The sequence below is a fragment of the Ruegeria sp. HKCCSP346 genome, assembly GCF_017872595.1.
Classification (GTDB): Bacteria; Pseudomonadota; Alphaproteobacteria; order Rhodobacterales; family Rhodobacteraceae; genus Ruegeria.
In genome coordinates this window covers 1,468,747-1,580,923 of record NZ_JAEDOT010000001.1, presented here as the reverse complement: position 1 = coordinate 1,580,923, position 112,177 = coordinate 1,468,747, and the positions used below count along the sequence as shown (strand labels likewise).

The 112,177-nt window shown below is 59.8% G+C and carries 113 protein-coding genes and 5 tRNA genes (2 of these 118 running past the window's edge); 67 read left to right on the top strand and 51 right to left on the bottom strand.

Going from position 1 to position 112,177, the window contains the following annotated elements; translation table 11 throughout:
* Window positions 1–483 carry the 5' portion of an EI24 domain-containing protein gene (locus I9185_RS07945; RefSeq protein ID WP_171634371.1) on the bottom strand. The gene continues 216 nt to the left of window position 1, outside the view, so 483 of the gene's 699 nt are visible here — the first part of the coding sequence; the start codon lies at window positions 481–483; the stop codon falls past the left edge of the window.
* Complete coding sequence (locus I9185_RS07940) at window positions 480–1,058, bottom strand: nitroreductase family protein (protein WP_171722766.1); 579 nt, start codon at window positions 1,056–1,058, stop codon at window positions 480–482. Before I9185_RS07940 ends, I9185_RS07945 begins: the two co-directional genes overlap by 4 nt.
* A gap of 135 nt (window positions 1,059–1,193) precedes the next feature.
* Here I9185_RS07940 and I9185_RS07935 point away from each other — a divergent pair, with 135 nt between their 5' ends.
* On the top strand, window positions 1,194–1,469 hold the full coding sequence (locus tag I9185_RS07935) for a DUF167 domain-containing protein (RefSeq protein ID WP_209832292.1): 276 nt from the start codon (window positions 1,194–1,196) through the stop codon (window positions 1,467–1,469).
* Here I9185_RS07935 and I9185_RS07930 read toward each other — a convergent pair.
* On the bottom strand, window positions 1,457–1,705 hold the full coding sequence (locus I9185_RS07930; protein WP_170346090.1) for a hypothetical protein: 249 nt from the start codon (window positions 1,703–1,705) through the stop codon (window positions 1,457–1,459). The genes I9185_RS07935 and I9185_RS07930 overlap by 13 nt on opposite strands.
* A gap of 120 nt (window positions 1,706–1,825) precedes the next feature.
* On the opposite strand from I9185_RS07930, the gene I9185_RS07925 reads away from it, so the two are divergent.
* The 5 genes from I9185_RS07925 to I9185_RS07905 all read left to right on the top strand — a co-directional run bounded on the left by I9185_RS07925 (window position 1,826) and on the right by I9185_RS07905 (window position 3,763).
* Window positions 1,826–2,533 carry a M48 family metallopeptidase gene (locus I9185_RS07925; protein WP_210092726.1) on the top strand — a complete coding sequence of 236 codons (708 nt, stop codon included), beginning with the start codon at window positions 1,826–1,828 and terminating at the stop codon, window positions 2,531–2,533.
* A complete protein-coding gene (locus I9185_RS07920; RefSeq protein ID WP_171206242.1) occupies window positions 2,530–2,898 on the top strand; it encodes a YigZ family protein in 369 nt (122 codons plus the stop codon). The genes I9185_RS07925 and I9185_RS07920 overlap by 4 nt, the downstream gene beginning before the upstream one ends.
* Window positions 2,899–2,967: 69 nt before the next feature.
* Entirely contained in the window at window positions 2,968–3,219 is a 252-nt protein-coding gene (locus tag I9185_RS07915; protein WP_171634356.1) for a DUF6455 family protein, read from the top strand.
* Between the two features lie 14 nt (window positions 3,220–3,233).
* Window positions 3,234–3,503: a DUF6455 family protein gene (locus tag I9185_RS07910; RefSeq protein ID WP_171634354.1), complete on the top strand. Its 270-nt coding sequence runs from the start codon at window positions 3,234–3,236 to the stop codon at window positions 3,501–3,503.
* Window positions 3,503–3,763, top strand: coding sequence for a DUF6455 family protein (locus I9185_RS07905; protein ID WP_210092725.1), 261 nt, complete (start codon window positions 3,503–3,505; stop codon window positions 3,761–3,763). Before I9185_RS07910 ends, I9185_RS07905 begins: the two co-directional genes overlap by 1 nt.
* Here the strand turns inward: I9185_RS07905 and I9185_RS07900 are convergent, their stop codons facing one another.
* Complete coding sequence (locus I9185_RS07900) at window positions 3,764–4,006, bottom strand: CDGSH iron-sulfur domain-containing protein (RefSeq protein ID WP_209832295.1); 243 nt, start codon at window positions 4,004–4,006, stop codon at window positions 3,764–3,766. It abuts the gene before it with no gap.
* Window positions 4,007–4,235: 229 nt separating this feature from the next.
* Between I9185_RS07900 and I9185_RS07895 the strand changes: the two genes are divergently transcribed.
* Window positions 4,236–4,424 (top strand): hypothetical protein, encoded by a 189-nt coding sequence (locus tag I9185_RS07895; protein WP_050604769.1) that lies wholly within the window; start codon window positions 4,236–4,238, stop codon window positions 4,422–4,424.
* Window positions 4,425–4,560: 136 nt separating this feature from the next.
* Here I9185_RS07895 and I9185_RS07890 read toward each other — a convergent pair whose 3' ends face one another.
* Window positions 4,561–4,920, bottom strand: a complete 360-nt coding sequence (locus I9185_RS07890; protein ID WP_171634344.1) for a hypothetical protein — start codon at window positions 4,918–4,920, stop codon at window positions 4,561–4,563.
* A gap of 112 nt (window positions 4,921–5,032) precedes the next feature.
* The gene (gene rimO / locus I9185_RS07885; protein ID WP_171634341.1) at window positions 5,033–6,421 is read right to left on the bottom strand and encodes a 30S ribosomal protein S12 methylthiotransferase RimO; all 1,389 of its coding nucleotides are present in this window, start codon (window positions 6,419–6,421) and stop codon (window positions 5,033–5,035) included.
* A gap of 40 nt (window positions 6,422–6,461) precedes the next feature.
* Between rimO and I9185_RS07880 the strand changes: the two genes are divergently transcribed.
* Window positions 6,462–8,471 (top strand): AsmA family protein, encoded by a 2,010-nt coding sequence (locus I9185_RS07880; RefSeq protein ID WP_245223429.1) that lies wholly within the window; start codon window positions 6,462–6,464, stop codon window positions 8,469–8,471.
* Between the two features lie 47 nt (window positions 8,472–8,518).
* Here the strand turns inward: I9185_RS07880 and I9185_RS07875 are convergent, their stop codons facing one another.
* From I9185_RS07875 to I9185_RS07860, 4 genes are read right to left on the bottom strand one after another with little or no spacing between them, the layout of a single operon-like run.
* The gene (locus I9185_RS07875) at window positions 8,519–10,015 is read right to left on the bottom strand and encodes a phosphomannomutase/phosphoglucomutase (protein ID WP_210092724.1); all 1,497 of its coding nucleotides are present in this window, start codon (window positions 10,013–10,015) and stop codon (window positions 8,519–8,521) included.
* A 15-nt stretch (window positions 10,016–10,030) separates the two neighbouring features.
* Window positions 10,031–10,864 (bottom strand): 3-deoxy-8-phosphooctulonate synthase, encoded by an 834-nt coding sequence (gene kdsA, locus I9185_RS07870; RefSeq protein WP_210092723.1) that lies wholly within the window; start codon window positions 10,862–10,864, stop codon window positions 10,031–10,033.
* Window positions 10,865–10,869: 5 nt separating this feature from the next.
* Complete coding sequence (locus I9185_RS07865; protein ID WP_210092722.1) at window positions 10,870–12,447, bottom strand: capsule biosynthesis protein; 1,578 nt, start codon at window positions 12,445–12,447, stop codon at window positions 10,870–10,872.
* Window positions 12,425–13,084 carry an ATP-binding cassette domain-containing protein gene (locus I9185_RS07860; RefSeq protein ID WP_152458943.1) on the bottom strand — a complete coding sequence of 220 codons (660 nt, stop codon included), beginning with the start codon at window positions 13,082–13,084 and terminating at the stop codon, window positions 12,425–12,427. Before I9185_RS07860 ends, I9185_RS07865 begins: the two co-directional genes overlap by 23 nt.
* Window positions 13,085–13,332: 248 nt before the next feature.
* Between I9185_RS07860 and I9185_RS07855 the strand changes: the two genes are divergently transcribed.
* A complete protein-coding gene (locus I9185_RS07855) occupies window positions 13,333–13,920 on the top strand; it encodes a uracil-DNA glycosylase family protein (RefSeq protein WP_210092721.1) in 588 nt (195 codons plus the stop codon).
* Window positions 13,913–14,701, top strand: a complete 789-nt coding sequence (locus I9185_RS07850; RefSeq protein WP_210092720.1) for an SseB family protein — start codon at window positions 13,913–13,915, stop codon at window positions 14,699–14,701. The genes I9185_RS07855 and I9185_RS07850 overlap by 8 nt, the downstream gene beginning before the upstream one ends.
* A 60-nt stretch (window positions 14,702–14,761) precedes the next feature.
* On the opposite strand, the gene yghU is transcribed toward I9185_RS07850, so the two are convergent.
* The gene (yghU, locus tag I9185_RS07845) at window positions 14,762–15,640 is read right to left on the bottom strand and encodes a glutathione-dependent disulfide-bond oxidoreductase (protein WP_171722774.1); all 879 of its coding nucleotides are present in this window, start codon (window positions 15,638–15,640) and stop codon (window positions 14,762–14,764) included.
* A gap of 235 nt (window positions 15,641–15,875) precedes the next feature.
* Between yghU and I9185_RS07840 the strand changes: the two genes are divergently transcribed.
* The gene (locus I9185_RS07840) at window positions 15,876–16,394 is read left to right on the top strand and encodes a YHS domain-containing (seleno)protein (RefSeq protein ID WP_171634317.1); all 519 of its coding nucleotides are present in this window, start codon (window positions 15,876–15,878) and stop codon (window positions 16,392–16,394) included.
* 49 nt (window positions 16,395–16,443) lie between these two features.
* Here the strand turns inward: I9185_RS07840 and I9185_RS07835 are convergent, their stop codons facing one another.
* Both I9185_RS07835 and metF read right to left on the bottom strand, forming a co-directional pair.
* Window positions 16,444–17,109, bottom strand: a complete 666-nt coding sequence (locus I9185_RS07835) for a J domain-containing protein (protein WP_171722775.1) — start codon at window positions 17,107–17,109, stop codon at window positions 16,444–16,446.
* 230 nt (window positions 17,110–17,339) lie between these two features.
* Window positions 17,340–18,206, bottom strand: coding sequence for a methylenetetrahydrofolate reductase [NAD(P)H] (metF, locus tag I9185_RS07830; protein ID WP_210092719.1), 867 nt, complete (start codon window positions 18,204–18,206; stop codon window positions 17,340–17,342).
* Window positions 18,207–18,300: 94 nt separating this feature from the next.
* On the opposite strand from metF, the gene I9185_RS07825 reads away from it, so the two are divergent.
* Complete coding sequence (locus I9185_RS07825; RefSeq protein ID WP_171723621.1) at window positions 18,301–19,206, top strand: LysR family transcriptional regulator; 906 nt, start codon at window positions 18,301–18,303, stop codon at window positions 19,204–19,206.
* A gap of 98 nt (window positions 19,207–19,304) precedes the next feature.
* Window positions 19,305–20,090 (top strand): inositol monophosphatase family protein, encoded by a 786-nt coding sequence (locus I9185_RS07820; RefSeq protein WP_171722777.1) that lies wholly within the window; start codon window positions 19,305–19,307, stop codon window positions 20,088–20,090.
* Window positions 20,091–20,108: 18 nt separating this feature from the next.
* Here the strand turns inward: I9185_RS07820 and I9185_RS07815 are convergent, their stop codons facing one another.
* Window positions 20,109–20,852: a rhomboid family intramembrane serine protease gene (locus tag I9185_RS07815; RefSeq protein WP_210092718.1), complete on the bottom strand. Its 744-nt coding sequence runs from the start codon at window positions 20,850–20,852 to the stop codon at window positions 20,109–20,111.
* A 42-nt stretch (window positions 20,853–20,894) separates the two neighbouring features.
* Entirely contained in the window at window positions 20,895–24,293 is a 3,399-nt protein-coding gene (gene putA, locus I9185_RS07810; protein WP_210092717.1) for a bifunctional proline dehydrogenase/L-glutamate gamma-semialdehyde dehydrogenase PutA, read from the bottom strand.
* Window positions 24,294–24,401: 108 nt separating this feature from the next.
* Here putA and I9185_RS07805 point away from each other — a divergent pair, with 108 nt between their 5' ends.
* Both I9185_RS07805 and I9185_RS07800 read left to right on the top strand, forming a co-directional pair.
* Entirely contained in the window at window positions 24,402–24,884 is a 483-nt protein-coding gene (locus I9185_RS07805; protein ID WP_171634300.1) for an Lrp/AsnC ligand binding domain-containing protein, read from the top strand.
* Window positions 24,885–24,896: 12 nt separating this feature from the next.
* On the top strand, window positions 24,897–25,481 hold the full coding sequence (locus tag I9185_RS07800) for a tetratricopeptide repeat protein (protein ID WP_245223428.1): 585 nt from the start codon (window positions 24,897–24,899) through the stop codon (window positions 25,479–25,481).
* Between the two features lie 114 nt (window positions 25,482–25,595).
* On the opposite strand, the gene I9185_RS07795 is transcribed toward I9185_RS07800, so the two are convergent.
* Entirely contained in the window at window positions 25,596–26,369 is a 774-nt protein-coding gene (locus tag I9185_RS07795) for a FadR/GntR family transcriptional regulator (protein WP_152458933.1), read from the bottom strand.
* 335 nt (window positions 26,370–26,704) lie between these two features.
* On the opposite strand from I9185_RS07795, the gene I9185_RS07790 reads away from it, so the two are divergent.
* The 4 genes from I9185_RS07790 (at window position 26,705) to dld (ending at window position 32,800) form a co-directional block, all read left to right on the top strand.
* Window positions 26,705–27,754 carry a TRAP transporter substrate-binding protein gene (locus I9185_RS07790; protein ID WP_171634294.1) on the top strand — a complete coding sequence of 350 codons (1,050 nt, stop codon included), beginning with the start codon at window positions 26,705–26,707 and terminating at the stop codon, window positions 27,752–27,754.
* Between the two features lie 120 nt (window positions 27,755–27,874).
* Window positions 27,875–29,938 carry a TRAP transporter large permease subunit gene (locus I9185_RS07785; protein ID WP_210092716.1) on the top strand — a complete coding sequence of 688 codons (2,064 nt, stop codon included), beginning with the start codon at window positions 27,875–27,877 and terminating at the stop codon, window positions 29,936–29,938.
* A gap of 12 nt (window positions 29,939–29,950) precedes the next feature.
* Window positions 29,951–31,102, top strand: a complete 1,152-nt coding sequence (locus I9185_RS07780) for an alpha-hydroxy acid oxidase (protein WP_171118676.1) — start codon at window positions 29,951–29,953, stop codon at window positions 31,100–31,102.
* An 18-nt stretch (window positions 31,103–31,120) separates the two neighbouring features.
* Window positions 31,121–32,800: a D-lactate dehydrogenase gene (gene dld / locus I9185_RS07775; RefSeq protein WP_210092715.1), complete on the top strand. Its 1,680-nt coding sequence runs from the start codon at window positions 31,121–31,123 to the stop codon at window positions 32,798–32,800.
* A gap of 722 nt (window positions 32,801–33,522) precedes the next feature.
* Here the strand turns inward: dld and gph are convergent.
* The gene (gene gph / locus I9185_RS07770; protein WP_210092714.1) at window positions 33,523–34,182 is read right to left on the bottom strand and encodes a phosphoglycolate phosphatase; all 660 of its coding nucleotides are present in this window, start codon (window positions 34,180–34,182) and stop codon (window positions 33,523–33,525) included.
* A gap of 206 nt (window positions 34,183–34,388) precedes the next feature.
* Between gph and I9185_RS07765 the strand changes: the two genes are divergently transcribed.
* Window positions 34,389–34,556 carry a hemin uptake protein HemP gene (locus I9185_RS07765; protein WP_083445319.1) on the top strand — a complete coding sequence of 56 codons (168 nt, stop codon included), beginning with the start codon at window positions 34,389–34,391 and terminating at the stop codon, window positions 34,554–34,556.
* The gene (locus tag I9185_RS07760; protein ID WP_171228953.1) at window positions 34,553–35,029 is read left to right on the top strand and encodes a hypothetical protein; all 477 of its coding nucleotides are present in this window, start codon (window positions 34,553–34,555) and stop codon (window positions 35,027–35,029) included. Before I9185_RS07765 ends, I9185_RS07760 begins: the two co-directional genes overlap by 4 nt.
* Window positions 35,030–35,079: 50 nt before the next feature.
* Here I9185_RS07760 and I9185_RS07755 read toward each other — a convergent pair whose 3' ends face one another.
* From I9185_RS07755 to I9185_RS07720, 8 genes are all read right to left on the bottom strand, one after another.
* Entirely contained in the window at window positions 35,080–38,145 is a 3,066-nt protein-coding gene (locus I9185_RS07755; protein WP_210092713.1) for an aminotransferase class III-fold pyridoxal phosphate-dependent enzyme, read from the bottom strand.
* Between the two features lie 103 nt (window positions 38,146–38,248).
* Window positions 38,249–39,121, bottom strand: coding sequence for an NAD(P)-dependent oxidoreductase (locus I9185_RS07750; RefSeq protein ID WP_171634271.1), 873 nt, complete (start codon window positions 39,119–39,121; stop codon window positions 38,249–38,251).
* A 101-nt stretch (window positions 39,122–39,222) separates the two neighbouring features.
* Complete coding sequence (gene cueR, locus I9185_RS07745) at window positions 39,223–39,612, bottom strand: Cu(I)-responsive transcriptional regulator (protein ID WP_209832319.1); 390 nt, start codon at window positions 39,610–39,612, stop codon at window positions 39,223–39,225.
* Window positions 39,609–42,077, bottom strand: a complete 2,469-nt coding sequence (locus I9185_RS07740; protein ID WP_210092712.1) for a heavy metal translocating P-type ATPase — start codon at window positions 42,075–42,077, stop codon at window positions 39,609–39,611. The genes cueR and I9185_RS07740 overlap by 4 nt, the downstream gene beginning before the upstream one ends.
* A gap of 80 nt (window positions 42,078–42,157) precedes the next feature.
* The gene (locus tag I9185_RS07735) at window positions 42,158–42,922 is read right to left on the bottom strand and encodes an SDR family NAD(P)-dependent oxidoreductase (RefSeq protein ID WP_171634261.1); all 765 of its coding nucleotides are present in this window, start codon (window positions 42,920–42,922) and stop codon (window positions 42,158–42,160) included.
* Window positions 42,919–43,851, bottom strand: coding sequence for an SDR family oxidoreductase (locus I9185_RS07730; protein WP_209832323.1), 933 nt, complete (start codon window positions 43,849–43,851; stop codon window positions 42,919–42,921). Before I9185_RS07730 ends, I9185_RS07735 begins: the two co-directional genes overlap by 4 nt.
* Complete coding sequence (locus I9185_RS07725) at window positions 43,848–44,750, bottom strand: bile acid:sodium symporter family protein (RefSeq protein WP_171722787.1); 903 nt, start codon at window positions 44,748–44,750, stop codon at window positions 43,848–43,850. The genes I9185_RS07730 and I9185_RS07725 overlap by 4 nt, the downstream gene beginning before the upstream one ends.
* Window positions 44,747–46,063 (bottom strand): NAD(P)-binding domain-containing protein, encoded by a 1,317-nt coding sequence (locus tag I9185_RS07720; RefSeq protein ID WP_210092711.1) that lies wholly within the window; start codon window positions 46,061–46,063, stop codon window positions 44,747–44,749. The genes I9185_RS07725 and I9185_RS07720 overlap by 4 nt, the downstream gene beginning before the upstream one ends.
* 65 nt (window positions 46,064–46,128) lie before the next feature.
* Between I9185_RS07720 and I9185_RS07715 the strand changes: the two genes are divergently transcribed.
* A complete protein-coding gene (locus I9185_RS07715; RefSeq protein ID WP_171722789.1) occupies window positions 46,129–46,788 on the top strand; it encodes a TetR/AcrR family transcriptional regulator in 660 nt (219 codons plus the stop codon).
* 256 nt (window positions 46,789–47,044) lie between these two features.
* Window positions 47,045–47,740, top strand: a complete 696-nt coding sequence (locus I9185_RS07710) for a THxN family PEP-CTERM protein (RefSeq protein ID WP_210092710.1) — start codon at window positions 47,045–47,047, stop codon at window positions 47,738–47,740.
* A 390-nt stretch (window positions 47,741–48,130) separates the two neighbouring features.
* On the opposite strand, the gene I9185_RS07705 is transcribed toward I9185_RS07710, so the two are convergent.
* On the bottom strand, window positions 48,131–48,751 hold the full coding sequence (locus I9185_RS07705; protein ID WP_171634247.1) for a pyridoxamine 5'-phosphate oxidase family protein: 621 nt from the start codon (window positions 48,749–48,751) through the stop codon (window positions 48,131–48,133).
* 12 nt (window positions 48,752–48,763) lie between these two features.
* Window positions 48,764–49,228 (bottom strand): nuclear transport factor 2 family protein, encoded by a 465-nt coding sequence (locus tag I9185_RS07700; protein WP_210092709.1) that lies wholly within the window; start codon window positions 49,226–49,228, stop codon window positions 48,764–48,766.
* A gap of 292 nt (window positions 49,229–49,520) precedes the next feature.
* Here I9185_RS07700 and I9185_RS07695 point away from each other — a divergent pair, with 292 nt between their 5' ends.
* The 3 genes from I9185_RS07695 (at window position 49,521) to I9185_RS07685 (ending at window position 52,846) form a co-directional block, all read left to right on the top strand.
* Window positions 49,521–50,084, top strand: coding sequence for a TetR family transcriptional regulator (locus tag I9185_RS07695; RefSeq protein ID WP_171634241.1), 564 nt, complete (start codon window positions 49,521–49,523; stop codon window positions 50,082–50,084).
* A gap of 142 nt (window positions 50,085–50,226) precedes the next feature.
* A complete protein-coding gene (locus I9185_RS07690; RefSeq protein ID WP_210092708.1) occupies window positions 50,227–51,384 on the top strand; it encodes an acyl-CoA dehydrogenase family protein in 1,158 nt (385 codons plus the stop codon).
* A gap of 190 nt (window positions 51,385–51,574) precedes the next feature.
* Window positions 51,575–52,846, top strand: a complete 1,272-nt coding sequence (locus I9185_RS07685; RefSeq protein ID WP_210092707.1) for an FAD-binding oxidoreductase — start codon at window positions 51,575–51,577, stop codon at window positions 52,844–52,846.
* Window positions 52,847–52,848: 2 nt separating this feature from the next.
* On the opposite strand, the gene I9185_RS07680 is transcribed toward I9185_RS07685, so the two are convergent.
* Window positions 52,849–53,550 carry an SDR family oxidoreductase gene (locus I9185_RS07680; RefSeq protein WP_171634230.1) on the bottom strand — a complete coding sequence of 234 codons (702 nt, stop codon included), beginning with the start codon at window positions 53,548–53,550 and terminating at the stop codon, window positions 52,849–52,851.
* A 103-nt stretch (window positions 53,551–53,653) separates the two neighbouring features.
* Here I9185_RS07680 and I9185_RS07675 point away from each other — a divergent pair, with 103 nt between their 5' ends.
* On the top strand, window positions 53,654–54,505 hold the full coding sequence (locus I9185_RS07675) for a LysR substrate-binding domain-containing protein (protein ID WP_171634228.1): 852 nt from the start codon (window positions 53,654–53,656) through the stop codon (window positions 54,503–54,505).
* Here I9185_RS07675 and I9185_RS07670 read toward each other — a convergent pair.
* Complete coding sequence (locus I9185_RS07670; protein ID WP_171634225.1) at window positions 54,496–55,398, bottom strand: LysR family transcriptional regulator; 903 nt, start codon at window positions 55,396–55,398, stop codon at window positions 54,496–54,498. The two genes, I9185_RS07675 and I9185_RS07670, sit on opposite strands and share 10 nt — an antisense overlap.
* A 75-nt stretch (window positions 55,399–55,473) precedes the next feature.
* Between I9185_RS07670 and I9185_RS07665 the strand changes: the two genes are divergently transcribed.
* From I9185_RS07665 to I9185_RS07645, 5 genes are all read left to right on the top strand, one after another.
* Complete coding sequence (locus I9185_RS07665) at window positions 55,474–58,686, top strand: reductive dehalogenase (RefSeq protein ID WP_210092706.1); 3,213 nt, start codon at window positions 55,474–55,476, stop codon at window positions 58,684–58,686.
* Window positions 58,687–58,811: 125 nt separating this feature from the next.
* Window positions 58,812–59,678 carry a xanthine dehydrogenase family protein subunit M gene (locus I9185_RS07660; protein WP_210092705.1) on the top strand — a complete coding sequence of 289 codons (867 nt, stop codon included), beginning with the start codon at window positions 58,812–58,814 and terminating at the stop codon, window positions 59,676–59,678.
* Window positions 59,675–60,154: a (2Fe-2S)-binding protein gene (locus tag I9185_RS07655; protein WP_152458906.1), complete on the top strand. Its 480-nt coding sequence runs from the start codon at window positions 59,675–59,677 to the stop codon at window positions 60,152–60,154. The genes I9185_RS07660 and I9185_RS07655 overlap by 4 nt, the downstream gene beginning before the upstream one ends.
* Entirely contained in the window at window positions 60,154–62,409 is a 2,256-nt protein-coding gene (locus I9185_RS07650) for a xanthine dehydrogenase family protein molybdopterin-binding subunit (RefSeq protein ID WP_171722793.1), read from the top strand. The genes I9185_RS07655 and I9185_RS07650 overlap by 1 nt, the downstream gene beginning before the upstream one ends.
* Window positions 62,402–62,647 (top strand): MoaD/ThiS family protein, encoded by a 246-nt coding sequence (locus I9185_RS07645; RefSeq protein ID WP_152458904.1) that lies wholly within the window; start codon window positions 62,402–62,404, stop codon window positions 62,645–62,647. The genes I9185_RS07650 and I9185_RS07645 overlap by 8 nt, the downstream gene beginning before the upstream one ends.
* Here the strand turns inward: I9185_RS07645 and I9185_RS07640 are convergent.
* Window positions 62,644–63,348: a DUF374 domain-containing protein gene (locus tag I9185_RS07640; RefSeq protein WP_171168817.1), complete on the bottom strand. Its 705-nt coding sequence runs from the start codon at window positions 63,346–63,348 to the stop codon at window positions 62,644–62,646. The two genes, I9185_RS07645 and I9185_RS07640, sit on opposite strands and share 4 nt — an antisense overlap.
* Window positions 63,349–63,489: 141 nt before the next feature.
* On the opposite strand from I9185_RS07640, the gene I9185_RS07635 reads away from it, so the two are divergent.
* Window positions 63,490–63,565 (top strand) — tRNA-Trp (locus tag I9185_RS07635).
* Window positions 63,566–63,992: 427 nt separating this feature from the next.
* Here I9185_RS07635 and I9185_RS07630 read toward each other — a convergent pair.
* Window positions 63,993–64,760 (bottom strand): alpha/beta fold hydrolase, encoded by a 768-nt coding sequence (locus I9185_RS07630; RefSeq protein ID WP_171634209.1) that lies wholly within the window; start codon window positions 64,758–64,760, stop codon window positions 63,993–63,995.
* A 378-nt stretch (window positions 64,761–65,138) separates the two neighbouring features.
* Here I9185_RS07630 and lptF point away from each other — a divergent pair, with 378 nt between their 5' ends.
* The gene (gene lptF / locus I9185_RS07625) at window positions 65,139–66,278 is read left to right on the top strand and encodes an LPS export ABC transporter permease LptF (RefSeq protein ID WP_171722795.1); all 1,140 of its coding nucleotides are present in this window, start codon (window positions 65,139–65,141) and stop codon (window positions 66,276–66,278) included.
* A 3-nt stretch (window positions 66,279–66,281) separates the two neighbouring features.
* On the opposite strand, the gene I9185_RS07620 is transcribed toward lptF, so the two are convergent.
* On the bottom strand, window positions 66,282–67,115 hold the full coding sequence (locus I9185_RS07620) for a LysR family transcriptional regulator (protein ID WP_210092704.1): 834 nt from the start codon (window positions 67,113–67,115) through the stop codon (window positions 66,282–66,284).
* A gap of 101 nt (window positions 67,116–67,216) precedes the next feature.
* On the opposite strand from I9185_RS07620, the gene I9185_RS07615 reads away from it, so the two are divergent.
* Complete coding sequence (locus I9185_RS07615) at window positions 67,217–67,819, top strand: HD domain-containing protein (protein ID WP_152458899.1); 603 nt, start codon at window positions 67,217–67,219, stop codon at window positions 67,817–67,819.
* Between the two features lie 39 nt (window positions 67,820–67,858).
* On the opposite strand, the gene speB is transcribed toward I9185_RS07615, so the two are convergent.
* The 10 genes from speB to I9185_RS07565 form a co-directional block, all read right to left on the bottom strand.
* On the bottom strand, window positions 67,859–68,701 hold the full coding sequence (gene speB / locus I9185_RS07610; RefSeq protein WP_210092703.1) for an agmatinase: 843 nt from the start codon (window positions 68,699–68,701) through the stop codon (window positions 67,859–67,861).
* Window positions 68,698–69,867, bottom strand: a complete 1,170-nt coding sequence (gene nspC / locus I9185_RS07605) for a carboxynorspermidine decarboxylase (protein ID WP_210092702.1) — start codon at window positions 69,865–69,867, stop codon at window positions 68,698–68,700. Before nspC ends, speB begins: the two co-directional genes overlap by 4 nt.
* 106 nt (window positions 69,868–69,973) lie before the next feature.
* Window positions 69,974–71,197: a saccharopine dehydrogenase family protein gene (locus I9185_RS07600; RefSeq protein ID WP_210092701.1), complete on the bottom strand. Its 1,224-nt coding sequence runs from the start codon at window positions 71,195–71,197 to the stop codon at window positions 69,974–69,976.
* Window positions 71,198–71,222: 25 nt separating this feature from the next.
* Window positions 71,223–73,112 carry a biosynthetic arginine decarboxylase gene (speA, locus tag I9185_RS07595; protein WP_210092700.1) on the bottom strand — a complete coding sequence of 630 codons (1,890 nt, stop codon included), beginning with the start codon at window positions 73,110–73,112 and terminating at the stop codon, window positions 71,223–71,225.
* Window positions 73,113–73,213: 101 nt separating this feature from the next.
* Window positions 73,214–74,299, bottom strand: a complete 1,086-nt coding sequence (locus I9185_RS07590) for a DUF1513 domain-containing protein (RefSeq protein WP_210092699.1) — start codon at window positions 74,297–74,299, stop codon at window positions 73,214–73,216.
* A 3-nt stretch (window positions 74,300–74,302) separates the two neighbouring features.
* A complete protein-coding gene (locus I9185_RS07585; RefSeq protein WP_210092698.1) occupies window positions 74,303–75,313 on the bottom strand; it encodes an imelysin family protein in 1,011 nt (336 codons plus the stop codon).
* 3 nt (window positions 75,314–75,316) lie between these two features.
* The gene (locus I9185_RS07580; protein ID WP_210092697.1) at window positions 75,317–76,864 is read right to left on the bottom strand and encodes a di-heme oxidoredictase family protein; all 1,548 of its coding nucleotides are present in this window, start codon (window positions 76,862–76,864) and stop codon (window positions 75,317–75,319) included.
* Window positions 76,824–77,309, bottom strand: coding sequence for a bacterioferritin (gene bfr, locus I9185_RS07575; RefSeq protein ID WP_170346155.1), 486 nt, complete (start codon window positions 77,307–77,309; stop codon window positions 76,824–76,826). Before bfr ends, I9185_RS07580 begins: the two co-directional genes overlap by 41 nt.
* Entirely contained in the window at window positions 77,257–77,550 is a 294-nt protein-coding gene (locus I9185_RS07570) for a (2Fe-2S)-binding protein (RefSeq protein ID WP_171722804.1), read from the bottom strand. The genes bfr and I9185_RS07570 overlap by 53 nt, the downstream gene beginning before the upstream one ends.
* Window positions 77,551–77,636: 86 nt before the next feature.
* The gene (locus tag I9185_RS07565; RefSeq protein ID WP_210092696.1) at window positions 77,637–78,908 is read right to left on the bottom strand and encodes an imelysin family protein; all 1,272 of its coding nucleotides are present in this window, start codon (window positions 78,906–78,908) and stop codon (window positions 77,637–77,639) included.
* Between the two features lie 249 nt (window positions 78,909–79,157).
* On the opposite strand from I9185_RS07565, the gene I9185_RS07560 reads away from it, so the two are divergent.
* Complete coding sequence (locus I9185_RS07560) at window positions 79,158–79,715, top strand: DUF2796 domain-containing protein (protein ID WP_209832354.1); 558 nt, start codon at window positions 79,158–79,160, stop codon at window positions 79,713–79,715.
* A gap of 471 nt (window positions 79,716–80,186) precedes the next feature.
* On the opposite strand, the gene I9185_RS07555 is transcribed toward I9185_RS07560, so the two are convergent.
* Complete coding sequence (locus tag I9185_RS07555) at window positions 80,187–81,137, bottom strand: GlxA family transcriptional regulator (protein ID WP_210092695.1); 951 nt, start codon at window positions 81,135–81,137, stop codon at window positions 80,187–80,189.
* Between the two features lie 168 nt (window positions 81,138–81,305).
* On the opposite strand from I9185_RS07555, the gene I9185_RS07550 reads away from it, so the two are divergent.
* From I9185_RS07550 to I9185_RS07535, 4 genes are read left to right on the top strand one after another with little or no spacing between them, the layout of a single operon-like run.
* The gene (locus I9185_RS07550) at window positions 81,306–82,016 is read left to right on the top strand and encodes a GntR family transcriptional regulator (protein ID WP_210092694.1); all 711 of its coding nucleotides are present in this window, start codon (window positions 81,306–81,308) and stop codon (window positions 82,014–82,016) included.
* Between the two features lie 7 nt (window positions 82,017–82,023).
* On the top strand, window positions 82,024–82,941 hold the full coding sequence (locus tag I9185_RS07545) for a dihydrodipicolinate synthase family protein (protein WP_210092693.1): 918 nt from the start codon (window positions 82,024–82,026) through the stop codon (window positions 82,939–82,941).
* A 5-nt stretch (window positions 82,942–82,946) separates the two neighbouring features.
* Window positions 82,947–84,443, top strand: a complete 1,497-nt coding sequence (locus tag I9185_RS07540) for an aldehyde dehydrogenase (RefSeq protein ID WP_210092692.1) — start codon at window positions 82,947–82,949, stop codon at window positions 84,441–84,443.
* On the top strand, window positions 84,440–85,780 hold the full coding sequence (locus I9185_RS07535; protein WP_210092691.1) for an FAD-binding oxidoreductase: 1,341 nt from the start codon (window positions 84,440–84,442) through the stop codon (window positions 85,778–85,780). The genes I9185_RS07540 and I9185_RS07535 overlap by 4 nt, the downstream gene beginning before the upstream one ends.
* 10 nt (window positions 85,781–85,790) lie before the next feature.
* Here the strand turns inward: I9185_RS07535 and I9185_RS07530 are convergent, their stop codons facing one another.
* The 4 genes from I9185_RS07530 to I9185_RS07515 all read right to left on the bottom strand — a co-directional run bounded on the left by I9185_RS07530 (window position 85,791) and on the right by I9185_RS07515 (window position 89,991).
* Window positions 85,791–86,525: an SDR family oxidoreductase gene (locus I9185_RS07530; protein WP_210092690.1), complete on the bottom strand. Its 735-nt coding sequence runs from the start codon at window positions 86,523–86,525 to the stop codon at window positions 85,791–85,793.
* Window positions 86,522–87,253 (bottom strand): SDR family oxidoreductase, encoded by a 732-nt coding sequence (locus tag I9185_RS07525; protein WP_210092689.1) that lies wholly within the window; start codon window positions 87,251–87,253, stop codon window positions 86,522–86,524. Before I9185_RS07525 ends, I9185_RS07530 begins: the two co-directional genes overlap by 4 nt.
* A 14-nt stretch (window positions 87,254–87,267) precedes the next feature.
* Window positions 87,268–88,371, bottom strand: a complete 1,104-nt coding sequence (locus I9185_RS07520; RefSeq protein WP_210092688.1) for a mandelate racemase/muconate lactonizing enzyme family protein — start codon at window positions 88,369–88,371, stop codon at window positions 87,268–87,270.
* A gap of 72 nt (window positions 88,372–88,443) precedes the next feature.
* The gene (locus I9185_RS07515) at window positions 88,444–89,991 is read right to left on the bottom strand and encodes a trimethylamine methyltransferase family protein (protein ID WP_210092687.1); all 1,548 of its coding nucleotides are present in this window, start codon (window positions 89,989–89,991) and stop codon (window positions 88,444–88,446) included.
* 227 nt (window positions 89,992–90,218) lie between these two features.
* Here I9185_RS07515 and I9185_RS07510 point away from each other — a divergent pair, with 227 nt between their 5' ends.
* The 3 genes from I9185_RS07510 to I9185_RS07500 all read left to right on the top strand — a co-directional run bounded on the left by I9185_RS07510 (window position 90,219) and on the right by I9185_RS07500 (window position 92,827).
* Window positions 90,219–91,691 carry an NAD(P)/FAD-dependent oxidoreductase gene (locus I9185_RS07510; protein ID WP_209832373.1) on the top strand — a complete coding sequence of 491 codons (1,473 nt, stop codon included), beginning with the start codon at window positions 90,219–90,221 and terminating at the stop codon, window positions 91,689–91,691.
* A complete protein-coding gene (locus tag I9185_RS07505; RefSeq protein ID WP_210092686.1) occupies window positions 91,692–92,678 on the top strand; it encodes an alpha/beta hydrolase in 987 nt (328 codons plus the stop codon).
* A 72-nt stretch (window positions 92,679–92,750) separates the two neighbouring features.
* A tRNA-Met gene (locus I9185_RS07500) sits at window positions 92,751–92,827 on the top strand.
* A 385-nt stretch (window positions 92,828–93,212) separates the two neighbouring features.
* Here I9185_RS07500 and I9185_RS07495 read toward each other — a convergent pair.
* Window positions 93,213–93,287: transfer RNA gene (locus tag I9185_RS07495), tRNA-Thr, on the bottom strand.
* 83 nt (window positions 93,288–93,370) lie between these two features.
* Between I9185_RS07495 and I9185_RS07490 the strand changes: the two genes are divergently transcribed.
* The 18 genes from I9185_RS07490 (at window position 93,371) to I9185_RS07410 (ending at window position 103,227) form a co-directional block, all read left to right on the top strand.
* Window positions 93,371–93,526: a hypothetical protein gene (locus I9185_RS07490; RefSeq protein WP_171118532.1), complete on the top strand. Its 156-nt coding sequence runs from the start codon at window positions 93,371–93,373 to the stop codon at window positions 93,524–93,526.
* Between the two features lie 6 nt (window positions 93,527–93,532).
* Window positions 93,533–94,801 carry a UDP-N-acetylglucosamine 1-carboxyvinyltransferase gene (gene murA, locus I9185_RS07485; protein ID WP_152458871.1) on the top strand — a complete coding sequence of 423 codons (1,269 nt, stop codon included), beginning with the start codon at window positions 93,533–93,535 and terminating at the stop codon, window positions 94,799–94,801.
* Window positions 94,798–95,274, top strand: coding sequence for a DUF2948 family protein (locus tag I9185_RS07480; protein ID WP_210092685.1), 477 nt, complete (start codon window positions 94,798–94,800; stop codon window positions 95,272–95,274). The genes murA and I9185_RS07480 overlap by 4 nt, the downstream gene beginning before the upstream one ends.
* Entirely contained in the window at window positions 95,275–95,496 is a 222-nt protein-coding gene (locus I9185_RS20365) for a hypothetical protein (RefSeq protein WP_245223426.1), read from the top strand.
* Between the two features lie 3 nt (window positions 95,497–95,499).
* Window positions 95,500–95,796 carry a GNAT family N-acetyltransferase gene (locus tag I9185_RS20360; RefSeq protein WP_348539723.1) on the top strand — a complete coding sequence of 99 codons (297 nt, stop codon included), beginning with the start codon at window positions 95,500–95,502 and terminating at the stop codon, window positions 95,794–95,796.
* 61 nt (window positions 95,797–95,857) lie between these two features.
* The gene (hisD, locus tag I9185_RS07470) at window positions 95,858–97,159 is read left to right on the top strand and encodes a histidinol dehydrogenase (protein WP_210092684.1); all 1,302 of its coding nucleotides are present in this window, start codon (window positions 95,858–95,860) and stop codon (window positions 97,157–97,159) included.
* Window positions 97,160–97,257: 98 nt separating this feature from the next.
* Window positions 97,258–97,737 carry a UPF0262 family protein gene (locus tag I9185_RS07465; RefSeq protein ID WP_171722821.1) on the top strand — a complete coding sequence of 160 codons (480 nt, stop codon included), beginning with the start codon at window positions 97,258–97,260 and terminating at the stop codon, window positions 97,735–97,737.
* A gap of 3 nt (window positions 97,738–97,740) precedes the next feature.
* Window positions 97,741–98,193 (top strand): low molecular weight phosphatase family protein, encoded by a 453-nt coding sequence (locus I9185_RS07460; RefSeq protein WP_171634118.1) that lies wholly within the window; start codon window positions 97,741–97,743, stop codon window positions 98,191–98,193.
* Between the two features lie 2 nt (window positions 98,194–98,195).
* Window positions 98,196–98,594, top strand: coding sequence for a ketosteroid isomerase-related protein (locus I9185_RS07455; RefSeq protein WP_210092683.1), 399 nt, complete (start codon window positions 98,196–98,198; stop codon window positions 98,592–98,594).
* Entirely contained in the window at window positions 98,587–99,180 is a 594-nt protein-coding gene (locus I9185_RS07450) for a GNAT family N-acetyltransferase (protein WP_210092682.1), read from the top strand. The genes I9185_RS07455 and I9185_RS07450 overlap by 8 nt, the downstream gene beginning before the upstream one ends.
* Before the next feature lie 62 nt (window positions 99,181–99,242).
* Window positions 99,243–99,512: a DUF4242 domain-containing protein gene (locus tag I9185_RS07445; protein ID WP_171722823.1), complete on the top strand. Its 270-nt coding sequence runs from the start codon at window positions 99,243–99,245 to the stop codon at window positions 99,510–99,512.
* Between the two features lie 67 nt (window positions 99,513–99,579).
* A complete protein-coding gene (locus I9185_RS07440; RefSeq protein WP_171722824.1) occupies window positions 99,580–100,455 on the top strand; it encodes a carbon-nitrogen hydrolase family protein in 876 nt (291 codons plus the stop codon).
* Window positions 100,456–100,546: 91 nt separating this feature from the next.
* The gene (gene infA, locus I9185_RS07435; protein WP_005978431.1) at window positions 100,547–100,765 is read left to right on the top strand and encodes a translation initiation factor IF-1; all 219 of its coding nucleotides are present in this window, start codon (window positions 100,547–100,549) and stop codon (window positions 100,763–100,765) included.
* An 11-nt stretch (window positions 100,766–100,776) separates the two neighbouring features.
* Window positions 100,777–101,355, top strand: a complete 579-nt coding sequence (locus I9185_RS07430; RefSeq protein ID WP_171634104.1) for a Maf family protein — start codon at window positions 100,777–100,779, stop codon at window positions 101,353–101,355.
* Window positions 101,352–102,374: a ribonuclease E/G gene (locus I9185_RS07425; RefSeq protein WP_210092681.1), complete on the top strand. Its 1,023-nt coding sequence runs from the start codon at window positions 101,352–101,354 to the stop codon at window positions 102,372–102,374. The genes I9185_RS07430 and I9185_RS07425 overlap by 4 nt, the downstream gene beginning before the upstream one ends.
* Entirely contained in the window at window positions 102,371–102,553 is a 183-nt protein-coding gene (gene yacG / locus I9185_RS07420; protein WP_171634093.1) for a DNA gyrase inhibitor YacG, read from the top strand. The genes I9185_RS07425 and yacG overlap by 4 nt, the downstream gene beginning before the upstream one ends.
* Window positions 102,554–102,632: 79 nt before the next feature.
* A tRNA-Phe gene (locus I9185_RS07415) sits at window positions 102,633–102,707 on the top strand.
* Window positions 102,708–102,768: 61 nt separating this feature from the next.
* Window positions 102,769–103,227 carry a DUF6538 domain-containing protein gene (locus tag I9185_RS07410; RefSeq protein ID WP_210092680.1) on the top strand — a complete coding sequence of 153 codons (459 nt, stop codon included), beginning with the start codon at window positions 102,769–102,771 and terminating at the stop codon, window positions 103,225–103,227.
* Between the two features lie 274 nt (window positions 103,228–103,501).
* Here I9185_RS07410 and I9185_RS07405 read toward each other — a convergent pair.
* The 3 genes from I9185_RS07405 to I9185_RS07395 form a co-directional block, all read right to left on the bottom strand.
* Window positions 103,502–103,576 (bottom strand) — tRNA-Gln (locus tag I9185_RS07405).
* Window positions 103,577–103,666: 90 nt separating this feature from the next.
* Window positions 103,667–104,656, bottom strand: coding sequence for an NADPH:quinone reductase (locus I9185_RS07400; protein ID WP_210092679.1), 990 nt, complete (start codon window positions 104,654–104,656; stop codon window positions 103,667–103,669).
* A gap of 96 nt (window positions 104,657–104,752) precedes the next feature.
* A complete protein-coding gene (locus I9185_RS07395; RefSeq protein WP_171205541.1) occupies window positions 104,753–105,214 on the bottom strand; it encodes an SH3 domain-containing protein in 462 nt (153 codons plus the stop codon).
* Between the two features lie 198 nt (window positions 105,215–105,412).
* Between I9185_RS07395 and I9185_RS07390 the strand changes: the two genes are divergently transcribed.
* The 6 genes from I9185_RS07390 to I9185_RS07365 form a co-directional block, all read left to right on the top strand.
* Window positions 105,413–106,399, top strand: coding sequence for a D-glycerate dehydrogenase (locus I9185_RS07390; protein ID WP_171630745.1), 987 nt, complete (start codon window positions 105,413–105,415; stop codon window positions 106,397–106,399).
* A gap of 20 nt (window positions 106,400–106,419) precedes the next feature.
* Window positions 106,420–106,809, top strand: a complete 390-nt coding sequence (locus I9185_RS07385; RefSeq protein WP_171630747.1) for a GFA family protein — start codon at window positions 106,420–106,422, stop codon at window positions 106,807–106,809.
* A 110-nt stretch (window positions 106,810–106,919) separates the two neighbouring features.
* Window positions 106,920–108,707, top strand: a complete 1,788-nt coding sequence (gene ggt, locus I9185_RS07380; RefSeq protein ID WP_171722838.1) for a gamma-glutamyltransferase — start codon at window positions 106,920–106,922, stop codon at window positions 108,705–108,707.
* Between the two features lie 93 nt (window positions 108,708–108,800).
* Entirely contained in the window at window positions 108,801–110,210 is a 1,410-nt protein-coding gene (locus tag I9185_RS07375) for an FAD-linked oxidase C-terminal domain-containing protein (RefSeq protein WP_210092678.1), read from the top strand.
* Window positions 110,211–110,296: 86 nt separating this feature from the next.
* The gene (locus I9185_RS07370) at window positions 110,297–110,575 is read left to right on the top strand and encodes a hypothetical protein (protein ID WP_171630753.1); all 279 of its coding nucleotides are present in this window, start codon (window positions 110,297–110,299) and stop codon (window positions 110,573–110,575) included.
* A gap of 142 nt (window positions 110,576–110,717) precedes the next feature.
* On the top strand, window positions 110,718–112,177 hold the 5' portion of the coding sequence (locus tag I9185_RS07365) for an FAD-dependent oxidoreductase (protein ID WP_171630755.1). Its footprint extends 1,048 nt past the window's final position; the window shows 1,460 of its 2,508 coding nt (coding positions 1–1,460); it begins with the start codon at window positions 110,718–110,720; its stop codon lies beyond the right edge, outside the window.

The window sequence follows — 112,177 nt, the reverse complement described above, 5'->3', positions numbered from 1 at the left end:
AAATCCGTTCATCGCCCAGAAGATGAAAGGCGCAAGCGGGGTGAAAATCGCATAGAGGATCAGCGCCAGCAGGTTTGCCACAATCAGAAGGCCAAGGAAGCTGAGACCGTCCATAAGCGCCTCTGACACCGGGATGCGCCGTGCGGGCGGCAATGTCGGAAAATGTTTGTCCTCAACCGCCTGGGCCACCTCGTCCAGAAAGATCGAGGTGATGGCCGACGCGACCGGCACCATCAGGAAAACGGGCAGGATCAGAACGAGCACGATACCGGAATAGTTCAGAACGTCGTTCAGCCACGGCACAGCTCCCACAAACGGCAGTGAGATTTCGCTGCCGGACAGCCAGTTGATCAACCAAATCGCACCTGCACAGGCCAGAACCAGCAGCAGAATGGTCAGGCCCACGCCGCGCAGCAATACGGCGCGAAACCTGGGGTCTCCGGTCTGGCCAAGTGCGCTGAAAAAGGCGTTCAGGATGATCATTCCGAAACCCACTCTGTCAACGCGGCCACGTTGGGCCGCGGGCGTTCCGGCGGGGTCGCTCCCTCGGTGGCGATATGAATCAAACCGGCCACGCGTTCGTTTTCGGCAAGCCCGAAAGCATCGACACAGAATTCGCGATCATGTGTTTGCCAACCCGACAGCCAATTGGCGCCCCAGCCCGCAGCCAGCGCGGCATTCAGCAGCGCCAGACAGACCGCGCCAGCAGAGTAGGATTGTTCGATGGCCGGAATCTTTTCGGATTGTTTGCGAACCTCGATGACCGCGACGGCCAGATGCCCCATATCGAACTGGCTGCGCGCTTTGGCGATGTCTTCCGGGCTCTTGTTCAGCCTTTGTCCGCAGGCCTCGGTCAGGGTCGCCAGGCGTGACATGGCGCCCTTTTCCAGAACGATAAATCGCCAGGGCTCCAGTTTGCCGTGATCGGGGCTGCGGGCTGCGGCCGTCAGCAACGGCAGCAACTCTTCCCGGGTTGGGGCCGGAGCAACCAGTGTCTTGGCCGGCCGGGACCGGCGCGACTGCAAAAACTCCAGAGCGGCGGGGTTTTTCAGGGACATATGTTAACTTCCTTTACATCGGGACTCTGTATCTTGGTCGGTATTCTGCCCGTTTCAAGGGCACGCCAATGGATTGCGTGGATCAATTTCATTACGACGTGCTTCGTGCAAGACTTTGAGAAAAAAGAGGAGACAATGGCGAAAACCAAACTGCGCGATCTGCCGGATCTCAGCGCGATGGCGCAGGCCGGGGCCGTGTTCAAACTGAAGGTGGCGCCCAAGGCGGCCCGCGATCGGGTGAGCGTCGAAGACGGGCAGATCAAGGTATCCGTTACGGCCCCGCCGGAAAACGGCAAGGCCAACAGGGCCGTGCAGTTGCTGCTTGCAGAATGTCTTGGCGTCGCGCCCTCGACCCTGACGCTGAAGCAGGGGCCAGCCGCACGGATCAAGCTGTTTTCCTATGACCCCTGAGGTCCGGTTTCGCGAATTTGATAAACACCTTCGGGCAGATCCAGCGCGGCCGCCAGATCCCGCACCTGCTCGGGTGACAACGTGATCTTCTGTATTTGATCGGTGCGGGGATCAAGTTGTTCCAGCGTGACGCATTCCGCGAAATTGTTGATCACCACATCTTCCTGCAAAGGTTGTTCACCTTCGTCCACAAGCGTAATGACCGTCGAGTCGAATTCATGCTCAATCGTAAACATGAGGCCAGAGTGCAAGCCGCTGGGGCGCAATGCAAGCCGTTCGTTGAACCGGTGGTGTGGTTTCGCCGGCACGGGCGTACTATGTTGAAATCACGGCCATTCGGTCTCAAAGGATATGACATGCACAGATGGTTTGTTTTATTGCTGTCCCTGCTGCTTGCGGCATGTGGAGGGGGGGCCTTGCGCGTCCAACCCGCCGAGGAATGGCTGGGGGACGAGCCAGAGGCCGAACCGATGGTGCAAACCTTCCGAGAGGTCAGTCGCGCTGTTGGAGCGGAAGCCCGCAGCCAGTGTCTGAAACAGACGACCGGGCAGAATTGCGACTTTCGGATTCTTGTCGACCTGAACCCTCGGGCTTCGGTCAATGCATTCCAGACGCTGGATGAAAACAAGCAGCCGGTGATCATATTCACCCGCTCGATGATCGAATCCACCCAGAACGCGGATGAACTGGCGTTTGTCATGGGGCATGAAGCAGCCCACCACGTGTTAGGGCATATCGGCAGGCAGAGTGAAATCGCCAGCGCCAGCGCGGCTGAGTTCGGGCGGGTGGCAGAGTTGCGCGGCGGGGATGCCGCCGCCATTGAAGAGGCACAAAAGCTGGGCGCGCAGGTTGGCGTTCAGGCTTATGTGAAAGACTTTGAGCTGGAGGCAGACCAGTTGGGAACCATCATCACGTATAATGCGGGATACAATCCGTTGGTCGGGGCAAGATTCTTTGATCGCATCCCGGATCCCGGTGACAGGTTTTTGGGAACCCACCCACCAAATGCACAACGTGTGCAGATCGTGCGGGAAACAGCAGAGCAATTGGGTTTGTCCCAATGACCGAACTTACATGCTTGGGTGTTGTCATGACGGATCGCGGCTCGAAATACGCGGTGTCCGGGGCGCAGGTCACGACGCGGGCTGAAATCGATGCCGTTCTGAACGATTTGAAATCCGACAAGAGCTATGCCAAGGCCACCCACAACACCTGGGCTGCGGCTTTGCCGACCGGCGCGTTGAAAGCTGATGATGGGGAAAGCGGCGCGGGCATGGTGATCCTTCGGATGATCGAACGCGCCGGGCTGAAAAATCACGTAATAATCGTGACGCGCTGGTATGGCGGCAAGAAACTGGGCGGGGACCGCTTTCGCCGTGTTCAGGATGCCACGCGGGCCTATCTGGATCACATCGGCGTCCAATCTTGACCTGAGTCAAAGTTTGCCTTCGCAGATGCGCTACCCTTTGGACACAGCGTGAAAGCGAAAGGAAACAGCATGCCCTCCCACGAGACCCTGCGGCTGCATGCCGGATTGGTGGACGATATGGCCAGAATGCTGGACATTGATCTTGAGGAAGCCGCCATTGACGGGTCCGTTTCCGTGGACCAGATTTCTGATGCTGTTTTGCGCTGTACCGACTGCCCGAACCCAGATCACTGCAAGAGTTTGCTGAACAATCCCGGATCTGCCCGGCGGACGCCCGAATACTGCCGAAATCAGGAATTGCTTCACAATCTCCTGCCTTGACACAAAGGTCTGCCATGACACATCTGGGCGAAATCATGACCCATCTGCGCTTGGTGTTGCGTATGGGGCAAACAACCGGAACCGATTTGGCTGCGGCCTATCGGAAAGGTCATCTGAAACAGCAAGAATGGGCTGAAATCGTGCAGCAGTGTCGCGGCTGTTCCTGGGCCAGGGACTGCCCGGAATGGTTGGAACGGCGCGAGCAGGTTGAACAGGCACCGACGACATGCCCGAATCGCAAGTACTTTACTGCCCTCAAAACCAAGCAGGTGGAGAACGCTTGATGTCTCAGGTCACGTTGGGGGAAATCGAAAAGCACTTTTGGCTTACGCGCTCGGTGTCACGCTGTATGGGCATTTCAATGACCGAAGCGATGGCCGAAGGACGTCTTTCACCCGAAAAATACGCCGAGCTTGTCACGCGGTGCCGTGCTGCCGGATGTGACGTACAATGCGAGTTTTGGCTTGCCCGGCAACAGAACACAGCGACCACTGCCCCGGATTTTTGCCCCAATGCCGAGATACTGAATGGGTTGAAAACCTGATCAAAGCCCGTTGTGCGTTCCGTCGCACAAAGGCGGTTTCGAGCTTTGCTTGCACCCACAAAAGAAGGCCTTTTTGCTGTTTTCCGCAGTATATTTCACAGGCTCTAACCCGGTGCCTTTGTGCGATCCGTCGCAAAACGGCTGGCGGCTGGATTTGCCGCAGGCGCACCAGAAATAGGTTTTCCCTTCGACGACCTCGACCGGAAAAGGCGATTTTCGGGCAATGATGGGTGCGTTTGACATATGGCTTCTCCGTCTTTGGATGAATTCGCTGCAACAGTTTAGGGCGCCGGAGTCAGAAGGATAGGTTTTACGCCTCAAAGAACGTCATTGCGCCATTGGATTGGCATGGATTCGCTGTGACTCACGAAGACGTGATCGATTCAGTTGCCAGATTGTCGTTCAGCCCGTATTCTTAACCTGGCCCCGAAAAGCTGGGCAATATCAGAAAAGTAATAAAGGATTGACGGACATGAAACTGAAACTCGCTGCCGTTGGCGCATTTGCACTGATCCTGACTGCCTGTGCGCAGCAGGAAGAACCGACACCTGTTTACGTTCAGCCCAGCTATGACAAAGCCGGCACACCCAGCTGTCCAGGTGGTTATCAATTGGCCACAACCGAGGCTGGCCAAACGGTCTGTGACCCAATCACTCAGTAAGCCATTCGCAGGCGGCCCGGACCCGGACCGCCTGTACGCTTTCGGGAAAAACCGCCACCAGTTGTGGCGGTTTTTTCTTGCCTGCGATTTCTCGGCTATCGGACAGGTTGCGTTCTTCGCGTTGCGTGAACCCTGTTTAGTGCCTTTTGAAGCCGTAGGTATGCTTGAACTTGAATGACTTGAATTTCTGTCGCTTGACCGACCCGTAGGGGATATGCCCGATGACACGCCGTTTGGGGGCGGTGTATCGATAAACCGGGGCCGGCTTTTTGATATGCGCCTTGGGCCGCTTGGCATGTGACCTGGCCTTCGGGGCCACGTAATACCAGTTTATCTTGTGATGGCCGTTTTTCTGAAAGCTCAGGTGTTTGCCGCCAACCGTAATGAATCCGGCAGAGCCGACCTGTGTAGGCTGGGCGTAACCGGGAGTGGCCACGAAATGCGCGGCCATCAGGAAAACCACGCAATTCAGGCCAAGCTTGAAGATACTAGACATGAAAACCTCCATGATTGGCTTTCAGTCCAAGATCGGGTCTGACCGCGTGTTCGGCCAATAAACTTGGTTCACGCTTTGCCCATATGCCGTGTGCTCGACGCGGTGTCAGACCTTAGACGGGTTTGCCCCACAAATCGTATTCTCCGGCCTCGTCCACTTCGACCGTGACGATGTCACCGGGCCTGAGGTTTTCGAACCCCTCATCGATGAACAGGTTACCGTCGATCTCGGGCGCGTCTGCTTTGGTGCGGCAGGTGGCGGCCTCGTCGTCGACCTCGTCCACGATCACCTCAAGCGTCTGTCCGACCTTCGCCCGCAACTTGGCCTCCGAGATCGCCTGTGCCTTTTCCATGAAGCGATCCCAGCGTTCTTGCTTGATTTCGGCCGGAACGTGATCGGGCAGGTCATTTGACCGCGCGCCATCGACGTTTTCATACTGAAAACACCCGACCCGATCCAGTTGAGCCTCGTCCATCCAGTCCAGCAGGGTCTGGAATTCCGACTCCGTCTCACCCGGATAGCCGACGATAAAGGTCGACCGCAGGGTGATATCCGGGCAGATCGCGCGCCAGGCCTTGATTTCATCCAACGTTCTGGCCGACGCGGCCGGGCGGGCCATGCGTTTTAGCACATCCGGGTGGGCGTGTTGAAACGGGATATCCAGATAAGGCAGCACGTTGCACCCGGCATCCGCCATCAGTGGGATCAGGTCCCGCACATGCGGATAAGGGTACACATAGTGCAGCCGCACCCAGGCATCGAGCTGCCCCAGCTCGCGCGCCAGATCGGTGATATGGCTGCGCACTTCACCGTCTTTCCACGGGTTGATGTCGTATTTCCGGTCCAGCCCATAGGCCGAAGTGTCCTGGCTGATGACCAGCAATTCGCGCACGCCGTTTTGCACCAGTTTTTCCGCCTCGCGCAGAACCGCATGCGCCGGGCGACTGGCCAGTTTTCCGCGCATGTCGGGGATGATGCAGAACTTGCACTTGTGGTTGCAGCCCTCGGAAATTTTCAGATAGCTGTAGTGGCGCGGCGTCAACTGCACACTGCTGGCGGGCAACAGGTCCACGAACGGATCAGGATCGGGGGGCACGGCGGCGTGCACCGCATCCAGCACCTGCTCGTATTGGTGTGGGCCGGTGACAGCCATGATGCGAGGGTGATGCTCGCGAATGTAATCCGGCTCGGCCCCCAAACAGCCGGTCACGATGACCTTGCCGTTTTCCACCAGCGCCTCTCCGATCGCGTCCAGCGATTCCGCTTTGGCGCTGTCGAGGAACCCGCAGGTGTTCACAATGACGGCATCGGCCCCGGCATAATCTGGCGAAATGCCGTATCCTTCGGCACGTAGTCGGGTCAGAATGCGTTCACTGTCGACCAACGCCTTCGGGCAGCCCAAAGACACCATGCCGATGGTTGGCTGGTTCGATTGGGGTGTCTCGGTGATCCGGGCAGAAGGCGCCAGGTCGGGGCGGAGGTTCGGAGGGTTTGTCGTCATGCGCGGCATATAGTCGGGAAAGCTTCCCCTTGCAAATGTGATGCGTGATTTGAATGATCACGGCAATGACAAGCCAAAAGGCGGAGAGCAGAAAATGAAATGGCTGATGCGCATCCTGTTTATCGTTGTCGCCGTGATCGCGTTGATCATCGGCGCGCTGTTGCTGATGCCGGGGGAAAAGCTTGCCGCGATTCTGGCCGAGCAGGTCAAAGCCCAGACCGGCCGTGATCTGACGCTGACCGGTGATGTGCGCATTTCCTTCTGGCCGGTGGTCGGGATGGAAACCGGGCCGGTACGTTTCGGCAACGCAAGCTGGGCCGGACCGGAGCCGATGCTCAGCGCGGATAGCCTGGCTGTCGGAGTGGACGCTGCCGGGCTGTTGAACGGGGATTTGCGGATCAAACGTGTTTTTGCAGACAATCCCGTGTTGCGGCTGGAACGATCCGATGGTCGCGGCAATTGGGAATTGAGCGCCCAGACAACCGCGACAACTGCGGTCGCGACCGGGGGCACGACGCCCGCTGAGCATTCGGGGCAGGTCACGCTGGATCAGCTGGAACTGACGAATGCACGGCTGATTTACGTGGAAAACGGTTCGACGCAGATGGATTTCTCGGGCGTGACACTATCTGCGAGCTGGCCCGAGGTGGCGGCCCCGTTGGTGATGGAGGCCGCCATGCCAGTGCCCGGAGGTGCGGTTCAGGTTGACCTGAAAATCCCGGACTTGCCGGCATTTGCCGCCGGGTCAGTGACTGATCTGGAATTGGCTTTGACGGCCCCGGGCGGAGAGATCGGATTTGACGGGCGCGTCAATCTTGCGGGTGAAATGGATGGAACCACCAAGGTCGTAACGCGTGACACTGAAGGGATGCTTGCCGCCTTCGGTCAGGCTGGCACATCCGTACCGCCCGGATTGGGCGAGACTGCCGACATTTCAGCGCATATGACGTATACGCAGGATGGGCGGGTTTCCATGCGGAACATGGTTGCGCAATTGGATGACAACCGGTTCGTGGGTGAGGCGGATATCACCATTTCGGACCCGCCGCGTATCGTGGCCCGTCTGGAAGCCGGTGATCTGGATCTGTCGCGGATTTCCGAAACTGCTTCTGCCTCAGGCGGCACGTCTCAGGCAAACGCTCCTGCACCTGAGGGGTGGTCGACGGACCCTATAGACGCGTCTGCTCTGGCATTGGCGAACGGTAAAATCCGCCTGACGGCGAACTCGATCGCCGTGCCCGGGATGACGTTCGGCAAAAGCGATCTGACCCTGTCGCTGGATCGGTCGCGGGCCGTTCTGGAAATGCACCCGGCCACGCTGTTTGCGGGTCAGTTGCACGGTCAGGTGGTGGCCAACAACCGCAACGGCCTGTCTGTGGGCGGCAACGTGACCGCCACCGGGATCGATCTGAAACAGGCACTGACCACGATGGCCGGGGTCAAACGCCTGTCGGGAACCGCTGCGGGAGCGTTTGAGTTTCTGGGTGTCGGCCAGTCCGAGGATCAGATCATGCGGTCCCTCAGCGGCAAGGGAAACCTGGATGTCGGTCCCGGAGTGATTTCCGGGCTCGATCTGGACCGATTGATGGGGCAGGGTACCGGATCAGGCGGAACCACCGTGTTCAACAGCCTGACGGCCAGTTTCACCATCGACCAGGGCGTGTTGACGAACAGCGATCTGCTCATGTCACTGAAGAATTTCCGCGCAGATGGCACCGGCACCGTGGACCTGGGGGCTCGCAACATCGACTATCTGTTCACGCCCGTGGCGCTGCGGGCCAATTCCGGGCAGGGGATATCGGTTCCCGTTCGCATCAAAGGCCCCTGGAGCGACCCGTCGATCAAGCCGGACCTGACCAAGGTGATCGAGGCGGCGGCGGATGTGAAGGTCAAAGAACTGGAAGACGACGCCAAACAGAAGGTTTTTGAAAAGGTCGGAAACGAATTGGATACGACGATCACCGACAGTGACCAGATCGAAGACGCCATCAAGAACAAGCTTGAAGAAGAGGCAAAAAAAGGTCTGCTTAAATTATTCGGCGGCGACTGAGCAACCATCGTGCTTGGGGCATCGGGATATGCCCCAAGCAGTTGTTTTCAGATGGTTTGGTCGTAATCGCCGACACCGGGCTCGGTTCGGATGACGGCGTCAATGTCCGCGAAGATGGCGCGCATCTCAGCCTCGCTTTCGCTGCTTTCACAGACGACGACCAGATTGGGGGTATTGGACGAAGCCCGCACCAGACCCCAGCTGCCGTTGTCCAGAATCACACGTGCGCCGTTCACCGTAACCACCTCTTTGATTGCGCGGCCTGCGAGTGTTTCGCCTGCATCTCCCTTGGCGACCAGCTTGTCGACCAGCCGCTGAAGGATATCATATTTCTGGGTATCGGCGGCGTGGGGTGACATCGTGGGCGTGGACCAGGTCTTGGGCAGGGCCTTGCGCAGGTCCGACATGCTCTTGCCCGGGTTGCGGTCCATCAGTTTGCAGATTTCGACCGCGACACGCATCCCGCAGTCGTATCCACGCCCGATCGGTTCGGCCAAAAAGTAGTGGCCTGATTTTTCGAACCCTGCCAGTGCCCCGATTTCCTTGACGCGGCGCTTCATGTGGCTGTGGCCGGTCTTCCAGTAATCGGCTTTGACGCCCAGGGCCTGCAACTCGGGGTCGCTGGCGAACAGACCGGTGGATTTCACATCCGCAACAAAGGTCGATCCGGGGTGAAGCTTGGCCAGGTCGCGGGCCATGATGACGCCAACCTTGTCGGCAAAGATCTCCTCACCCTCATCATCGACGACGCCGCAGCGGTCTCCGTCACCGTCAAACCCCAACGCCAGATCGGCACCGCTGGATTTCACCGTGGCGGCCATGTCGTGCAGCATCTCCATGGCTTCCGGGTTCGGGTTGTAGTTGGGGAAGGTATAGTCCAGCCGGTTATGGCTGGGCACGACCTCAACCCCGATCCGTTCGAAAATCTCGGGCGCAAAGGCCGAAGCCGTACCATTCCCGGTCGCGCAGACCACTTTCAGTGGACGGGACATTTTGAAATCCCCGACCAGGTCGTCGATATAGGCCTCTTTGACGCCATCGACGAACTCGTACGAGCCGCCTTCGCGCGCGACGCCCTCGCCGTTCAGTACGATGTCACGCAGTTCCGACATCTCATCAGGGCCATGGGTCAGCGGGCGGTCAAAACCCATTTTGACCCCGGTCCAGCCGTTCGGGTTGTGGCTGGCGGTGACCATGGCCACCGCAGGCACATCCAGATGGAACTGCGCAAAATAGGCCATGGGGCTGAGCGCAGGGCCGATGTCTTTGACGCGGATACCAGCCTGCATCAGGCCCAGCATCAGGGCATTTTTGATCGCCAGTGAATAATCGCGATAGTCGTTTCCGACCGCGATCACAGGCTCGATCCCGCGCCTGTGCATCTGTGTGCCAAGTCCCAGCCCAAGCGCGGTCATGCCGGGCAGGTTGATCTCTTCAGGATATTTCCAACGGGCATCGTATTCACGGAACCCGGTGGGCGTGATCATCGCGTCGCGCAGAAAGGTCCAGCTGTTGGGTGTTACCTCGGTGAGGGGTTTGATCATAAGAAATCTCAATCGTTAAATCTGAATCGGATTCTCTTTAGCAAGCGCATCAAATTGCATCAATGTGTCAACAAGTTGGGGCATCTGATCGAGCGGGATCATATTTGGCCCGTCCGATGGGGCCGAGTCCGGATCCTGATGGGTTTCAATGAACACGGCCCCGACACCCAGAGAAACCGCGGCGCGGGCCATCACGGGTGCAAATTCGCGTTGTCCGCCTGAAGATCCGCCCTGTCCACCCGGTTGCTGCACGGAATGGGTTGCATCCATCACCACCGGATAACCGGTTTGGGCCATTTGTGGCAGGGACCGCATATCAGCCACCAGCGTGTTGTAGCCGAACGAAGTGCCACGTTCGGTCAGCAGGATATTCTTGTTCCCCGTGCTTTCGATCTTGGACACGATATTGGGCATCTCCCACGGCGCAAGAAACTGGCCCTTTTTCACATTGACCACTGCGCCGGTATTGCCCGCAGCCAGCAGCATGTCGGTCTGACGGCACAGGAATGCCGGAATTTGCAGAACGTCCACCGCCTCGGCTGCGATGGCGCATTGCGCTTCGGTATGAACATCGGTCAGAACCGGGATGCCCATCGTTTTGCGGATGTCATCCAGTACCTTCAGCCCCGCATCAATGCCCATGCCACGCTTGCCCGACAGAGATGTCCGGTTCGCCTTGTCATAAGACGCCTTGAAGACATATTGCGCACCGGCTGCATCGCAGGCTTCTTTCATCTTGCCCGCAATCATCTGCGCATGGTCTGCCGTTTCAAGCTGACATGGCCCAGCTATGATGGTCAGTGGAAGGTTGTTGCCGACTGTCAGGTCGGAGATTTTAACATGTTTCATGAGTTTTATGAGGATACCTGTTCACGAAGGACCGACGCGGTAAGCGAGATCATCAGGTAGATACCAGCAAACAACAGGAATGCCAAAATCGTATTTTCGAACTTGCGCGGATAGCTGGGTTCCTGACTGGGAACCGGGTTGACCGAGACGGTCAGATAGCGCACCTGCCGGTTGGCTTCTGACCGGGTCGATTCCATTTGCTGCATTGCCGTTTGCAGCATCATGTCACGCGCCGCCAGGTCCGCCTGCGCGATTTGGATACGCACGCTCAGCCGCGCCAGCGAGTTTTCGCCGTCCGAGGCATCCTGCATCTCGGCATTCAGTTCTCTCAGAACTTTTTCCAGACGGGTGATATCTGCCTTGACGCCATCAACTTTTGCCTTGTTCGGGCGCAGGTTGTCCTGAAGCGCGGCGAGTTCAAGCTCTTTGTCCTGAACCAGTATTTCGATTTCGTTGATGCGGGCACGCAGGCTGGCAATGACGTTTTCGGGGTCAAGAACTGCGCCCTGAAGCTGAAGCTCGATCAACTCTTCCTGAGCCTGCCTGCGCGCTTCCTGCGCCGCTTCGAAACTTTGCAGCGCGTCGCGCATCTGGTCTTCGCGTTTTTTTCCGGACAAGGCGTTCACCCTGTCTTCGGCATAAGAAATCAGGCGCTCGGAAAATTCGGTCGATGTCTGCGCGTCGGGGGCGGCAACCTCCATCCGAATGACCCCTTCGGTCGGGTCATAGCCGATTGTAATCATGCGTTTGAACAGCTTATAGGCGTCTTCAAGCGAGGCGTCTGGCGCCAGTCTTTGAATCGGGTCGATCCATTCCTGCTTGAAAACATCAGAAAACCCGGCATCGCGGTCCAGCAACAGCAAAGCTTCTTTCGATTCCAGAAAGGACTGAACCGAGATCGAATCCTGTGTGGTGGCGAATTGCGTGCCGGCAAGCAGACCGCCGATATTGCCCGGTCCGCCATCCGCTTGAAGAATCAGGAATTCGGAATCGCTGGCATACATCGGCGTGGCGATGCGATAGAAATAGAAGCCGACAATGAAGGTCGGCAAGAACACAAAGGCCGCCAGACGCGCAAACAGTCCAAACAATTTACGCTTGCGACGACGGGCGATGTCTTTTTGGATTTGGCCAATTTCAAAATTGCGCCGCTCAGCCGGGCTGAGCTCGGGCCCGGGCAGATTTGTTTTCTCGGCACCCATGGCCTGCGGCAGTTGAACGTTGATCCTGTCCATGGGTTTGTCACCCTCGTCCGATGGCCTTGCGGCGGCAAGCTCCAGAAGATTGGTGCGCTGGAAGGGGTCGATGCCCTTTTTGCGCAGCAATCGCACCGCGTCATAGTCCGACGTCGCGGCCAGACCGTGTTTCTGCGCCAGACGTCGTGCGATACGCAATTGACGGCCCGTCAGGCCTTCGCGCTTGATGTCGTCCAGCTGCGTCCCGGGCTGTGCTTCGTCGGCGGCCGCAGGGCCTTGTGTCGCGTTGCGAATACGCGAGATGGCGTCCGATCGCGCCTCGGCCGAGTTTTCCGTCTGGCGTCTGCGGCGCCAGTTGTATTTTCTAACCTTGGGTTTCGTAGTCATACAGCTGCTTTGCCTCTTCCAAGGAGTCAAACATATACAATTGCCCGTCCAGAAGTACGGCCGCTTTCTGGGCGAATTTCTCCAACACGGACGGGCTGTGCGATACGATCACCAAAGTCGTCGTGCGCAACCTTTCCTTCAGGATCGCCCCTGCCTTTTCGTTGAATTCGACATCTGTTGTCGCCGGCATCCCTTCGTCGATGAGATACATGTCAAAGTCCAGCGCCAGCATCAAAGAAAAGGTGAAACGCGCTCTCATCCCAGAGGAGTAAGTGGCAAGGGGCTGGTCGAAATATTCGCCCAGACCGCAGAGCCATTTGCAATAGGCCTCGATATAGTCGGGGTCCATACCGTAGATCTTGGCGATGTAGCGCGCGTTCTCAAGCGCTGACAGTTTTCCCGACACGCCACCGGTGAACCCCATGGGGAAGGACACCCGGCATTCGCGGCGGACCACGCCTTCGTCGGGTTTTTCCAGACCGGCCATCATGTTGATCAACGTGGTTTTTCCGGTTCCGTTCGGGGCCAGAACGCCCAGTGAGGTGCCCAGTTCGACCCGAAACGAGACCCGATCCAGAATCACCTTGCGGCGCGTTCCGGTCCAGAAGGATTTGCTGACGTTGTCGAATTCTAGCATTCGCGGTCTGCTGCTCGTTTCGTTTGTGTTGTCGCACTTGCGGGCGGCCAGAAAGGGTATTTTTTACCGGCCCATGTTGGCTACATTATGTCGAATTATGAAACAAATGATCAATGCGGTCCGGCTGCGCGCATGAATGTCTGATTGGGTGCAGCAAAGGTTATCGGTCACTTGGTGCCGCGTCAGGTCGTTATTATCTGTTTTGGCAGCCGACAACAGATGGGATGGGCAGGGGCCTTCACGATCATATGAACGCTTTACGTCAGGAAATCCGCGCCTGCCGCTTGTGTGCCGACAGGTTCGCGCAAACAGAAACCGCACACGAGCCGCGCCCGGTGGTCTGGTTCCGCCCCGGAACACCGATCCTTGTCGCGGGGCAGGCACCGGGCGCCCGTGTGCACGAGTCGGGGCGGCCCTTCACCGACCCGTCCGGCGACAGGCTGCGGCACTGGCTGGGGATTGATGAGACGGTTTTTTACGATCGCGACCGTGTTTCGATTGTACCGATGGCGTTCTGCTTTCCGGGGTATGATGCGCGCAATGCTGATCTTCCGCCACCTGCGATTTGCCGCAAGACCTGGCATGACCGGGTGATGCAGGACCTGGGGCGTGTGCCGCTGACCGTGTTGGTCGGAGGTCATGCGCACAAGTTTCATCTTGGCGCGCGCGGGTCGGTTACGGACACCGTCCGCAATTGGCGGGACCATGCGCCGCGGGTCTTTGCCTTGCCTCACCCGTCCTGGCGCAATACGGCATGGTTGAAGAAAAACCCGTGGTTCGAGGCTGAACTGCTGCCTGTTTTGCGTGCACGGGTCCAAGAGGTGCTGAATGATTGAATCCACGGCGTTGGACACTGCGCATGCCGCGATGCAGGCGGACCCGACAAGTGATGCCGCTCGTCTGCGTTTCTTCGAACGGCTTGCGGATAGCGAGCTGTTTCTGATGCTGACCGAAGAAGCGCGGGACGAGAATATCTCGCCCGAATTGTTCGATGTGGCTGACGGGCGCTTTGTTCTGGCCTTTGATCGTGAGGACCGGCTGGCGCAGTTTGCCGGGCGGCCCGTGCCTTATGTGGCGCTGTCGGGGCGGGTGCTTTCGGGGATGCTTTCGGGGCAGGGCATCGGGCTTGGTCTGAACCTGGAGACTGCGCCATCTTCGATGCTGGTCCCGGCGGAAGCCCTGGAATGGTTGGCTGAAACGTTGCAGCACCGCCCGCAAAAGGTCGAGGAAGAGCTTGCCGAGTTTTTGCCCCCTGCCGGCCTGCTGCAGGCCCTGCTGACCGCGCTGGATGCGAAACTGGCGACGGCAGGCGGACTTGCAAGCGCGGCCTATCTGGTTGCCACCAAGTCCAAATCGGGCGCGCAGGGCCATCTGTTGGGATTTGTCGATGCCATCGAGGGGGCCGAGCCCGCTTTGGCCAAGGCCGCGTCCGAGGCGCTGACCTTTTCCGGGATCGAGGCAGGCGCGATGGATGTCGGGTTTTTCACCGCAAGCGAGGCCGCCGCCGCGCTTCTGGCCAAGGTGGGCCTTCGGTTTGATCTGCCCCAGCCGCAAATTGCCGAAGCGGTCCGCGAAGCCCCCGGCAGCAATCCGGACAACCCACCCATTCTGAAATAACCATCCAAACACAAACACGCGGCGCAAGCTGCACCGCGTGTCATAGCGCCTAAGATATGTTTATTCCGCTGCCGCTTCCAGCTTGTCCTGCGTGCGGGTTTCGAAATCGCTGGCGTCGTGGCGTTCGTGAAGCTGCGTGTGCGGCTCGCCAAAGGCGCGGTTGACCATGCGGCCGCGCTGAACCGCCGGGCGCGCGTCGATTGCCTTGGCCCATCGCATGACGTTCTTGTAGGATTCCACGTCCAGGAACTCTGCCGCGCTGTAAAGGCGGCCCAGAACCAACTGGCCATACCAGGGCCAAATCGCCATGTCGGCGATCGAATAGTCTTCGCCCGCGATGAAGGTTTTTTCCGCCAGTTCACGATCCAGAACATCCAGTTGGCGCTTGGTCTCCATGGCGAAACGGTTGATCGGGTATTCCCATTTCTCGGGCGCATAGGCGTAGAAATGCCCGAACCCACCGCCCAGGTAAGGCGCGCTGCCCATCTGCCAGAACACCCAGTTCATCACCTCGGTCCGCTCGGGGCCGGATGCGGGCAGAAACGCGCCGAACTTTTCAGCCAGATGGAACAGGATCGAGGCGCTTTCAAAAACACGAACAGGTTTGTCACCTGACCGATCCCAAAGCGCGGGGATTTTCGAGTTCGGGTTGGCCTCGACAAAGCCCGAGCTGAATTGATCGCCTTCTCCGATGTTGATCAGCCAGGCGTTGTATTCAGCGCCTTCATGACCAAGTGCCAACAGCTCTTCCAGCATCACTGTGACTTTTACGCCATTGGGTGTCGCGAGCGAGTAAAGCTGAAGAGGATGCTGTCCGACCGGCAGGTCCTTGTCATGGGTCGCTCCGGCGATCGGTCGGTTGATGTTGGCGAATTGTCCGCCACTTTTACTGTCCCAGGTCCAGACCGCTGGAGGGGTATACGAGGATTGGTCGCTCATCTCTTGCCTTTCTTGCCTATGTCAGGGCTGCCATACAGCTAATATTGCAAACCGCCGAGTCCAACCCCACTCAACTGGCGTATTCTGTAACAATCCGCCTCCAAACTCTCACGTTTTCTCGTGTCGGGTCACAGCGGCGTTAGGGGGACTACGCACCGCTTGGGAATCGCATATTGTCCTGTCAGACCTGCCGCAAGGCATCACGGATTTAGTTGACCCGAAAAGGATGAACGACATGAAACGCTTTGCATTGACACTCGCTGCGGCCATAGCTCTGGCGGTTCCGGCTTTTGCCGGCCCTCAATATATCGACGGCACAGGTTTTGCTGTTTCGGGTTATGATGTCGTTGCCTATCGCAGCCTGGATCAGATGCCTGTGGGCCAGTCGCAGCCCGAAGGTGTGCGCGGAAATGCCAACATCACCGCCGAGTACAACGGTGCGACCTGGGCATTTGCGACCGAGGAAAACCGCGACAAATTCCTTGAAAACCCAGCATACTACGCGCCGCAATATGATGGGCACTGCGCTTACGGCGTGTCGCGTGGTGGCAAGGTTCCTGCAAATCCAAACCTGTGGCGGATCGTGGATGACAAGCTGTATCTCAACATCACCGACGTGGTTGTCGGATTTTTCGAGGAAGACATTCCAGGCAATATCAATCTTGCCGAAGGAAACTGGCCCGGTATCGAACCAAGCGACGCTTCGACCAATGTGATCCCGAAATTCACGTCGGAAGGCCCGGTTTCGAACTGATCCGGCATCAAAAGACCCAAGCCCGGCTGGTCCAGCCGGGCTCAGGCCGTTACCCCGCAAGCCAGAATTGATCCCGAATATCCTGATCGGCATCAAACCTGATCCGCACGCTCTTGGCGCCCGGAAACTTCCGTTCGCGGATCGTATCGGGGATGATGACTTCTCCGGCGCCGGTATCTTTTGACTGAAAGCTCAAAATTTCAGCCTCGGTGTGGCGCGCGTTGGTCAGGACGGTCGTCGGCAAGGCCACGCGATTTGCCCCATGATGCACGGGCGTGGTGACAAAATAGGTCAGATGCCGCCCGTAACACCCGACCGCGTCGGGAACGTGATCCGAGACACATGCATCAGATCTGTCCTGAACATCCGCTTCATCGTGCATTTGCGGCAACCTCTGGTCGGGATTCAGCATCGCCTTGCAGGCGGCGATATCCTCCAGCGGAAGTTCGATGATGCGCTTCTTCAAACGGGGTCGGCGCGGTTGCGGAGGGCCGGAACTGGCACCACCTTTCATAACCAAACCTTCTTTGCGCAGAAAATCATAAGCCGCCTTGGCGCGCGAAAAACCGGAACTGTCCCCATCCTTGTGATCGGGGTGTGAATGGAATGCGATCTGCCTCCATGCGTCCCTGATCTCTTGGGAACCGGCGCAGGGGCTCAACCCCAGATCCGCCAACGCATCCGCGCGTGCCCGCACTTTATCGACAGGTTCCATACTCAAAACACTCTTTACAAACTACACAGTACCAGTGTGGTCACAGTCATAGTTTTGTCAATTTTCAAGGATGATTTGCGGGGCTGGTGACAACAATCGCGATGTTGAGATTCAATTGTCCCTCAAAGGCGCCGTTTTATAGGCGTGGTTGTGAAACAGTACACATCTTCCGAAACGACAAACGCCCGGGCGTAAACGTAACCCGGGCGAACCATTGGATTTTTTGAAAGTCAGGCAACGTTTTCCAGTTCAACGCGCGGTGTAATGCCCAGTGCAAAGCAGACATCGCGCGTCAATTCGGGACGGTTCAGGGTATAGAAATGCAGCTTGTCCACGCCGCCTTCGATCAGGTCTGAACACAGCTCTGTGCAGATTGCCGTGGCCAACAGATCCTCACGCCCATCGCGCACCGCCTTTTCAAACGCCTGTTCGACCCACTGGGGAATATGCGTGCCACAGCGCTTGGCGAAGTTGCGGGCGCCTGCCCAGTTCTCGATCGGCAGGATGCCCGGCACGATCGGTTTGTCGATGCCGGCCTTGGCGCAAGCATCGCGGAACCGGAAAAAGGTTTCGGCTTCGAAGAAGAACTGCGTCAGCGCTTCGTCTGCACCTGCGTCCAGCTTGGCCTTCAGCCAGTCCACATCCGCAGCCATGTTGGCAGCCTCGGGGTGGGTGTCGGGATAGGCCCCGACACGAATGCTGAACATTTCGGTTTGGGCCAGTGCCTCGATCAGTTCAACAGAACTGGAAAACCCGTCGGGGTGCGGCACAAACTTGTCCTGACCCTTTGGCGGGTCGCCGCGCAGGGCGACGATGTCCTGCACGCCGGCGCGGGCAAAGGTGTCTGCGATCTCCAGCGTTTCCTGCCGCGAAGCATCGACACAGGTCAGATGAGCGGCCACGTTCAGGCCCGATGACTTGTGCAGGGTCGAAACCGCGTCGCGCGTAAGTTCACGCGTCGTGCCACCAGCGCCGTAGGTGACGGAAACAAAGCGGGGATCCAAAGGGGCCAATGTCTGGACCGTGTCCCAAAGGCGGAAAGAGGCTTCCAGAGTTTTGGGCGGAAAGAACTCGAAGGAAATTTCAGGTTTGGACATCGTGGCCTCACTGGATCAACTGAGCCTCTTGTGCCATGGCATGCATTGTGAAACAAACTCATATTACTCAACAACAACATGAATGCTGTTTGAAATGCATATTGAATTCCGGCACCTGCGCACTATCAAGGCGATCCATGAATGCGGCGGGCTGGCCCGCGCTGCGGATCAGTTGAACATCACCCAGTCCGCATTGAGCCATCAAATCAAAGGGTTGGAGGATCAGGCCGGGGTCGAGCTGTTTCTGCGCCGCTCCAAACCCATGAAACTGTCGGCTGCCGGTTTGCGGCTTTTGCGCCTGGCCGAGCAGATACTGCCGCAGGTCGAAGCCGCCCAGAATGAGTTTTCTTCGCTGCGGGACGGGCGCACGGGGCGGATGCATATAGCCATCGAATGCCACGCTTGTTTCGAATGGCTGTTCCCGGTGCTCGAATCCTTCAGGAAATCCTGGGGCGACGTGGATGTCGATATCCGCCCTGGTCTTGCCTTCGACGCGCTTCCGGCCTTGCAGAAGGAAGAGGTCGATCTGGTGGTCTCGTCCGATCCCGAAGACCTGCCGGGTGTCGAGTTTGTCGAACTTTTTGATTATAACGCGGTGTTTGTGGCCGCTTCGACCCATCCCCTGGCCAAGAAAGACTATGTCGAGGCCGAGGATTTTCGCGGCCAGACCCTGATCACCTATCCAGTGGAACGCACGCGTCTGGATGTGTTCAGCCAGCTGTTGATCCCGGCGCGGGTTGAGCCTGCCACGATCCGGCAGGTGGAACTGACCGCCGTCATCCTTCTGCTGGTGGCATCGAACCGGGGCATTTCAGTGCTGCCGGATTGGGTCGTGCGCGAGGTCAAATACAACTCGGACTACGTCACCCGACCCTTGACGAAAGAGGGCATTACACGGCGTCTCTATGCCGCGGTCCGTTCGGAAGATCTGGAGAAACCCTTTGTGCAGGAACTGGTGAAACTGGCCCGGGAAGAAGCGCGCAAGCTGCAATCCCAGTAACGGCGTTTCCTGCGGGTCTGTTATGCGCATCATTCCTCTTGGCAAGGGCGCATTGCGGCAGTATACGCGCGGTTTGACCGGACAGGAGCCTTTTGACAATGGTTGGCAGCGCAAATCTCAACATCATGATCAAGGCCGCGCGCAAGGCGGGGCGTTCTTTGGTCAAGGATTTCCGTGAAGTCGAGAATCTGCAGGTGTCGATGAAAGGCGCCGGTGATTTCGTCTCGAAGGCCGACATCGCCGCCGAAGCCATCCTGAAAGAAGAGCTGCTGGGCGCACGACCGACCTATGGCTGGCTGGCCGAAGAGGGCGGCTCCGTCGATGGTGAGGATCCGACCCGCCGCTGGATCGTCGATCCGCTGGACGGCACCACCAATTTCCTGCACGGCCTGCCGCATTGGGCGATTTCCATAGCACTGGAACACAAGGGCAAGATCGTTGCCGGCGTGATCTATGACGCCGCCAAGGACGAGATGTTCTTTGCTGAAAAAGGTGAGGGCGCTTGGATGAACGACACCCGTATTCGCGTGTCGGGTCGTCATCGCATGATTGAATCGGTCTTCGCGACCGGTCTGCCCTTTGGTGGCCGCTCGGATCTGCCTGCGACTTTGCAGGATCTGGCGCGTCTGATGCCCGCCTGCGCCGGTGTGCGTCGTTGGGGCGCCGCCGCGCTGGATATGGCATATGTGGCCGCAGGCCGGTACGAAGGCTTTTGGGAACGCCGCCTGAATGCGTGGGATCTGGCTGCCGGTGTGATCATCGTCAAAGAGGCTGGCGGCTTCGTGCAGGCGCTTAACCCTGAAGGCAACGTGCTGGAAGATGGTGAAGTGATCTGTTCGAACGAACCGATCTTCGATCAGTTCGCCAAGGTGATCCGGGGCTAGGCGCCCTTTGAACCGGCTTTAGCGGCGCGGAACGCGCGGAATGCGGGATTGTGACAGCTTGTACCTCGCTTCCGGGTGGGGCGGATGTCCGTGGGTGCGATCCCAGAACTGAATTCCGCCGCGTCTCAGCCACAGCGGGATGCACAGGATCAGGCCAACGGCAAATCCCCCGGTATGGGCCCAATAGGCGATGCCGCCGTCGTCTGGATTGCTGGTGACGCTGCCAAAGAACTGTATCGCCAGCCAGACGCCCAGCATGATGAAGGCGGGGATCGTAAAGACCCTGAAATAGACGATCAGGATCAGCAGGATATCCACCCGTGCTTTCGGGAACAGCAGCAGATACCCGCCCATCACGCCCGCAATCGCGCCCGAGGCCCCAACAGTGGGAACTTGGGATTCGGGCCCGGTGATGACGTGAATCAGGCCCGCGCCGATTCCTGCCGCCATGTAAAACAGCAGGAAGGGCAGATGGCCCATCTCGTCTTCCAGATTGTCACCGAAGATCCACAGAAACAGCATGTTGCCGGCCAGGTGCATCCACCCCCCGTGCAGGAACATGGATGTCACCAGGGTTTCCAGCCCGAACCCGTCGCTGACCCGCGCGGGAATAATGGCGTAGTCGAAAAACAGCCTGCCGGTCCGTGGCCCATCATCCATGATCCCCACATAGCTGAGGAAGATCAGGATATTGGCCGCCAGCAAGGCATAGACAACATAAGGTGTGCGCCCCGAGGGGTTATGGTCGCGGATCGGAAACATGCCGTGACGCTGGGCTTTTGTGCGCCCAGCGTCAAGGCAAGCTTATGCCGCACCTCCCAACAACACGGCGTTTCCACCCGCCGCGGTCGTGTCCACGCAGACATGGCGTTCACCCAGAACACGCGCGCGGTCGGGCTTGCCGGGAATAAGCGGCAGAATCGGGCCGTCGCGGCGCGCCAGATGGTGTTCGATCTGCCCCGCTGTTTCCTCGTCTCCCCACCACAACACGCCCGAAATGCCGGTCAGGTTTTCCAACCGGTGCAGGTCAAGCATCCCGGTCGCCTGAATGGCGGTGCCACCCAGCGCAGCTACAGCATCGGCCTGCGCACGCGCTGCGGCCTCTCCGGGTCCCAAGCAAAGAAGAGGCGGACGGGGATACACGCTCAGGCGGTTCGATTCACCGGTCGGGCCGGGCAGGGACCGGGTTTTGACCGGCGCAGGTTGACCTTGTGCAGCAGGCAGATCAGCCACGGCGCCCCAGGTATCCGCCGTGCTTTGACGGTCGGGTGCGCAGAACCGGATCATGTAGTTCGGCCCACCCGCCTTGGGGCCGGTGCCTGACAATCCTTCGCCACCAAAGGGCTGAGACCCGACGATGGCGCCGATCTGGTTGCGGTTTACATAGATGTTGCCCGCATGGATCGCCTCGGTCACATGCTGCACGCGGTCGTCTATGCGGGTGTGCAGGCCGAAGGTCAGGCCGTATCCGGTGGCGTTGATATCGGCGATGATCTTGTCGATCTCTTGCGAGTTGAACCGGGCGACGTGCAGCACCGGGCCGAACACCTCGCGTTCCAGCGCGGCGATGCCGGGGATCTCGATCAGCGTCGGAGAAACAAAGATGCCTTCGGGCGGCAACGGAAGCTCCTTCAGCACCCGCCCTTCGTTGCGCGCCTTGGTCACATGTTCGGCGATGCCCTGACGGGCCTGTTCGTCGATCACCGGTCCGCAATCCGTCGACAAAAGCCAGGGGTCGTCGACCGACAGCGCATCCATCGCCCCTTTGAGCATGGTCAGAACGTCATCGGCGATGTCTTCCTGCAAATACAGGCAGCGCAGGGCGGAACAGCGCTGGCCCGCCGACTGAAAGGCGCTTTCGATGATCGATTGCACGGCTTGTTCGGGAAGGGCGGTGCTGTCGACGATCATCGCATTCAGACCGCCGGTTTCCGCGATCAGCGGCGTACCGGGGCGCATGGATCCGGCCATCGCCGCACGGATTTTCAGCGCGGTGGCTGTTGACCCAGTGAAGGCCACGCCCGAGATGCGCGGATCCGACGTCAGCGCCGCACCCACGGCAGGCCCACCCGGCAACAGTTGCAGCACATCGCGTGGTACCCCCGCCTCGTGCATAAGCTGAATGGCACGATGTGCGATCAGGGGCGTCTGGGGCGCAGGCTTGGCCAGAACCGCGTTTCCGGTTGCCAGCGCAGCAGAGATCTGCCCAGAGAAAATCGCCAGCGGGAAGTTCCACGGGCTGATGCAGGTGAAAATCCCCGCGGGTTCGGCATCGGGGATGTTGGCTGCATAGTAACGCAGAAAATCCACCGCCTCGCGCAGTTCGGCCACCGCATCGGGCAGCGACTTCCCGGCCTCGCGCGCCAGCAGGGCAAACAACTCACCATAATGCACTTCGTAAAGATCGGCTGCGGCATTGAGGATGCGGGCGCGTTCGGCAGCGGGGGCATCCCAGGGGTTGGCCGAGGCCAATGCCATTTCCACATCCGCCGCGCTGGCTGGGGCCATCGCGCCGGGCTTGTCCTGAGGCCGTGCCGGATTGATCACCGGCTCATCCGCATCGGGTTTAGCCGCATCGGCCAGCAAGGGTTGCGCATACCAATGATGGGCGCGGAACTGATCCCGTGCCGCATCAATCTGATCCAGGGTTGGTGTGTGATGCAGGTCAAAACCCTTGGAATTCGGTCTTTCAGGCTGGAACAATTCCGGCCCGGTCGGCAGTGCGGGCGGAGGGGTCCGGACCGCAACAAACGGATCGGCGGCGACCACTTCCGGTGGCACATCTTCGTCCACAATCTGGTTGACGAAGGATGAATTCGCGCCGTTCTCCAACAAGCGCCGAACCAGATAAGCCAGCAAGTCGCGATGCGCCCCCACAGGTGCATAGATGCGGCACCGGGTGTTCTGCTTGTCCATCACGATCTGATGCAAGGTCTCGCCCATGCCGTGCAGGCGCTGGAACTCGAACGGTTGATCCTTGGCCATGTGAAGGATGGCGCTGACCGTGTGCGCGTTGTGCGTGGCAAATTGCGGATAAATCCGATCGGTCATGCCCAGCAGTTTGCGTGCATTGGCGATATAGGAGATGTCGGTTGCCGCCTTGTGCGTGAAGACGGGAAAGCCATCCACACCTTCGACCTGCGCGCGTTTGATCTCGGTATCCCAATAGGCGCCTTTGACCAATCGCACCATAATCTGGCGATCGTGACGTTCGGCCATGCCATACAGCGTATCCAGTACCAGGCCTGCGCGCGGGCCATAGGCCTGAACCACGATGCCAAACCCGTACCAGCCGGCAAGGGCCGGGTCGGACATCACCGCCTCTATCACCTGCAACGACAGCGACAGGCGATCCGCCTCTTCTGCATCGACGTTCAGGCCCATTCCGGCCGCCTTGGCCAGCAGTGCCAGTGCCCGCAGCCGCGGCACCAGCTCGTCCATCACACGCTGTTCCTGTGCCAGCTCATAACGGGGGTGCAGGGCGGACAGTTTTACCGAAATGCCCGGGTTGGCGCGGATATCGTCATGGGTGCAGGCCTCGGCAATGGCCGAGATGGCGCGGGAATAGGACAGGTGATAGCGCGCCGCGTCCGCTTCGGTTCGGGCCGCTTCGCCCAGCATGTCGTAGGAATAGGTATAGCCCTTCTCCTCCATCCCGCGTGCGCGGTCCATGGCGGACTGAATGGTTTCCCCCAGAACGAACTGCCGGCCCATCTCTTTCATCGCGCGTGCCACGGCAGTGCGGATCACCGGCTCGCCCAACCGCTTGATCGCACCGCGCAGCGCCCCGACCGGAGACGCCTTGCCCTCGTCCAGCACCTTTCCGGTCAACATCAGTGCCCATGTCGAGGCGTTCACCAGCGAGGACGAGGATTGCCCCAGATGCTTGCCCCAATCGGAGGGCGCGATCTTGTCTTCGATCAGCGCATCAATTGTGTCGGCATCCGGCACACGCAGCAACGCCTCGGCCAGGCACATCAGGGCGATGCCTTCGTCGGTGGACAGGCCATATTCGGCCAGAAACACCTCCATCAACCCCGGAGAGGTGCTGGACCGGATATCGCGCACAAGCTGCGCAGCCGCGGCGCCGATGGCGCTGCGATCCGTGTCCGTCAGGCTGGCCTGAGAGATCAGTGTCTCAAGAACTGCCGACTGATCGGCATAGGTGGAAGTATCGATGAGGGTGCGCAGGCTGTGTGACATATGTCCTCCGGTCTTTGCGATAATATAATGCGGAAAAATCAGGACAACGGACTGAGTTTGATATATTTGAAGGAGGATGATCTGAATTTTTAGCAGCGGACAGTTCAAATGAGTTTTCCTGATCTTGATCGGTTTGACCGCTCGATTCTAAGGATTCTGGCCGAGGACGGCCGTATCTCGGTGGCCGATCTTGCGCGCGAGATCGGGCTGTCGAAATCTCCGACGCAAGCGCGGCTCAAACGGCTTGAGGCGAGCGGAGTGATCCAGGGCTATCGGGCGATGCTGGATCCGATCCGGCTGGGCCTGGATCACGTCGCGTTTGTCGAGGTGCGTTTGACCGATACCCGCGAAAAGGCGCTGGCCGAGTTCAACGCAGCCGTCCGCAAAACCGCCGAGGTCGAGCAGGCGCATATGATCGCGTCCAATTTTGACTATCTTCTGAAAGTGCGCACCGCCACGATGTCGGAATACCGCCGTGTATTGGCCGAGAAGATTTCGTCTCTGCCGCATGTCGCCAATACTTCAACTTTTGTTGCGATGGAGGCCGTGAAGGAAACCGGTATGCTGGGCGGTTTTGAACATCAGCCTTGACGCGGTGGAATTATGGTCCACCCTTGTTCCGTGATGCGAACCTGTGCTGCAACGTTTCTACTGATCGCGTGTTCATGCTCGGCCATGGCCGAGACATGCCCCGCGGCTCGGGATCATATCGAAGGTGTGGATGCGCTGATCAAGCAGGTCCAAAAGGCGCAATCGCAAAGCGACGCCCGGGTCATCTCGAATAAAATGTGGGAACTTTGGACAGACGCGCCGGATGCCCGATCGCAGACCCTGCTGGATCGTGGAATGGCGCGACGAGAGGCGTGGGATTTGTCGGGCGCATTGGACGATTTCAACCAACTTGTCGAATATTGCCCGGATTACGCCGAAGGCTACAATCAGCGGGCTTTTGTAAACTACCTGAGGCAGGATTTTGACGCGGCATTGCGCGACCTGAATGTCACGATCGAAATGTCGCCAAACCATATCGGTGCGCTAAGTGGGCGGGCTTTGTCCCTGATGGGGTTGAGACGTTTGGAAGACGCGCGTTCAGCACTGTCCGAGGCGCTTGAGCTCAACCCGTGGCTGTCCGAGCGGGCCTTGTTGGAGCCAGGCGGCCTTCTGGAACCGCCCGGAGAAGATATCTGACAGCCGGATCGGGCAAGTTTGGAAACCGGTCGCAAATCGCCAAACAGGTGCCTTTCGCGGCCACCTCGGGGACTGGGGCACCGCAATCAGAAGGGCAAATGGGTGACAAAGCCGTCAGCGTGACAGTATCCGGCGCTTTTCGGCCATGGCTTCGCGTCGCCTCTGCTCGATCCCGAGTTTGAAAGATTCTTCAACAAAGTCGATGTGGTCCTTTGCCGCTTTTTCGGCCCGCTTTTCATCTCCTTCGATCACCGCGCGACCAAGTTCGAGATGTTGTTGCAGCAGCTTTTCGCCGGTCCCGTCAATCGTGCGCAGGAAGTCACGATTGTAGAAAACGCCCTTGCGGGTGAGTTCGTAGATCGACGCCATCATGTGGATCAGGGTCGCGTTCTGGCTGGCATCCACAATCGCGGAATGCAGCGCAAAGTCCGCCTCTTGCGAAGCCTTGGCGTCCTGCTCTTGCCAGGCACGCTCGTTTTCATCAAGGATCTCGGAAATCCGTTCTTTGTCTGCCTTGGTGGCGCGACGTGCGGCAAGCCGGGCCGCGAAACCTTCCTGCTCACGACGATACTCAAGATAGTCGAAGAAAGCCGGCTCGTGGCGTTCGTACAAAGCAAGAAGCGCGGGCATCATGGCTTGTCCGGTCAGGGCTGCGACGAATGTTCCCTCACCGTGTTGTGTTGTGACCAGACCGCGTTCTTCCAGCACCTGAAGGGCTTCGCGCAGCTTCGGGCGCGACACGCGCAACATCTCGGCCAGATCACGCTCGGAAGGCAGTTTCCGGCCCTGCTTCAGGATGCCCGAAGCGATCAGGTCCTCGACCTGTGAAACCACCGCATCAGCCAGCGATTCGTGTCCAACCGGTTCAAAAATCGCCGTGGTGTTCATGAGATGCTGCCCCGTGTGACGCTATAATAACCAGAATAACTGGTAAACAAAGATAACCATATCTGTTCAAATTTCAAGCGCGAGGCTGTTCTTCCCGGACGTGAATTACGTGTCTGTTTATGAATGATTTTTGGAGAATCTGTTGGCTTTTTGAAGCAGTCGCATCGGGATTTTGCAGGGCTTGTCGAAGGCGAACTTCCAGTTTCGGTTAGCGCCAGTGGTAAACAAAGTTATTGACTGGTTTGAGCTGGTAAAGTTAGTTTACCACCGGAGCGGCGCTGGAAGAGCCTGCGCCACTGATCGGAGAAAACCCGACCAAACCTGGAGGAGATTTCATGAAGAAGACCCTGACAAGCCTGGCCGTAGCCGCCAGCCTGCTGGCGGCACCCGCAGTTGCGGCGGACAAGCTGCTGCTGAAAACACCGATTGCCTTTTCGACCGAACTGCCGGGCCTGGGTTCACCTATTCCACGTGTGGCTGATCAGCTGGAACTGATGTCCGGCGGCACGATGAAGATGAAGGTGTACGAGCCGGGAAAACTGGTGCCGCCCTTCGAAATTCTGGACGCCGTGTCCACCGGCAAGATCAACTCGGGCTACACCACGGCTGGTTACTGGGCCGGTAAAATCCCGGCTGCGCCGCTGTTCTCGGCCGTGCCGTTCGGCCCCGAGGCGGGCGAATACATGGCTTGGCTGTATTATGGCAACGGCATGACCCTGTATCAGGAGATGTATGATCAGGCAGGTTACAACGTAAAAGTACTGCCCTGCGCCATCATCGCGCCGGAAACCTCGGGCTGGTTCGCGTCCGAGATCAATTCGCCCGAAGACCTGAACGGGCTGAAGATGCGTTTCTTTGGTCTGGGCGGCAAGGTGATGCAGAAACTGGGTGTAGCGACCTCGCTACTGCCAGGTGGTGAGATCTTCCCCGCATTGGAAAAAGGCGCGATTGACGCGACCGAGTTTTCGATGCCTGCCATCGACGCGCGTCTGGGCTTCCACAAGCTGGTCAAGTTCAACTATTTCCCCGGCTGGCATCAGCAGGCGACCGTGTTTGAACTGCTGATCAACAAGGACGTCTGGAACGAAACCAGCGATCAGCACAAGGCAATCATCGAAAGCGCCTGCAAGGCTTCGATGGCGGACAGCTTTGCCGAAGGCGAAGCCATCCAGCACGCGGCCCTGATCGACAACGTTGAAAACAACGGCGTCACCATCAAGCAGTGGTCGCCCGAGATGCTGGATACCTTCCGCGCGACCTGGGAAGAGGTTGCCGCAGAAGAGGCCGCTAATGATGCCTTCTTTGCCAAGGTTCTGGCCGACATGAACGAATTCCGTGACGGCTATAACCTCTGGAAGACGAACGCCTTCCTCCCACGTCAGTAATCTCTCCCTCACTGACGTTGCCGGGGCGGCCCGATCCGCCGCTCCGGCCCCTGCTTTTCGATCTTCGGACTTTCTAACCTTTCACTGCCCGTATTCCGGGTTGCTGAGCGAGGAATGACCATGACAACCCAAAAGAACCTCAACGATCCAGTCGAAGCCTATGAAGGCATCCTGGAACACCCCGAGTCCGACCGCCAGAAAATCGCCGTCGTGATCGACGCCGGGGTCAAGGCTGTGGGTCATGTCGTCATGTGGGCCAATGTCCTGCTGATGGGCGCGATCTTCGCACAGGTCTCGTTGCGCTACCTGTTCAGCCAGAACTACCCGAAACTGGATGAGATCCAGTGGCATTTCTATGGAATCGTCACGATGATCGGCATCTCGTATGCCTTGATCACCGACAGCCATGTGCGTGTGGACGTCCTGCATATGCAGCTTTCGCGCCGCGCGCAGCGGATCATCGAGGTGATCGGCATCCTGACCCTGCTGACCCCCTTCATCTATCTGATGGTCGATCAGGGCTATGATTATTTCTACGAAAGCTTCCGCGTCAACGAACGCTCGGACAGCCCAACCGGCCTGCCTGCGCGTTGGGCTTTCAAGGCGGTCATTCCGATCAGCTTTGTACTGTTGGCGCTGGCCGCGTTGGCACGGTTGATCCATGACGGGCACGCGCTGATCTACGGGCCGGCCTCGGAACGTGAAGGCGCGCCGCTGCGCCGTGTTCTTCTGGTGCTGGCGGTATTCGCAGCCGTCTGTGTTGGCCTGACCTTCCTGGTCGAAACGACCGAGGAAAAGCTGGTCATCGCGATGTTCCTGACCTTTATCGCGCTTTTGTTCACCGGTTACCCGGTGGCGTGGGTGCTGGCCGGTGTCGGCGTCGCCTATTGCGGTCTGGCCTATCTGTTCGACAACGATCTGATGCTGTGGACCGGGTTGGAAAGCACCTTTACCGGGCTTGATTATCTGACGCTTGGCGCGGTGGTAAACCGGGTCTACGCTACCATGTCCAACGCGGTTCTGGTTGCCCTGCCGATGTTCATCTTCATGGGGCTGATGCTGGACGAATCCGGAGTGGCCGAGCGTCTGATGTCCTCGATGCAGCGCCTGTTCGGGACGGTGCGCGGAGGACTGGCCATCACCGTGACCCTGATCGGGATCATTCTGGCGGCTTCGACCGGCATCATTGGTGCCTCGGTTGTACTGCTGGGCGTGCTGTCGCTGCCGTCGATGATGCAGCAGAAGTACCAGCCGACGCTGGCTGCGGGCGTGGTTTCGGCCTCGGGGACCTTGGGCATTCTGATCCCACCCTCAATCATGTTGGTGATCATGGCCGACCAGATGGCGTTGTCCGTCGGAGACCTGTTCATGGCCGCGGTTTTCCCGGGCGTGATCATCGGCGCCTTGTACCTGACCTACATCTTCATTCTGGCTCTGGTGAAACGCGACGCGGCTCCCGTGCCCGAAGGTGCGAAAGCCCCCGACTGGGTAGCCGTGAAGGACGTTCTCATCGCCGTCATCCCTACGCTGATGCTGATCCTTGCCGTGCTGGGGTCGATCTTTGCCGGTCTGACCACACCAACCGAAGCGTCCGGCATCGGTGCCTTGGGTGCGACCTTGCTGGCGCTGGGCTATCGCAAGCTGACCTTTGCCAAGCTGTGGAACGTGCTGGTGTCGACCTTCAACACCACCGCCTATATCTTTGCGATCTTCCTTGGTGCGACTGTGTTTTCCTATGTGCTGCGCGAACTGGGCGGGGATGAGCTGATCGAACATGTGGTGCAATCCACCGGCTTTGGTGCAAACGGGACAATTCTGTTCATCCTGTTCATCGTCTTCCTGCTGGGCTTCGTACTGGACTGGATCGAGATCACGCTGATCGTGCTGCCCCTGATGCGCCCCATCGTGAACGGTCTGGGCATCGACATCCCCGGCTTTGGCGTACTGGATGAACCGGCGCTGGTCTGGTTCGTGATCCTTGTCGCTGTGACGCTGCAAACCAGCTTCCTGACGCCGCCCGTTGGCTTTGCCTTGTTCTATCTCAAAGGTGTTTGCCCGCCCGAGATCAAGCTGACGCATATCTATAAGGGCATCATCCCATTTGTCCTGCTGCAATTGACCGGTTTGGCGCTAGTGTTCCTGTGGCCGACCCTTGCCACCTGGTTGCCGTCGGTCGCCTATTAAGGAGCTTATCGGATGCGTCTGAGCCAATGTCATAACTTCCACGACTTCCGGCGGCTGGCCAAACAGCGGCTGCCGGGGCCGATCTTCAACTATATCGACGGTGGCGCGGATGATGAGGTGACGTATCGGGAAAATACCAAGGCGTTCGACCGCTGCGATCTGTTGCCTTCGGTCCTGCGCGGGGTTTCGGACGTGGACATGTCCGTCACGGTGATGGGGCAGAAACTGGACATGCCGGTCTATTGCTCACCCACCGCGTTGCAGCGCCTGTTCCACCATCAGGGTGAGCGCGCGGTCGCGGCGGCGGCCGAGAAATACGGCACCATGTTCGGAGTTTCCTCTCTGGGAACCGTCTCGCTGGAGGAGCTGCGCCAAAAACACAAAAACCCGCAGGTCTATCAATTCTACTTTCACAAGGATCGCGGGTTGAACGCCGCCATGATGCAGCGCGCCAAAGAGGCGGGTGTTGAAGTCATGATGCTGACCGTCGACAGCATCACCGGCGGCAACCGCGAGCGTGATCTGCGCACGGGGTTCTCGATCCCGTTCCGCTTGACGCTGGGCGGCATGATCCAGTTCGCGATCAAGCCGATGTGGGGGATCAACTATGTCACCCATGAAAAGTTCCGGCTGCCTCAGCTTGAGGAACATGTGGATATGGGCGGTGGGGCCAGCTCGATCGGCGGGTATTTCACCGACATGCTCGACCCGTCGATGAACTGGGATGACGTGGCGCAGATGGTGCGCGACTGGGATGGTCAATTCTGCCTGAAGGGGATCATGACCGTCGAAGATGCCAAACGCGCGGCTGAGATCGGTTGTACCGGCATCATCCTGTCGAACCACGGTGGCCGACAATTGGACGGATCGCGCACGCCGTTCGATCAACTGGCCGAGATTGTCGATGCCGTCGGCGACAAACTGGACGTGATGATGGACAGCGGCATTCAGCGTGGCACCCATGTGCTCAAGGCGCTGTCGATCGGGGCCAAAGCGGTGGGTATCGGGCGGCACTACCTGTATCCTCTGGCTGCCGCGGGGCAGGCTGGGGTCGAACGGGCCCTTGGGCTGATGCGTGCCGAGATCGAGCGCGACATGAAGCTGATGGGTGTCACCAGTGTTGGCCAGCTCAGCCGCGAGAATATTCGTTTCCGTAATCCCTAACCCGAAACGGGGGCCGATATGACCAATGACGCGTTGATCAAACATTTCCGCTCTATCGTCGGTTCGCGTCACGTGCTGATCGGAGCGCGCGCGACAGAGCGCTTTCGGCGCGGTTTCCGCTCGGGCGAGGGTGAGGCGCTGTGCGTCGTTCAGCCGGGGACCCTGCTGGAGCAATGGAAGATCCTGCAAGCCTGCGTTGCAGCCGACAAGATCGTCATCATGCAGGCGGCCAATACTGGTCTGACCGAAGGGTCTACGCCGTCCGGCACCTATGACCGTGACGTGGTTCTGATCAACACGCGCCGGATGGATACTCTGGTGCACTTGAACGACGCAGAGCAGATCGTCAGCTTTCCGGGCGCCACGCTTTTTGCGCTGGAAAAACTGCTGGCCCCGTTCGGACGCGAGCCGCATTCGGTGATCGGTTCGTCCTGCATCGGCGCGTCGATCGTGGGTGGGGTATGCAACAATTCCGGCGGTTCTCTGGTAGAGCGCGGTCCGGTTTACACGGAACTTTCCGTCTATGCGCAAATCACCGAACAGGGTGAATTGGAACTGGTCAACCATCTGGGCATCGATCTGGGCAGCACGCCGGAAGAGATCCTTGCAAACCTCGATGCAGGCAGGTTCGAACGCAATCCCGGGGCAACCAACAAACGCGCATCGGCCAGCGACTACGCACAGATCGTGCGGGACGTGAATGCGCAAACGCCTGCGCGGTTCAATGCGGACAAGGCGAGGCTTTTCGAATCTTCGGGCTCGGCCGGGAAGCTGGCCGTTTTTGCGGTGCGCCTTGACACCTTTCCCAAGAACGAGGTTGAGAAGGTGTTCTATGTGGGCACCAACAATCCCGACGATCTGGCGGACCTGCGGCGCCACATATTGTCAGAGTTCAAATCGCTGCCGGTTTCGGCCGAATACATGCATCGCGAAGCGTTCGATATTGCAGCACGCTATGGCAAGGACACGGTCGTGATGATCGACAAGCTTGGCACGGACCGTCTGCCGATGTTCTTTGCGATGAAAGGCGCCGTGGATGCACGCCTGCGGCGCATTCCGTTTTTGCGAAATTTCACTGATCGTTTCATGCAGGCAGCTATAGCTTTGTGGCCACGTGTCCTGCCCAAACGTATGACGGATTTTCGCGACAAATACGAACATCACCTTATCCTGAAAATGAAGGATGAAGGTGTATCCGAGGCCGCTGAGTGGTTGCCGCGATTTCTGAGTGGCCGGGATGGCGGATTTTTCGAATGTGATGCGCGCGAGGCCAGAATCGCAGGCCTTCATCGGTTTGCGGCGGCGGGCGCGGCGGTGCGTTACATGGCGATCCATTCGGACGACGTCGAAGATATCATCGCACTGGACGTCGCACTGCGCCGCAACGACCAGGACTGGCTGGAGAAGCTGCCGCCTGAGATCGAAGACCAGTTGGTTCACAAACTCTATTACGGGCACTTCATGTGCCACGTGATGCATCAGGACTACATAGTCAAAAAAGGAGCTGACCCAAAAGCTCTGAAGGCCGCAATGTTGAAACTGTTTGACGAACGCGGCGCGGAATACCCTGCTGAACATAACGTGGGGCACCTTTACAAGGCCAAGCCCGACCTGGCGGCACATTACAAATGCTGCGACCCGACCAACTCGTTCAATCCCGGTATCGGCAAAATGTCCAAGGCGAAGAATTACCAATAACCGGTTTTCCGGCGCGGCAGGGTGCTGTGAAAACGGCCGGCAGATACACCGGGTTCTGATGAAAAGGGTGTTGGTGCCCGACTGTCTGATATCCTGAGCGCAACCCCGCAAGCATCTGCCGCGCAGAAGGCTGCCAAAACCGAATGAGCGTCGCGTGTCAGGTATAGGGGAGATTCGGAAAGCGCAGTCGAAGTCGTCGGAATCGGCAGAGAATGTCGCGTTGAGACGCGGAATTCAGCAGCGTTTGACGCAAATCGTTTGGTTTTGAGTATCACAAACACGCATTTGACAGGCTGTCCGGGATCTGAACCGGCGGGTTCATGCGGTCAATTGACAGAGCACCTTTCTGTTCAGGTAATTTCAGGGTCGCGTGATTTCTGGCAGGTTTTCCTAGGGTTACCCTTGGCTTGCAATCGGCTGCAGATCACCCCTGTGAAGCTGCGGGCCGGAAGCCTGTCTTGCATGCGAAAATTTGCAGATGACCGGGGCCGGGAAAGCGCCACTTATCCCTTATTTTTCGCGTTTTTTGGGGAACTACGGGAAACCCCCAATTTCGCGCCGCGACAAACAGGGGTAAACATATTTTACCGTACTTACCACACAAACACACACGGTACTAACTTTCCCCGATGAGGGGCTGGTCACACCCCCTCGGCCGGCCCCTCTTAACTTTTGGGGTCCATGGCAGTTGGGGTCAGTGGTCATGCGGATCGTTGCCGGTGTCAGCTTTTGATCAATTTGGCGACGAGGGCGGGCAAATCTTGTGATGCGCCATAGGCCACGGTGTGTGGAATTTCGGCGACCGGCGTCTTCCGGTATCCTTCAGTAAACAGCAAAAACGGGATCTTCGCACGCGCAGCCGTTTCCGCGTCAACTTCGCTGTCGCCGACGAACAGACGCGGGCCGGACGCCTGAAGCGCATCGAAGCTTGCGAACAGATGGTTGGGATCCGGTTTTCGCGTCGAAAGGCTGTCGCCACCCAGAACCGCGTCGAAAAACCGGGACAGGTTCAGTGCCTCCAGCACATGCCGCGCCGGTGTTTTGGGTTTGTTGGTGCAGACGCCCAGAACGCATCCCATTTGCTGCAATTTGGCCAGTGCCTCCGGGATACCGGGGTAGGGAACGGTCGTTTCGCTTGCAGCGGAATTGTAGTGTTTGAGGGTCAGTTGGGTCAGTTCCGCATGGCGATCCAGCGGCAGCCCGCAATGCCGGATCATGCGTTCGACCAGCTTGGGTAAACCGTTGCCGACGAATCCTTTGATGATATCCGTCGCCAATGGATCATGCCCAACGTCGTTCAGCGTGCGGTTGGCCGCCGCCGCCAGATCGCCCAGGCTGTCCACCAGCGTTCCGTCCAGATCGAATACAACTGCTGCGGTCATGTTTGCTTGCCCTTCATCGCCCGACCCAAGACCTAACCCGCCCTGTGCCGGGGGGCAATCGCCTGTTTCAAAACCATGCTTGACAATCCTTACTAAAATAATCAGATTAAGCGGCAGGAACAGAAAGCCAACCCTTTCGGGGTCAGCCAAATCAAGTGAAACGCGATAGATATGGCACCATGCCGAAACGCTCTGGAGATGTCCCGATGAACGTACAGAACCCGACCCCAACCCAAGGTTACGCTGTCTCGATGCTTCCCGCGCACAAGGCCGAGGATCTGACCAAGGGCGGCAACCTGGCCCATATAGAACTTGGCGATCAACTCTATACCCTGCGCATCACCCGTGCAGGCAAACTGATCCTGACGAAATGAGCGCGCCTTTCAAGCGCGGCGGTGCAGCGGTTGGCCGCCTTGCCGATCTCGATCCCATCGAAGCGGGCGCCGTTATGTATCTGCGGATGTGGAGCGAAGGCGAGGGCGGTCGTGCCGACGCTGCCAGCGATTTCCAAGTCGCGCTGGGCGCGGATTGCGGGCGTGCGGCAATGCTGACTTTGGATCGTTTATGCTCTCTATGCGCCACCCATGGCCGCCGCCCGCTGATCCGGCATGGTCTTGGATGTGCATGCCTTGGCGCGGACGAGAATTGCTTTGCACAGATGATCGCGGCAGCGTCCGAAGGGGCGCGTGAAGATGCGATGATGCTGGCGTCTTTGATCGTACGTCCGGATTTTGCCCCCGCGCTGGCATCTCTGTCGGAAGAACTGGGGCTGACTCTCAGACGTATGACCGCAGGTTTCAAAATGCCGACCACCGGCCACCAGACCCCCTCGGCCGTGCTCCACTGACCCTGAGTGTGGAACGGTTGAACCCCGGCGCTGCGCCGTGGTTTTTTCGTTCAGCAGCACCCGCATCCGGCATGGTGATGGTCATGATCGCAAACAGGGGCAGGGGTAAAGTCGCCCACCTCGGACAACACATCCCGCAGCGCCCAGAGGATCATGTCAACATCCTCGGCCTCGATGGTCAGGGGCGGACGGATTTTCAGGATGTTGTCTTTGGGCCCTTCGCTGCCGATCAGGATGCGATGATCGCGCATCCGGTTTTTGACATAGCTGCAAATCTCGGTGCCTTCGCTTCCATCGGGGTTGATCAGCTCCACGCCGAGAAACAACCCCATACCCCGCACGTCGCCAACGCAACCAAAGTCGGCTTCGATCTGGCGCAGTCCCGCCATCAGACGATCCCCCATCCGGCGGGCATTGTCCTGCAACCCCTCGTCATCGACGATATCCAGCACCTCTTTGCCGATCCGGCAGGACAGGGTCGAGCCGCCAAAGGTCGAAAAGAACTCGATCCCGTTGTTGAAGCTGTCCGCGATCTCGCGGGTTGTCACCAGCACGCCCAGTGGGTGCCCGTTTCCGATTGGCTTGCCCATCACTACGATATCCGGAACCGCGCCCTGGTGTTCGAAGCCAAAGTAATACTCACCCAACCGTCCCAGACCTGTCTGCACCTCATCGGCGATGCAAACACCCCCCGCAGCACGTATTTTTTCGTAAACCGCAGGCAGATAGCCCTTGGGCGGAATGATCTGGCCGCCGACCGACGGGAAGGTTTCCGCGATGAACCCGGCCACGCCCTGTCCCCTGTTGCGAAGGGCGGCAATCGCCGGATCGACAAGATCAGCAAATTTCTGTGCCCGGTCCGCATCGTCCCGCCTGAATGACCCGCGATAGTCATCGGCAACCTCGACCAGTTCAACCCAGTCGGCTTTCCCGATGCCGCCCGGTTTGTTGAATTTGTAGGCCGAGATCGCCACCGCAGCGTTCGTGTTCCCGTGATAGCCGTGATCCGGCGTCACGATCCCCTTTGCGCCGGTATGGGCGCGGGCCAGCCGCAGGGCCAGTTCGTTTGCCTCGGTGCCCGAGTTGACGAAAAAGCAGACCTGTAGGTGATCCGGCATCTTCGACAGGATCTTGTCGGCAAATTCCACCTGTGCCGGATGCAGATAACGGGTGTTCGAATTCATCCGCTTCAGCTGATCCGCCGCCACGGCCTGAATGCGTGGATGCGCGTGCCCCACATGCGGCACGTTGTTGTAGGCGTCCAGGTAGGGGCGTCCCCATTCGTCGAACAGGTGATGCTTCCAGCCGCGCACCAGCATGACCGGATCGTCATAGGTCAGGGATAGGTTGCCCCCGAACTGCGCCCGCCGTTTGTGCAGGATTTCCGCTTTGTCAGTTGGGTGATAGAACACCTTGTCATCCGGCAGGTTCAGCAACGCCGCCGGGTTCGGGCAGACCGCGTGCCACAGCTCCAGTTCGTCCGGGTCTCCGACACCGGGCCAGTCCGCTTCCATGCCATCGGTGGTCAGGGCCAGCTGGAAATGCACATGCGGGGCCCATCCGCCATTCTGGTCGGCATCGCCCAACCGCGCAAACGCGGCGCCCTGTGCCACCGGGTCGCCGGGTTTCAGCCGGTCACAGCATTCCGGATCCAGATGGCCATAGAGCGTATAAAACGGGTCGCCTTCGGGCGTTTCGTGATGGAGGATGATCACCCCGCCGTAGTCAAGGTGCTGGTCGCGGTTTTCGACCACTTCGATCCGCCCGCTCATCGGTGCATGCAGAACCGTCCCGGCAGGCGCAAACACATCCACGGCCAGATGAACCGTCCGCCTGTCCGAGGCTTTCCACGGGCCCTTGCGGAACCCCGGCTCGGCATAGATCAGGCGGGGCTCGTTATAGTAACCCAGCCACAGGTCCTGCCCGTATTCCTCGCCAACGCGCGCGGCCTCGGCCAAAGGCATGTGGAACGGGTTCCGGGGCCAGACGCAGTTTTCGACCGAAAGCGAGCCCATGGGCACATCGCCCAGGTCCTGGCCGAACATGTCGGTAAAATGCCCCCGGTGTTCCTGAAGATAGGCGTGGATGCGTTCAGCCCCATCAACCACGGGCAAGCCGCAAGCCGCCCGCAACCGCGCCGACATCAGCCCGCCATTGACTGACGTGTTCTCAAGGAACCGCCAAGCAGGCGCCTGAGAGATCGTCACATAGGGATCATCCGGATTCTCGGCCGCCATCAGGGTCGAGTTGACGACCGATACGGCAAGCCGCATCCTCAGCAACGGCCAGATCAGGTCAACCTCATCCGCCCGCAGCCGGTTGGCCGCGTGATAGCCCTTTACCAACGCAGCCAGTGCCCGTTCCGGCTTGGGGTGATCCAGCACGACATACGCGCCGGCAATCGCCAGATCGCAGATGCGCGGCGCGGCGCACATGTCGCCCAGATCAATCAGGCCCGAGATCCGCCGCCGCTCGCCCAGTTCCCCTTCGACCAGAATGTTGTAGTCATTGGCGTCATTGTGGATGGCCTGTTTCGGCAGGTCCGCAAGGACATCCGCGATTGCAGCGAACCCCTCACAGATTTCCGTCAGCAGTGCCTGCCGCGCGGGGTCAGAGATCGCGTTTAACTTGTCAGCAATCCAGCCCGCCTGCATCAGGTCCCATTTGAAACCGATCCGGTGCAACCCTTCATGCTCAAACCCTTCCAGGGCCCGGTCGGTTGCCCCCAATACGCGGCCAAGTTTCAGGATCAGCTCTTCGGATTTTGGGGCGGCCTTCGCGTAACATTGGCCCGGCAGGCACTCCAACAGCCAAACCAGCCTGCGCTGTCCTTCAGAATCGGCAATCTCGGGCAGCATTGCTCCGGTCAAATCAGGGAACACCTTGGGAAACGGCAACCCCGGTGCCTCAGAAGCGATATGCGCCAGCGCCTTGATTTGCAGATCAACCAGATCCGCATCGCATCCGGCCCGCATGGCCTTAAGCACATAATCCTGACCATTGGTGGCGTGCACCAGAAAGTTCAGATCATATTCACCATCCAACCGCGTCAAGCGGGCGTCCAGCCCCCAGAGCTGCCGCAGCGCGGCCGTCCAAAAAGCACTTAAATCGTCCATTCCCGTCTCCGCTCCGATCGCGCCGGAGCCCTCTTCATCTGGCCAAAAATATCCTCGGGGGGAATCGCGCCTTGGCGCGATGGGGGCAGACAGCCTCCGCGCGTTACCCCAGGGCCCGCAGGCGCTTGATCAACGACGAGGTGTCCCAGCGGCCACCGCCCAGTTTCTGAACATCCTTGTAAAACTGATCGACCAGAGCGGTAACAGGCAGGGACGCACCGGTTTCATTGGCGGTATCCAGACAGATACCCAAATCTTTGCGCATCCAGTCGACGGCAAAGCCATGTTCGAACTGATCATCCAGCATGGTCTCATACCGGTTTGCCATCTGCCAGCTGCCAGCGGCGCCCTGGCTGATCACCTCGACCACGGCCCTTCCGTCCAGCCCGGCCTTCTCGGCGAAGTGCAACGCTTCGCTCAGGCCCTGAACCAACCCTGCGATGGCGATCTGGTTGCACATCTTGGTCATCTGGCCCGCGCCGCTGTCCCCGATGCGGCGGCAGATCTTCGCATAGACCTGCATCACCGGTTCAGCCGCATCATAAGCCGCCTGATCTCCGCCACACATGATTGACAGAACACCGTTTTCGGCGCCTGCCTGGCCGCCCGAGATCGGCGCGTCCACAAAGGCGATACCCTGTGATTGGCCGGCAGCGTACAATTCCCGCGTGACCTTTGCAGAAACCGTGGTGTGGTCGACGAAAACAGCCCCGCTGGACATGCCGTGAAATGCGCCGTCCTCGCCCGTGCAAACCATGCGCAGATCGTCGTCATTGCCGACGCAGGCCATCACAAACTCGGCGCCTTCAGCCGCGTCTTTCGGGGTGGCTGCCATCGATCCGCCATGCTGCTTTACCCAGGCTTCGGCCTTGGCAGCCGTGCGGTTGTAGACAGTGACGTCATGGCCTGCGGCCTGAAGATGCCCAGCCATGGGATAGCCCATGACGCCCAGGCCAAGGAACGCGACTTTTGCCATTTTGTGATCCTCTCCGCTGTTCGGTCGGCTTCAGCGGTGCGTGCCTGGCCGAAATGTTTGGCGAAGACAAAGCAAAGCTGCGCCCAAAGGGCAACCCCAAGTCAGCCCTTCCCGCCCAGATCCTGCAGGATCGGGCAATCCGGCCTGTCATCCCCTGCGCAGGCGTCGATCAGGTGGCTCAGCGTTTCGCGCATCGCGTTCAGGTCGGCGATCTTGGCTTCGATCTGCGCCAGATGGTCCCGCGCGACCTGTTTCACATCTGCGCTGGCGCGGGTTTCATCCTCGTAAAGCGCCAGCAATGTCCGGCAATCCCCGATGGTGAATCCCAAAGCCCGGGCACGGCCCAGAAAGTTCAGCTTGTGCACATCCTGATCGCGAAATCGGCGATAGCCGTTGTCGTCGCGCAGCGGTTTGATCAGGTCGATGTCTTCATAGTACCGGATCGTCTTTGCAGGCAGGCCGGTGCGGGAGGACACATCTCCGATATTCATGCGTGCACCTCCTTGGCGGGCGGGATCGGGGTTTCCGGCACGCTGGCTTGAACGCGACGCAGACGCAGCGCGTTCGAGACGACAAAGACACTCGAAAGCGCCATCGCGCCGGCGGCCAGCGCCGGAGACAACAGATGGCCTCCGAACGGGTACAGCGCACCAGCGGCGACCGGGATCAGCAGGACATTGTAACCGAATGCCCATCCCAGGTTCTGGCGAATGTTTCGCATCGTTCTACGGCTGATCTCGGTTGCATTTGCAACCCCGCGCAGATCGCCGGACATCAGAACGACATCAGCCGTTTCGATGGCCACATCGGTGCCCGTCCCGATGGCGATGCCGATGTCAGCCGTTGCCAGCGCCGGGGCGTCGTTTATGCCGTCGCCGACGAAAGCCAGCGTTCCGAACTGGTCCCGCAAGGCGGTGATCGCATCCACCTTGCCGTCGGGCAGCACTTCGGCGGTGACGTGATCGATCCCCAGCCGATCAGCCAAGGCCTGCGCGGTGCGCGCGTTGTCTCCGGTGACCATGGCCACGGTCAGACCCATTTGGTGGAGCCGCTCCAGCGCCTCTTCGGTGCCGGGTTTGACCGGGTCGGACACAGACAACGTGGCTGCGGCCTGCCCATCCAATGCGACGAACAATGGTGTTGCCCCTTCGGCGGCGCGGGCCTCTGCTTCGCTGGCCAAGGCTCCAAGGTCGATCCCGCGTTGCTGCATAAGCCGGTGCGACCCGATCAACACGTTCCGGCCTTCAACCAGCCCCTGCATGCCAAGCCCGGTAATCGACAGGACGTCCGTCGCCTGTGGCAGCGTCGCAGGCCCGGCCCGGGTGATCGCCGAAGCTATCGGGTGTTCCGACCGCGCCTCGAGGGCGGCGGCCAGCCGCACAACCTCATCCCTGTCAAACCCGTTCGCCGTCAGAACATTGTCCAGTTCCGGGCGGCCCAGTGTCAGGGTCCCGGTCTTGTCCAGCGCGATGACGCGTGCCTGCTGAAGCTGCTGCAAGGCATCGCCCTTGCGGAACAACACCCCCAGTTCGGCCGCGCGCCCGGTGCCGACCATGATCGAGGTCGGAGTGGCCAGACCCATGGCGCAGGGGCAGGCTATGATCATCACGGAAACCCCGCCGACAAGGGCCAGCGGCAGGGCGGGGCTTGGGCCGAAGATCAGCCAGGCTGCGACGGTGATCACGGCGACCAGGATGACCGCCGGGACAAAGCGATATGTGATCCGATCGACCAGACCCTGGATCGGCAGTTTGGCCCCCTGCGCCTGCTGCACCATGCGAATGACCTGGGCCAGCACCGTGTCGCCCCCCACGCGCGTCGCCCGAACCCGCAAGGCGCCGGTGCCATTCACGGTGCCGCCGACAACAGCCGCGCCGGCTGATTTTCCAACGGGTATCGGCTCGCCCGTGATCATGCTTTCATCGACGTAAGAGGTGCCCTCGAGCACTTCGGCATCCACCGGCACGCGTTCGCCCGGGCGGATGTGCAGGATGTCGCCCACCGCAATCTCGGCGATAGGGCGGTCTTCTATCCGGCCATCGATTTCGACCCGCGCGCTTTTGGGCTGAAGGCCCGCCAGTTTACGGATCGCAGCCCCGGTTTTGCCCTTGGCGCGCGCCTCCATCAGACGGCCCAGAAGGATCAGAACGACAATCACAGCCGCCGCCTCGTAATAGACGTTGGCAGTTCCCATCGGTAACGCGCCGGGGGCGAATGTGGCTACCACCGAATACAGATAGGCCGCCCCGGTTCCCAGTGCGACCAGCGCGTTCATATCCGGCGTGCCCCTCAGCAACGACGGGATGCCCTTGCGATAAAACACGCGACCGGGCCCCAGCAGCAGGGCCGTTGTCAGGGCGAACTGAATCAACTGGCTGGTCTGCGTGCCGATGGTGGCGTGTACCCAATGGTGGAAGGCGGGGATCATGTGCCCGCCCATCTCAAGAATGAACACGGGCAGGGCAAGAGCGGCCGCCAGCAGAGTGGCCCGGGTCAGCCCTGCTGTTTCAGTGTCTGCGCGATCTTCGGGTGCCGAAACGGCTTGAGGCCGCGCCGGGTAACCGGTGTCGGTGACCACCTGTGCCAGCGCCTGTGGCGATGTTGCCCCCGCGGCGTAGGTCACCGCGGCAGTTTGTGTCGCCAGATTGACCTGCGCTTCGATCACACCGGGGCTGGCCGTCAGCGCGAGCTCGATCTTGGCCACGCACGAGGCGCAGTTCATACTTTCAATGCTCAGATCCGCCCGGCTGGTCTCGGCCGGATACCCTGCCGCGTCCAACGCTTTGGTCAGCGCCGAAACCGGCCCGTCAAAAGCCACCTGTGCGGACTTGGTTGCAAAGTTGACCGAGGCCGTTTCAACCCCGGGCACATCACGCAGCGCCTCTTCAACGCGTCCCACGCAGGATGCGCATCCCATGCCCGTGATTTTCAGCTCTGTCAGTGATTTTTGCGCCATGCGACTCGCCCATGAAGTTTCCTTACCCACCAGATGGGGGTTCCAGTGACGGGAAGGTCAAGGGCCTGGGGCAGCTTTTTTTAGTGCCCCGAGCCGCGCATGTTTCGTTCCATCATGCGCTGATAGAGGCGCGGTGACAGACGGTTGAGCCACCAGGACAGGCGCGCCACGCGGCCAACCGGGATCATGGGCTGCGATTTGTCCAGCCCGCGCAGGATTGTTTCAGCGGCGGCCTCGGGGCTCATTTCGTCCATCCCGTCCTTCGCCGATCCGGGGCGCGCTGTGCCATCCGCCTGCTCTTGTGCGTTGCCGGGGTTGGTGGCCACAAAGGAGGGCGCAGCGATCAGAACGTCAACGCCATGAGGGGCTTCTTCCGAGCGCAGCGATTTGAAGAACCCCTCCAGCGCGTGTTTCGAGGCAGCATAGGCCGTCCGATGGTAAAGCGGTGCAAACCCGGCCACCGATGAGATGGCCAGATGTGTCCCCTTTGACGCCCGAACCGGGTGCAAGAAGGCGCGGGCCATTTCAACGGCCGCAAAATAGTTGATGTCAAACAGAGTTCGGTGGCTGGCCGCGTCGGACTTTTCAAAGCCCCTGATTTGCGTGACGCCGGCGTTGTAGATGACCAGATCGATACTGTCGCTGGTCGCGATCACCTTTTGAGTTGCCCTGGCAAGCTGGTCGGGATCCGTTAGATCGCAGCCAACAGGCAACTGGTTCGGCCCGGTGTCCAGACCTGAAACATCGCGATCCAGCAGCACCACCCGCCACCCGCGACTTTGCAGAGCATGGCTGAGGGCCCGCCCCAAACCGCCCGCCCCGCCGGATATGACAGCCGTCTTCATAGCCCCGCCTGCTTTTGCCAGAGCGAGAATACCTGGGCGCTGGTTTTTTTCGGAGTGTAACCGAAGTCGGATTTCAGGGCGGTGTTGTCCAATACCGGTCGATATTGCAGAAATCGCACCTGTTCCGGCCCATAGCGGGACAGACCCAGCGGACGTGCAGCGGCCAAAGCCGATTTCAGCGCCCAAGCGGGCAGGCGCAGAACCGGTTTCCCCATCGCACGCGCCAGATCGGTCACGCCCATCGCGCCGTCCCCGGCGACGTTGTAAACGCCAACCGGCCCGTCGGTTGCCGCGCGCTTCAGGATGCGTGCCAGATCATGCGTCCAAATGAACACAAACGGGCTTTCGCTGCCGACGACGGCCAGCAGGCGGGGTTTGCGAAACAGGGCGGTGATCTGGTTTTCGGACCCGGCCCCCAGAACCGTGCCCACGCGCAGCACGACCTGTTCCAGATCGGGGGCGGCACTGCGAACCTCGGCCAGCATCTCTTCGACCTGCCTTTTGTGATCGGAATACGGAAACTCGGGGTTGCCGCGCAACGGATCATCCTCGCGCAGGGGCACGGGGTTGTCCGGGTGATAGCCGTAGGCTGCACCCGAGGATGTGACCACCAATCTTCGCACTCCGTTGGCAAGGGCCGCGTTCACCACCTTGCGGGTGCCCTCGACATCAACCGCATATGCCGCCGCCCGTTCCATTTTTGGCGCAGGCGTCACGATGGAGGCCAGATGCACTATGACATCAGGCTTCACGTTGGAGATCACGCGCGCGGGCGCGTCGGTCGTCACATCCAAGGGCAGATAGTGGACGTTTTCCGGCATGCTGTCGGGGCGTTTGATATCCGTTGCAAAAACATCGTGCCCCTTGAGTTCGGGCAACAGTGCCTGCCCGACCATACCGGCGGCGCCCGTGATCAGGATACGGCTCATCGCGCGGCCTCGGTTCGGGCCATGAACGACGCCAGGGCAATCCCCGAGATCGCGTGCCAGATGCCCCAGAACGCGGCCACCACGGCCATGCCGCCCAGCCCGTGAAAAAAGGCAAAGATCAGCACCAGCCCAAGGCCGGAATTCTGAATGCCGGTTTCGATGGTGATGGCGCGGCGATCGAAAGGGGACAGCCGGGTCAGAGTGGCCACAACCCAACCGCCCCCCAGCGCCAGAGCGTTGTGAAGGATCACAAGCCCGGCAACAGCCCCGGCAAAGCTGAGGAAGAACCCCCAGTTCGCGCCCAGGGCAAGTAAGATGAAAGCCGAAAAAATACCCATCGACAGGTATTGCAGCGGCGCACGCAACCGTGCGGTCAGGGCCGGGCGGCGCTGGTTCAGAGCGATGCCCAGGACCAGAGGCAGGATTAACATCAACCCGACAAGGATTGCGATTTGCACCGGGTCAATCTGGGTCTGTTGCAGGATCGCGCGTGTCGGCGGATACAACCCGCCCCAAAGCGCAATGTTGAAGGGCGTCATGAAAATCGCGCCGATGGTGGCAAAGGCGGTCATCGACACCGACAGCGCCGCATTGCCACCGGCGCGGTGCGTAATGAAGTTCGAGATATTGCCCCCCGGACAGGCTGCGACAAGGATCAGCCCAAGCGCAATAGACGGTCGAGGAGCCGTCACCCACACAAGCGCAAAAGTCAGCGCCGGCAGGACCAGGAATTGGGATACCAGCCCGACGATCACTGGCTTCGGCGCGCGCCTGAGGCGATCAAAATCCCTTGGTGTCAGATCGATCGCAATCGAGAACATCACGATCGCCAGTATCGCATTCAACAGCGTCAGAGAGGCCGGGCTGAAATTCAGCGTAATTTCGTCGATACCACTCATACGGCGGCTTTCCGCAGCCGTTCGATCCATCCGGTGACAGCCTTTCTGTAGGTGGCCTTGTCCACGTAGTAAGCCATTCGCGGCAGATCGATATAGCTCATGCCTCCGGTGGCGCGCGTATAGTCTATTTGTTTTTTGGATTTCAGATCGGCCGCCACCGGGCAGCCCTTTTGAAGACCTTTGATATAGCGCGCCACCATTTCGGCCTGCTCGTGCCTGCCTTGCCAGCCCAGACCCGTGGCCTCGACCATGCCCAGCACAAAAAGATCGTCCCGTTCGGGGTGCATCGCGTTCAGGTACAGATGTGGAGCATCGCCCTGCCAGTTCAGCAGGCCCTGGTCGATGAACGGATAGTGCAGCTTGTATCCGGTCGCGGCGAGAATCATGTCATAGTCTGCGCGCGTGCCGTCCTTGAAATGCACGGTTTTGCCTTCCAGGCGGTTGATATTGGGGCGAATGCGCAGGTCGCCATGGCCCGCGTGATACAGGACAAGCGAATTCACCACCGGGTGGCTTTCGTAAAGCTGATAATCGGGCTTGGGAAAGCCGTATTTCTGCGGATCACCGACAAACCAACTGAGGATGAGGCTGTCCACCTTGCGCTTCAGCCACATCGGCAGGCGGATCTTGCCGCCCATCGTGTCGGCCGGTTTGCCGAAAACGTATTTCGGCACGAAGTAATAGCCGCGCCGCATCGACAGATCGCAGCGTTCTGCGTGATGGATTGCGTCAACCGCAATGTCACAGCCGGAATTGCCCGCGCCCACGACCAACACACGCTTGCCGTCGAACTGGCTGGGGTACCGATATTGCGAGGCGTGGATCAACTCGCCGTCAAACGTGCCGCAAAAGCTGGGCATATTCGGTTCCGACAAGGTGCCGTTTGCAATCAGAACCCCTGCGAATTCGGCCTGATGTTCACCTTGGGCGTCCCGCCAGCCAACACGCCAACCATCACCGGATTTGCCTAGCGGAGTGATCCGGGTGACTTCTGCATTGAACCTGTAGCTTTCACGCAGGCCGAAACGATCGGCAAAGGACCGGAAATAGTCGCGCATCGCCCGGTGCGAGGGGTACTCGGCCACCGCCTCATCCATCGGGAAATCCTCGAATTCGGTCATGCGTTTTGAAGAGATCAGATGCGCCGATTCATACATGGTTGATCTGGGGGCATCGATATCCCACAGACCGCCCACATCCGAATGCAATTCGAACCCCTGAAAGGCGATGCCCTGTTCCTTCAGCACCTTGGCTGCGGCCAAACCCATCGGCCCCGCCCCGATCAGGGCGAATGCGTTGCGCGTCTGTGTCATGAACCCTCCCGAAGTTCGTGACGCTTAACTTGAACGAACGACCAAAATAAGGCAAGATGAAATTCATGAGTCCAAAAAACATCGAAAAACCAAGGCAAAGAGCCCCGTCCAGGCGATCGCTTGAAACCAAGGCGCGGATCATGGATGCGGCTGAAACCGTCTTTGCCGAACGGGGATTCGAGGGTGCGTCGATCCGGGATATCGCGGCCTTGGCAGGGGTTCAGATTGGTCTTGTGCACCATCATGGTGGTGGCAAGGAGGAATTGTTTTACAAAACCGTGGCGCGGCGCGCGGACGCGCTGGCGCAGCTTCGGATCGACGCGTTGAACAGGGCCAAGGCCGTCGCTCCGCTGACGCTTCACAGCATTCTGGACAGCTTTATCCGACCCTATGTGGACCTGGCAGAAACGGGTGGGCCCGGATGGATGGCATATGGGCGGTTGGTGGCCCACGTATCGGTTGACCCCAGGTGGCGCGATATCGCAGCGGAATGTTTCGACCCTACCGCCCAGCTGTTCATTACCGAGATCGCCACGCTTTACCCGGATGTCGATCCTGCGGTTTTGGCAAGTGGCCAGGTTTATTCGGTCTCGGCGATGCTGGCCCATCTTAACAGCGGATGGCGGGTCAAAGCCCTGTCGCAGGGCGGTGACGTATCAGGCATGGAGCGTCTGGTGGACTTTTGCGCCGCCGGTATCGAAGCAATGGTACGATCCGACCATTGATGAACCATCACGCGGTGCCCGGTTGCGTGTTCAATCGTTCAGTTGGCGCCTTGTATCCGAAGTATCTGTTTCCAAAAGTTGGACAATTGGCGCGTACTAGATGATTGTGTCCTTTTCGACGCTCTTTGGGGCGTCATTCGCCTTGATTGAGGTGAAAACGTGGCGTCAATGTGGCGTTTGAGCTAGGAATATGATCCTGTTGTGCTGCTCTTTCCCAGAGTGGTTTGTAACGAGTATTCATACGTAAGGTGGGCACATGACTTTGATACGAAACATAGCTGCGATCGCTGTTGCAGGTGTGATGGCTGCAAGCGGTGCGTCGGCGCTGACCATTTCCAGCATCTCGCCCTCTTGGCAAAACGTAAATCCAAGTTCCGGCGTTACTGAAAGCACCTCTGGTTCTACGATTTCTCTTCGGTGGGGAAGTGGCAGCAGCTCAAGTGGTTACGATTTCACGCCAACTGGCACGCCAATTTCAGGTCTGTTGCCTGGAACGGCATTTGCTCTGGGTCAGTTCTCGCATCTGAATTTCCCGATCACTGGAACAACACTGAGCTCGGTCGACCTTCTTGTCGATATATTGATAAGCGGTGGCCCTCTGGTGTCCTCTTCGTTTGCCCTGACGCATAACGAGACATTGAATCGCCCAGCGAACTGTCCGGCGGATTCCACCCCTTGTGATGACATCGTGACCATTACCAACAATTTGGGCTCTCAAAGCTTTAATTTCCGTGGACAAAATTATGTGTTCTCGGTCCTCGGTTTCTCTCAGGACGGCGGCAGCACCATTTCTAACGGCTTCAGCACAACGGAAAACATGCAAAACGTCGCAACGCTGTATGGGGAATACACGATTGCCCCCGTGCCGCTGCCCGCTGCTGGCTGGCTGCTTCTTGGCGGCATCAGCGGTTTGTTTGTGATGGGGCGTCGGAAAAAGCGCAGCACGGCCTGATTTGGCTTTACATGCTCTCACCATTATTGGTGGTGAGAGCAGACCCGGAACTGTGCCGATCTTTTTCGACCAGGATTTTCAGCCTGACAGCGCATGCGCCCCCTGGGTTCGACTTGATAGCTTTGGCTGGAATCGACAAGCGCGCTTGTTGGACACCTGTCGCGGTGACGCGCGGTCATCATTCTTGCTGCAAATGTTCGAACAAAATCTTGCTGAATACCGATGGCGGCGATGTTCGTACCGCACTGGGTGAAGCGAAAAAACCGAACATGATGATCAGAATGATCAGAGCAGTACCGGCGAGGCAAGCCGCCGAGAGGTGAAAGACCGAGCGAACCATTGCGACACTCCCTTCTTTTGATATCCGTAAATTTTGTGAGGGCTGAAACGTCAACCTGACTTTGCCAATTGCTGTTTCAGCCTTTGGTTTTCCGCCTGCAACTCTGCCAACTGCTGCCCCAGCCTGTTCAGATGAGGGCGCAACTCTGCTTCGGTGAAGCGCGGCGTGATGTGGCTTGGGCAGTTCCAGTCCAACGCCTCGACGCGGATGACCACGGCCCGTTCGGCCGGTGCCTCGGCCTCTTCCGGGTAAAGGGTGGCGGCCGCTGTTTCGCCTTCCGTGAACACGACACGCCCAAGGATCTTGAGACGGCGTCGGTTGGCGTAATCCATCAGGATCATTGCAATACGATCATTGCCGTCCAGATTCCCGCGCGAGATATACTGTTTATTGCCGGAAAAATCCGCATATCCGATGGTCTGAGGGCCAAGCACCTTCAGAAACCCTGTCGGCCCGCCCCGATACTGCACATAGGGCCAGCCGGTCTCGGACACGGTGGATTGATAGAACCCGTCCCGCGCCTGAATGAACTCTTTCTCGGGGTCTCCGATCAGATGGCCTTGCCGCGGGCCACCTGCAATGAACTTGGCATAGGTTCTGGCCGATCCCATCCTTTCTTGATGGGCGCGGACTGCGGGTGTGAAGGTCAGTTCGGAAAAAGCGCGGGGCATTGGAATATCCTTTCAAAAACCCAGTTCGGACAACCCGGGGTGGTCATGAGGGCGTTCGCCCAAGGGCCAATGGAACAGCCTGTCATCTTCGGCTATCGGAAGATCGTTGAGCGAGGCATGGCGATGTGACATGCGCCCGTCATCGGCGAACTCCCAGTTTTCATTGCCATAGGATCTGAACCACTGACCGCTGTCGTCGCGCCATTCATAGGCATAGCGTACGGCAATGCGATTTCCGGCAAAGACCCACAGTTCTTTGATCAGGCGATAATCCAGTTCCTTCCGCCATTTGCGGGTCAGAAAGGCGTGGATGTCGGCATGGCCGGACAGGAATTCAGCCCGATTCCGCCATTGACTGTCATCCGTATAGGCGGGCGTCACGCGGTTGGGATCGCGGCTGTTCCAGGCATTTTCCGCCGTGCGCACTTTTTGAGTGGCAGTTTCCAACGTGAAGGGAGGCAAGGGAGTTCTGGACATTTCGCAAAGGCTTTCAGGTGAGGGAGGCGGCAAGAAGAGCCATGGTCAGAAGGAAGGGGACGTACTGAGGTGGAAAAATGCTGGCGCGACGTTTCATCGGTCAAATCCTCGGGTGTACAGATCGGTTAACTTACAGGCAAAGTGTACCGATCTGTAAACTTTTGCAAGTGGAAATTTCATGGTGAGACAAGGCGCCTGGTAAAACTATTTCAAAACAACGCTTTGGCCTGGGGTCATTGTACTTCACGCTCCATGGTAATATGTACAGAACGGTACACCATGGAGCCGAATCATGCGCCCAAACAAACGGGATGAGTTGGTCAGCAAGGCCCTGAAGGTCTTTTACCGCGACGGGTTTCACGCAACCGGCATGGACAAGCTGGTCGTGGAAACAGGCGTGTCCAAGACGTCGATGTACAAGCATTTCCGCACCAAGGAAGACCTGATCGTCGCCGCGCTGCGCTTGCGGGATGAGAACTTTCGCGACTGGTTCTTTCAGCGCATCGACGAGATGGCGGAAACACCGGCCGAGCAGATCATCGTCAGTTTCGATGCCCTGAAAGAGTGGTTCGAAGAGGACGGGTTCCGGGGCTGCATGTTCATCAAGGCCGGGGCCGAGTATCAGGACAAGGATCACCCGATCCATGTACAGGCCGCCGAACACAAACAGCTTTTGCTGGAACACTTCACAGCCATAGCCCAGCAGGCCGGCGCGCATGATCCTCGGAAGCTCGCGAGTCAGATCGTGTTGTTGCAAGAAGGAGCCATCGTTTCCGCCGTTCTGCTCAAGAACTGCGATCCGGCGGAAGACGCGAAGGATGCGGCCAAGCACCTTTTGGCCAAAGCACTGACTTAACCCCGCCAGCCAATAGGTATTCTCTGACATCGTAGGCCAGGGAACGTTGCGTTGTTCCGCAAAGGGACGCGGCGTCACAAGGATTGGCGTGAACCGAACACGGCGCTAGCCTTTTCCGGAAAGACCGATTGGAGGGCGTTCAATGTCACTTTTCACTTCGACTGCGGCATGGGTCACTGATGAACACCGCATGTTCGCGGATATGGCGGGTCGGTTCATGGATGACGAACTGTCGCCTAATATCGAAACCTGGGTTGAAAACGGCGTTGTGGATCGCGATTTCTGGCGCAAGGCCGGCGAAACCGGGCTGATGGCAGGTGCGGTTCCCGAAGAATATGGCGGCGTCGGCGGCGGCATGGGCTTTGACGCCATCACGGCCTACGAACAGGGCGCGCGGGGTGATGCGGGTTGGGGCTACGGCATCCAGTCGATCGTGACCCACTATCTCACCGCGTATGGCAGCGAAGATCAGAAGAAGAAGTGGTTGCCCAAACTGGCGTCGGGTGAATTGGTCGGCGCGCTGGCAATGACCGAACCCAGTACCGGTTCGGACGTGCAGGCGGTGCGGACGACTGCCGAGAAGGACGGCAACTCCTACCGGTTGAACGGGTCCAAAATCTTCATCACGAACGGACAGACTGCGGATCTGATCATCGTGGCCGCCAAGACCGACAAAACCGCTGGCGCACGCGGCGTTTCGTTGATCGTGGTGGAAACTGACGGGTGTGAAGGTTTTCGCCGGGGGCGGAACCTCAAGAAACTGGGCATGAAGGGCAATGACACTGCCGAACTGTTTTTCGAAGATGTCAAAGTGCCGATGACAAACCTGCTGGGCCCCGAGGAAGGGCAGGGATTCTATCAGCTTATGAAACAGCTGCCGTGGGAACGGCTGAATATCGCGATCATGGCGCTGGGCGCGATCGATTTCGCCATCGGCGAAACCGTGAAATACGTGCAGGAACGCAAAGCCTTCGGGCAGCGGGTGATGGATTTTCAGAATACCCGGTTCAAACTGGCGGAATGCAAGACCAAGGCCGAGGTTCTGCGCAGTTTCATCAATGATTGTATCGGGAAACTGGAAGCAGGCGAGTTGGACGCGGCAACTGCTTCGATGGCCAAATACTGGGGGTCCGAGGTGCAGAACGAGATCATGCATGAATGCCTGCAACTGTTCGGCGGCTACGGGTTCATGATGGAATACCCGATTGCACGTCTTTACGCGGATGCCAGGGTGCAGATGATCTATGGCGGCACCAATGAGGTCATGAAAGAGCTGATCGCGCGATCGCTCGACGTCTGAGCCCACCACGCGGGCCCTCCCGCCCGTCGTCTTCATTCCTGACGGAATGACTCCTCCGGTTGGGCCCGGCAGGCCCGGGCAAAGCCCGGGCCTGCCGGGCCTGTTTCGTTGTCGCAGCACGGGTCAAAAGGCCGCTTGCAAAGGGGGGGTGTCGGTATGATGATCCGCCGACAAGACTCAGAGGCCCGACGTGAACGATCCCGAACAATCACTTTGGCAGACCACCTGCACCGAGACAGTCCCCGCACCGCCCCTGACCGCTGACGCAGCGGTTGATCTGGCTGTCATCGGAGGTGGCTACACCGGCTGTTCAGCGGCTTTGACCGCTGCCCGCGCCGGCGCGTCGGTCTGCCTGCTCGAGGCGCAGGAGATCGGGTTTGGCGGTTCGGGGCGCAATGTCGGTCTGGTCAATGCGGGGCTGTGGCTGCCGCCGGATGACATCCGGGCGCATATCGGTATTGAACCGGGGAACCGTTTGATCGACTTGCTGGCCAAGGCGCCGGCGGATGTGTTTGCCTTGATCGATGAATATGGCATTGCGTGTGAGCCCGTGCGCAGCGGAACCCTGCATTGCGCTCATTCCGCGTCGGGTTTGAAGGACCTGCATACGCGTCATGCGCAGTTGAGCGAAGCCGGAGCGCCGGTTGTGCTGTTGTCGGCGGACCAGGCCGGTGAACGCACCGGCAGCCAGGCCTTTCACGGTGCCTTGTTCGATCCACGGGCAGGAACCATTCAACCTTTGGCCTATGCGGTGGGTTTGGCACGCGCGGCGTCACAGGCCGGGGCGCGGATACATACGCAAAGCCCCGTGCAGACCATGACATATGAGGGCGGGCACTGGGTTCTGGTGACACCGGGCGGGACGGTTCGGGCAAGATCGGTCATTCAGGCGACGAATGCCTATCATCTTGCGCTGCCGGATACCGCGCCTGCCTATGTGCCGGTCTATTATTTCCAGTACGCCACGGCCCCGCTGACGGACAATTTGCGCGCCAGTATCCTGCCACGGAAAGATGGGTGCTGGGATACCGGGCTGATCATGACGTCATTCCGGCTGGATCAGGCGGGGCGGATGATCATTGGCGGCATGGGGGATCTGGGACACGCCGGCCGGGTTGCACATTCCGGTTGGGTCCGGCGCAAGCTGGCCGAGCTCTATCCGCAATTGGCCAACCAGTCGTTGGAACACGGGTGGCACGGGCGGATCGCAATGACATCGGATCATATTCCAAAGATCACGCAGATCGGCCCCAACGCTTTGGCCGCACACGGGTATTCCGGTCGCGGCATCGGCCCGGGCACGGTGTTCGGCCGCATGATGGCCGAAAGCCTTCTGGCCGATGATCTCTCGCTTCTGCCGGTTCCCGCCGTGTCGGAACACCGCGAAAACTGGACGCGCGTGCGCCGCGCATTTTTTGAATCCGGCGCGGCGCTGACGCATCTTGTAAAGGCGCGGTTCTAAGTTCAGACAGACCGGGTGATACCGCCGTCCACCCGGATATTCTGTCCGGTGATGTAACCGCCGCCTTCCGAGGCGAGCAGAGCGACGACCGAGGCGATCTCGTCGTAGCTGCGCCCATAACGACCCATCGGAATGCGGCTGCGGAATTCTTCTTTCTCGGGCAGGCTGTCAATGAAGCCCGGAAGAATGTTGTTCATGCGGATATTCTCGGCGGCATATTTGTCCGAGTACAGCTTGGTGAAGGCGGCCAACCCGGCGCGGAACACGCCCGACGTCGGGAAAACCGGATCCGGCTCGAAGGCGGCAAAGGTCGAGATGTTGATGATCGAGCCTCCTCCCTGCGCCTGCATGATCGGGGTCACAAGCCGGGTTGGGCGCACCGCGTTCAGGAAATAGACATCCATGCCGGTGTGCCAATCCTCATCCGTCAATTCAAGGATCGGGGCACGGGGGCCGTGACCGGCAGAATTGACCAGAACGTCAACACGCCCCCAATGGGCCATGGCGGCATCGACAAGTTTCTGCAAATCCTCGGTGGACTGGTTCGAGCCGGTAATACCGACACCGCCCAGCTCTTTTGCCAAAGCTTCCCCTTTGCCCGAGGAGGACAGAATGCCGACCTTGAAACCGTCCGCCGCCAGCCTCCGGGCGGAATCCGCCCCCATGCCACTGCCGCCCGCTGTGATAAGTGCTACCTTTTCCATCTGACATCTCCGTTTTCAGTTGATCCCAAGATGGCTGTCGGACAGTGGTTTGACCAATCAGTTCTGCTGCCTCTATTCTGTAGAAAATCTACAGGATAACAGCATGACCGCCCTTCCACCCCTTAACGCCTTGCGCGCTTTCGAGGCTTCTGCCCGTCACTTGAACTTTCGACTGGCCGCCGAAGAGCTGGGCGTGACGCAGGGCGCCGTGGCGCAGCAGGTGCGCGGGCTTGAGGCGCGATTGAACGAGGTTCTGTTCGACCGCCTGCCGCGCGGGTTGCGCCTGACGGATGCCGGGCGGCGGTTTCACGCGCCCCTGCGACGTGCTTTCAGGTTGATCGAAGAGGCTGTGGCCGACTTGTCTCCGGACCGGCGGATCACATTGTCGGTCACGCCCAGCTTTGCCTCGAAATGGTTGGTGCCGCGTTTGTCGGGCTTCACGGACCTGTATCCGGACGTCTCGGTTCAGGTGGATGCGCGCGAGCGTCTGGCGGATTTCAGTTCGGATGGCGTCGATCTTGCAGTCAGGCAGGGTCGGGCGCCGTTTGCGGCGGAACTGGAGGCGGTGCCTTTGTTCTCGACCGAATTCATCCCGGTATGCAGCCCTTCTGTTGCGGGCGGAATCAGCACCTCTTCTGATCTGCTGACGCAAGTGCTGCTGAACGACACCCACGGATTGTGGCCCTTGTTCCTTGAACGGGTGGGGGTAAGCGGAAAACCCAGAATGATGAGCTTCAGCCAGACCAGCCTTGCGATCGATGCCGCAGTTTCGGGGCAGGGGATAGCACTGGCCAATGCGCCTCTTGTCGCGCCCGAGGTGGCCTCGGGCCGTCTTGTTCAGCCGCTTGCGGATGTCCTGGTTGCAGATCTGGGGTTTTACGTGGTTGCGCCCCGCAAGCCGCGCCAGCCGCAACTGGTCAGGATCATGCGCGACTGGCTGTTGTCTCAGGTCTGAAGAGACGCGGCGATCGCCTCGATCCGGGCCCGCAACCAGCGATGTGCCGGATCATTGGCCGACCTTTGGTGCCAGACCATGTAGATCGACACCGGGGCGCATTCGAACGGCAGTGGCGCGCAATCCAGCATGGCCAGCGGGCCCTGTTTCATCAGCGCCGTGTCGGTCGAGATCAGGTCGCTGCCCAGTATGAAGGCCGGGATGGCGTTGAAATGCGGCAAGGTCACCACTGCTGGCCTGATCTGGCTTTGATCGACGCCACGCATGACGGCGCGGGCATTGCGGCCATCGGCAAAGCGAACCTCGACATGATCGCAGTTGCAATAGGCGTCCCAACTGTCCGGCGGCGTGCGCTGTGTGGCGTCATAGAACAGCATCAGCGGGCTGGTCATCAGGCGTTTTTGAAAGATATCCGGCCCATCCGGTGGCAACGGGGTCAGCATCAACTGGCATCTGTCACTGCGCAGCAGCTCGGGGTCGGGCACGCCTGAAGGAATGAATTCCAGCCGCAGACCTGCGTCTTCGGCACGTGTTTCTCGTAACAGCTGCGGAAAGATCAACTCGCGCGGCATGTCATTGGTGGCGATGCGGATCCTGATCTGTTCAGACTGCGGATCGAACGGCCGCCCTTCGGTCAGCGCCCGCATTCCGTCCAGCACCTTTTGTGCGGGCTCCTTCAGGGACAAGGCGCGCTCGGTCGGGGTCAGGCCCTGACCGGACCGAACAAACAACGGGTCGCCCAGCACCAGCCGGAGCTTGGCCAGCGTGTGGCTGATGGCCGATTGCGTGACGCCCAGCCGATCCGCAGCTTTCGAAACCGAGCTTTCCTCGAGAATGGTCAGAAAGGTGCGCAGAACCTTGCCGTCGAGATCAGTGAAATCGATTTTCCTCATACCACTTATGATTATGCATGAATGGTTTCGCTGTCCATGACGGGGTAGGGGATGGATGGCAACAGGAGGCGCATAATGGGAATCCGCTTTTTCTCGGACAAGAACCGGCCCGTTCACATGGGGCGATACCCGTTGGAGCGTTTGACCCGACAAGATACCATGCCGGATTTGTCGCGCGTGCCCGCCATGGGCGAACTGAGTTTCCTCCGGCCGGAACGGCCCTACAGCATCGTCAACGCCATGGGCGAGTTTCAGGCGATGCTGGACGCGATCCGCGACGGGTTGGTGAACCCGATTGCATCCGAGATCCCCTCAGATCCGCAGGAGCGCGCCAACCATCTAAAGGCATTTGGGTATTTCAACGACGCATCGATGATGGGCTGTGGGCCGTTGCCGTCGGATGCACTGCTGGAGGAACCACGCCGCAACCCCGATATCGACCGGCTTGCCCACGCATTGCGCACGCGCCAGACCAAAACGCTGGCCTCTGGGATCGATCTCATCATGGCCGATCTGAAAGACAGTATGGAGGCCGCGCCCAAGCCGATTAACGACCACCGTCACGCCATCGTCTTTCTTTACGAACACAACCGCGACCCTGACCCTTCCGAACCCGGTGCGGACTGGATCATCGACGCGCAGGATCATCGAGCCTGCCTGCTGGCAACCGAGAATGCGGTGGTCATCGCCAACTATATCCGACTTCTGGGTTTTGACGCCCGCGCGCACAGCATGATGTCGTCCGAAGTTGATCTGGGCAAGCTGGCCATGGCCGCCGGTCTGGCCTCGGTCGAGGGCGACCAGCTGGTTGCGCCTTGGCTGGGCACCCGGTTTGGCCTTGCTGCCGTGACGACCGAGATGCCCATCGCGCATGACCGGCCGCTGAGGCCCATGGCGCAACAGCCGTGGTTTCGGACCCAAGGTCCGGCATGGTGGCTGGGCACGGGATTTGCCAAGAACGCCCTCAACCGTGACCCATATGCCAAACGACGCTATGTGGACGGGGCCCATCCCTTCGAAAAGCTCAAACGGGTCGAGGCTCCGACAACCTATATCGACGAAGAGAATGTGGCCCGCGTTCCCAAGCGCGCCGACATGTTCGCCCGCGCCCAGTTCGGCGACATGGGCAAGTCATTGCAGGACGCCGCGAAAGGCGGGTACTACGTGCGCAAGGCCGCGCCCAGCTTTGCCCAGCGTCGCGCGCTGGGTGCATTCGTTCTGTTGCAGGATGGTGAAAGCGCCGAGGTCGCCGGATCCACCGAAGCCGAGCGCAATGCGGCGAACATCAAGGCGGCGACCTATTTCCTTGGGGTCGATGCGGTGGGCCTCAGCCGCTGCCCGGAATGGGCGTGGTATTCTCATGACGCCACGGGCGAAGAAATCGTGCCGCCGCATGATCAGGCCATCAGCATGATTATCGATCAGGGCTATGAAACGATGGAAGGTGCCAGCGGTGACGACTGGATCAGCGTCGCCCAATCCATGCGCGCCTATCTGCGCTTTTCGCTGCTGGGCGGCGTGATCGCCCAACAGATCCGCAACCTGGGCTACAAGGCCAAGGCGCATACGGTTATGGATGGCGAGGTGCTGCAACCGCCGCTGTTGCTGCTTTCGGGGTTGGGTGAGGTCAGCCGGATCGGAGAAGTTATCCTGAACCCCTATCTGGGCCCGCGCCTGAAATCAGGCGTGGTGACGACCGACATGCCGATGACGCATGACAAACCCATCGATTTCGGCCTGCAAACCTTTTGCGAATCCTGCAACAAATGCGCCCGCGAATGTCCCTCGGGCGCGATCACCGCCGGACCGAAGCTGATGTTCAACGGTTACGAAATCTGGAAATCCGACAGCCAGAAATGCGCCACGTACCGTGTGACGACCCCGGGCGGCGCGATGTGCGGGCGCTGCATGAAGACCTGCCCGTGGAACCTCGAAGGCCTCTTCGCTGAACGCCCGTTCCGCTGGGCTGCGATGAACATCCCCACCGCCGCGCCCGCGCTGGCCAGGCTGGACGATGCGGTCGGCAATGGCGGGCTGAACGACACCAAGAAATGGTGGTGGGATATCGAGTTGCAGCCCGACGGCGCCTATCGCCCTACGACGCACCCGTTGAACCGGCGCGATCTGCAAAAGGATCTGGACCTGAAATATGAGGATCAGACCCTGGCCGTCTATCCCGCTTATCTGGCTCCGCACCCATGGCCCTATCCCTTTGCAATGGACCGAGAGGCCGGGATTGCAGCCTATGAGGCCATGGTGACGGCTGACGAGTACAAGGCCCGCAAGGCAGGCGGGGACATGTCGATCATCCATCGCTATCAGATCGCCGGTGATGCGCCCGTGATGCGGGTCGCCGTGACCAAGGTTGAAAAGATGACGGCGGATGTCACGAAATACGAATTTGCATCGCTGGACGGTGCGCCCCTGCCGGGATGGACAGCGGGCGCACATCTGGACGTTCTGGTCGCGCCGGAATTCCTGCGGCAATATTCCATGTCCGGCGACCCGTCGGATCGTACGAAATATCAGATCGGAGTGCTGCGCGAGGATGACGGGCGCGGCGGGTCCGCGCTGTTGCATCGCATCTTTTCCGAGGGCCGAAAGGTTTTCGTGTCCAATCCGATCAACCACTTTGAATTGGATGAAAGGGCCACCAGAACATTTCTCATGGGTGGCGGCATCGGAATCACCCCGATGATCGCATTTGCCCATCGTCTGCATGCGCTGGGCCGCGAGTTCGAATTACACTATTCGGCCAGCACACGGGGCGGGGCGGGGTATCTGGATGATCTGGCCGCCATGCCCTGGGCGGATCGCGTTCATTACCATTTCTCGGATGAAGGCACCCGCGCCGACCTGAATGTAATTCTGTCCGGCTACCGGGATGGATGGCATGTCTATACCTGCGGGCCGGATCGTTACATGGACGGCGTGGTTCAGGCGGCCGAGCAGCAGGGCTTTCCCGAAGAGGCGCGTCACCTGGAATATTTCTCGGTTCCTGAAACGCCTGAATATGAAAACCACGCGTTTGAGCTCAAGCTTGCGCGTTCGGGCCGGACACTGCCCGTGCCCGCAGACAAGGACGCCGCGCAAGTTCTGAACGAAGCCGGTATTCATGTGGATGTGAAATGCGCAGACGGCATCTGCGGCGTCTGTAAATGCGGTGTCATTTCGGGCGAGGTCGAGCATCGGGATTTCGTTTTGTCCCGCAAACAGCGCGAAGGCGCCATGATCCTGTGCCAAAGCCGCGCGGCGGAACCTGATGGGGTGATCGAGATCGATCTCTGAACCCTGTCCAAAAGCGACATTTGGAAGTTGAATTTTGATCGCTCGGCCCATGGACGCCGGACGAGGGGTGAATTAACGTCGCCGCGAACCCAGATATTCCTGACCAACAGGTACGAGGTAGCTTCATGGATTATCACAGCCCTGCCAGCTTTGCCGAAGCTTCGGCTCTGGCCGCGAACGCGACGGGCATCACACGTTTTCTGGCGGGCGGTACGGATGTACTTGTGCAACTGCGCTCGGAACTGGTGACGCCCGATACGCTGATCGACATCAAGAAGATCGACGGCGTGCGTGACATCACCCGCAATGCCGACGGCAGTTGGACGATCGGCGTGGCCGTCACCGGCGCCGAGATGAGCGAGCACCCCGAGCTTGGCCGCGACTGGCCCGGTGTGGTCGAGGCGATGGACCTGATCGGTTCAACTCAGGTTCAGGGCCGCGCGACGCTGACGGGCAATCTGTGCAATGGCTCACCTGCAGCTGATTCCGTGCCCGCCATGGTGGCCGCAGGCGTGACCGTCACCGTAACCGGCCCCGACGGCACGCGTGACGTTGCGGTCGAGGACATCCCGACCGGGCCCGGCAAGACCTCGCTGGCGAAGGGCGAGTTGATCTCGGCCGTCAACATCCCTGCCCGAGGCAAGAATGGGGGCGACGCCTATCTGCGGTTCATCCCCCGTACCGAAATGGACATTGCGGTGGTGGGCGTAGGTGTGAACCTCCGTCTGGACGGTGAAGTCATCACCGAGGCGCGCGTGTCGCTGGGTGCCGTGGCACCGACCGTTCTGTTGGTTGAAGACTGTGCCAACGCGATCATCGGCAGCACTTTGGACGATGCCGCCCTTGACGCACTGGCCGCGGCCGCGTCCGCCGCCTGCAATCCGATCGACGACAAACGAGGTACGATCGCATTCCGTACCGAAGTCGCCGGCGTTCTGGCCAAACGTGCCGCAAAGATCGCCTATTCCCGCGCGAAGGGAGAAAACGCATGAGCAAGCTCCACGTATCCACCACCGTGAACGGGGACGCAGTCGAATACCTGTGCGACCCGCGCGAAACCCTGCTGGACTGTCTGCGCGACAAACTGAACCTGACCGGCGCCAAAGAGGGCTGCGGCACCGGTGATTGCGGCGCGTGTTCGGTCACCGTCGATGGCCGCCTTGTGTGCTCGTGCCTGATGCTGGGTGTCGAGGCCGAAGGCAAGCAGATCGAAACCGTCGAAGGGATTGCGGATGGTGACATCCTGCACCCGTTGCAGAAGAAGATGATCGAATACGCCGCGCTGCAATGCGGCATCTGCACCCCGGGCATTCTGGTGGCGGCGAAGTCGCTGCTGGAGAAGAACCCCAATCCGACCGAGGAAGAAACGCGCTATTGGCTAGCGGGCAACCTATGCCGCTGCACCGGTTACGACAAGATCATTCGCGCCGTGATGGACACGGCGGCTGAGATGCGGGAGGCGTCATAATGGCTCTGGACGATCGCAAAACTGACTTCACCTTCGTTGGCACCCGCCCCGATCGCCCTGACGGTCTGGACAAGGTGACGGGCCGGGCCAAGTTCGGTGCGGATATCTCGGCCCCCGGCATGTTGCACGGCGCGATTCTGCGCTCACCCCATGCCCATGCCCGGATCGTCAGGATTGATACCTCGAAAGCCGAGGCATTGAAGGACGTCAAAGCCGTCGTGACCCGCGCCGATTTCGCCGATGTCCCGTTCAAGCCCGGGCTTGAAGGCGAATTCTGGAATGTGCTGGAAAATGTCATGGCGGGGGAAAAGGCGCTCTATGACGGGCACGCGGTAGCTGCGGTGGCGGCCACATCTGCCTTGGCGGCACGTGATGCGCTGAAACTGATCGAGGTCGAATACGAGGTGCTGCCGCACGTCACCGATGTGGACAAAGCGATGGCCCCGGATGCGCCGGTGATCCGGGAAGGTGCTGCGGATTATTCGGTGCCGGAAGGGATGCACCCGAACGTCGTGCGTTATCACGAAAGCGGTCACGGTGACGTCGAGGCGGGCTTTGCCGAGGCCGATCTGGTTATCGAAGACAGCTTTGTCACCGAGGCGACCCATCAGGGCTATATCGAACCGCATGCCTGCCTGGGCATGCTGGGCAATGACGGCAAGGGCGAGTTGTGGTGCACAACCCAAGGCCACTGGATCGCGCAAAAGACCTGTGCGGCGCTGCTGGGAATCGAAACCTCTCAGCTGCGCGTCACGGCGTCTGAAATCGGCGGCGGTTTTGGCGGCAAGACCACGGTGTTCATCGAACCCGTCGCGCTGGCGCTCAGCCGCAAGGCCAACCGTCCGGTCAAGATCGTGATGACCAGGTCCGAAGTTTTTCGTGCCACCGGGCCGACCTCTTCGGCGTCGATGGACGTGAAGATCGGCATGAAGAAAGACGGCACGATCACGGCGGCGCAGGGTGTCTTCCGCCTGCAAGGCGGGGCCTTCCCCGGCGCCCCGGGCGATATGACGGCCATGTGTGCCTTTGCGCCCTACAACCTGACCAACGTCAAGCAGATCGGTTACGATGTGATGTCGAACCGTCCGAAACAGGCCGCGTACCGCGCGCCGGGCGCTCCGATGGGCGCCTTCGCCGTTGAATCCGTCCTTGATGAGCTCTGCAACAAGCTGGGCCTTGATCCTATTGATGTGCGTCTGAAAAATGCCGCGCATGAGGGCACGAAGGCCAGCTATGGCCCGACCTACGAACGCATCGGTCTGGTGGAAACGCTTGAGGCTGCCAAGGCGCATCCCCATTACGCGGCACCGCTGAAGCCGGGTCAGGGGCGCGGGGTTTCCTGCGGTTTCTGGTTCAACCACGGGGGCGAGACCAGCGTCTCATTGGCACTGTCCGAGGATGGTTCAGCGCAGTTGATGGTCGGCACACCCGACATCGGCGGGTCGCGCGCATCCATGGCCTTGATGGCGGCCGAGGTTCTGGGCATTCCGTATGAAAACATCCGCGTGACCATCGCCGACACGGCGACGCTGGGTTACAACGACGTGAGCCATGGTTCGCGCGTGACCTACGCGTCGGGCCTCGCGACGATCAAGGCCGCAAGACACGCGGTCGAGAAACTGTGCGAACGTGCGGCGGCCAAGTGGGGCATCCCGGTCGATGCGGTGAAATGGGAAGACGGCTGCGCGGTGCCCTCGGGGCCCAATGCGGGGGATTTCGACCCGATGCCTTTGGCCGACATCACGGCGGATATGGGATCGACCGGAGGCCCGATTTCGGGCCATTTCGAAGCAACCCCCGAAGGCGCGGGCGTATCCTTTGGCACCCATATCGTCGATGCCGAGGTCGACCCGGAAACCGGCAAGACATCGATCACCCGGTACACGGTCATTCAGGACGCCGGCAAGGCGATCCACCCGACTTATGTGGAAGGGCAGTTTCAGGGTGGCGCCGCACAGGGCATCGGCTGGGCACTGAACGAGGAATACATCTATGGCGAAGATGGCCGGTTGCAGAACTCGATCTTTCTTGACTACCGGATTCCCGTTGCCAGTGACCTGCCGATGATTGACACGGTGATCGTCGAAGTGCCCAACCCGGGCCACCCGTTCGGGGTGCGCGGCGTGGGCGAGACGGGCATTGTGCCGCCCCTGGCCGCCATTGCCAATGCGGTGTCCAATGCGGCGGGTGTTCGGATGAAGCAACTGCCGATGTCTCCGCCGCGCATTCTGGCGGCCCTGAAAGAAAATGGTTGAGGTCCACCTTTGGTCCGGCCTCCGGTCACTGACCGGGGGCCAGCAAGTGGTTGAGGTCGAGGCCAAAACCACCGGAGAGCTATTACGGGCTTTGGTCCGTGCCCACCCACAGTTGCAGGCCCCCATTGATGCAGGGGTCTCCATCGCGATCGACGGGCGCGTCATAGCCACCGGGCTTACCGAGCCGATTCCCGAAGGCAGTGAAGTCTATCTGATGCAACGTCTCAGGGGCGGTTAGGCGTCAGGTGACCAGGGCTCGCGCCCGACCATCCGGTCAGCTTCTGCCGTGATGTCGTTCATGTGCTGCTCCAGGCTCAGGCGCAGGGTCTCGATTTCCTCTTCGCTGGCCTTGCGGGGCACTGTTTCAGTCCATTCCCGGCACAGAAACACGCCTTCATTTCGCCAGGGGCGGGGCATCAGAAGGTGATCCCAGGTTCCCGCTTCGCGACCATGTTTCGTGGAAAAGGTGATACCGAATACACGCTTGCCCGAGGTGCGCGCCCATACCAACGGAACCGTCGACAGAACCCGTTCGGGCCCGCGCGGACCATCTGCCGCGATCCCAATAGAGATACCCTGCTTCATCTTGCCCAGAACCTGGCGTGACAAGGCAACGTGGCGTGTCTTGCTGGCCATGGCGATCGTGTCCATGCCAAACAGCTTTTGTACCCGGCCCACCATGCTGCCCGCCCGGGCAGACGAGGTGATCGAACAGATGCGCCCCTTGTCCAGCGGGAAGAAATAGGGCGACTGCGCCAGCCGTTGGTGCCACAGCACAACGATGACCGGTTCACCTTGTTCGGCCAGCTGATCCAGTTCTTCGTATCCGATGCGCTGCCAGCGTGTGTTGCGGTTGACCAATCGAATGTAAGTGGCGATCCGGCGGGCCACCCAGTTCAGCACGGCTTCGCTGTCTGCGATCTTCTTGCGGAGGTTCACACGGGGTTCCTTTTGCTGACCGGACCTTGTCTTAGCGCACTGCACATTTTGCGCAACTTGTTTGTCGGCTCAGATAGTGGCGTGGAATTCGAAAAAGCCTCTTGAGTCCGCCGCGCGGCTGTCATATCTGGGGCTCACCATAGGGGTATAGCTCAGTTGGTAGAGCGACGGTCTCCAAAACCGTAGGTCGCGGGTTCGAACCCTGCTGCCCCTGCCATCCGCATCAAAACACCATTCGGCAATCGTGCCTGGCGCGTTTCCAGCGCGCGCGGCTTTCGGCTATGGCCGGGGCGGACCGGCAATAAGAACGCATGCAGGCTTTGTGAGCCGCAGTGTAGCCAAACCCTATATGCCATCTAAAAATACCGGTCCAGAGTGTGAACAGCGTCACTGACGGATGTTGGAAAGTCTGGTTGTTTGAGAATGTCAAAGAGTTGGCGTTCAGGTTCTGCACAGAACGCAGGTTTTCAGTTTCTCCCTTGTGACTGGGGCGCGCTTGTGGTCGAGCGCGCCCTTTCCGTTTCTGGTCAGCAACCCATAGTGACGATATCAGAACGTGCAGAGAATCCGTCCAAAGACGGTACTTGAGCAGAACCCGCAAAATCGGGCTTTGCACCATAGAAAGGTGTTGGGCGACCGGTCAGTCAGGCCAGCAGCGCCAGATCCCCGATATTTGTCTTGTGCCGGGTCGGCATCGTTTTTGCCGGATGGCCGTCGATCGTCAGGGCGAGGTCCTCATAAAACCCGCCGCTGTCGAACCACCAGCGATGCGACTTCATCATCTTGCGCTGCCCTTTGGGGACGTCTCGTTGATATTGGTGGTCACAGAAAATATCCCAATGACCTTTCGAGGTCAGCTTCGGCATCCCGACACGACCAGCGCGACGCCGACCGCCGTGAACAATCCCGCCGGCCAGGGCCAGCACCTTGTCTTTCCGGCTATAGTAATTGGTGAATCGCTTGCACCGTTTTTTCAGGACCAGATCGCCCCATGCGCCCTTTTCCAGCCATTCTGAATCGATGTCCGCTGATGCAAACATGACCTGATCCGCCGACCATATCTTGTTGCCTGGCCCGGCCGAATCCCCGAAGTCCGAGAAAGCGCGCAGTACCACCAACGCCCCCATGGAATGCGCGATCAGATGCACCTTGGGGCGTGGCGACATCCCCAACAGCGGCAAGATCCCGTCCCCCACCAGATGCGGCGCCACCGCCTTGGCATCGGAGCGGTCCGAGTCGTAGGTGTGCACCGATCCGTCGCTGGGCCAGTCAAAGGCAACGACCGCACCCTGATACCCGTTGCCCCTGAGATTGGTTTCTATTTTCCCCAGCCGGTCCAGCATGTCCTTCTGGCTGGTGTTGAACCCGTGAACATAGATCAGGACGGCCGAATCCCCGCCCTCCTGTCGCACGAGATCCAGCCATTTGGTTTTTTTGATAATACTACCCTTACGAATTTTTCCACCAGGGCTTTGCTGGGTGATGTGAACATACCTGGTCTTTGCCGCCGGCTTAAACGTGAACTTTTTCTTCGGGGCGTTATAGGTGCGGCGTGAAAAAAACAGTGCCAAGTCGGAAACTCCCTTCTGAACAATTCCTGAATTGTGCCACGAACTGCCATTTTCACAAAGGGTTGGCCTTTAACCTCTTCGGGGCCAAATCGGCGTCGTTGGGAGAATGCGGGAATGCGCCAAGGTTGCATACCGGGGCATCCTGACGTCCAATGCCTGTTTCCTCTGCCGGCTTAATGCCCTAGTGTCCGCTGCAAACGAACACACGCACGAGGCCCCATGTCGCGTTTTGATGGATATTTCCTGCGGCAATTGCTGATTCTGTTTGGCTTTTTCACCCTGGTGCTTGTCGGTGTGTTCTGGATCACCCGGTCTGTCAGCCTGTTTGACAGGGTCATCAGCGGTGGGCAGTCGGCGATGGTCTTTCTGGAATTCACCGCGCTGACTTTGCCGACCCTGATCCGCACGGTCATGCCCATGGCGGTGTTTGCCGCCGCCGTCTATGCCACAAATCGCCTGAGCCGTGAAAGCGAACTGACGGTTATGCTGGCCACCGGATCCAGCCCTTGGCGGCTTGCCCGGGCGGTGCTGCTGTTCGGTGTGATTACCGGGGTGATGATGGCGATCATCAGCGTGTTCCTGCGCCCGGCCTCGGTGGAACAGCTGGAAATCCGGCAGGCTGAAGTGGCCGGAGATGTGACGGCTCAATTGCTGAACGAAGGCGAATTTCTGCACCCCGCCGAAGGTGTCACGGTTTACATAGGCAGGATTGATCTGGACGGCACACTTCATGAAGTCTTCGTGTCTGATCGCCGCGATCCTGAAAACGCGGTCAGCTATTCAAGCGTAACGGCCTATCTGGTCAACAATGATGCTGGCATTCACCTTGTGATGGTTGATGGGGTTGCATTGCGCCTGAACAAGGAAGGCAAGGTGTTGTCATCGACCCTGTTCCAGGACGCGTCCTACGACATCTCGGAACTGACGAATACAAATCCGATGGCCCGGCGCAGCCTCGAAGCCATTCCAACCGCCGACCTGATCCGCAACCGGGATGAGGTTTCAGCCACGGAAGGGTTCAGCCAAGGCAAACTGATCGAAGAGCTGCACCAGCGGTTCTCGTGGATTGCGATTTGCATCGCCGTGGCGCTGGCCGGGTATTCAACCCTGATGCTGGGCAGCTTTTCCCGGTTTGGATTGTGGCCTCAGATATTGGGCGCCTTCACCATTCTTGTGCTGCTTGAAGGTGTGCGCGGGTTTGTTTCCCCGGTGGTGATCGATGACCCGGAGCTTTGGTTTCTGCTGTACCTTCCCGCAATCATAGGGGTGCTGATCTCGGGCCTTTTCCTGCTTGTTGCTGGTCGGCCGCTTGTGCGAAAACGGCAGCGCGATCCCCAGATCATGCCGACACCGGCCTGAATTCTAGCCGCGAAGATCCACCAAACAGCTGTGAATGTCGTCAAAGTCCTCGCGATCACCGCGGGTGACCAGATACATGGGCAGCGGCAAGCTGATACTGTCCTCGACCCGCTCCAGAGCACCCGAGGCCAGATGTTCGGAAATGACGTAATCGGGGAAATAGCCGTTTCCGCCTCGGTGCAGAACATATCGCAGCGCCATCATGCAATTGCCAAGAAATACGGTCTGACCCGACGCCCGTCGCGCAGCCGATCTGACATGGTCCTGATAGACCTCGCCCAGTTCAAGGTTGACGAAGATCATGTCATCGTCCGTGCCGTCAGCCTGTGGCGTCCGGACCAGGGACAGTAGCTCGGGTTCAAGCGCGTACCATGTGACACGCCGGTCCGCCGGCTTTTCATGTGTGATCGCCGCGTCCAGCACATGGGTTGCCACCGCTTCGACCATGTTCAGGTCGTGGTCATAGTTCAGCGTCAACAGCAATCTGCCAAAGCGCTGTTCAAACCGAACCGCCAGGTCCACCAGCAACGGATCCCAGATGCTGAGCTGGCCGCCCAACCGCAGTGCCGGGCGGTTCTGTGCCTGTCCCGGCAGGTCGCGCGATGCGAAGCCCCAAAGGGACAACATCTGTTCCGCATAGGGTTTGAACTGCCGGCCGAACTCGGTCAGCGCCGTTCCTCCGGCACCGCGCGTGAACAGCGCCCTGCCGGTTTCCTCCTCGATCAGGCGAATACGCGCGCTGACAGCGGTCTGCGTCACATTCAACTTGCGAGCGGCGGCATGAAAGCCACCGGCTTCGGCCACGCAGAGAAAAGTTTCCAGAGCTTTGAATTGCATGTCGAAAGTATTTTTTGATCATTGCGATAAAATCAATTCATTTTTTTGAAGGGTGGTTTCGAACTACGCTTTCGCTCAGGACACATGCCAAAGGATCAGCCATGCTGGACAAAAGCCACAAACCCACCTGGACCAGTTTCGAAACAGCCACCAAGGCCGACTGGGACGCCGTGATGGAGTATGAAGAGGCGTATAATGCGGCCCTGCCAGACCGTATCCTCGATGCCATCCGCTCGTTGGACGAAGAATGGACGCCCTATCCGGTCAACCGCTACCAGCACAGCCTGCAAGCCGCGACCCGTGCTTACGAGGACGGTGCGGATGAGGAACTGGTGGTGGCGGCGTTGATCCATGATACCGGCGATATCCTGTCGCCCTACAATCACGGAGAGCTGTCAGCGGCGATGATGAAGCCTTACGTCAGCGAAAAGACGTATTGGATTCTCAAGCATCATTGTGTGTTTCAGGGGTACTACTACAACCACCATCTGGGCGGCGACCGCAACGCGCGCGACAAATATCGCGACAGTCCTTATTGGGAAGATTGTCGCTATTTCTGCCATGAATATGATCAGAAGGCGTTTGACCCGAATTATCCGACCAAGCCGCTGGAGTTCTTCGAACCCATGTTGCGCCGCGTCCTGAACAGGGGCGAAGGCCATATGGAGCTGAACGAAACCGCCGATGACGGCAAAACTGGCTAGGAACCGGATCAGGCGGGCCAGCCCGGCCCGCCTGTCTGATCAGCAGCTCGCCATCAGGCGATAGACGATCTGCGCCGCGGTGAAATCCCAGGCGGCATTGCCGTCGGGGGCCAGTTCGACTACGTCGAAGCCGACGCATTTACGACCCTTCAACGCATGTTCCACCAGGCGAAGCGCCTGATAGTATCCCAGCCCGCCCGGAACAGGCGTGCCGGTCGCGGGCATCTGCGCCGGGTCCAGCCCATCAACGTCAAAGCTGACATAGACCAGTTCGGGGAAGTCTTCGGGCAGGTCGACGGCATGGATGTTGCCGGTCACCAGCTCTTCGGCATCCACGTGGAAGACGTGGTTCCTCAGGCGGCTTTTGGCTTCCTCGGTGGAAAAGGCGCGCACGCCGAACTGGGCCAGTGGGATACCTTCCTCGGCCAGCAGATGCATCACCGAGGCATGCGAGTGTTTTTCGCCCTGATAGGCGTTGCGCAGATCGGCATGGGCGTCGATCTGCACGATACCGACGGGCTGGCCCAGGGTGCGGGTCACACCCATGACCGCGCCATAGCTGAGCGAGTGTTCACCGCCCAGCGTGACCGGCACCTTGCCGGCACGGACGGCGGCCTCGGTGCGCTGGGCGAGGCGCTCCATGACGTCCGGCAGCGGGCCGGCGCAATCCAGTGGGGCTTCGGTAAAGATGCCTTCGACGCAGGGTTCCGCGTGACCCGTGATGCGTTCGAGTTCATTGCTGGCCTCGATGATCGCTTCGGGGCCTTTGGCGGTGCCAGACCCGTATGAGACCGTGCGCTCCAGCGGCACCGGGATCACACGGAACCGGGCGTCTTCGCTGCGTTCGGCCTCGGTCAGTTCGCTGTCGAGGAAAATGCTCATGAAAGTCTGTCCTTAAAGTCGTCATAGCCGAATTCCCTGATGATCTTCAGGTCATCGGTTTCGCTGTTCCACAGGGCGATGGTGGGCAGGGGCACGCCGTTGAACGTGTTGGTCTTGACCATCGAGTAATGCGCCTGATCGAGGAAGGCAAAGCGCTGCCCGATCCGCAGCGGCTCGACCCAAGTGTAGTCGCCGATCACGTCGCCCGCCAGGCACGAGGGGCCGCCCAGGCGATAGGTGTGGCCGGTTTCGGCCTCGTCCATCAGGGCGGGGCGATAGGGGGCCTCGATCACGTCGGGCATGTGGCAGGTGGCTGAGATATCGGTGATCGCCAGATCCATGCCGTTGTGCGGCAGGTCGAGGATTTCGCCCATCAGGATGCCCGCATCCAACGCCACGGCCTCGCCGGGTTCCAAATAGACTTCGACGCCGTATTTGGCGCGGATGTGTTTGATGAACTCCACCAGCCCGTCGCGGTCATAGTCGCTGCGGGTGATGTGGTGGCCGCCGCCGAAATTGAGCCACTTCAGGTCGTTCAGGAAGGGGGCGAGTTTAGGTTCGACCGCGGCCCAGGTGCGCGCCAGCGGTTCGAACCCCTGTTCGCAGAGCGTGTGCATGTGCAGCCCGTCCACGCCCTCCAGCGCCTTGGCGTCCAGCTGGCTGACCGGGGTGCCGAGGCGTGAACACGGTGCGCAGGGGTCGTATTTCGCGACCTCGCCTTCGGAGTGTTCAGGGTTGATGCGCAGCCCGACCTGCCGCCCCGCGGCCTGTGCCTTGGCAAGAAAGCGGTCTTTCTGCCCGGGGCTGTTGAAGATGATGTGGTCCGAGAGCGCAAGGATTTCGTCGATGTCGGAATCCTTGTAGCCCGCGCAGAATGTGGCGACCTCGCCGCCATATTCCTCGCGGCCCAGCCGGGCCTCGTAGATGCCGCTGGCGCAGGTGCCGCCGAGATACTGTCGCACCAGAGGGGCCAGCGCGAACATCGAAAAGGCCTTGAGCGCCGACAGGACATGCGCGCCAGAGCGCTCACCGATATCGGCCAGAACCTCCAGATTTCGCTCTACCGCCTTTTCGTCGACGACGAAACAGGGTGACGGCACGCGTGTCAGGTCGAAGTGGCGGAAGGCTCCGGCGTCTCCGGCCTGTGTGGTCATCATGTCGGACATGTCGGGCGTCTCCGATTGTGAAAAGCCCGGGGGGCCTGCCCCCCGGACCCCCGGGGATATTTTTAGCCAGATGAAGCAGGGCGGTCGCGCGGACCGCCCCGAGGGATCAGAAGTCGACGGGGCCGTCGAGTTCGTGGACCTGCCAGGGAAGGCCGTGGGTGTTGAGCATGTCCATGAAGTCATCCGGGTCGAGCTGTTCCATGTTCCACACGCCCGGTTCGCGCCAGTTGCCTTTCAGCACCTGTGCCGCGCCGATCATGGCGGGGACGCCGGTGGTGTAGCTGACGGCCTGGCTGCCGACCTCGCGGTAGCATTCCTCGTGATCGCAGATGTTGTAGATGTAATAGGTTTTCTCGCCCGAGCCGTCCTTGGCCTGACCCGTGGCGATGTCGCCGATGCAGGCCTTGCCCTTGGTTTCCGCCCCCAGATCACCGGGATCGGGCAGCAGGGTTTTCAGGAACTGGATCGGGATGATTTCCTTGCCGTCATGCATCACCGGATCGATGCGGGTCATACCGACATTTTCCAGCACTTTGGCATGGGTGATGTAGGCGTCGCCGAAGGTCATCCAGAAACGCGCGCGTTCGATCTCGGGGAAGTGGGTCGAGAGCGACTCCAGTTCTTCGTGATACATTAGGTACATGTTCTTGGGGCCGATGGCGGGGAAGTCGAACTCGACCTTGTGGGTCATGGCGGGGGAGTGTTTCCACTCGCCACCTTCCCAGTGGCGCACTTCGGCCAGCACTTCGCGCAGGTTGATCTCGGGGTTGAAGTTGGTGGCGAATTCTTGGTCGTTGCTGCCGCCATTGGCGTCGAGCACGTCGATCTGGCGGATCGTGTCCAGCTTGTGTTTCTTGAGCCACTTGGCGAAGACGGATGTCACGCCCGGATCGAAACCCGAGCCGAGGATGGCGGTCAGGCCAGCCTGTTTGAACTTGTCCTGATAGGCCCATTGCCAGTGATATTCGAACTTGGCCTCATCCTCGGGCTCGTAGTTCGCAGTGTCGAGATAGTGGCACCCGGCCTCGAGGCAGGCGTCCATCAACACCAGGTCCTGATAGGGCAGGGCCAGGTTCACCAGGATCTCGGCACCGGTTTCCTTGATCAGCTTGACCGTGTCTTCGACCTTGTAGGCGTCAAGCTCGGCGGTGGCGATGTCAACGCCCACGCGCTCTTTCACCGATTTGGCGATGGCGTCGCATTTCGACTTGGTCCGGCTGGCCAGTGTGATTTCGGTGAAGATGTCCGAATTCATCGCCATCTTGTGCACGGCGGCGTGGGATACGCCGCCCGCGCCGACAACCAGTGTTTTGCCACTAAGTGAACCCATGGGGGTAATCTCCTCTCACAGGGGGTTATTCGTAGTAGGTGTAGCCGTTGATCGAGTCGCGATAGGCGCTCATCAGGGTTTTGCGGTCCTTGGCTTTCAGAGTACCGGTCGAGATCGCCTCGTCCACCATTTTGCGGAAGGCGGCGACGCAGTCGGTGGGGTCGAATTCGACATAGGACAGCACCTGGCTGATCGTGTCGCCCTCTTGTTCGTGCAGTAGGTCGAACCCTCCGTCAGCGCGCAGGTCGATGGTGACGACGTTGGTGTCGCCAAAGAGATTGTGTAGATCGCCCAGCGTTTCCTGATAGGCGCCGACGAAAAAGACGCCCATGAAATATTCATCATCTTCGGGCAGGGTATGCACCGGCAGACTGGGTGAAACACCGTCGGCCAGGATGAACCGGTCGATCTTGCCGTCGCTGTCGCAAGTGATGTCGGACAGGACTGCCCGGCGGTCGGGTGTCTGGTTCAGGCCCTGCAAGGGCACGATGGGATGCAGCTGGTCAATGGCCCAGACGTCCGGCAAGGACTGAAACAGAGAAAAGTTGCAGTGGTAGATATCGGCCACTTTCTCAAGCTGGTCGTCCACGTCGGTTTCCAGATCGTCACTGGCCGCCAGCGCCTTGAGGCGGGCCATCAGCGACAGGTAGATCCGTTCGGCCCGGGCCATCTGGCGCAGGTCTACATATCCACGGCGGAACAGGGCGCGCAATTCGTTGCGATAGAAGGTGGCGTCGTTCCAGCATTCCTGAAGACGGTCTTTGCTGAGATAGCCGTGCACCGCGGCAAGGTCTGAAACCATGTGGTGATCGTCGGCTTCAACCTCGGGGCCGTTGGGCGCATCATAGAGCGTGCTTTCCAGCACGTTGAACACCAGCATCGACGACGTCGCCACCACCGCGCGGCCGCTTTCGGTAACCAGCGTCGGGTGGTCCATCTCGGCCTCGTCCATGGCATAGGCCACGGTTTCCACCACATTAGCGCAGTATTCCTCGACCGTGTAGTTGATCGAGTTTTCAGCCGCCTTCTTTTCACCGGTATAGTCCACCCCCATACCACCGCCGAGGTCCAGATGGGTCAGCGGCACGCCCTCGCGCGTCAGTTCGGTGTAATAGCGGCAGGCCTCGCCCACCGCGCGGCGCACGTCGTTGACGTCCTGCACCTGAGAGCCCAGATGCGAATGCTGCAACTTCAGGCAATGCAGAAGGCCCGCGTCGCGCAGCTTGTCCACCGTGGCCACCAGTTGATCGGTGTTCATACCAAAGGCGGACCGGTCGCCCGAGCTTTCTTCCCATTTGCCGCTGATCTGGTTGGTCAGCTTGACCCGCACGCCAATCAGGGGTTCAATGCCCAGCTCTTTGTATACTTCGATCACCGTGTCAGCCTCTTTCGGGCTTTCAAGAACGATCACCGTGTTGAACCCGATCTTGCGGGACAGGATGGCCAGCTGGATGAATTCGGCATCCTTGACGCCGTTGCAGACGATCAGCGCTTCGCTGGCCAGCCGATGTGCCAGCGCGATCACCAGTTCGGGTTTGGACCCGGCCTCGAGCCCATAGTTGTACTTCTTGCCGAATTCGACGATCCGGTCGACGACCTGGGCCTGCTGGTTCACCTTGATCGGGAACACACCGCGATAGCTGCCCCTATAGCCGACGCGGGCGATGGCTTCGCGGAAGCTTTCGTTCAGATGTGCGATCTCGTGTTCCAGATAGGAAGAGACGCGCAGAACCATCGGGGCCTTGATGCCTCGGTCGTTCAGATCGCTGAGAATACCTGGCAGGCTGATCGCGCCAACATCGGGAGCCAAGGGATTGCGCAGACCGATCTCGCCCTGCTCCGTCACCTCGATGAGGCCTTTGCCCCATTTCTCAACTCCGTAGATGGAATGCGGTGCGTCGGGCGTCTGTTTCAATCAAGTCGGTCCTTAACGTAGGGGTGCCAGTTTCGCGCCCGCCAATACGGCAGCTTTTTGATTCTTCCAAGCCTAAACTATGTGACGGAAAAATCCGAGTTTCATGCCGGTGGGGTGATCCGGACCAGATGATTGTCCCACTGGCACTTCGCGCGGGTCCGGATCTCGGGGTGCGCAGTGGCCAACGCGCCGAACACACCGGTTCCGGTGGTGAAAACCAAGCCGTTCGGGCCCGATCCAAGCCCGCAGACATCCTCAACCTCGAACGCATCGCTGAATGTGCCACTGGCCACGTCGAACCGATGCAGCGCATTGCCGCGCGGACAGGTGATGGCAACGGTTGCACCATCCGCCGAAAACGCGATGCTGCCGGCATAGCCTCGCAGCGTGCTCTGATCCTGCTCAGGCGCTGACAGAAGGTGCGGGGTTTCCCCCTGACGGTGCAGGCCCAGCAAGGGCGGATGTTCGGCCTTGCTGCCCTGCCACTGCATCGCAAAGCCCACCAGCCCGTCGCGACGGACCGCCAGATGGCGGATCGAGTTCTTGTGGGGCGCAGGCGTCAACGAAACCTGTTCCTGAACCAGGCCCGACAGGGAAAGGTAGGTCAGGTTGGGCTTCATCGTCGGCAGGTTCAGCTTCGTGCGCCCGGTTTCGGGATGAGTTTCGATACCGCCATTGGCAATCACAAGCGTTTTCCCACCCGGCATCAACCGCATGTCATGCGGCCCGACGCCGCCGGACGGGAATTCGCCCAAGCGCGCAAAGGTTTCAGCGTTCCAGACGCCTATGATACCTTTTCCGGCCTCGTAATCGTTTTCGGTGGCAAAGAAAATCGCGCCGTCGGCTGAAAAAGTACCGTGACCATAGAAATGCCGGCCTTCCGGCGCCGTCAGCCGCGCGATCGGTGATCCCGTCACGCAATCAATCACCACGGCAAAGGTGCCCGGACGGCGCGCAAAGGCGACGGCCTGTGCTTTGACCGGATGTGCCGCCGCCGCATGCCCGCGCGCGGGCAGGGGCACGGAAAACAGAAGGGTTCCCTGTGCATCCAGCCCGGCCAGTCGATACGAACCATCCGGAAACAGCGCTGCGGCCAGAAACTCCGGCGTGCCCACCGAGGCCCATCCATGGATCGGAGGAAGAGAGGTTGCAGCAAGCCCTGCAAGGAAACGGCGGCGCGATGTCACGGATCAGTCTCCGTCCAGAGAATTGAAGCCTGCGCTGACGCCCAGCGTCGGGCCAAGTTCAGTCGAAGCAATTGCGCGAATATCGTGGATGGACTGTTGCAGGGCCTCGATACGGAACCGGGCCTGCGGATCCGCAACGCCGGCCAGCGCCGGGTCGTCAATGGCCTGCGCATTCTCAATGGCGCGCGCAAAAGCAGCATCCAGATCCGCGGCGATATCGGGATGATCAAAGGCCAATCGCGATGCAAGATCACGAAGGGCCATCAGCAAAAGCTCGACATGGCGCAAGGATCGTTTCGACCGCCACGCTTCGGCGCGGTTCGGACGCGGGCGGTCGAACGTGCCCAACGGGCGACCAAGCCGAGTGTCGGCCGTGAATTCAAGACCCGTGGACAACGCCTTGAACAGTTCCTGCATCGCTTCGTCCTGCGTTCGGTAGCGGCCGTTCTCGCCGGGCCGGGTCAGGCTGGGGGCATAGCTTTGCCAGTCATCGGCCATCGCCCGTGCGTTGGCATCAATGTCCGCCGCGATCGCCTGAATCAGCGCGCAGCGGTAATCCGCATTGCCCTGCTCTGCAAAGGCGGGATCGAACAGCATTCGTTCCAGCGCAAAGAACCCGCGCCCGGCTATGGATGTCTCGGCATAGGCTTCGGGGTCTTGCACGGCGTCATCCTCGGTTGCGATATGCTGGGACAGGGCTTTGGTGGTGAACCCTTTCGTGTCGGGCCAGAACGCCATGGCAAATGCACGATCATCGACCTCGGTCGGACCGAACCGCAGGTGACTGGCGGAAATCCAGCTGTCGAAGGCCGCATCATAAGCCGCGCGCAACGCAGGTGAGGTCGGATCGCAATCCACCCGCGATGCACTGACCAGAGCCCCGGTCGTTTCCGGCAGCTTGTCGAACCTGGGCAGTATATGTGTCTCGGCAACGTCCATCAGGATCGGTGCGCGGTCCTGCGCCTGTGCGGCAAGCGGCATCATCAACGCGGCAATAATTGTAAGAATACGCATGAGTCAGAGGCTCTCCAGAAAACGGATCAGGGCGTCGCGGTCAGTTTTCGGCATCGACACAACCGCATCGCGCGCGGCCTGGGCTTCGCCGCCGTGCCACAGGATCGCCTCGAGCAGATTGCGTGCCCGCCCGTCATGCAGAAACTGCGTGTAGCCCGAGACGCGTTCGGTCAGACCAACACCCCACAAAGGCGGCGTCCGCCATTCGCGCCCCGTCGCGCGGGCCTCGGGGCGGTGATCCGCCAGACCTTCGCCCATGTCATGCAGCAGCAGATCCGTGTAAGGCCAGATCAGCTGAAAACTGTGCTCGGGCCGATCTTCCAACCGGTGGGTGACATGGGCCGGAGCATGACAGGATGCGCAGCCGGTCGTGTGAAACACCTCTTTGCCGCGCAACACCTCGGGGTCGTCGACATCACGGCGGCCGGGCACGCCCAGATTGCGGCTGTAGAAATCCACCAGGTCCATGCCCTGCTGATCGATCTCGAACTCGCGGGTATCGGTGTCGCCATGCGGGGCCTCGACGCAGTTCACCTGCAAGTCCGTGCAGTCCCCCTGAGGTGCCGGGTAAAGCGGGCTTGAAATACCGATATCCCCGGCAAAGGCTGCGGCGGATTGCTCCATCACCGTCGGCATGCCTGCCTTGTGCCCGAACCGGCCCATCATCGGGGCGCCGTATTCAACAGACCAGACGATGTTCGGACGGCCCGAGATGCCATCCCCATCCACGTCGTCGGGATCAGCCTTGGCCAGAAGGTCTTCGACCGGGATCGACTCGAGCAGGCCAAGCCCGATCATCTGTGGTGCGACCCGCGGGCTCAGCATTGCATCCGGGTGCAGCGGGCCATAGCCCAGATCAGCGGCCCTGTAAGTCGGGCGGCGCAGTGACGCGGTCTCGCCGTCAGAGAGTTCAACAGGGACTTCTTCGTAAGAGATATCCAGCCGATATTCCGCCGGATGCCCCGCAAGCGCGAAATCCTGCATCTGCCCGCCATAGTTGGGGTCGGGCCGGGTGGCGATGTAATCCTCGATCTCGGCATACCCGTCTTCCGGCGCGCCGGGGATCGAGACCCGAAGGAACATTGAGACCGCGTTGTCATCAGGGCCGTTGGGTGTGTGCCCCCGCCCATCCTTTATATGGCAACGCTGGCAGGATCGCGCGTTGTACAGCGGCCCCAACCCGTCAGAGGCCAATGTGGATGATGGTGACGACACCCAGATTTTCTTGAACAACCCGTTGCCGACCTTGAAATCCAGCTCCTGCTCGAAGCTCAGATTGCCCGAGGGTTGCGAGAACGCATCCGCGTCGTTGCGGACCCGGACAGTTGCCGCCCCGGCCGAGAGTTCTTCGAACGGCTGCGACACGCCAAAATCCTGCGGGGGTGCCGTCACGGCGGCAATGCGGGCGCGTTCCTCGTCGGTGCGGGGGGTGAATTTCAGATGCAGGTCCCGCAGCTCGGCTGCCAAGGAGGGGGTGGCCGCCAGGGCGGCCACTGACAGGGCAAAAAGACTATTCGCCTTCGTCCATTTTCGATGCGTTGAGTTGCGCATAATTGGCTTCGCCGATCCTTTCATACAGGTCGAGCTGCGTTTCGAGGAAGTCGATATGTCCCTCTTCATCGGACATCAACTGTTCGAACAGCGACATGGAGACAAAGTCGCCGGCCTCCCGACAATACTCGCGCGCTTCCTTGTAAAGTGCCCTGGCGTCGATCTCGGCCGCCAGGTCGCATTCCAGCGTTTCCTTCGGCGTCTGACCGATCCGCAACGGGTCCAGTTTCTGAAGGTTGGGGTGACCTTCCAAAAAGATGATCCGTTCGATCAGCTTGTCCGCGTGGCCCATCTCTTCGATGCTTTCCTCGCGGCTTTTCTTGGCCATATGGCCAAGGCCCCAGTCTTCTTGCAGGCGGTAATGCAGCCAGTATTGACTGACGGCAGTCAGCTCATGCCGCAGAGACTTGTTCAGATATTCGATGACCTTCGGATCGCCTTTCATCAGCCTTCTCCTGTGTTGCTCCGGCACGCAAAGTGCGGAGTTGCATGGGGACTTCCAGATTACCGCTGGCCCGCATTGTGTCTAGGAACAGCGGCATGCACCCGCCACAATCCGCCGATTTGCCAAGGGCATGGTAGATCTTGCCGGGGGTGATGATGGTCCGCGGATCCGCCGTGCGCATCCAGTCGATGGCGGCACGGATGTCGTGATCGGATATGTTGGTGCAGTGGCAGACAATCATTGGTCTTGGCTCGTTTCGCCGCCTTGACAGACGATCAGAAAGGGTTGCTCGGGCCGGAAAGAAACCCTCTCCGGCCCGCTTGAAGATTAATGGAAGACGGCGTCCGGGTTATCCAGGCTGTCTGACCCTTCAAACGCAACCCCGTCCAGCTCCAGCGCGGTTACGATGCGCTCGATCGTTTTGGTCTGATCGATCAGGCCGTTGACGCCGCCCATGATCAGGGCCTCACCGCCTTCGTTACCGCGCTCAAGCATCTGGTCATAGGCAAATCCCGCCTCGGCCGTTGTCTTGATCTTGCCCAGGGCCTGCATGGTGGCGGCCAGTTTCGCTTTCATCTCGGTATCCAGCGCCGGATCGGTGGCGATGACCAGATCGGCCAGAGATGCGCCCGAAACCGGGGTGCCATCAATGCGGGTATAGCTGCCCAGATAGACGTTCTGGATGCCCAACCCGTCATAGTAATGGCTGTTGTGGGTGTTGTCCGAAAAGCAGTCATGTTCTTCTTCGGGATCGTTCAGCATCAGGCCAAGGCGCATCCGTTCGCCGGCTTGCTCGCCATACGAGAGAGAGCCCATGCCGGTCAGGATCGCGCCGATCCCTGCTGCTTCGTTCTCGACAAGGGCTGCGCGCGCCGCTCCGCCGTCTTTCCACTGATCCGCCATCCAGGCCAGATCGCTGACCAGCAGTTCGGTCGCAGCGCTCAGATATTGCGCGCGACGGTCGCAATGGCCGCCGGTACAGTCCTCGCCCTGCGCATAATCAGTCGCTGGGCGGTTGCCGGCACCGGCGCCATGGCCGTTCATGTCCTGACCCCACAGAAGGAACTCGATGGCGTGATAGCCGGTTGCCACATTCGCCTCGATACCATCGGCTTCGTGCAAGGTGTCGCTCAGCAGTTCGGGGGTGATTTCGCTGGCATCAATGGTCTCGCCCGACAGTTGGAAACTGGGGTTGGCGATGACGTTCAGCACGGCAAATTCGTTTTCGTCCGTCGCGCCGCCGTAGGCCACGTCGACATAGTCGATCAGCCCTTCGTCCAAGGGCCAGGCGTTCACCTTGCCTTCCCAGTCATCAACGATGGCATTGCCGAAGCGATAGACTTCCGTCTGCTGATAGGGGACACGCGCAGCAACCCAGGCCGCGCGCGCCGCGTTCAACGTTGCGTTCGAGGGATCGGCGATCAGCGCGTTGACCGCATCCTGCAATTTCCTGGCTGAAATCAGGCTGTCCTCAAATTTGGCTTCCGCAATATTGGCATAGGTGTTCAGTACATCTGCCTTGCTGGGGGCATCACCCGAGATCGCGGCGGTTGCCATGCAAAATGTCAGGGCGCTGGCAGTGGTGAATAACTTGGTCATAGGAGTTCGATGCTTTCCTGTCAGAACTGTCGGATCGCGCGGGGATGCCCCGCGGGTTTTGCGAAGAAATAACTGAGTGATTTAGTCGGCAATGTCAACCTGAGTTTTATTGTCGGATATAGGTGGTGATGGTTGAATCCCACGCTCCTCCCCAAATCTGGCGAGCTCCGATCCGAGGGTTAACGTTGCGTGGCAGGTGATTCGCGGTAAAATCACTGTTGTGATTCTGTTAAAGGCGGTTTTTGGTTAATGAAGTGCTCTGTTCTGGCGTTGTCTCTTTTTCCGGCAGCTCTTGCCGCTCAGGCGACGCAGATCACGCCCACCCATCAACATGGGTCCGGTCAATTGGAAATCGTGTTTACGGACACGGAATTTACGCTGTCGCTCAGGGTTCCAAGCATTGACATCATTGGGTTCGAGACCCCGGTGGCAAGTGATGACGAGCGTACGCGTGTCGCCATCGCGATTTCCGAACTGTCCAAACCACTGGATCTGTTTGTCGTCCCGCCCGACGCCGTGTGTTTTACCGCATCTGCAAACGTGATCCTGACGCATGATATTCCGGGGCAGCAGGACAACGCGGGCGAGGGGGGCACGTCATTCGCAACGGGCGAACATTCGGAATTTCAGGCTGACTACGTTGTTCAATGTCAGGATATGGATGCGCTGACCACGATGGAATTTGCGTATTTCCAGCGGTTCAACGGGACAGAGAAGCTGAACGTTCGCGTCGGATCAGGCGCGGCGACCAGCGCCCATGAAATCACGCGCGCCGCGCCCAGGCTGGATATGACGCAAATCCGTTAGAAATGGCGCTTGAGCGCCTGTTGGGCGGTTTCAGGCACGCAGCCGAATCTGTCGAGCCAAGATTGCCCCGTCCATCCTTGGGGTGCCGGGCAGAAAACGAACACCTCAGATCGAAGCAGATTGCTCCCCGGTGCGATCTTTGAATGCAGCAAGGACGAAACCTGTAATTTATATTTTTCACAAGTGGTTATGGCCTTTGAGGTTGCCGGACTTCGCTGAATCAAAGTCTCCAATTGAGGCAAAGATTAACGAATAAGGGCACAAGAATCGCATGTATGACAAGTTCTCGCAAAACTTATGCCAATATCCAAATCTATTGGTACATCATCCTGCCGATCTGTTGACTAGTCCGGTTTTAATGAGGGGGTATCTCGGCAGGGTTAGGGGGATGCCCGTTCAGGCCCGTCATGGGCCGAAAAAGCGCGGCATCCCCTGCCGTTTCGATTGCGGCAAACCCACTACCACACAATGTCAGTCGATCTTGTTGCGTTGCGCGTGCGGGGTGACGCCAAAGCTTGATCGGTAGACGCGCGAAAAATGGCCCGGGTTTTCAAAGCCACAGGCCACGGCAACCTCGGTGACGGATGCTTCGGTCTGAAGCAACAATTTCTGGGCGCGCTCCAGCCGCATTTCCATGAAGTATTTCTTGGGCGACGTGTTGAGGTATTTTCCAAACAGCCGCTCAAGCTGTCGGGTTGAAATGCCAAGCTCTTCTGCAATGAACGAGGGGGAAACCGGGGTTTCGATACTGTCCTGCATGATGGTGATCGCCTTGGCGAGGTGCGCATTGCGCATTCCGTTGCGTGATTGCAGGGAAACCCGTTGTTTAGCTGTGGCATTGCGTACCGCGTTATAGACCATCTGATCCGCCACATCGATGGCCAGTTCTTCACCGTGATCGCGTTCGATCAGGTGCAGCATCAGATCCGCCGTTGCCGTTCCGCCAGATGCGGTAATGTGCTTTTCATCGGCTACGAACACGCTGCGTACCAGGTTGACCTCGGGAAAGGCCTCCATGAACGCGTCGTGATATTCCCAGTGGATTGCCGCTTGCATTCCGTCGAGAAAGCCAGCCTCGGCCAGCACCCATGCCCCTGAGCACAGGGCACCGATTTTCGTGCCGCGCGCGCGTTCGCGGCGAAGGGTTGCAAGCAGGGGGCGGGTGACGTGGTCACGCATGTGAATGCCCGACAAGACAAACAGCTGATCACATTTGGCCAGGCCCTGAAGGCCGGAATGCACCAGCGTGATGGATCCGTTCGAGCACACGGCTTGCTCGCCTTGTTCGGACACAAAGGACCAGCGGTACAGTTCATCGCCGCTCACAAGATTGGCGATCCGCAAGGGTTCGACTGCGCATGAAAACGCAAGGTGCGAGAACTCCTCGACAAGGACGAAAGTGATGTGCCGCGTCTGAGGCATGAGCAGTACCGTTTGCAAGCTGGGACAAAGCCCAGAACATGAGTCTATTTCGCAGGCTCCCATGCTGCACGAATTTTCATTGTATACAAGTTGTATTTTTTTAGAATACAAAACTGTGACCGCACGCGATTCGACCGCGTTCGCCGAACAGAAGGATGAGGCCAAAGCATGAAAGACGAAGCCAAGTCTCGTAAAAGCGCGCTGAAAGAGCACCTGAAAGTGTCCATCCTCACGCTGCGCCTGCGCCCAGGCGCCGATCTGGACGAAGCGCACTTGTCCGAGGAATTCGGCTTGTCGCGCACGCCGCTGCGCGAGGTGTTTCGACAATTGGCTGGCGAAGGCTATCTGGATCTGCGGGCAAACCGCAGCGCCCGGGTTTCCGAGATGTCCTACACCACACTGCGCGACTTCTTCCTTGCCGCGCCCATGGTATACGGAGCGATCCTGCGTTTGGCGGCTTTGAATGCGTCGAACGCCCAGATCAATGATTTGAAAGAGGCCCAGCAGGCGTTCAAGGCGGCCCTTCGGTCCGGGTCCGGCGAGGACCGAGCCTTGGCCAACAACCGCTTTCATGACGTGACCGGCGAAATGTCCGGAAATGTCTACCTGCTGCCGTCGTTCAACCGGCTGTTGATCGATCACGCCCGGATCGGCATGACGTTTTACCGGCCTCAGACGGCTGAGATGTCCGAGAACCTGTCCGAAGCAAGCCGCCAGCACGACGCCATCATCGCCGCCATCGAGGCGCGCGACGAGGCAGCTGCTGCGCAGCTGGCCGAAGATCACTGGAACCTGTCACGCGATCAGATCGAGATGTTCGTGATGCCTGACGCGCTGGATGTCCCGATGGGAATCCCGCCCCTTTCGAAACCTGCATGAGGACGGAATGAACCCGATTTTCAAGTTTGAGGGGATTTATACCCCTGTGGTCACGCCCTATCACGACGATGGCAGCGTGAATTGGGACACGCTGTCCGACGTGATCGAATACCTGGTCGAAAACGGCGTGCATGGCCTGATCTCGGGGGGCTCGACCGGTGAGAACTATGCCCAGACCGTCCACGAACGTGTCGAACTGGCCCGGTTCACGCATGAGCAGTTGAAGGGTCGGTTGCCATTGGTGGTTGGCACAGGCGCGATGCTGACGCCGGATTCGATTGCCTTGGCATCTGGCGCGCGTGAGATCGGCGCCGATGCGATCCTGCTGGCCAGCCCGCCGTATTCGGTGCCGACTGATCGGGAAAACGCGCTGAATGCGCTGGCTATCGACAAGGCCGCTGATCTGCCTGTTATGCTGTACAACTACCCGCACCGCACCGGTACGATGATGGGCGAAGAGTTCCTTGACCGTGTGGGCCGCAGCCGGAATTTCTGCGGCATCAAGGAAAGCTCGGGCGATATCAACCGGGTGCATTTGCTGGCCCGCGACTATCCGCATATCCAGCTTGGCTGCGGCATGGATGATCAGGCGCTCGAATTCTTTGCCTGGGGTGCGCCGTTCTGGGTGTGCGGCGGGTCCAACTTCCTGCCTGCCGAACATGTGGCTCTGTATCAGGCCTGCGTGGTCGAAGGGAATTTCAACAAAGGCCGCCGGATCATGTCTGCGATGATGCCGCTGATGCGGGTGCTGGAACAGGGTGGCAAGTTCATCCAGACCATCAAGCATGGCGTGACCATGAACGGGATCGATGCGGGCGCTATGCGGCCTCCGTTGAAGGGCTTGAACAAGGACGACAAACGCGCGCTGGAACAGGTCACGCGCGTGCTGAAAAAGACAATCGCCGACATCGTGGCGGAAGGGTAAGAGACATGGATCTGCTAACACAGGACGAATACCAATCCATCGCCGCAGGCCTGAACCTGCCGACCGGGGCGTTCATCGACGGCGCATTCCGCCCGGCGATCTCGGGTGAGACGTTTGCAACCGTAAACCCGGCCACCGGCGACAAGCTTGCCAATATCGCATCCTGCGGTGCGGCGGATGTGGATTTTGCAGTCGAAAAAGCGCGCGAGGCCTTCGACGATGGCCGCTGGTCGAAACTGCACCCGTCCGAGCGCAAGGGCGTGCTGATCCGGCTGGCCAAGCTGATGACCCGCAATGCCCGCGAACTGGCGGTGATGGAAAGCCTCGACAGTGGCAAGACCATCTATGACTGCGAAACCGTGGACGTGCCCGAAACCATCCACTGTCTGAAATGGCATGCCGAGGCGATCGACAAGATCTACGATCAGGTCGCACCTGCCAGCGACGACCATATCGCCATGGTCGTGCGTGAGCCGATCGGCGTCGTGGGGCTGGTACTGCCGTGGAACTTCCCCCTGCTGATGCTGGCGTGGAAGATCGGCCCGGCACTGGCGGCGGGATGTTCAGTGGTTGTGAAACCCGCGGCTGAAACCACACTGACCGCGCTGCGTATGGCCGAACTGGCGATGGAGGCTGGCCTTCCCCGCGGCGTGCTGAACATCGTACCGGGTGGCGGTGCCGACGTGGGCGAACCCATCGGGCGGCACATGGATATCGACATGGTGTCCTTCACCGGCTCGACGGTGACGGGCAAACGGTTCCTGACCTATTCGGCGGAAAGCAACGCCAAGGAAGTGGTGCTTGAGATGGGCGGCAAGAACCCTGCCATCGTCATGGATGACGCCGAAAACCTAGACCGGGTGGCGGCGCATGTGGTGAACGGTGCGTTCTGGAACATGGGCGAGAACTGCTCTGCCTCGTCGCGCCTGATCGTGCACAAAGACGTGAAAGCCGAACTGCTGGACCGCATCGCGCATCACGCCAAACAGTGGAACATCGGCGACCCGCTGGATCCTGAAACCCGCATGGGCGCGCTGGTCAGCGAAGGGCATTACAACAAGGTCTGCGGATATCTCGATCAGGTTGAAAACGTGGTGATCGGCGGCAAGGCCGATAAAGGCTTTGTCGAGGCGACCGTCGTCGAAGTGCCGGGCAATGACGCCGTGCTTGCCCGAGAGGAGATCTTCGGCCCGGTCCTGTCGGTGATCGAAGTGTCGGGCTTTGACGAGGCCATCAAGATCGCCAATGACACCGACTATGGCTTGTGTGCCTCGATCTTTACCGCCAACGCCAAACGGGCCATTCGTGGTGCGCGGGCGATCCGGGCGGGCACCGTGACCGTCAACAGCTTTGGCGAAGGCGACATCACCACGCCGTTTGGCGGCTACAAGCAATCGGGCTTTGGCGGGCGCGACAACTCGATCCATGCGCATGATCAGTACACCCAGCTGAAAACCATCTGGATCGATCTTGCAGACGACGCCGACGAGGCTGTGGATTGACACGATACGAGGCCAAAAGACTGCCGCGGCAGACCGGTCCGGCGGGATGGAATGCCATCCTGCCGCCCCAGGACCCTCTGCCAGAGCTCGAACAGGACCTGACCGCCGACATCACCATTGTCGGCGGAGGGTTTGCCGGGCTGACGGCGGCGCGGCGATTGCACCAACTGGACCCTTCGCTGAAGATCGCCGTGCTGGAAGCGGGCCGATTTGCCGATGGTTCGGCGGGGCGGAACTCGGGGTTCATGATCGACCTGCCGCATGATCTGGCCTCGGACAATTACGCAGGCGATGTGCTGGAAGCGGATCGCGCCGCCATTGCCCTGAACCGCAAGGCCATCGCTTTCGCGACCGAGGTCGCCGCCGATTGCGACCTGCCGCAGGAAATGTTCGACCCTTGCGGAAAATACAATGCAGCCGCCACACGGGCAGGAGACGCCCATAACCGCGCCTTCGCCGAGCATCTGACCAAACTGGGTGAGCCGCACACGCTGTATGACCAAAAGCAGATGCAAGAGATCACGGGCAGCCCGCATTATGTTTCGGGGCTGTTTGCGCCGGGGACGGTGATGATCCAGCCCGCAGCCTATGTACGGGCGCTGTCGGGTCAACTGGCTGGCCAAATCAACGTATTCGAGAACGCGCCAGTCACCAGCTTTGAAAAGCAGGGCGCAGGTTGGGTGGTCAACACCGCCAGGGCCAAAGTCAGCACCGGGCGGATCGTTCTGGCCAACAATGGCCATCTGGAAAGCTTCGGATTCTACCAACGGCAATTGATGCATATCTGCCTCTACGCTTCGATCACGGCGCCGCTGACCGAGGCGCAGATCAAGACACTGGGCGGGCAACCGCGCTGGTCGGTGACCCCGGCGGATCCGATGGGCACCTCGGTCCGGCGCATTTCGGGCAGCTATGGGGATCGCATCCTGATCCGCACCGGGTCCAGTTTTCACCCGACGATAGAAACCACCCGGATGCGGTTGCGCAATGCCGGCTGGGTGCATGACCGGAAGTTCCGTGAACGCTTTCCGCATCTGCCCGATGTACGGATGGAGCATCGCTGGGCCGGGATGCTGTGCCTCAGCCGCAATGGGTCTGCGGCGTTCGGCGAAGTGGCGGATGGCGTGTTCTCGGCCTGCTGCCAGAACGGCCTGGGCATCGCCCGCGGCACCCTGCAAGGCATGGGCATCGCGGAACTGGCGCTGCAAGGCGGATCAGAGATCGCGGATCACTTTCTGGGGCAGCCGGATCTTCCGCGATTGCCGCCCGAGCCATTCGCCTCGCTTGGGGCGAACAGCTATCTGATCTGGAAAGAATGGCGGTCCGGCAAGGAATGACGCGTGGGCATCAGGGCAAGCTCAGCTTGGCCATACGCCCACCATCTATCGTAAAGACCTGCCCGGTGATGAAACCCGCATCCCCGGACGCCAGAAACGCGACGAGCGCGGCAACTTCTTCAGACCGCCCTGTTCGGGCCACCGGGTGGATCTTGGCGATGTCGCGACGGAATGCGGGCGGGTCGGGCATGGATTCGATGAAATCCTCGTTCAACTCGGTATCGATCCAACCGGGCGCGACGGCGTTGCAGCGGATACCTTCGCCCCCGTGATCCACGGCAACGGCGCGGGTCAGGCCGTGCAACCCTGCCTTTGATGCGCAATAGGCAGCGTGACCGGGATTGCTGCCCAGGCCTTCTATGGATCCGGTGTTGACGATGGCGCCCTTGGTCTGGCGCAGATGCGGCAGCGCGGCCTTGATCATCAGGAACGGGGCGGTCAGGTTCACCGTCAGGTTGCGGTGCCAGTCCTCAAGGCTCATTCCTTCGACCGAGGCTTCCTGCATCATGCCGGCGTTGTTGATCAACACGTCCAGACGCCCGGCTTTCGCAATCACTTCGTTGACCACCTTTGCCGGGCTATCGGGAAGGGTGAAATCTGCAGCAATGCCTTGGAATTCGGTGTCCTGACCACGTTGGGCGGTGAAGACAAGTGCGCCTTCGTCGTGCAAACGCCGGGCAATGGCCTTGCCGATGCCGCTGCTCGCGCCGGTGACCAGTGCCACCTTTCCGTCGAACCGCTTCATGATACCGGTTTCCCTCCATTGACCTCGACGAGCGTGCCGCAAACATAGCGCGACGCGTCCGAGACCAGGAACATGATGACGTCGGCGATGTCCTCGGGCTCGGCGATCCGGCCCAGCGGCACGGTCCGGCCCAGTTCGGCCACGGCTGTATCGGGGTCAAAGCCCCGCTTTTCAAAGCCTGATCGCAGCATCGGGGTATTCACCTCATTCGGGCATACCGCGTTGATGCGGATACCCTGATGGGCGTGATCCATGCCCATGCACTGGGTCAGGGACGCGATGGCCGCCTTGGTCATGCAATAGACCGCATGATTGGGGCCGGGGCGCAGCCCCCAGCAGGACGAGGTGTTGACGATGGCCCCGCCGCCAGCGTCCGCCATGATCGGAATTGCCGCACGACAAATGCGGAACGGTGCTTCGACATTGACACCCAATGACAGAGACCAATTCGCATCAGACGTATCCGTGACCGACCCGCGCGTGATGACGCCCGCATTGTTGATCACGATGTCAAGCCCGCCCAATGCGGACGCGGCTGCGCCGGGCAGCTGGTCTGCATATTCGGGAACAAGCAGATCACCGGGCAGATGTGCCTCGGCCTCGATGGCATCGACAGCCCGGTCGGCGACTGCGACCCGCGCCCCGGCATTGCGCAGGCGTTGAACGATTGACGCCCCGATGCCGCCAGCCGCGCCAGTGACCAGAGCCGATTTTCCTTTCAGGTTCATGACGTCATCCACTTTTAGAACGATGCGACAGGTGTGCCGAGCAGGCTTTCATCAGGAACCACGCCCAGCCCCGGCCCGGTTGGCAGCGCGATATGCCCGGCGTCGACCCGGATGCCGTTTTCGGGATCGTAGTTGCCTTCGATATATGGCGCAGCCAGCCAGACGCCTTCCAGCAGGTCGGGCCGAACGGTTGCACCGATATGGGTGCATGCAGCGGCGATGATGTCCCCGCCCCAGCTGTCATCGCAGGTATGGGGCAGGTTGCGCGCCTCGCAGATATCACGGAAGGCGCGCATCGGGTGCAAGCCACCGATGCGGGTGACCTTCATGCCGAACCCGTCGACCAGACCGGTGCCCGCCGCCGAGACCACGGTGTTCAGGCTGGTGCTGTTTTCATCCATATAGATGCCATGCGTGACCTGAGGCCGGATCTTCCTGAGATCTTCGATTGTGTTGCAGGGCTGTTCCATGATGAAGGGGATTTCGGGGCATTCGCGGCTGACCCGCAGGGCGTCTCGTGTGGTCCAGCCCCGGTTGCCGTCGACGGCCAGACGCATACCCGATCCCTTGACCACGTCCCAAACCTTTCGGATGGTTTCGATGTCGATCTCGACCGGGCGGCCTCCGACCTTGATTTGCAGACGCGGGTAGCCTTCGGCCATTTTCTCGGCAGCCAGTTTCGCAATGTCGTCGGGTGCACCGACGCCCGTGGCATAATAGGACGGCACCTTTTCCGAGACCGCTCCGCCCAGCAAATCGGAAACCGGAACACCCAAGTGTTTGCCAAGCAGGTCGTGCGCCGCAATGTCGATGGCGGCCTTGGCATAACCATGACCGTTCAACAGCCCATCCATCCGGCGATGCAAGGCCAGAGGCAGGACCTCTGTTCCGATCAGGCCCGGGGCCATTTCGACCAGAGCGGCGCGCGCCCCGGCGGCGTGCGCCTCGGCATAGGTCGGGCCAACCGGGCAGGTCTCGCCCCAGCCGGTCAGACCGTTGTCCGACACGATTTTGACCAGCGTGGTATCGAGCGCCCAGACCTCGGCATTGGCCATCGTATAGGGCCCGTTTTTGACTTGCAGGTCGTGGCTGTAGATGTGCAGTTCGGCGATCTTCATCTTGGTTTACGTGTCTTGAGTGGAAAAAAGGGCCCACCCGGATGACGGGTGGGCAAGTACGGGGAGTGTGGATCAGTATGTTTGGTTCAACTCGTCCGCCGCCGGGATTTCCCTTTCGCGACGCGCGATATAGTCCACAAGGGCCTCGTTCTTGGCCTCGTCCAGCTTTGGTTCTTCATATTCGGCCAATAGTTTCCGCGCACGTTTCAGGGCGCGTTCGGTGATTTCCACCTCCCCCTCGGCCACCCATTGCTCGATCGAGTTGTTGTCGAACAGTTCCGGCATGAAGAACGCGGTCTGAAAGTTGTCCTGCGTGTGCGGATGACCCAGATAATGCCCGCCGGGCCCCACATCGGGAACCGCTGCCAGGGCCTGGTCGAAATCGTGCCACATTGGGCCTTCCGCCATCCGGTAAGCCATCGCGCATTGTTCGGCGTCGACGATAAACTTGGCGACCGAACAGTGCATGCCCGCCTCGTTCCAGCCTGCCGAATGCCAGATATAATTGGCCCCGGCGTGAATGACCGCGCTGAGCGTCGTGGCGGATTCGTACCCGGCCTGTGCATCAAAGGTCTTGGCCCCACCCAGAGTGTTCGAAGTGCGCCACGGTACGTCGTAGAAGCGCGCCATCTGGCCGATCATGAAGTTCATCAGGCTGATTTCGGGCGTGCCGGCCATCGGCGCGCCGGATTTCATCGAAACGGTCGACAGGTAATGTCCCCAGATCGCCGGGCAGCCCTTGCGGATCACCTGCGTATAGGCCAGCGCCGAAAGCGCCTCGGCGGTCAGCTGCGCCACGGTCGCGGGCACCGATGCCGGGGTGTTCGCGCCACCCAGAACAAAGGGCGAGCACAGAACCGGCTGATTGCGGCGGCAGAAGGCCCGCATCGCACCCAGCATGGTTTCGTCCCACACCAGTGGGCTGTTGCCGTTGCAGTTGCCGGTGGTGACCGGATGATCGTCAATGAACCCTTCGCCGAACAGGATATCGCACATATCCATCACATCCTCGGCATTCCTGGGCGAGGTGGTCATGCCCATGAAGGTCTTGTCTGAGTACTTCATCGACGAATAGGTGATGCGCAGGTGCCGCTGGCTGATCGGGTGGTCGTAGGGCTCGACAATGTGATGGGCCGAGCTGTGCAGCGCCGGCATCATGTGCGACAGCTTGTGGAACATCGCCAGATCATCCAGCGTCGGGTTCCGGCGCACGTCATCCAGATCGCGCAGGAAAGGGGCCCCGGTCATTGGCACGAAGATCGCGTGCTTGCCACCCAGTGCAAGGTTCTTTTGCGGATCGCGCGCGTGATAGGTGAACTGCGCCGGAATGGTCGAGATCAGCTCGCGCACCATATTTCGGTCCAGATAGACCAGTTCGCCGTCAACCTTGGCCCCGGCTTTTTTCCAGTCTTCCAGCGCGATGGGGTCGCGGAACTGAACGCCGACATTTTCCAGAATGTCCATCGCCGCATTGTCGATGCGCTCAACCTGGGTTGCGTCCATGACCTCGCACAGCGGGATGCCTCGGGTCAGGCCCGGCAGCATGTCGAAATTTGGAGCGGTGCGTTGGGCTCGGCGGGCAGAACGTCCGCCGGAACGCGTGACAGTGCGAGTGGTCAAGGGGCAATCCTCCAATTTAGAAACAAACTGACGGATTCGCGGCGCAACCACCTCTCTGATTGCGATATGTGCTTGCAATAAGCGACACGGGTCATTCCAAATAATTTTGTCCCTGCGTAACGAAAAAGACGCCGGGTCATTGTTACCTGTGTGACCTACTTCACAGCCAGGCAAGTGCATATATCTGCAACAGATAAACGCAGGGTTGTTTCAGAAGGCACTCACTCATGCACCACAAAACAGAGATGCTGATCGTCGGCGCCGGGTTTGCCGGGCTGACGATGGCGCTTGAGGCGCGCAAGCGCGGTATCAAGGATATCGCGATTTTGGAAAAGGCCGATGATATCGGGGGGACATGGCGCGAAAATACCTATCCCGGTGTCGCCTGTGATGTGCCGTCGCATCTGTATTCCATGGCGACCCATCTCAACCCGCATTGGAGCCGCGCCTATGCCGGTGGCGCGGAAATTCAGGCTTATCTGCAAAATGTCGCGCGTCAGGAAGGGTTGTATGACCTGTGCCATTTCCGGCAGGAGCTGAAATCGGCCAGGTGGGATGGAACGCGATGGCAAGTTGAAACGATGGATGGCCAGCAATGGTCGGCGCGGTTTCTGGTCTCGGCCATTGGCGCACTTCATTATCCCAGCATCCCGGATATCCCCGGCGCCGACGGTTTTTCGGGGCCCAGTTTCCACTCGGCCGAATGGAATCACGAAGTCGATCTGACCGGCAAGCGCGTGGCGGTCGTTGGAACCGGCGCATCCGCCGTTCAGTTTGTACCCGAGATCGCCAAGATTGCAGGCCACGTCGCGATCTTTCAACGCAGTGCGCCTTACGTGATGCCGCGCCCGGACGGTCCGATTGCGCCCTGGGTGCGCAGCCTTTACGCTTGGCTTCCCATTTTGCCCCGCATTCGGCGCAAGCTGATATTCATGATCTTCGAATTTCGCCACCGCGTGTTTCGTGGTGAGGAACGCGCGGTGAATTTTGCTTTGAAGATGTGGCAAAAGGCATTGGAGCGCGCCATCACCGATCCGGTCGAACGGCGGACTCTGACCCCCGACTATCGGATCGGCTGCAAACGTATCCTGAGTTCGAACGATTGGTACCCGACCCTGGCCCGCGACAATGTCAGCGTTGTTCCGAAGGGCGTCGCTCGAATCGAAGGTGACACGGTCATCGCGGCGGATGGCACCCGGACCAAGGCGGATGTCTTGATCTGGGGCACCGGGTTTCACGTAACCGACGTGGTCGAGCGTCTGGACATTACCGGTACGGACGGGCTGACGCTGCGCTCTGCCTGGTCGGATGGCATGTGCGCGCATCTGGGTACCGCAGTTTCGGGTTTTCCCAATTTCTTCCTGCTTCTGGGGCCGCATACCGGGTTGGGGCACAACTCGGTCGTGCTGATGATCGAGGCCCAGGTTGGCCATATCGGCCGGGTCCTGAGCGAGATGCAGCGCGAAGGGTTGTCCGCAATCACTCCAGACGCCGCAAAACAGGCGGCGTTCACGCGGGAAATGCACAGCCGCCACGCGGACGGCGTCTGGCAGGCCGGCGGCTGTACATCCTGGTACATGGATGCGGAAGGCCGAAACACGACCTTGTGGCCCGGCACCGTTGCCGAGTTTCAGAAACGCATGGCACAATCAGGGTTGGAGCAATACGGACCCGCCGCCCCTGGCAATGGAGAAAGTTGAATGACAACCGTTCTGATCGCAATCGCCGTCCTTGTTGCGGTTCTGTTTGTCTTGAACCTGTGGACCCGGAAGATTACCCGCCGGGGTCGTGAAACCGTGCCGCAGCTGGGTCAGATCACACCCGTTCGCGGCGGCAGCATCCACTATGTGGAAAAGGGAAATCCCGAGGCGCAGACCATCGTCATGATTCACGGTCTGGCCGGGCAGTTGCAGCACTTTACCTATGCGCTGGTGGATCTTCTGGCCGACGACTACCACGTTATCGCGCTGGACCGGCCGGGATGCGGGTATTCAACGCGCGATACGGCCGAGCTGGCGCAATTGCCCCACCAGGCTGGCATGATTGCCGAGTTTCTGGACAAAAAAGGCGTGGACCGCGCCGTTCTGGTCGGCCATTCACTGGGGGGCGCGGTTTCACTGGCGATGGCACTTGACCACCCGGCCCGGGTCGCTGGTCTGGCGCTGCTGGCGCCGCTGACGCATAAACTGCCCGAAACCCCGGCGATCTTCAAACCGCTCCAGATCCGCTCCGAATGGATGCGCAGCCTGATCGGCAACACGCTTGCCGTTCCCCTTGCGTCCAAAACCGCGCCGCACACGTTAAGTGCCGCGTTTGACCCGGAAACCCCGCCTGATGACTTTCTGGACCGGGCAGGTGGCGCGCTTGGCCTGCGACCTTCCGCCTTTGTCACGGCCTCTCAGGACGTTGCCGGCGTCGATGCCAGTATCAACGCGCAGGTCGCGCGCTATCCGAATCTGACCGTCCCAGGGGGCATCTTGTATGGCCGCCAGGACGCGATACTGTCGCCGCCGCTGCACGGGCCGACAATGACCGAATTCGGGCTGAGTTACGAAGAGCTGGACGGGTTCGGCCACATGATTCCGATCACAGAGCCCGAAATCTGCGCCGCCTTCATCCGCAGGATGACCGAAGCGGCCACATCCCCCCAGACATCCTTGCAGGACAAGCCATCAGAGCAGGCGTGAAAGAAATCTTGAGGTTGGTTGATTTCCCTCTTGACCCTCCCGGGCCCCTCGCTTACATCGCCTCTCACTCACGGCGGAGTAGCTCAGTTGGTTAGAGCAGCGGAATCATAATCCGCGTGTCGGGGGTTCAAGTCCCTCCTCCGCTACCAAAACCCTTCCCATTTTGTTGAATGGTTTGAGGCCGCAACGCCGGGGATCCTCCTTCGCTTGTGTATCTACGTATCCAGCCGGCAACACCCGTCTTTGTGCAGATGCTGCCAGCTTGTTCTGGCGTGCCTTGTGCGTCAGATCCGCCCCATGCCGTTAAACAGCCGGGGGGCTGCGTCCTTGATCGCCCGGCGGCCGTGCTTTACCCGTGTGTGTTGTCGATCACGGCGATATCCCCGTCCTGCCAGTTGATTTCGACCGTGCAGCTTTCGGCGATGTCGTGTTCTTCGTTCGTCAAGAAAACCTCCGCCGCCCCACATCAGGGAATTTACAGGAAGTGTCCCGAGAGTCCGAGCATATCTACAACATCGACTAAATCGGAAATCATGGTGCTGCTGGAGAGAATTGAACTCTCGACCTCTCCCTTACCAAGGGAGTGCTCTACCTCTGAGCTACAGCAGCGCTGTGGGCGGGTGATTAGACTCAAACGAAACGCGGCGCAAGGGTGTCTGGACGGTTTTTTTCGCCTCCTGTAGAGAAAGATCATGACGAATAAAAATTCACCCAAAAAACAAGGCAAATCCGGGGATGCGCGCGAAGAGCGGCTGAAAGCGGCGCTGAAGGCCAATATGGCCCGGCGCAAGGCGCAGGCCAAGGCGCGGGCGACCTCTGGGGACAAGGCCGACAAGGACAAGGGATAAGAGCAGATGGATTCGATTCTGGTGACGGGCAACGGCCCGCTAAATGGTCAGATACCGATTGCGGGGGCCAAAAACGCGTGTCTGACGCTGATGCCTGCAACCTTGCTGAGCGAAGAACCGCTGACGCTGACGAACGCACCACGTCTCAGCGACATCAAGACCATGACCGCTCTGCTGCAATCACTGGGGGCCGAGGTGTCGTCGCTGCAAGATGGTCAGGTGATCGCGATGTCGAGCCACAGCCTGACCAGCCAAACGGCGGATTATGACATCGTGCGCAAGATGCGTGCCTCGAATCTGGTGCTGGGCCCCTTGCTGGCGCGGTTCGGGCAGGCGGTTGTTTCTCTGCCCGGTGGCTGCGCGATTGGTGCCCGTCCGATGGACTTGCATGTGGAAGGGCTCGAGGCGCTGGGCGCCGAGATCGAGCTCAAGGACGGCTATCTGCATGCCAAGGCTCCGGGCGGCCTGAAAGGGGCGGTGCACGAGATGCGATTTGCCTCGGTCGGGGCCACCGAAAACATCGTCATGGCGGCGACGCTGGCCAAGGGCACCACGGTGCTCAAGAACGCCGCGCGCGAGCCCGAGATCGTCGATCTGGTCGAATGCCTGCGCAAGATGGGTGCGCAGATTTCGGGCGAGGGCAGTTCGACCATCGAAATTCAGGGCGTCGACCGGCTGCACGGTGCCACTCATCAGGTTGTCACCGACCGGATCGAACTTGGCACCTATATGCTGGCCCCGGCGATTTGCGGCGGCGAGGTCGAACTGCTGGGCGGGCGCATGGCGCTGGTTGAATCCTTTGCGGCCAAGCTCGACGCGGCGGGGGTCAGTGTCACCGAAACCCAAAACGGCTTGAAAGTGGCGCGCAAGAACGGCCGTGTGCAGGCTGTGGATGTGGTGACCGAACCCTTCCCGGGCTTCCCGACCGACCTTCAAGCGCAGATGATGGCGCTGATGTGCACGGCTGAGGGCACCTCGGTTCTCGAAGAACGCATTTTCGAAAACCGCTTCATGCATGCCCCGGAACTTGTGCGCATGGGCGCGAATATCGAGGTGCACGGCGGCACCGCCACCGTCACGGGTGTCGAAACCCTGAAAGGCGCCCCGGTGATGGCGACGGATCTGCGGGCTTCGGTGTCGCTGATCCTCGCCGGATTAGCGGCAGAAGGTGAGACGACGGTAAGCCGGGTCTATCATTTGGACCGCGGATATGAACATGTGGTGCGCAAGCTGGAAGGCGTGGGCGCAAAAATCGAACGGATCAAGGGCGAATGACGGACGCAAGTTTTGAAGACGGGCGCGAAGCCCCGCTGAATCTGGGGGCTGAGGATGCAGATGACCTGAAGGTGATCTCGACCCTGGTGCAGGATGCGGTTTTTCCCGTGACCGAGATGAAATGGCAACCGTCGCACCGCCGCTTTGGCCTGTTGCTGAACCGTTTTCGCTGGGAAGACAAAGATGCCGCCGCCCGCCGTGACCGCCCGTTTGAACGGGTGCAGTCGGTGCTGGTCTTCGATTCCGTTCTGTCCGTGGCCAGTCAGGGCATTGATCGCAGCGAGAAAGACATGGTCATGTCGCTGCTGTCCGTCGAATTCGAACCCGGTGAGGATGGCGCGGGCCAGGTCTTGCTGACCCTGGCGGGTGACGGCGCGATCCGCCTGAAGGTCGAGGCGTTGGATGCCACGCTCAAGGACGTCACGCGCCCATATCGGGCCCCATCCGGCCGGGCCCCACAGCACCCCGAATAGATGCAGAACAAGCGCGGCATTTCTCAGGCGTTTTCAAATGTGCCCGAGGGTATTGCCCTGCGTCCCGCGACCGTGTTCGATGTGTTCGACATCAGTCGCGTGCTGATACGGTCGATCACGCAGCTTTGTGTGGCCGATCACAACAATGATCCCGGCCATCTGGAACAATGGACCGCACACAAGGACCCGGCGACCATCCGGGGCTGGTTCAAGCCGGGATAACAGATCTGGCTGGCCGAGCGTGAAGGGCGGGTGGTCGCGGTCGGTGGGTTGTTCGAAACCGGCAAGATCACCTTGCTCTATGTTGACCCGGATCACGTCGGCAGCGGGGTGGGGGCCGCGTTGCTCAACCGGCTGGAACGGCAACTGGCTGCGTGCGGCTGTACCGAGGTGCATCTGGACGGCACGAAAACCGCCCGGGAATTCTATTTGCGCCACGGCTGGAAGGTCACCGGTCAATGCAGTGACAGTCGGGACCTGACCTGCTTTGCCATGCGCAAATCGCTGCACCCCCAGGGCTGAGGGTTGAGGCCGCGCCCCGTGGGCGATATGTCCCGTGGCGCAACGCCCGGAGTGCCAGATCATGCCCGTTTTCCTTGACGCCACATCACCCGATTTCGAAACCGCCTTTCAGGCCCTGCTGTCCGCCAAGCGCGAGGACAGCCCGGATGTGGACGCGGTTGTGGCGCAGATCATCGACGATGTCCGCAACCGGGGCGACGCGGCAGTCATTGAATTGACCGCGAAATTCGACCGGTTGGAGCTGACGCCCGAAACGCTGGCCTTCAGCGCTCAGGAAATCGCGGACGCGGTGACGCAGGTCTCGGCCGAGGATCGCGCGGCGCTGGAACTGGCCGCCGCCCGCATCCGGGCCTATCACGAAAAGCAGATGCCTAGCGATCACAGCTGGACGGATGAGGCCGGGGCCACGCTGGGCTGGCGCTGGTCGGCGGTTTCTGCCGCGGGGCTTTACGTGCCGGGCGGGCTGGCTTCTTACCCGTCATCGGTGCTGATGAATGCCATCCCGGCCAAGGTGGCGGGGGTTGAACGGCTGGCCATCGTGGTGCCCACCCCGGACGGGCAGGTGAACCCGCTGGTGCTGCTGGCAGCGCAGCTGTCGGGTGTGGACGAGGTCTATCGCATCGGCGGCGCGCAGGCCGTGGCGGCGCTCGCCTATGGCACAGACACCATCGCGCCGGTCGACAAGATCACGGGCCCGGGCAACGCCTTTGTTGCGGCGGCCAAGCGCCGTGTCTTTGGCAAGGTCGGCATCGACATGATTGCGGGCCCTTCCGAGATTCTGGTTATCGCCGACAAGAACAACGATCCCGACTGGATCGCGCTGGACCTGCTCAGCCAGGCCGAACACGATGAAAGTGCGCAGTCGATCCTGATCACGGATGATGCCGCTTTTGGCCAAAGCGTCGCTAAGGCGGTCGAAAAACGCCTCGAAACCCTGCAACGCCGCGCCATCGCCGGGGCCAGCTGGCGCGACTTCGGTGCCATAATCACCGTCCGTGATCTGGATCAGGCTGCAATCCTATCGAACCGTATCGCCCCGGAACATCTGGAGCTTTGCGTCGCAGACCCGGTGGCGCTGAGCGAAAAAACCATCCACGCCGGGGCCATCTTTCTGGGCCAGTACACACCTGAAGCCATCGGTGATTATGTGGGCGGTCCCAACCACGTGTTGCCCACCGCGCGTTCGGCACGGTTTTCGTCAGGCCTCAGCGTGCTGGATTTCCTCAAACGCACCACGCTCAGCCAGATGACCCCCGAAGCCCTGCGCGCCATTGGTCCTGCCGCCGAACAGTTGGCGTGCTCGGAAAGCCTCGAGGCGCATGGCCTCTCGGTCACCGCGCGCCTGAACCGCCTGAATGGCTGAAATGACGCAAAGACCTGGCGCATATGGCGTTTCTGTGCGTTGCCCGTTGAATATCATTGCTATAGGTCTGTGCTGACGCAAGGAATGTGACTGTAAAGATGACCCGCATCTCGCATATCGAACTGGATGATAGAAATCTGCCGCCGCCCACGCCCGAGATCGAGCAGGAACGCAAGGTTGCCATCTATGATCTGCTGGAAGAAAACAGCTTCTCGCTGCCCAAACGCGACGACCGCGTTGTGCCCGAAGGCCCCTATCGCCTTCAGCTTTCGATCCGCGACAAACGGCTTGTCTTCGACATTGAAACCGAGGCCAACGAAAAAGCGGCCGAGTTTCACCTGTCGCTCGGTCCCTTCCGGCAGGTGGTCAAGGATTACTTCCAGATCTGCGAAAGCTATTTCGATGCGGTGAAATCACTGCCGCCCAGCCAGATCGAAACCATCGACATGGCCCGCCGGGGTATCCACAACGAAGGCAGCCGCGTGTTGCAGGAACGGCTGGAAGGCAAGGCAGATGTCGACACCGACACCGCCCGTCGCCTGTTCACGCTGATCTGCGTTCTGCATTTTGGGGGCTGACGCGTGAAGCCTCTGCCGCAGTCGGTCTTGTTCTGTTGCGACCACAACGCGGTTCGGTCCCCGATGGCCGAGGGGCTGATGAAGAAATTCTATGGCACCGGCACCTATGTTCAGTCCGCCGGCGTGCATAACGATCTGGAAATCGACGGCTTCAGCATCGCCGTCTGCCACGAGGTCGGCGTGGAACTGTCCCGCCACCGCTCACGCTCCTTTGACGAGATGCAGGAATGGGGTGATGACCTCAGCTCGTTTGATCTGGTGGTGGCGCTTTCACCCGCCAGTCAGCGGCAGGCGCTGGAACTGACCCGGGTTTTTCACCTCGATGTCGATTATTGGCCAATAATGGACCCTACCGGGTTGGGCGAGACCCGCGAAGAAAAGCTACATCACTACCGACAGACCCGCGATCAGATCATCAAACATCTGAAAGACCGCTGGGGCGAACCTACGGAGTGACCATGAACCAGACCGTCAAAACCTATTTCGAAGCCTTCAATGCCGGTGACGTGGATGCCATGCTGGCCTGCCTGTCCGATGACGTGGCCCATCACGTGAACGAAGGCCAGATCCGCATTGGCAAGGACAAGTTCGCCGCGTTCTGCGCGCATATGAACCGGTGCTACAAAGAAAACCTGACCGACATCGTCGTGTTCGAAGCCGAAGGCGGCACCCGCGCCGCAGCCGAATTCATCGTCAACGGCACCTACCTGAAAACCGATGATGGCCTTCCGGATGCGCATGGCCAGACGTACCGCCTGCCTGCCGGTTCGTTCTTCGACCTGAAGGATGGCAAGATCTCCCGCGTCACCACTTTCTACAACCTGGCAGACTGGACCAAACAGGTTTCGAATGGCTGAGGTCACCGACGTCCGCCCCCTGACCGGAGCGGCACTCGGGGCCGCTCTGGACGATGTCGCCCGCCTGCGGATCAGAGTGTTTCACGCCTGGCCCTACCTCTATGACGGCGATCTGGAATACGAACGCAAATACCTGCAATCCTACCGCGACAGCGACAAGGCCATCGTGATTGGCGCCTTCGACGGCGACCGCCTGATCGGCGCCTCGACCGGCGCACCGCTGACTGACCACGCTGACGATTTCGCGGCGGCCTTCGAGGGCTCCGGGCTTGACCTGCATGACATCTTCTATTGCGCCGAATCGGTGCTGTTGCCCGACTATCGTGGGCAGGGTGTCGGCCACAGGTTCTTTGACGAACGCGAAGCCCACGCCCGCGCGCTGGGTTTCACCAAATGCGCATTCTGCGGCGTGCAACGCCCGGCAGATCATCCGATGCGGCCCGACAATTACCGCCCGCTGGATGCCTTCTGGCGCGCGCGGGGGTATGAACCATTGCCCGGTGCGATCGCACAGTTTTCGTGGAAAGACATTGGGGAAGAGGGTGAGACGCTGAAGCCGTTGCAGTTCTGGATCCGGGATCTCTGAACGCCAAACGCAAAAAAATTCCCGAATCATGGTAGTGTTGGGTTTTCTGTGGGGGAATTGCCATGAAACGCTATGTTATCGAACGCGATCTTCCGGGTGTCGGTTCCATGTCCGGTGACGAACTGTGCGGCGCGTCTGCGAAGTCGAACGAAGCGCTGGCGCAAATACCCGGCGTGCAGTGGGAGCATTCCTATGTTGCTGGTGACAAGACCTTTTGCATCTATCTGGCCGAGAGCGAGGACGCGATCCACAAGCATGCGGAACTCAGCGGGTTCCCGGCCAACACGGTCACCGAAGTGACCACGATCATCGATCCGACGACCGCAGGGTAATTGGGCTGTACTCCGGTCTGCGTCCGCGACTAAGGTCACGCGAATTTGACCGAACGGGGACGCTGCCATGAAAGTCGCAACTGCCGCCTACAACCTCGACTGGCTGAATAGCTGGGCGCAATTCGAAGACAAGCTTGAGGGGTGGGTGTCCCAGGCCGCAGGGCAGGGGGCCGAATTGCTGGTCTTTCCCGAATATGGCGCGATGGAGCTGTCGACCCTCGAAGGGGCCGAGATTGCCGGCGATTTGGAGCGGTCGATCCGGGCCGTGTCCGACCGGATGGAGGATGTACAAAACCTGCACACCCGCCTCGCCAAGACGTACAAAACCTACATTCTGGGTGCGTCGGCGCCGGTTGTTGATGGCCCCGGGCGTCCGGTGAACCGTGCCGCCTTCTACGCGCCGGATGGCAGTTTCGATAATCAGGACAAACAGATCATGACCCGGTTCGAACGCGAGGATTGGGACATCGCCCCGGGCGGTCCGCTCAAGCTGTTCGACACCGCACTGGGCAAGATCGGTGTGTTGATCTGTTATGACAGCGAGTTTCCGTTGCTGGGCCGCGCGCTGAGCGAGGCAGACCTGATCCTTGCGCCATCCTGTACCGAAGCGCTTTCGGGTTACTGGCGCGTGCGGATTGGCGCAATGTCAAGAGCTTTGGAAAATCAATGCGTTACGGTCATGGCCTCGCTGGTCGGGAACAACCAGTGGTCCGAGGCGGTGGATATGAACACCGGGACCGGAGGCGTCTTTGGCCCGCCCGACAAGGGGTTCCCGGCCACCGGTGTGCTGGCCGAAGGCACTTTGAATCAGCCGGGCTGGACCTATGCGGATGTCGACCTGTCAGCCATCGCCGAGGTCCGCGCGGACGGTCACGTGCTGAACCGAACCCATTGGGAGGAACAGGCCGCCCGAGTCGAATCGGTCACAATATCCGCTCTTTAGGTGATTCCGCCCTTGAAATAAGGCCGAAATAGGCTCATTTAAGCGCACACCCCCGCAGATTCTGCGGGTGCAACGTAATGATGGAGACAACATGGCCAAGGAAGATACGCTCGAATTTCCCGGTGTCGTGAAGGAACTCCTGCCTAATGCGACGTTTCGGGTCGAGCTGGAAAACGGCCATGAGATCATCGCACATACGGCAGGCAAGATGCGCAAGAACCGCATCCGTGTTCTGGCCGGCGACAAGGTTCAGGTCGAGATGACCCCATATGATCTGACCAAGGGTCGGATCAACTATCGCTTCAAGTAACGCCTGCCGCAATGGCGTTCATTCTCGGATCGGGCAGCCCAAGACGGCTGGACCTGCTGGCCCAGCTTGGCGTGCGGCCCGATGCCATTTGCCCTCCTGACATCGACGAAACGCCCTTGAAGGGCGAGCTTCCGGTTCCGTATTGCCACCGCATCACGCGCCAAAAAGTGCAGGCTGTTCAGGCAGATAGAGGTGACGTTACCCTCTGTGCAGATACCACCGTGGCCTTGGGGCGTCGGATTCTGGGAAAGCCCGAGGATGCGGGGCAGGCAGCGGAGTTTCTGCATTCCCTGTCTGGTCGTCGTCACCGCGTGATCACCTCGGTTGCGGTCCGGCGCGGAGACCGTGTGCTGCAGCGTGATGTCGTCTCACAGGTCAAGGTCAAACGCCTGTCGGATGTCGAGATCAACGCCTATCTGGCGACCGGAGACTGGCGCGGCAAGGCAGGCGCCTATGCGATTCAGGGGCCCGCAGGGGCTTTCATTCCATGGATTTCGGGGTCGTTTACAGGCATCGTTGGCCTGCCCCTGTCCGAGACCGCGGCCTTGCTGCAAGGCATCGGCTATCCACTGTATCGAGAGGCATCATGAAAGGTCGCACCATTGTTCTGGACCACATCCAAGGCCGCGAAGCGGCTGCGCTGATGGTCGACGGCAAGTTGGATGACTTCTTGATCGCCACAGACGCACCCGCGCCCGGCACGATCTATCGCGCCCGCGCTGACCGCCTGGTCAAGGGGCAGGGCGGAATGTTCCTGACCACGCCAGATGGCCCTGCTTTCCTGCGACAAGTCAAAGGCTTGGGTCCCGGTGCCCTGTTGTTGGTACAGGTTACCGGCTTTGCAGAGCCAGGCAAAGCCATACCGGTGAGCAATCGCATCCTCTTCAAAAGCCGCTATGCGATTGTTACGCCGGACGCTCCGGGCCTGAACATTTCGCGCAGTATCAAGGACGAGGACACACGCGATCAACTGCTTGAAATCGCCCACGAGCAGATGGGTGACAGCGCCTATGGATTGATCCTGCGCTCCTGCTGCGCTGGTGCGGATGCCGAAGAGATCTCGGAAGACCTCTCGGCCATGTTGACGCAGGCCGAGCAGGTGATGAATGACGACGGGACCGAGCCTGAACTTCTCAGCGAAGGTGACAGCCCCCATATCCTTGCCTGGCGCGACTGGACCGACCCGGCCGAAGTCGTGACACAGGCGGGCGGGTTCGAAACCCACGGCGTTCTGGATGCGCTGGATACCGTGCGTGGAGCGTCCGAGCCTTTGCCGGGCGGAGGGTATCTTTACATCGAACCCACACGCGCGTTGGTCGCCGTGGATGTGAACACCGGAGCGGACACCTCGCTGGCGGCGGGCATCAAGGCCAATTTCGCCTGCGCCAAGATGCTGCCCCGTGCTTTGCGCGTACGTGGGCTGGCTGGTCAGATAACGCTGGACCTCGCTCCCATGCCAAAGAAGGATCGCCGCGGGTTTGAGTCCGCTTTGCGTGCCGCGTTCAGATCAGACCCGGACGAGACGATTCTTGCAGGCTGGACCCCGCTGGGCCACTTTGAGTTGCAGCGAAAGCGTGGTCGCGTTCCTGTAATGGAGATCCTGAAATGAACTGCCCGATTTGCGGAGGCGAGACCGAGCAGAAGTTTCGTCCGTTTTGTTCCAGGCGGTGTGCGGACATTGATTTGGCCAAGTGGCTGAACGGGTCCTACTCGGTTCCGTCGCAGCGCGAAGATGACCTTGAAGCCGAGGATGACACGCAGGACTTCACGCCAAAGCGACCGCATTGAAAAAATGTGAAAAAGCCTCTGGACACCGCTGGTAGCAAGTCATAGAAGGCCCCCACCCAACGACGAACGTCGTTCCCGTGCCCGGGTAGCTCAGGGGTAGAGCAGTGGATTGAAAATCCTCGTGTCGGTGGTTCGATTCCGCCCCCGGGCACCACTTCCTCAGGTAAGCCCTTGGCTTCACTCCGGCTTTTAACAGCAGGTTGGAGCCGTAGGCCATGGCAGAGACCATTTCACCCAAGTACACCTTCGTGAAAGAGGGTGTTTTTTACTTCAGTCGCCGCATCCCCAAGGAGCTTTGCCGCTACTACTCTTCTTCTCGGATCGCATTTTCTTTGCGTACTCACTCGGTAAACGTAGCGGCGACGATAGCAAGAAGAGCAGCTGATCAACTGGATGAGTATCGGCTTCATCTGAAGTCGAAGGATGCGCAACTGCGTGGAAAGTACATGTTGCGTCTTGGCGCAGCCAACTCCGCCGTAGCGCCAGTTGTTCTAAACGAGACTTCTGCTGCTTCTGTGCTGTTGTCAGAGGCAGTCGAGATTTATCTTACACAGAAAGGTCAAGGACGCCCCGTGACGTTTCACCGGGGTGCCGAGAGAACGTGCGGCTACGTGATTGATGTCTGTGGCGACAAACACCTTGAAGTCTATATCAAAGCCGACGTGAACGGGTGAACAACCTGACGGTCTGACCGCGGATTACCTGATCAGGTCGGGCTTCCCGGCGATCTGGTCAGGTGAGCACAAGCAGTTTGCTGAACTCAGATCTACAGACTCTCCCAAGGTCACCAAACTCGTACCGCCGGAATGGCGAACTGAGACTGCGGCCCGAAATCGACCATTGTTGCGCATAAACTCGGGTCTCAGCTGGAGTAGCCGGATGATAACCTGCTGAAAACACGCGCTAATAGGCGGCCAAATTCTCAGTGCGTGATTCTAGAGAAAATCATGGCTGGGGTGGTAGGATTCGAACCTACGATACACGGTACCAAAAACCGCTGCCTTACCACTTGGCTACACCCCAACAGTGAGCGGCTATCTACGATTGTTGTTGGCGGGGATCAAGAGCGTTTTGTCAAAAAAACTCAGGTTGAACCGATTTTTTTCAGGGCAGTCATTGGGTGTCGATCAACACGGCTCCGGTCCGGTTTCCATCCTGCACCATTGCATGCGCAGATGCGCATTCTTCCAGTGCAAAGACCTTTTGAACAGGGCAGGTCAAAGCGCCATCCGTCAATGCCTTGTGAAGGGTTTCCACGGCTTTGGTACGAAGATCCAGCGGAAGAAGGTAAATCAAAATGGTCTCAAGCGTCATGGCTTTGAACATCATCGGTCCGAATGGAAACACGGGGGTCATGTCTTGGGCAGAGCCATAGGCGTTGATGCGACCGTTCTCGGCAATGACCGCGGCGTTTGTTTGAATATTCCGGCCGAATTCGACGTCGATAATTCGGCCGATTGTCTTTCCTTCATTTGCATCGAGAATTTCGGAGGAAAGATCCTTGCTGGCGTAATCAATCACGATATCTGCGCCGGCTTCTCGGACCCGGTCAAAGTTGCGAGGGCTGGCGGTCGCGATCACGCGCGCGCCTGCCCATTTGGCAAGCTGAACGGCCAGAAAGCCGACGGTGCCCGCGCCACCGTGTATCAAGATCGTTTGCCCATCGGGGCAGCCGCCTGAAAACACCGCGTGGCAGGCGGTAAGACCGGGAATGCCCAGAATCGCGCCGGTCTGCATCGACACCGCATCCGGCAGAGCCACGGCCTGGGCATCGGGAAGGGTGATGTGGCTGGCGGCGGTGCCGAAAGGGCGTTGCCATTGCCCGTTCCAGATCCACACGCGCTGCCCGATCCGAGATACGGATACTCCGTCGCCAACGGCCGAAATCACACCAGCGCCGTCACTGTGCGGGATGATCAGGGGGAACGGAGGCTCTGTCACGCCCGGTCTGGTCCCGGCGCGGGCTTTGACGTCGGAAGGGTTCACTCCGGAAAAGGACAGCTCTACCGTGACCTCGCCCGGACCCGGCGGGACCGGAGAGAGGTCCTGCATCCGCAGGACATCGGCCGGGTCTCCGAAGTTGGAATATGTAACTGCGCGCATGATCGCCTCCGTTTTGGTCGAGTTTCACAGCATATCGGCAGGAAACTCAAACACCTTGTCGCGTGTCCGCAACGCGGGGGAAGGTCGGCCCTGTGGTTATTCGCGAATCTCGGACGGGTCGACCCCCCAAAGGTTCGACTTCAAGGTCCAACCCCGATACCCGCCGGCGGTGATCCGGCACCAGTCCAGCGAACAGGTTCCCAGTCGGGCCACGACCCCGGATTCGAAATGCGCATTCACGGGGGAGGTCGGATCGGGTCGGGCATAGACAGGCAGCATTTCGGATTCAATCAGTACTGTCCGAACACCCGACAACAGGGCGTAGTGAACCCAGCCTCCGGCGCCGTCGCGGTCCTGAACCCGTCGCCAGTTGCCGTATTCGGCAGTGACTTGAAGCGGCATTCCGCGCCGTTTGAACACCCAGTCGATTCGATGTGTCAAAGAAGGTCCGCGTCGCACGTTGCCTTCTGCTGCTTTCATCGAGACATAACGGGGCAGGGGGAGGTTGGTGACGGATCCTCGTTTCACGTCGGCATGAGCAGCCCATGCGCCGAACATGATCAGAAATACGGATAGTGCCGCCAGACAGCGGCGATTTACCGGTCGAATACCACTCACTGACTGCCTGCTCTTATGCCTGTTGATCCGGTTCCGAAAAAAGGTCGACTCAATGCCAAAGGGGTTCTTGTGCCCCGCCTTATCCTGCGCCACGATGCCATGGCGCGCGTCCGTTTGCAAAGCAGTGGGAGGGCCGAGGTGCCAAGAGAACGTTTGAGTGTTGTCGTTACGCGACGGTTGCCCGAAGCGGTCGAAACACGTTTGAGCGAGTTGTTTGATGTGCGCTTGCGCGACGATGACACTCCGATGACGCGCGAAGAACTGGTGGCCGCAGTGCAGGACGCCGATGTCCTGGTGCCTACGGTGACTGATGCGATTGATGGCGGTCTGCTGGGGCAGGCGGGCGAAAGGCTGAAGCTCATCGCCAATTACGGTGCCGGTGTCGACAATATTGACGTGTCCACAGCGCGCCAGCGTGGGATTCTGGTGTCGAACACGCCGGGGGTTCTGACCGATGACACCGCCGACATGACCATGGCCCTGATTCTGGCCGTTACCCGACGCATTCCCGAAGGTCTGAGCGTGATGCAGCAGGGAGATTGGTCCGGCTGGGCGCCCACCGCGTTTCTGGGAGGCCGTATCGGTGGTCGTCGTCTGGGCATTCTGGGCATGGGCCGGATCGGGCAAGCGGTGGCGCGGCGTGCGAAAGCGTTTGGAATGCAGGTCCATTATCACAACCGCCGCAGGTTGCGCACCGAGACCGAGCAGGAGCTGGAGGCAACCTATTGGGAAAGCCTCGATCAGATGGTCGCGCGGATGGATGTGATCTCGGTCAATTGCCCCTCAACGCCGTCGACCTTCCATCTTATGAACGCACGTCGTCTGAAACTGATGAAACCCTCGGCAGTGATCGTGAACACGTCACGTGGTGAAGTTGTGGACGAAAACGCCCTGACCCGGATGATCCGCGCAGGTGAAATTGCGGGGGCGGGGCTGGATGTCTACGAACAGGGCACTGACGTGAACCCGCGCCTGCGGCAGCTGCCCAATGTGGTTCTGTTGCCTCATATGGGATCAGCCACGCTTGAGGGCCGGGTGGAGATGGGCGAGAAGGTCATCATCAACATCAAGACCTTCGAAGATGGCCACCGCCCGCCGGATCAGGTTGTGCCAGCAATGCTCTAGCGCTCTGGAAAGGAGCAGGAATGGACGTCTATGAAGGAGGGTGCCGTTGTGGAAATCTGCGCATCAGGGCTTCGGGTCGTCCTCTGCGGGTCGGAATCTGTCACTGTTTGGACTGCCGCAAGCATCATGGCGCGGTTTTCTATGCGGCGGCCGTTTTCCCGGACGACAGAATAGAGGTTTCCGGCGAAGCGCGTGGTTATGCTAACAGGTATTTTTGCCCCGGCTGCGGCTCTCCGGTCTTTGCGCGCAGCGGAACCGAAGTGGAGGTGCATCTTGGATGCCTTGATGCGCCAGATCAGTTGGCGCCAACATATGAAAGCTGGGTAATCCGGCGTGAAGCTTGGTTGCCCGAGTTCCGCGGTATGACCCGCTATGATCAGGATCGATTGGTGGGCGACGCAAAGGCTTAACGCGTGCTGCGGACGCCGGCCATTTGCTGATGGCGTGCAGGTTGGACTTGTTCAGAGCGTGTTCGGCGCGCAGTTTTGATAATCAGGGATGTATCGGAGGATTTGATCAGATGAGACGTGTTTCAGTTCTACTGTTTTCTGCATTTTGTTTTGCAACTCCGGGGGTCGCTCAGGAAGCGGCCGATGCCGTTGCGCCCGAAACGGCCACGGAAGGGCAGGTACAGGCCATGACCGACGAGGTCATCGCGGCGCTCGAGGCCAAACTGGATGGCGTTCCGGTCACGTCCCAGAACTGGATGGTCGCCGCGGCCAACCCGCTGGCGGTGGAAGCCGGTGCCAGAGTATTGCGCGCAGGTGGGTCTGCCGCAGACGCCATGGTTGCGGTGCAGGTCGTGCTGGGCCTGGTCGAACCGCAATCCTCGGGCTTGGGCGGCGGTGCGTTTCTGGTCTGGTACGATGCAGCGACCGGTCAGATGACAACTCTGGACGGGCGAGAAACGGCGCCGCTGGCGGCTACACCGACCGTGTTTCAGGACGAAAACGGTGAGCCGCTGAAATTCTTCGATGCGGTTGTCGGTGGGCTGTCCGTGGGGACGCCGGGCACACCTGCTTTGCTGGAAGAGGCGCATCGCCGCTGGGGGCGTTCCTCGTGGCCCGGATTGTTTGCCGATGGAATCCGGTTGGCGGATGAAGGGTTCCTGGTGTCCCCGCGTCTGGCCAGCCTGGTCGAAAAAGATGCCGAGCGTTTGTCGCGCTTTCCGGAAACGGCCGCGTATTTTCTGCCAGGGGGCGCACCGCTGCAACAGGGGCAGCGCCTGATGAACCCGGCTTATGCTGAAACACTGCGTGTGCTGGCCCGCGATGGGGCGGCCGGATTCTATGGCGGTGAGATTGCCGCGGATATCGTGCGCACGGTTCGCAACGCTCCGGGCAATCCTGGTGTTCTGTCCGGTGCGGATCTTGCGCTGTATCAGGTGATCGAGCGCGAGCCGGTTTGCGCGGAATACCGCGCCTATGAAGTCTGCGGCATGGGCCCGCCGTCGTCGGGTGCGCTGACCGTGGGGCAAATTCTGGGGATGCTGAACGGCTATGATCTGGCGGCTATGGGGCCGGAAAGCGCCGAGGCCTGGCGGTTGATCGGGGACGCTTCGCGCCTCGCCTTTGCGGACCGGGGCCGGTACATGGCTGACAGCGATTTCGTGCCCATGCCGACCAAGGGGCTGGTTGATCCGGCCTACCTGTCGCAACGAGCGGAATTGCTGAACACCGAAGGCGCGCTGGCAGATGTCGGGCCCGGTCAGCCGGAGTTCGACCACGCGCTGAACTGGGCGGATGATGTGTCGCTGGAGCTGCCTTCGACCTCGCATATCTCGATTGTAGACAGCTATGGCAACGTGCTGTCGATGACCACGACCATCGAAAACGGCTTTGGCTCACGTCTGATGACGAACGGGTTCCTTCTGAACAACGAACTGACGGATTTTTCGTTCAAGACCCACAGCGATGGTGTGCCGATCGCCAACCGGCTGGAACCCGGAAAACGCCCGCGTTCGTCCATGAGCCCGACCATCGTGATGCAGGATGACGCGCCGGTTCTGGCGATTGGCTCGCCGGGCGGCAGTCGGATCATCGGCTATGTGGCCAAATCGATCATCGCATGGGCCGACTGGGGCATGGATGTGCAACAAGCCGTGTCGCTGCCGCATCTTGTCAATCGTTTCGGAACATATGATGTCGAGGCCGGGACCGCTGCCGAAGGCTTTTCCGACGGGCTGACCCAGTTTGGGTTCGAGGTAAACCCGCGTGACCTGACATCTGGCCTTCACGCCATCGAAATCGGAGACGGGCTGAGCGGTGGTGCCGACCCCCGTCGCGAAGGTATTGCGCTGGGCGAATAGGGCCTCGGTATTTGTGGGGATTGCCGGCACTTGGTGGGCCCTCTAGTCATGGACTGAACGGCCCGCAACGTGCTGGGACAGGGGAGGATGACGATGGTGCAGGCGACCGCTTTGCCTCGGAATGAAACAGGTATTGAAACCGTCATAGGCGTTCTGAAACAACGTTTTGGCGACAGGTTGCAAACGGGTACCGCGATCCGTGAACAGCACGGGCACACCACGACCTGGATCGAAAACCAGAGCCCGGATGCTGTGGTTTTCCCGCATACTACGCAGGACGTGTCGGAAATTGTCAAAACCTGTGCCGCGCACCGGGTGCCGGTGATTCCCTTTGGCACGGGAACGTCGCTGGAAGGGCATGTGAATGCGCCAGCAGGGGGGATCTCGGTCGATCTGATGCAGATGGACAAGGTGCTGGCTGTCCACGCCGAAGATCTGGATTGTGTCGTGCAGCCCGGCGTCACGCGCGAGGCGCTGAACACCCATTTGCGGGATCAGGGTTTGTTCTTTCCGATTGACCCGGGGGCGAATGCCTCGCTGGGCGGTATGGCCGCGACCCGCGCGTCGGGCACCAATGCGGTGCGATACGGAACGATGCGGGACAACGTTCTCAGCCTCGAGGCGGTGATGCCGGACGGCAAGATCATCCGTACCGGTCACAGGGCCAAGAAGTCATCGGCCGGGTATGATCTGGCACGCCTTCTGATTGGGGCGGAAGGCACGTTGGGTATCATCACCGAGCTGACTCTGCGCTTGCAGGGCATCCCCGAAGCGATCAGCTCGGCCAGGTGTTCCTTTCCTTCGGTCGATGCCGCGTGCCGCGCGGTGATGATGACCATTCAGTATGGCATTCCGGTCGCCCGAATAGAGTTGCTGGATGAAATGTCGGTTCAGGCGGCAAACGCCTATTCCGGGCTGAGCCTGCCGGAAACGCCATTGCTGCTGCTGGAATTCCATGGCTCTGAAAGCGGTGCGGCGGAACAGGCTGAAACCTTTGGTCAGATCGCCCGGGAATTCGGCGGTACAGATTTTGCTGCGACCTCGACCACCGAAGAACGGAACAAGCTTTGGCAGGCGCGCCATGATATGTATTGGGCATGTCTGCAACTGCGCCCGGGCGCGCGTGGTATTTCAACGGATGTCTGCGTGCCGATCTCGCGCCTGGCGGAGTGTGTGACAAGCACTCAGCAGAAGGCAGCTGATCTTGGCTTGCTCGCGCCAATGGTGGGGCATGTGGGGGATGGGAACTTTCACTCGCTTCTTTTGATCGACATGCAGAACGCCGAAGAAGTCGCCAAGGCCGAAGAGTTTGTCGGGTGGTTGAACGACCTGGCAATTTCAATGGAGGGCACCTGTACAGGTGAACACGGAATCGGTCAGGGCAAGCGGCCATACCTCATCAAGGAACTGGGCGCCGCCACGCAGTATATGGCCGCAATCAAGGCTGCTTTGGACCCCGAGAACATCATGAATCCCGGCAAGGTTTTGGCGGGCCAATCCTAGCGGTTTTCGCGTTCTGGCCGGCATTGCGCCTTCAAATCGTCCACATGTTCTGGTCTCACCGACTCGGTTAGGAACAGGTGGCCGACATGAGCGCAAAATATCTGGCAGGGTTTGCAGCGATCTGCGGGATCGCCGTTGTTGGGCTGGACTATTATCAGCAGGCCAAGGCATCCGAAAACGGGCTGGGCTTCAAAGGTTATGTTACCTCGGTATCCGCGCGTGTCGGGATTTCGGAAAGTCGGCTTGAAGCTGATGCCCAACCTTCACAGCCCGAGGAACCTGCGGCGAAGACACCGTCAGAGGAAGTTCGGAAACTTGTCTGCACCACGATCGGGACAAGCAAGCGCTGTCGCTCCAGCGGTTGAGATCACGGGTTTCATGTCAGATCTGCGACCCGCATTCGATCATCGGGTCGTTTTTTTCATATCACTGGTCGGATGAATGTCGCGCGATCCCCCTCAAGTGCGCCATATGGTGTCAACTGATTTCAAGGGGAGACGCCCGGTTATGAAAACCCAAGTCAAAGCACTGGTTGTTGGCGGCGGCGCCGTTGGGACCTCGATTGCCTACCATCTGGCCAAAGCGGGCTGGGATGATGTGATGTTGATCGAACGGGACGAGCTGACGTCCGGGTCCACCTGGCACGCGGCTGGTCTGCTGCCATTGTTCAACATGTCCTATGCGACAACTCACATCCACAAGTACTCGGTCGACTTCTACAAGACGCTGGAAGAAGAAACCGGGCTGAACGCGGGCTTTGCCGTCGTCGGCAACCTGCGCATGGCACAGACGCAGGAGCGCATGGATGAGTACATGCTCTACGCCTCCACCGCCGAAACCTGCGATGTTGCCTATGAGTGGCTGACCCCCGAGCAGATCAAGGAACGTTGGCCGTTGATCGAGACATCGGATCTGAAGGGCGCAATCTACCATACCGAAGACGGGTATATTAACCCGGCTGATGTGACGCAGGCGATGGCCAAGGGGGCCCGTCAGCGTGGCGTCGAGATCGTGCGCAAGATGCAGGCGGATGCCTTCCACTGGAACGGCACCCATTGGGAAGTCACCTGCACCAAAATGGTGGAAAAAGGCGGCAACCTTGTCGAAAGCGACGAAAAGGTTGTGATCACTGCCGAACATGTCGTCACTGCATCGGGCAACCACGCACAGCGCACCGCCAAGATGCTGGGCATCAAGATGCCGGCGATCCCGGTCGAACACACGTTTATCGTCATGGACAAGGACCCTGAACTGGTCAAATGGCGCGAAGCAGGCAACCCGGAACACCCCGTCGTGCGCGACGCCGACAATGAATCCTACGCCCGTGAAGAACGCGGCGGCTGGATTCTGGGTATCTATGAACATGGCGCCCCCGCGCGGTTTGAACACGGTGTACCGGACAGCTTCCGCGCGGATCTGTTCCCGCTGGATTTGGATCGGATTGCGGATCAGTACATGGCGATGGCCGAACGTGTGCCGTCCTGTGCTGAATCCGGCCTGAAAGACGATTTCAACGGCCCGATCTGCTATACGCCTGACGGCAACCCGCTGGTCGGTCCTGCGCCGGGCCTGCGCAACATGTGGCTGGCCGAAGGTTTCAGCTTTGGTATCACTGCCGCAGGCGGCACCGGCTATTATCTGGCGCAGATGATGGTCGATGGCGAAGCCGAAATCGATATGGCCTCGCTGGACCCCAAACGCTATTCCAGCAACTGGATGACCACCGAGTTCGCGGCCCGCAAGAACGAAGAGTGCTATGAGCACGTCTATATCCTGCACCACCCGGACGAAGAGCGTGAAGCCTGCCGTCCGCTGCGGACCGTTCCGGCCTACGACCGTCAGAAAGCGCGCGGTGCCCAGTTCGGCTGGGTCAACGGCTGGGAACGTCCGAACTACTTCGGCCCTGTCGATGCGCCCGAGAACTTCGACAAAGAAGCACGCTCGTTCCGTCGTGGCGGCTGGTGGCA

Excerpts from the sequence above, each read along its gene's own strand:
- yghU (WP_171722774.1), bottom strand. The coding sequence starts at position 15,640 with ATGAGCGACCAATCCTCGTATACCCCTCCAGCGGTCTGGACCTGGGAC.
- I9185_RS07465 (WP_171722821.1), top strand. The coding sequence starts at position 97,258 with ATGACCCGCATCTCGCATATCGAACTGGATGATAGAAATCTGCCGCCG.
- I9185_RS07510 (WP_209832373.1), top strand. The coding sequence starts at position 90,219 with ATGCACCACAAAACAGAGATGCTGATCGTCGGCGCCGGGTTTGCCGGG.
- I9185_RS07905 (WP_210092725.1), top strand. The coding sequence starts at position 3,503 with ATGTCTCAGGTCACGTTGGGGGAAATCGAAAAGCACTTTTGGCTTACG.
- I9185_RS07910 (WP_171634354.1), top strand. The coding sequence starts at position 3,234 with ATGACACATCTGGGCGAAATCATGACCCATCTGCGCTTGGTGTTGCGT.
- I9185_RS07425 (WP_210092681.1), top strand. The coding sequence starts at position 101,352 with ATGAAAGGTCGCACCATTGTTCTGGACCACATCCAAGGCCGCGAAGCG.
- I9185_RS07530 (WP_210092690.1), bottom strand. The coding sequence starts at position 86,525 with ATGAAGCGGTTCGACGGAAAGGTGGCACTGGTCACCGGCGCGAGCAGC.
- bfr (WP_170346155.1), bottom strand. The coding sequence starts at position 77,309 with ATGAAAGGCGATCCGAAGGTCATCGAATATCTGAACAAGTCTCTGCGG.
- I9185_RS07565 (WP_210092696.1), bottom strand. The coding sequence starts at position 78,908 with ATGACCAAGTTATTCACCACTGCCAGCGCCCTGACATTTTGCATGGCA.
- I9185_RS07660 (WP_210092705.1), top strand. The coding sequence starts at position 58,812 with ATGGATTATCACAGCCCTGCCAGCTTTGCCGAAGCTTCGGCTCTGGCC.
- infA (WP_005978431.1), top strand. The coding sequence starts at position 100,547 with ATGGCCAAGGAAGATACGCTCGAATTTCCCGGTGTCGTGAAGGAACTC.
- I9185_RS07915 (WP_171634356.1), top strand. The coding sequence starts at position 2,968 with ATGCCCTCCCACGAGACCCTGCGGCTGCATGCCGGATTGGTGGACGAT.
- I9185_RS07805 (WP_171634300.1), top strand. The coding sequence starts at position 24,402 with ATGAGTTTTCCTGATCTTGATCGGTTTGACCGCTCGATTCTAAGGATT.
- I9185_RS07410 (WP_210092680.1), top strand. The coding sequence starts at position 102,769 with ATGGCAGAGACCATTTCACCCAAGTACACCTTCGTGAAAGAGGGTGTT.
- I9185_RS07555 (WP_210092695.1), bottom strand. The coding sequence starts at position 81,137 with ATGCCTCAGACGCGGCACATCACTTTCGTCCTTGTCGAGGAGTTCTCG.
- I9185_RS07385 (WP_171630747.1), top strand. The coding sequence starts at position 106,420 with ATGGACGTCTATGAAGGAGGGTGCCGTTGTGGAAATCTGCGCATCAGG.
- I9185_RS07835 (WP_171722775.1), bottom strand. The coding sequence starts at position 17,109 with ATGGAACCTGTCGATAAAGTGCGGGCACGCGCGGATGCGTTGGCGGAT.
- I9185_RS07715 (WP_171722789.1), top strand. The coding sequence starts at position 46,129 with ATGAGTCCAAAAAACATCGAAAAACCAAGGCAAAGAGCCCCGTCCAGG.
- I9185_RS07450 (WP_210092682.1), top strand. The coding sequence starts at position 98,587 with ATGGCTGAGGTCACCGACGTCCGCCCCCTGACCGGAGCGGCACTCGGG.
- I9185_RS07875 (WP_210092724.1), bottom strand. The coding sequence starts at position 10,015 with ATGATCAAACCCCTCACCGAGGTAACACCCAACAGCTGGACCTTTCTG.
- I9185_RS07890 (WP_171634344.1), bottom strand. The coding sequence starts at position 4,920 with ATGTCTAGTATCTTCAAGCTTGGCCTGAATTGCGTGGTTTTCCTGATG.
- I9185_RS07620 (WP_210092704.1), bottom strand. The coding sequence starts at position 67,115 with ATGCAATTCAAAGCTCTGGAAACTTTTCTCTGCGTGGCCGAAGCCGGT.
- I9185_RS07670 (WP_171634225.1), bottom strand. The coding sequence starts at position 55,398 with ATGAGGAAAATCGATTTCACTGATCTCGACGGCAAGGTTCTGCGCACC.
- lptF (WP_171722795.1), top strand. The coding sequence starts at position 65,139 with ATGTCGCGTTTTGATGGATATTTCCTGCGGCAATTGCTGATTCTGTTT.
- I9185_RS07570 (WP_171722804.1), bottom strand. The coding sequence starts at position 77,550 with ATGATTGTCTGCCACTGCACCAACATATCCGATCACGACATCCGTGCC.
- putA (WP_210092717.1), bottom strand. The coding sequence starts at position 24,293 with ATGTCACACAGCCTGCGCACCCTCATCGATACTTCCACCTATGCCGAT.
- I9185_RS07525 (WP_210092689.1), bottom strand. The coding sequence starts at position 87,253 with ATGAACCTGAAAGGAAAATCGGCTCTGGTCACTGGCGCGGCTGGCGGC.
- I9185_RS07665 (WP_210092706.1), top strand. The coding sequence starts at position 55,474 with ATGGGAATCCGCTTTTTCTCGGACAAGAACCGGCCCGTTCACATGGGG.
- murA (WP_152458871.1), top strand. The coding sequence starts at position 93,533 with ATGGATTCGATTCTGGTGACGGGCAACGGCCCGCTAAATGGTCAGATA.
- I9185_RS07925 (WP_210092726.1), top strand. The coding sequence starts at position 1,826 with ATGCACAGATGGTTTGTTTTATTGCTGTCCCTGCTGCTTGCGGCATGT.
- I9185_RS07400 (WP_210092679.1), bottom strand. The coding sequence starts at position 104,656 with ATGCGCGCAGTTACATATTCCAACTTCGGAGACCCGGCCGATGTCCTG.
- gph (WP_210092714.1), bottom strand. The coding sequence starts at position 34,182 with ATGACCGCAGCAGTTGTATTCGATCTGGACGGAACGCTGGTGGACAGC.
- I9185_RS07900 (WP_209832295.1), bottom strand. The coding sequence starts at position 4,006 with ATGTCAAACGCACCCATCATTGCCCGAAAATCGCCTTTTCCGGTCGAG.
- I9185_RS07645 (WP_152458904.1), top strand. The coding sequence starts at position 62,402 with ATGGTTGAGGTCCACCTTTGGTCCGGCCTCCGGTCACTGACCGGGGGC.
- I9185_RS07760 (WP_171228953.1), top strand. The coding sequence starts at position 34,553 with ATGAGCGCGCCTTTCAAGCGCGGCGGTGCAGCGGTTGGCCGCCTTGCC.
- I9185_RS07920 (WP_171206242.1), top strand. The coding sequence starts at position 2,530 with ATGACCGAACTTACATGCTTGGGTGTTGTCATGACGGATCGCGGCTCG.
- I9185_RS07550 (WP_210092694.1), top strand. The coding sequence starts at position 81,306 with ATGAAAGACGAAGCCAAGTCTCGTAAAAGCGCGCTGAAAGAGCACCTG.
- I9185_RS07690 (WP_210092708.1), top strand. The coding sequence starts at position 50,227 with ATGTCACTTTTCACTTCGACTGCGGCATGGGTCACTGATGAACACCGC.
- I9185_RS07580 (WP_210092697.1), bottom strand. The coding sequence starts at position 76,864 with ATGCGCAACTCAACGCATCGAAAATGGACGAAGGCGAATAGTCTTTTT.
- I9185_RS07855 (WP_210092721.1), top strand. The coding sequence starts at position 13,333 with ATGAACGCTTTACGTCAGGAAATCCGCGCCTGCCGCTTGTGTGCCGAC.
- I9185_RS07680 (WP_171634230.1), bottom strand. The coding sequence starts at position 53,550 with ATGGAAAAGGTAGCACTTATCACAGCGGGCGGCAGTGGCATGGGGGCG.
- I9185_RS07820 (WP_171722777.1), top strand. The coding sequence starts at position 19,305 with ATGGTTGGCAGCGCAAATCTCAACATCATGATCAAGGCCGCGCGCAAG.
- I9185_RS07650 (WP_171722793.1), top strand. The coding sequence starts at position 60,154 with ATGGCTCTGGACGATCGCAAAACTGACTTCACCTTCGTTGGCACCCGC.
- I9185_RS07545 (WP_210092693.1), top strand. The coding sequence starts at position 82,024 with ATGAACCCGATTTTCAAGTTTGAGGGGATTTATACCCCTGTGGTCACG.
- cueR (WP_209832319.1), bottom strand. The coding sequence starts at position 39,612 with ATGAATATCGGAGATGTGTCCTCCCGCACCGGCCTGCCTGCAAAGACG.
- I9185_RS07755 (WP_210092713.1), bottom strand. The coding sequence starts at position 38,145 with ATGGACGATTTAAGTGCTTTTTGGACGGCCGCGCTGCGGCAGCTCTGG.
- I9185_RS07730 (WP_209832323.1), bottom strand. The coding sequence starts at position 43,851 with ATGAGCCGTATCCTGATCACGGGCGCCGCCGGTATGGTCGGGCAGGCA.
- I9185_RS07850 (WP_210092720.1), top strand. The coding sequence starts at position 13,913 with ATGATTGAATCCACGGCGTTGGACACTGCGCATGCCGCGATGCAGGCG.
- I9185_RS07740 (WP_210092712.1), bottom strand. The coding sequence starts at position 42,077 with ATGGCGCAAAAATCACTGACAGAGCTGAAAATCACGGGCATGGGATGC.
- I9185_RS07490 (WP_171118532.1), top strand. The coding sequence starts at position 93,371 with ATGACGAATAAAAATTCACCCAAAAAACAAGGCAAATCCGGGGATGCG.
- I9185_RS07780 (WP_171118676.1), top strand. The coding sequence starts at position 29,951 with ATGCGTCTGAGCCAATGTCATAACTTCCACGACTTCCGGCGGCTGGCC.
- I9185_RS07895 (WP_050604769.1), top strand. The coding sequence starts at position 4,236 with ATGAAACTGAAACTCGCTGCCGTTGGCGCATTTGCACTGATCCTGACT.
- I9185_RS07725 (WP_171722787.1), bottom strand. The coding sequence starts at position 44,750 with ATGAGTGGTATCGACGAAATTACGCTGAATTTCAGCCCGGCCTCTCTG.
- yacG (WP_171634093.1), top strand. The coding sequence starts at position 102,371 with ATGAACTGCCCGATTTGCGGAGGCGAGACCGAGCAGAAGTTTCGTCCG.
- dld (WP_210092715.1), top strand. The coding sequence starts at position 31,121 with ATGACCAATGACGCGTTGATCAAACATTTCCGCTCTATCGTCGGTTCG.
- I9185_RS07655 (WP_152458906.1), top strand. The coding sequence starts at position 59,675 with ATGAGCAAGCTCCACGTATCCACCACCGTGAACGGGGACGCAGTCGAA.
- I9185_RS07375 (WP_210092678.1), top strand. The coding sequence starts at position 108,801 with ATGGTGCAGGCGACCGCTTTGCCTCGGAATGAAACAGGTATTGAAACC.
- nspC (WP_210092702.1), bottom strand. The coding sequence starts at position 69,867 with ATGTCCGACATGATGACCACACAGGCCGGAGACGCCGGAGCCTTCCGC.
- I9185_RS07815 (WP_210092718.1), bottom strand. The coding sequence starts at position 20,852 with ATGTTTCCGATCCGCGACCATAACCCCTCGGGGCGCACACCTTATGTT.
- I9185_RS07505 (WP_210092686.1), top strand. The coding sequence starts at position 91,692 with ATGACAACCGTTCTGATCGCAATCGCCGTCCTTGTTGCGGTTCTGTTT.
- I9185_RS07705 (WP_171634247.1), bottom strand. The coding sequence starts at position 48,751 with ATGCCCCGCGCTTTTTCCGAACTGACCTTCACACCCGCAGTCCGCGCC.
- I9185_RS07615 (WP_152458899.1), top strand. The coding sequence starts at position 67,217 with ATGCTGGACAAAAGCCACAAACCCACCTGGACCAGTTTCGAAACAGCC.
- I9185_RS07540 (WP_210092692.1), top strand. The coding sequence starts at position 82,947 with ATGGATCTGCTAACACAGGACGAATACCAATCCATCGCCGCAGGCCTG.
- I9185_RS07840 (WP_171634317.1), top strand. The coding sequence starts at position 15,876 with ATGAAACGCTTTGCATTGACACTCGCTGCGGCCATAGCTCTGGCGGTT.
- I9185_RS07585 (WP_210092698.1), bottom strand. The coding sequence starts at position 75,313 with ATGCGTATTCTTACAATTATTGCCGCGTTGATGATGCCGCTTGCCGCA.
- I9185_RS07700 (WP_210092709.1), bottom strand. The coding sequence starts at position 49,228 with ATGTCCAGAACTCCCTTGCCTCCCTTCACGTTGGAAACTGCCACTCAA.
- hisD (WP_210092684.1), top strand. The coding sequence starts at position 95,858 with ATGCCCGTTTTCCTTGACGCCACATCACCCGATTTCGAAACCGCCTTT.
- I9185_RS07600 (WP_210092701.1), bottom strand. The coding sequence starts at position 71,197 with ATGGGTTCACTTAGTGGCAAAACACTGGTTGTCGGCGCGGGCGGCGTA.
- I9185_RS07735 (WP_171634261.1), bottom strand. The coding sequence starts at position 42,922 with ATGAAGACGGCTGTCATATCCGGCGGGGCGGGCGGTTTGGGGCGGGCC.
- I9185_RS07765 (WP_083445319.1), top strand. The coding sequence starts at position 34,389 with ATGAACGTACAGAACCCGACCCCAACCCAAGGTTACGCTGTCTCGATG.
- I9185_RS07800 (WP_245223428.1), top strand. The coding sequence starts at position 24,897 with ATGGTCCACCCTTGTTCCGTGATGCGAACCTGTGCTGCAACGTTTCTA.
- speB (WP_210092703.1), bottom strand. The coding sequence starts at position 68,701 with ATGAGCATTTTCCTCGACAGCGAACTGACCGAGGCCGAACGCAGCGAA.
- I9185_RS07790 (WP_171634294.1), top strand. The coding sequence starts at position 26,705 with ATGAAGAAGACCCTGACAAGCCTGGCCGTAGCCGCCAGCCTGCTGGCG.
- I9185_RS07935 (WP_209832292.1), top strand. The coding sequence starts at position 1,194 with ATGGCGAAAACCAAACTGCGCGATCTGCCGGATCTCAGCGCGATGGCG.
- I9185_RS07520 (WP_210092688.1), bottom strand. The coding sequence starts at position 88,371 with ATGAAGATCGCCGAACTGCACATCTACAGCCACGACCTGCAAGTCAAA.
- I9185_RS07930 (WP_170346090.1), bottom strand. The coding sequence starts at position 1,705 with ATGTTTACGATTGAGCATGAATTCGACTCGACGGTCATTACGCTTGTG.
- I9185_RS07455 (WP_210092683.1), top strand. The coding sequence starts at position 98,196 with ATGAACCAGACCGTCAAAACCTATTTCGAAGCCTTCAATGCCGGTGAC.
- I9185_RS07370 (WP_171630753.1), top strand. The coding sequence starts at position 110,297 with ATGAGCGCAAAATATCTGGCAGGGTTTGCAGCGATCTGCGGGATCGCC.
- I9185_RS07865 (WP_210092722.1), bottom strand. The coding sequence starts at position 12,447 with ATGACTACGAAACCCAAGGTTAGAAAATACAACTGGCGCCGCAGACGC.
- I9185_RS07720 (WP_210092711.1), bottom strand. The coding sequence starts at position 46,063 with ATGACACAGACGCGCAACGCATTCGCCCTGATCGGGGCGGGGCCGATG.
- I9185_RS07710 (WP_210092710.1), top strand. The coding sequence starts at position 47,045 with ATGACTTTGATACGAAACATAGCTGCGATCGCTGTTGCAGGTGTGATG.
- I9185_RS20365 (WP_245223426.1), top strand. The coding sequence starts at position 95,275 with ATGCAGAACAAGCGCGGCATTTCTCAGGCGTTTTCAAATGTGCCCGAG.
- kdsA (WP_210092723.1), bottom strand. The coding sequence starts at position 10,864 with ATGAAACATGTTAAAATCTCCGACCTGACAGTCGGCAACAACCTTCCA.
- I9185_RS07445 (WP_171722823.1), top strand. The coding sequence starts at position 99,243 with ATGAAACGCTATGTTATCGAACGCGATCTTCCGGGTGTCGGTTCCATG.
- I9185_RS07440 (WP_171722824.1), top strand. The coding sequence starts at position 99,580 with ATGAAAGTCGCAACTGCCGCCTACAACCTCGACTGGCTGAATAGCTGG.
- I9185_RS07430 (WP_171634104.1), top strand. The coding sequence starts at position 100,777 with ATGGCGTTCATTCTCGGATCGGGCAGCCCAAGACGGCTGGACCTGCTG.
- I9185_RS07940 (WP_171722766.1), bottom strand. The coding sequence starts at position 1,058 with ATGTCCCTGAAAAACCCCGCCGCTCTGGAGTTTTTGCAGTCGCGCCGG.
- I9185_RS07675 (WP_171634228.1), top strand. The coding sequence starts at position 53,654 with ATGACCGCCCTTCCACCCCTTAACGCCTTGCGCGCTTTCGAGGCTTCT.
- I9185_RS07880 (WP_245223429.1), top strand. The coding sequence starts at position 6,462 with ATGCGTGATTTGAATGATCACGGCAATGACAAGCCAAAAGGCGGAGAG.
- I9185_RS07795 (WP_152458933.1), bottom strand. The coding sequence starts at position 26,369 with ATGAACACCACGGCGATTTTTGAACCGGTTGGACACGAATCGCTGGCT.
- I9185_RS07825 (WP_171723621.1), top strand. The coding sequence starts at position 18,301 with ATGCATATTGAATTCCGGCACCTGCGCACTATCAAGGCGATCCATGAA.
- I9185_RS07395 (WP_171205541.1), bottom strand. The coding sequence starts at position 105,214 with ATGTTCGGCGCATGGGCTGCTCATGCCGACGTGAAACGAGGATCCGTC.
- I9185_RS07785 (WP_210092716.1), top strand. The coding sequence starts at position 27,875 with ATGACAACCCAAAAGAACCTCAACGATCCAGTCGAAGCCTATGAAGGC.
- I9185_RS07860 (WP_152458943.1), bottom strand. The coding sequence starts at position 13,084 with ATGCTAGAATTCGACAACGTCAGCAAATCCTTCTGGACCGGAACGCGC.
- metF (WP_210092719.1), bottom strand. The coding sequence starts at position 18,206 with ATGTCCAAACCTGAAATTTCCTTCGAGTTCTTTCCGCCCAAAACTCTG.
- I9185_RS07480 (WP_210092685.1), top strand. The coding sequence starts at position 94,798 with ATGACGGACGCAAGTTTTGAAGACGGGCGCGAAGCCCCGCTGAATCTG.
- ggt (WP_171722838.1), top strand. The coding sequence starts at position 106,920 with ATGAGACGTGTTTCAGTTCTACTGTTTTCTGCATTTTGTTTTGCAACT.
- I9185_RS07560 (WP_209832354.1), top strand. The coding sequence starts at position 79,158 with ATGAAGTGCTCTGTTCTGGCGTTGTCTCTTTTTCCGGCAGCTCTTGCC.
- I9185_RS07750 (WP_171634271.1), bottom strand. The coding sequence starts at position 39,121 with ATGGCAAAAGTCGCGTTCCTTGGCCTGGGCGTCATGGGCTATCCCATG.
- I9185_RS07695 (WP_171634241.1), top strand. The coding sequence starts at position 49,521 with ATGCGCCCAAACAAACGGGATGAGTTGGTCAGCAAGGCCCTGAAGGTC.
- rimO (WP_171634341.1), bottom strand. The coding sequence starts at position 6,421 with ATGACGACAAACCCTCCGAACCTCCGCCCCGACCTGGCGCCTTCTGCC.